The organism is Methylobacterium sp. UNCCL125, assembly GCF_900116795.1.
Taxonomy (GTDB): domain Bacteria; phylum Pseudomonadota; class Alphaproteobacteria; order Rhizobiales; family Beijerinckiaceae; genus Methylobacterium; species Methylobacterium fujisawaense.
This window is the reverse complement of sequence record NZ_FPBW01000025.1, coordinates 1-102,283: the sequence shown is the minus strand read 5'-3', so window position 1 is coordinate 102,283 and position 102,283 is coordinate 1. Positions and strand designations below refer to the sequence as shown.

110 protein-coding genes and 1 pseudogene are annotated in these 102,283 nt (G+C 71.6%); 43 read left to right on the top strand and 68 right to left on the bottom strand.

Going from position 1 to position 102,283, the window contains the following annotated elements:
- The coding region (locus tag BM396_RS23690; protein ID WP_244538940.1) for an OmpP1/FadL family transporter at window positions 1–383 on the bottom strand (383 nt) is incomplete at its 3' end.
- 437 nt (window positions 384–820) lie between these two features.
- Here BM396_RS23690 and BM396_RS23685 point away from each other — a divergent pair.
- Together BM396_RS23685 and bioB are read left to right on the top strand one after the other, a co-directional pair.
- Complete coding sequence (locus tag BM396_RS23685; protein WP_043357420.1) at window positions 821–1,705, top strand: fumarylacetoacetate hydrolase family protein; 885 nt, start codon at window positions 821–823, stop codon at window positions 1,703–1,705.
- A gap of 513 nt (window positions 1,706–2,218) precedes the next feature.
- Window positions 2,219–3,232, top strand: a complete 1,014-nt coding sequence (bioB, locus tag BM396_RS23680; RefSeq protein WP_043386070.1) for a biotin synthase BioB — start codon at window positions 2,219–2,221, stop codon at window positions 3,230–3,232.
- Between the two features lie 107 nt (window positions 3,233–3,339).
- Here bioB and BM396_RS23675 read toward each other — a convergent pair whose 3' ends face one another.
- The 4 genes from BM396_RS23675 to mnmA all read right to left on the bottom strand — a co-directional run bounded on the left by BM396_RS23675 (window position 3,340) and on the right by mnmA (window position 7,662).
- Window positions 3,340–4,767 (bottom strand): sensor histidine kinase, encoded by a 1,428-nt coding sequence (locus BM396_RS23675; protein ID WP_244538939.1) that lies wholly within the window; start codon window positions 4,765–4,767, stop codon window positions 3,340–3,342.
- A 270-nt stretch (window positions 4,768–5,037) separates the two neighbouring features.
- Window positions 5,038–5,832, bottom strand: a complete 795-nt coding sequence (locus BM396_RS23670) for a TVP38/TMEM64 family protein (protein WP_043386065.1) — start codon at window positions 5,830–5,832, stop codon at window positions 5,038–5,040.
- Window positions 5,829–6,482 carry a class I SAM-dependent methyltransferase gene (locus BM396_RS23665; RefSeq protein ID WP_043357432.1) on the bottom strand — a complete coding sequence of 218 codons (654 nt, stop codon included), beginning with the start codon at window positions 6,480–6,482 and terminating at the stop codon, window positions 5,829–5,831. Before BM396_RS23665 ends, BM396_RS23670 begins: the two co-directional genes overlap by 4 nt.
- 25 nt (window positions 6,483–6,507) lie before the next feature.
- Complete coding sequence (gene mnmA / locus BM396_RS23660) at window positions 6,508–7,662, bottom strand: tRNA 2-thiouridine(34) synthase MnmA (protein ID WP_043386062.1); 1,155 nt, start codon at window positions 7,660–7,662, stop codon at window positions 6,508–6,510.
- Between the two features lie 333 nt (window positions 7,663–7,995).
- Between mnmA and BM396_RS23655 the strand changes: the two genes are divergently transcribed.
- The 8 genes from BM396_RS23655 to BM396_RS23620 all read left to right on the top strand — a co-directional run bounded on the left by BM396_RS23655 (window position 7,996) and on the right by BM396_RS23620 (window position 16,118).
- Window positions 7,996–9,483: a flagellar hook-length control protein FliK gene (locus tag BM396_RS23655; protein ID WP_236952782.1), complete on the top strand. Its 1,488-nt coding sequence runs from the start codon at window positions 7,996–7,998 to the stop codon at window positions 9,481–9,483.
- Between the two features lie 89 nt (window positions 9,484–9,572).
- Window positions 9,573–10,262 (top strand): flagellar hook assembly protein FlgD, encoded by a 690-nt coding sequence (locus BM396_RS23650; protein ID WP_043386058.1) that lies wholly within the window; start codon window positions 9,573–9,575, stop codon window positions 10,260–10,262.
- 91 nt (window positions 10,263–10,353) lie between these two features.
- On the top strand, window positions 10,354–10,629 hold the full coding sequence (locus BM396_RS23645; RefSeq protein WP_007569077.1) for a CtrA inhibitor SciP: 276 nt from the start codon (window positions 10,354–10,356) through the stop codon (window positions 10,627–10,629).
- A 370-nt stretch (window positions 10,630–10,999) separates the two neighbouring features.
- A complete protein-coding gene (gene fliF / locus BM396_RS23640) occupies window positions 11,000–12,628 on the top strand; it encodes a flagellar basal-body MS-ring/collar protein FliF (RefSeq protein ID WP_043347402.1) in 1,629 nt (542 codons plus the stop codon).
- Window positions 12,629–12,653: 25 nt separating this feature from the next.
- Window positions 12,654–13,712, top strand: coding sequence for a flagellar motor switch protein FliG (locus tag BM396_RS23635; RefSeq protein WP_043347401.1), 1,059 nt, complete (start codon window positions 12,654–12,656; stop codon window positions 13,710–13,712).
- The gene (locus BM396_RS23630) at window positions 13,709–14,320 is read left to right on the top strand and encodes a FliH/SctL family protein (protein WP_043347399.1); all 612 of its coding nucleotides are present in this window, start codon (window positions 13,709–13,711) and stop codon (window positions 14,318–14,320) included. Before BM396_RS23635 ends, BM396_RS23630 begins: the two co-directional genes overlap by 4 nt.
- 10 nt (window positions 14,321–14,330) lie before the next feature.
- The gene (gene fliN, locus BM396_RS23625) at window positions 14,331–14,663 is read left to right on the top strand and encodes a flagellar motor switch protein FliN (protein ID WP_012321962.1); all 333 of its coding nucleotides are present in this window, start codon (window positions 14,331–14,333) and stop codon (window positions 14,661–14,663) included.
- Between the two features lie 93 nt (window positions 14,664–14,756).
- The gene (locus BM396_RS23620) at window positions 14,757–16,118 is read left to right on the top strand and encodes a sigma-54-dependent transcriptional regulator FlbD (RefSeq protein ID WP_043386056.1); all 1,362 of its coding nucleotides are present in this window, start codon (window positions 14,757–14,759) and stop codon (window positions 16,116–16,118) included.
- Window positions 16,119–16,227: 109 nt separating this feature from the next.
- Here BM396_RS23620 and BM396_RS23615 read toward each other — a convergent pair whose 3' ends face one another.
- Both BM396_RS23615 and BM396_RS23610 read right to left on the bottom strand, forming a co-directional pair.
- Complete coding sequence (locus BM396_RS23615; RefSeq protein WP_043347393.1) at window positions 16,228–16,512, bottom strand: hypothetical protein; 285 nt, start codon at window positions 16,510–16,512, stop codon at window positions 16,228–16,230.
- 102 nt (window positions 16,513–16,614) lie between these two features.
- Window positions 16,615–17,925 (bottom strand): KpsE/RkpR family capsule polysaccharide export protein, encoded by a 1,311-nt coding sequence (locus BM396_RS23610; protein WP_043386053.1) that lies wholly within the window; start codon window positions 17,923–17,925, stop codon window positions 16,615–16,617.
- A 192-nt stretch (window positions 17,926–18,117) separates the two neighbouring features.
- Between BM396_RS23610 and BM396_RS23605 the strand changes: the two genes are divergently transcribed.
- The 3 genes from BM396_RS23605 to fliP all read left to right on the top strand — a co-directional run bounded on the left by BM396_RS23605 (window position 18,118) and on the right by fliP (window position 20,451).
- Window positions 18,118–18,549: a hypothetical protein gene (locus BM396_RS23605; protein WP_043386051.1), complete on the top strand. Its 432-nt coding sequence runs from the start codon at window positions 18,118–18,120 to the stop codon at window positions 18,547–18,549.
- Between the two features lie 100 nt (window positions 18,550–18,649).
- Window positions 18,650–19,672, top strand: a complete 1,023-nt coding sequence (locus BM396_RS23600) for a lysylphosphatidylglycerol synthase domain-containing protein (protein ID WP_244538938.1) — start codon at window positions 18,650–18,652, stop codon at window positions 19,670–19,672.
- 53 nt (window positions 19,673–19,725) lie between these two features.
- Window positions 19,726–20,451: a flagellar type III secretion system pore protein FliP gene (fliP, locus tag BM396_RS23595; protein WP_085987644.1), complete on the top strand. Its 726-nt coding sequence runs from the start codon at window positions 19,726–19,728 to the stop codon at window positions 20,449–20,451.
- Window positions 20,452–20,575: 124 nt separating this feature from the next.
- Here the strand turns inward: fliP and BM396_RS32910 are convergent, their stop codons facing one another.
- From BM396_RS32910 to BM396_RS32905, 4 genes are all read right to left on the bottom strand, one after another.
- Window positions 20,576–20,737: a hypothetical protein gene (locus BM396_RS32910; protein ID WP_158498481.1), complete on the bottom strand. Its 162-nt coding sequence runs from the start codon at window positions 20,735–20,737 to the stop codon at window positions 20,576–20,578.
- Window positions 20,734–24,126: a hypothetical protein gene (locus BM396_RS23590; protein ID WP_051976187.1), complete on the bottom strand. Its 3,393-nt coding sequence runs from the start codon at window positions 24,124–24,126 to the stop codon at window positions 20,734–20,736. The genes BM396_RS32910 and BM396_RS23590 overlap by 4 nt, the downstream gene beginning before the upstream one ends.
- Window positions 24,127–24,253: 127 nt before the next feature.
- Window positions 24,254–24,961 carry an invasion associated locus B family protein gene (locus BM396_RS23585; protein WP_043386046.1) on the bottom strand — a complete coding sequence of 236 codons (708 nt, stop codon included), beginning with the start codon at window positions 24,959–24,961 and terminating at the stop codon, window positions 24,254–24,256.
- 102 nt (window positions 24,962–25,063) lie between these two features.
- A complete protein-coding gene (locus BM396_RS32905; RefSeq protein ID WP_170867499.1) occupies window positions 25,064–25,240 on the bottom strand; it encodes a hypothetical protein in 177 nt (58 codons plus the stop codon).
- 376 nt (window positions 25,241–25,616) lie between these two features.
- Between BM396_RS32905 and BM396_RS23580 the strand changes: the two genes are divergently transcribed.
- On the top strand, window positions 25,617–27,062 hold the full coding sequence (locus BM396_RS23580) for a homospermidine synthase (protein WP_043350149.1): 1,446 nt from the start codon (window positions 25,617–25,619) through the stop codon (window positions 27,060–27,062).
- Between the two features lie 227 nt (window positions 27,063–27,289).
- Here BM396_RS23580 and BM396_RS23575 read toward each other — a convergent pair whose 3' ends face one another.
- The 3 genes from BM396_RS23575 to BM396_RS23565 form a co-directional block, all read right to left on the bottom strand.
- Window positions 27,290–28,183 (bottom strand): transporter, encoded by an 894-nt coding sequence (locus tag BM396_RS23575; RefSeq protein ID WP_043350152.1) that lies wholly within the window; start codon window positions 28,181–28,183, stop codon window positions 27,290–27,292.
- A gap of 140 nt (window positions 28,184–28,323) precedes the next feature.
- Entirely contained in the window at window positions 28,324–29,175 is an 852-nt protein-coding gene (locus BM396_RS23570; protein ID WP_170867498.1) for a metallophosphoesterase, read from the bottom strand.
- 22 nt (window positions 29,176–29,197) lie between these two features.
- Window positions 29,198–29,803 carry a cation efflux transmembrane domain-containing protein gene (locus BM396_RS23565; RefSeq protein ID WP_170867497.1) on the bottom strand — a complete coding sequence of 202 codons (606 nt, stop codon included), beginning with the start codon at window positions 29,801–29,803 and terminating at the stop codon, window positions 29,198–29,200.
- 189 nt (window positions 29,804–29,992) lie between these two features.
- On the opposite strand from BM396_RS23565, the gene croR reads away from it, so the two are divergent.
- The 6 genes from croR to BM396_RS23535 all read left to right on the top strand — a co-directional run bounded on the left by croR (window position 29,993) and on the right by BM396_RS23535 (window position 35,949).
- Entirely contained in the window at window positions 29,993–30,466 is a 474-nt protein-coding gene (gene croR, locus BM396_RS23560) for a 3-hydroxybutyryl-CoA dehydratase (RefSeq protein ID WP_043386041.1), read from the top strand.
- A 1-nt stretch (window position 30,467) separates the two neighbouring features.
- The gene (locus BM396_RS23555; protein WP_043386039.1) at window positions 30,468–31,295 is read left to right on the top strand and encodes a TrmH family RNA methyltransferase; all 828 of its coding nucleotides are present in this window, start codon (window positions 30,468–30,470) and stop codon (window positions 31,293–31,295) included.
- A gap of 410 nt (window positions 31,296–31,705) precedes the next feature.
- On the top strand, window positions 31,706–33,295 hold the full coding sequence (gene crtI, locus BM396_RS23550; protein ID WP_043350165.1) for a phytoene desaturase family protein: 1,590 nt from the start codon (window positions 31,706–31,708) through the stop codon (window positions 33,293–33,295).
- 47 nt (window positions 33,296–33,342) lie between these two features.
- Window positions 33,343–33,762, top strand: a complete 420-nt coding sequence (locus BM396_RS23545) for a DUF2141 domain-containing protein (RefSeq protein WP_043350167.1) — start codon at window positions 33,343–33,345, stop codon at window positions 33,760–33,762.
- Between the two features lie 4 nt (window positions 33,763–33,766).
- Window positions 33,767–34,744: an ABC transporter ATP-binding protein gene (locus BM396_RS23540; protein WP_043350168.1), complete on the top strand. Its 978-nt coding sequence runs from the start codon at window positions 33,767–33,769 to the stop codon at window positions 34,742–34,744.
- A complete protein-coding gene (locus BM396_RS23535; protein ID WP_043386036.1) occupies window positions 34,741–35,949 on the top strand; it encodes an ABC transporter permease in 1,209 nt (402 codons plus the stop codon). The genes BM396_RS23540 and BM396_RS23535 overlap by 4 nt, the downstream gene beginning before the upstream one ends.
- 32 nt (window positions 35,950–35,981) lie before the next feature.
- Here the strand turns inward: BM396_RS23535 and BM396_RS23530 are convergent, their stop codons facing one another.
- Entirely contained in the window at window positions 35,982–36,434 is a 453-nt protein-coding gene (locus BM396_RS23530; protein WP_236952780.1) for a cache domain-containing protein, read from the bottom strand.
- A gap of 963 nt (window positions 36,435–37,397) precedes the next feature.
- Here BM396_RS23530 and BM396_RS23520 point away from each other — a divergent pair.
- The 4 genes from BM396_RS23520 to BM396_RS23505 all read left to right on the top strand — a co-directional run bounded on the left by BM396_RS23520 (window position 37,398) and on the right by BM396_RS23505 (window position 41,933).
- The gene (locus BM396_RS23520; protein ID WP_043386088.1) at window positions 37,398–38,240 is read left to right on the top strand and encodes a type 1 glutamine amidotransferase; all 843 of its coding nucleotides are present in this window, start codon (window positions 37,398–37,400) and stop codon (window positions 38,238–38,240) included.
- A gap of 105 nt (window positions 38,241–38,345) precedes the next feature.
- The gene (gene crtI / locus BM396_RS23515) at window positions 38,346–39,875 is read left to right on the top strand and encodes a phytoene desaturase family protein (protein WP_043386031.1); all 1,530 of its coding nucleotides are present in this window, start codon (window positions 38,346–38,348) and stop codon (window positions 39,873–39,875) included.
- A gap of 95 nt (window positions 39,876–39,970) precedes the next feature.
- Window positions 39,971–40,729 (top strand): lysophospholipid acyltransferase family protein, encoded by a 759-nt coding sequence (locus BM396_RS23510; protein ID WP_051976186.1) that lies wholly within the window; start codon window positions 39,971–39,973, stop codon window positions 40,727–40,729.
- 67 nt (window positions 40,730–40,796) lie between these two features.
- Window positions 40,797–41,933, top strand: coding sequence for a glycosyltransferase family 2 protein (locus BM396_RS23505; protein ID WP_043386025.1), 1,137 nt, complete (start codon window positions 40,797–40,799; stop codon window positions 41,931–41,933).
- A 45-nt stretch (window positions 41,934–41,978) separates the two neighbouring features.
- Here BM396_RS23505 and BM396_RS23500 read toward each other — a convergent pair whose 3' ends face one another.
- The 3 genes from BM396_RS23500 to cutA all read right to left on the bottom strand — a co-directional run bounded on the left by BM396_RS23500 (window position 41,979) and on the right by cutA (window position 43,624).
- Entirely contained in the window at window positions 41,979–42,566 is a 588-nt protein-coding gene (locus BM396_RS23500; protein ID WP_244447714.1) for a cupin domain-containing protein, read from the bottom strand.
- Between the two features lie 84 nt (window positions 42,567–42,650).
- A complete protein-coding gene (locus BM396_RS32290; RefSeq protein WP_139239533.1) occupies window positions 42,651–43,130 on the bottom strand; it encodes a hypothetical protein in 480 nt (159 codons plus the stop codon).
- A gap of 140 nt (window positions 43,131–43,270) precedes the next feature.
- A complete protein-coding gene (cutA, locus tag BM396_RS23495) occupies window positions 43,271–43,624 on the bottom strand; it encodes a divalent-cation tolerance protein CutA (RefSeq protein WP_043386023.1) in 354 nt (117 codons plus the stop codon).
- Window positions 43,625–43,767: 143 nt separating this feature from the next.
- Here cutA and BM396_RS23490 point away from each other — a divergent pair, with 143 nt between their 5' ends.
- Window positions 43,768–44,535 (top strand): NAD kinase, encoded by a 768-nt coding sequence (locus tag BM396_RS23490; protein ID WP_043350190.1) that lies wholly within the window; start codon window positions 43,768–43,770, stop codon window positions 44,533–44,535.
- 2 nt (window positions 44,536–44,537) lie between these two features.
- Window positions 44,538–45,020: a GNAT family N-acetyltransferase gene (locus tag BM396_RS23485; RefSeq protein WP_043386084.1), complete on the top strand. Its 483-nt coding sequence runs from the start codon at window positions 44,538–44,540 to the stop codon at window positions 45,018–45,020.
- 12 nt (window positions 45,021–45,032) lie between these two features.
- On the opposite strand, the gene BM396_RS23480 is transcribed toward BM396_RS23485, so the two are convergent.
- From BM396_RS23480 to BM396_RS23455, 6 genes are all read right to left on the bottom strand, one after another.
- Window positions 45,033–45,233 (bottom strand): hypothetical protein, encoded by a 201-nt coding sequence (locus BM396_RS23480; protein ID WP_043350192.1) that lies wholly within the window; start codon window positions 45,231–45,233, stop codon window positions 45,033–45,035.
- A gap of 35 nt (window positions 45,234–45,268) precedes the next feature.
- Entirely contained in the window at window positions 45,269–45,637 is a 369-nt protein-coding gene (locus BM396_RS23475) for a DUF6481 family protein (RefSeq protein ID WP_043350195.1), read from the bottom strand.
- Between the two features lie 123 nt (window positions 45,638–45,760).
- The gene (locus BM396_RS23470; protein ID WP_010683690.1) at window positions 45,761–45,970 is read right to left on the bottom strand and encodes a cold-shock protein; all 210 of its coding nucleotides are present in this window, start codon (window positions 45,968–45,970) and stop codon (window positions 45,761–45,763) included.
- A gap of 370 nt (window positions 45,971–46,340) precedes the next feature.
- Window positions 46,341–47,468, bottom strand: coding sequence for a beta-ketoacyl-ACP synthase (locus tag BM396_RS23465; protein ID WP_043386020.1), 1,128 nt, complete (start codon window positions 47,466–47,468; stop codon window positions 46,341–46,343).
- 7 nt (window positions 47,469–47,475) lie between these two features.
- A complete protein-coding gene (locus BM396_RS23460) occupies window positions 47,476–47,955 on the bottom strand; it encodes a 3-hydroxyacyl-ACP dehydratase FabZ family protein (protein WP_043386017.1) in 480 nt (159 codons plus the stop codon).
- Between the two features lie 22 nt (window positions 47,956–47,977).
- Entirely contained in the window at window positions 47,978–48,286 is a 309-nt protein-coding gene (locus BM396_RS23455; protein ID WP_010683687.1) for an acyl carrier protein, read from the bottom strand.
- Window positions 48,287–48,588: 302 nt separating this feature from the next.
- Here BM396_RS23455 and BM396_RS23450 point away from each other — a divergent pair, with 302 nt between their 5' ends.
- Window positions 48,589–49,707, top strand: a complete 1,119-nt coding sequence (locus tag BM396_RS23450) for an AI-2E family transporter (protein ID WP_043350201.1) — start codon at window positions 48,589–48,591, stop codon at window positions 49,705–49,707.
- Window positions 49,708–49,720: 13 nt separating this feature from the next.
- Here BM396_RS23450 and BM396_RS23445 read toward each other — a convergent pair whose 3' ends face one another.
- Window positions 49,721–50,212 carry a thermonuclease family protein gene (locus tag BM396_RS23445; protein WP_244538937.1) on the bottom strand — a complete coding sequence of 164 codons (492 nt, stop codon included), beginning with the start codon at window positions 50,210–50,212 and terminating at the stop codon, window positions 49,721–49,723.
- 221 nt (window positions 50,213–50,433) lie between these two features.
- On the opposite strand from BM396_RS23445, the gene BM396_RS23440 reads away from it, so the two are divergent.
- Window positions 50,434–50,694: a hypothetical protein gene (locus BM396_RS23440; protein ID WP_043386011.1), complete on the top strand. Its 261-nt coding sequence runs from the start codon at window positions 50,434–50,436 to the stop codon at window positions 50,692–50,694.
- A gap of 46 nt (window positions 50,695–50,740) precedes the next feature.
- Here BM396_RS23440 and BM396_RS23435 read toward each other — a convergent pair whose 3' ends face one another.
- Window positions 50,741–51,421, bottom strand: a complete 681-nt coding sequence (locus BM396_RS23435) for a L,D-transpeptidase (RefSeq protein WP_043349444.1) — start codon at window positions 51,419–51,421, stop codon at window positions 50,741–50,743.
- Between the two features lie 171 nt (window positions 51,422–51,592).
- Here BM396_RS23435 and BM396_RS23430 point away from each other — a divergent pair, with 171 nt between their 5' ends.
- Window positions 51,593–52,033 (top strand): VOC family protein, encoded by a 441-nt coding sequence (locus tag BM396_RS23430; RefSeq protein WP_043386008.1) that lies wholly within the window; start codon window positions 51,593–51,595, stop codon window positions 52,031–52,033.
- Here BM396_RS23430 and BM396_RS23425 read toward each other — a convergent pair whose 3' ends face one another.
- Complete coding sequence (locus tag BM396_RS23425) at window positions 52,034–52,477, bottom strand: cyclic nucleotide-binding domain-containing protein (protein WP_043349450.1); 444 nt, start codon at window positions 52,475–52,477, stop codon at window positions 52,034–52,036.
- A gap of 79 nt (window positions 52,478–52,556) precedes the next feature.
- Here BM396_RS23425 and BM396_RS23420 point away from each other — a divergent pair, with 79 nt between their 5' ends.
- Window positions 52,557–53,372, top strand: coding sequence for a thioredoxin domain-containing protein (locus BM396_RS23420; protein ID WP_244538936.1), 816 nt, complete (start codon window positions 52,557–52,559; stop codon window positions 53,370–53,372).
- Window positions 53,373–53,390: 18 nt separating this feature from the next.
- Here BM396_RS23420 and BM396_RS23415 read toward each other — a convergent pair whose 3' ends face one another.
- The gene (locus tag BM396_RS23415) at window positions 53,391–53,597 is read right to left on the bottom strand and encodes a hypothetical protein (protein ID WP_043386005.1); all 207 of its coding nucleotides are present in this window, start codon (window positions 53,595–53,597) and stop codon (window positions 53,391–53,393) included.
- Window positions 53,598–53,840: 243 nt separating this feature from the next.
- Here BM396_RS23415 and BM396_RS23410 point away from each other — a divergent pair, with 243 nt between their 5' ends.
- Window positions 53,841–54,029 (top strand): con-10 family general stress protein, encoded by a 189-nt coding sequence (locus tag BM396_RS23410; RefSeq protein WP_043349455.1) that lies wholly within the window; start codon window positions 53,841–53,843, stop codon window positions 54,027–54,029.
- Between the two features lie 147 nt (window positions 54,030–54,176).
- Here BM396_RS23410 and BM396_RS33450 read toward each other — a convergent pair whose 3' ends face one another.
- Window positions 54,177–54,758 carry a hypothetical protein gene (locus BM396_RS33450; RefSeq protein WP_244538935.1) on the bottom strand — a complete coding sequence of 194 codons (582 nt, stop codon included), beginning with the start codon at window positions 54,756–54,758 and terminating at the stop codon, window positions 54,177–54,179.
- Window positions 54,759–55,007: 249 nt separating this feature from the next.
- On the bottom strand, window positions 55,008–55,811 hold the full coding sequence (locus tag BM396_RS23400) for a response regulator (protein ID WP_043349459.1): 804 nt from the start codon (window positions 55,809–55,811) through the stop codon (window positions 55,008–55,010).
- Between the two features lie 173 nt (window positions 55,812–55,984).
- On the opposite strand from BM396_RS23400, the gene BM396_RS23395 reads away from it, so the two are divergent.
- The gene (locus BM396_RS23395; RefSeq protein ID WP_236952776.1) at window positions 55,985–56,332 is read left to right on the top strand and encodes a NepR family anti-sigma factor; all 348 of its coding nucleotides are present in this window, start codon (window positions 55,985–55,987) and stop codon (window positions 56,330–56,332) included.
- 185 nt (window positions 56,333–56,517) lie between these two features.
- Here the strand turns inward: BM396_RS23395 and BM396_RS23390 are convergent, their stop codons facing one another.
- Entirely contained in the window at window positions 56,518–56,694 is a 177-nt protein-coding gene (locus BM396_RS23390; RefSeq protein WP_007568853.1) for a DUF1328 domain-containing protein, read from the bottom strand.
- 610 nt (window positions 56,695–57,304) lie between these two features.
- Here BM396_RS23390 and BM396_RS23385 point away from each other — a divergent pair.
- Window positions 57,305–58,225 carry an MBL fold metallo-hydrolase gene (locus tag BM396_RS23385; RefSeq protein ID WP_043386003.1) on the top strand — a complete coding sequence of 307 codons (921 nt, stop codon included), beginning with the start codon at window positions 57,305–57,307 and terminating at the stop codon, window positions 58,223–58,225.
- A 13-nt stretch (window positions 58,226–58,238) separates the two neighbouring features.
- Here the strand turns inward: BM396_RS23385 and BM396_RS23380 are convergent, their stop codons facing one another.
- Both BM396_RS23380 and BM396_RS23375 read right to left on the bottom strand, forming a co-directional pair.
- Complete coding sequence (locus BM396_RS23380; RefSeq protein WP_043349473.1) at window positions 58,239–59,018, bottom strand: DUF1499 domain-containing protein; 780 nt, start codon at window positions 59,016–59,018, stop codon at window positions 58,239–58,241.
- A gap of 67 nt (window positions 59,019–59,085) precedes the next feature.
- A complete protein-coding gene (locus BM396_RS23375; RefSeq protein WP_244538934.1) occupies window positions 59,086–60,921 on the bottom strand; it encodes an AsmA family protein in 1,836 nt (611 codons plus the stop codon).
- Between the two features lie 304 nt (window positions 60,922–61,225).
- Between BM396_RS23375 and BM396_RS23370 the strand changes: the two genes are divergently transcribed.
- Both BM396_RS23370 and BM396_RS23365 read left to right on the top strand, forming a co-directional pair.
- Complete coding sequence (locus tag BM396_RS23370) at window positions 61,226–61,966, top strand: CoA transferase subunit A (protein WP_043349483.1); 741 nt, start codon at window positions 61,226–61,228, stop codon at window positions 61,964–61,966.
- A 24-nt stretch (window positions 61,967–61,990) separates the two neighbouring features.
- Entirely contained in the window at window positions 61,991–62,653 is a 663-nt protein-coding gene (locus BM396_RS23365; protein ID WP_043386002.1) for a 3-oxoacid CoA-transferase subunit B, read from the top strand.
- Window positions 62,654–62,921: 268 nt separating this feature from the next.
- On the opposite strand, the gene BM396_RS23360 is transcribed toward BM396_RS23365, so the two are convergent.
- From BM396_RS23360 to BM396_RS23280, 17 genes are all read right to left on the bottom strand, one after another.
- Window positions 62,922–63,215, bottom strand: a complete 294-nt coding sequence (locus BM396_RS23360; RefSeq protein WP_043349488.1) for a formate dehydrogenase subunit delta — start codon at window positions 63,213–63,215, stop codon at window positions 62,922–62,924.
- Window positions 63,216–63,224: 9 nt separating this feature from the next.
- Window positions 63,225–66,098 carry a formate dehydrogenase subunit alpha gene (gene fdhF / locus BM396_RS23355; RefSeq protein ID WP_043349489.1) on the bottom strand — a complete coding sequence of 958 codons (2,874 nt, stop codon included), beginning with the start codon at window positions 66,096–66,098 and terminating at the stop codon, window positions 63,225–63,227.
- A 10-nt stretch (window positions 66,099–66,108) separates the two neighbouring features.
- Window positions 66,109–67,668: a formate dehydrogenase beta subunit gene (locus tag BM396_RS23350; RefSeq protein ID WP_043388084.1), complete on the bottom strand. Its 1,560-nt coding sequence runs from the start codon at window positions 67,666–67,668 to the stop codon at window positions 66,109–66,111.
- Complete coding sequence (locus tag BM396_RS23345) at window positions 67,665–68,138, bottom strand: formate dehydrogenase subunit gamma (protein ID WP_010684574.1); 474 nt, start codon at window positions 68,136–68,138, stop codon at window positions 67,665–67,667. Before BM396_RS23345 ends, BM396_RS23350 begins: the two co-directional genes overlap by 4 nt.
- A 459-nt stretch (window positions 68,139–68,597) precedes the next feature.
- Complete coding sequence (locus BM396_RS23340) at window positions 68,598–69,254, bottom strand: glutathione S-transferase family protein (RefSeq protein ID WP_043349495.1); 657 nt, start codon at window positions 69,252–69,254, stop codon at window positions 68,598–68,600.
- Between the two features lie 97 nt (window positions 69,255–69,351).
- Window positions 69,352–69,816 (bottom strand): cytochrome c-type biogenesis protein, encoded by a 465-nt coding sequence (locus tag BM396_RS23335; RefSeq protein ID WP_043388082.1) that lies wholly within the window; start codon window positions 69,814–69,816, stop codon window positions 69,352–69,354.
- Window positions 69,816–71,816, bottom strand: a complete 2,001-nt coding sequence (locus BM396_RS23330) for a heme lyase CcmF/NrfE family subunit (protein ID WP_043388081.1) — start codon at window positions 71,814–71,816, stop codon at window positions 69,816–69,818. Before BM396_RS23330 ends, BM396_RS23335 begins: the two co-directional genes overlap by 1 nt.
- Window positions 71,817–71,826: 10 nt before the next feature.
- The gene (gene ccmE / locus BM396_RS23325) at window positions 71,827–72,339 is read right to left on the bottom strand and encodes a cytochrome c maturation protein CcmE (RefSeq protein ID WP_043388080.1); all 513 of its coding nucleotides are present in this window, start codon (window positions 72,337–72,339) and stop codon (window positions 71,827–71,829) included.
- 184 nt (window positions 72,340–72,523) lie between these two features.
- Window positions 72,524–74,014, bottom strand: a complete 1,491-nt coding sequence (gene ccmI / locus BM396_RS23320) for a c-type cytochrome biogenesis protein CcmI (protein WP_043760134.1) — start codon at window positions 74,012–74,014, stop codon at window positions 72,524–72,526.
- Between the two features lie 189 nt (window positions 74,015–74,203).
- Window positions 74,204–75,622: an ATP-binding protein gene (locus tag BM396_RS23315; RefSeq protein ID WP_043349505.1), complete on the bottom strand. Its 1,419-nt coding sequence runs from the start codon at window positions 75,620–75,622 to the stop codon at window positions 74,204–74,206.
- A 15-nt stretch (window positions 75,623–75,637) separates the two neighbouring features.
- A complete protein-coding gene (locus BM396_RS23310; protein ID WP_043349508.1) occupies window positions 75,638–76,003 on the bottom strand; it encodes a PrpF domain-containing protein in 366 nt (121 codons plus the stop codon).
- A complete protein-coding gene (locus BM396_RS23305; protein ID WP_012321897.1) occupies window positions 76,000–76,677 on the bottom strand; it encodes a response regulator transcription factor in 678 nt (225 codons plus the stop codon). The genes BM396_RS23310 and BM396_RS23305 overlap by 4 nt, the downstream gene beginning before the upstream one ends.
- A 35-nt stretch (window positions 76,678–76,712) precedes the next feature.
- Window positions 76,713–77,084: a PepSY domain-containing protein gene (locus tag BM396_RS23300; protein WP_043354854.1), complete on the bottom strand. Its 372-nt coding sequence runs from the start codon at window positions 77,082–77,084 to the stop codon at window positions 76,713–76,715.
- A gap of 197 nt (window positions 77,085–77,281) precedes the next feature.
- A complete protein-coding gene (locus tag BM396_RS23295) occupies window positions 77,282–77,503 on the bottom strand; it encodes a hypothetical protein (RefSeq protein ID WP_043354856.1) in 222 nt (73 codons plus the stop codon).
- A gap of 1 nt (window position 77,504) precedes the next feature.
- The gene (locus BM396_RS23290; RefSeq protein ID WP_043387337.1) at window positions 77,505–77,864 is read right to left on the bottom strand and encodes a hypothetical protein; all 360 of its coding nucleotides are present in this window, start codon (window positions 77,862–77,864) and stop codon (window positions 77,505–77,507) included.
- 40 nt (window positions 77,865–77,904) lie between these two features.
- Complete coding sequence (locus BM396_RS23285) at window positions 77,905–78,426, bottom strand: hypothetical protein (protein ID WP_051976246.1); 522 nt, start codon at window positions 78,424–78,426, stop codon at window positions 77,905–77,907.
- A gap of 66 nt (window positions 78,427–78,492) precedes the next feature.
- Window positions 78,493–79,002 (bottom strand): phage tail tip lysozyme, encoded by a 510-nt coding sequence (locus BM396_RS23280; RefSeq protein ID WP_043387340.1) that lies wholly within the window; start codon window positions 79,000–79,002, stop codon window positions 78,493–78,495.
- An 86-nt stretch (window positions 79,003–79,088) separates the two neighbouring features.
- On the opposite strand from BM396_RS23280, the gene BM396_RS23275 reads away from it, so the two are divergent.
- Entirely contained in the window at window positions 79,089–79,649 is a 561-nt protein-coding gene (locus BM396_RS23275) for a GDSL-type esterase/lipase family protein (RefSeq protein ID WP_244538933.1), read from the top strand.
- A 39-nt stretch (window positions 79,650–79,688) separates the two neighbouring features.
- Here the strand turns inward: BM396_RS23275 and BM396_RS23270 are convergent, their stop codons facing one another.
- From BM396_RS23270 to BM396_RS23215, 12 genes are read right to left on the bottom strand one after another with little or no spacing between them, the layout of a single operon-like run.
- Window positions 79,689–80,945 carry a DUF2793 domain-containing protein gene (locus tag BM396_RS23270; protein WP_043387342.1) on the bottom strand — a complete coding sequence of 419 codons (1,257 nt, stop codon included), beginning with the start codon at window positions 80,943–80,945 and terminating at the stop codon, window positions 79,689–79,691.
- An 18-nt stretch (window positions 80,946–80,963) separates the two neighbouring features.
- Window positions 80,964–84,872, bottom strand: a complete 3,909-nt coding sequence (locus BM396_RS23265) for a baseplate multidomain protein megatron (RefSeq protein ID WP_043387344.1) — start codon at window positions 84,870–84,872, stop codon at window positions 80,964–80,966.
- Entirely contained in the window at window positions 84,860–85,435 is a 576-nt protein-coding gene (locus BM396_RS23260; protein ID WP_051976247.1) for an NlpC/P60 family protein, read from the bottom strand. Before BM396_RS23260 ends, BM396_RS23265 begins: the two co-directional genes overlap by 13 nt.
- Window positions 85,432–86,307, bottom strand: coding sequence for a DUF2163 domain-containing protein (locus tag BM396_RS23255; protein ID WP_043387345.1), 876 nt, complete (start codon window positions 86,305–86,307; stop codon window positions 85,432–85,434). The genes BM396_RS23260 and BM396_RS23255 overlap by 4 nt, the downstream gene beginning before the upstream one ends.
- A 14-nt stretch (window positions 86,308–86,321) precedes the next feature.
- Window positions 86,322–86,963, bottom strand: coding sequence for a DUF2460 domain-containing protein (locus BM396_RS23250; RefSeq protein WP_043387346.1), 642 nt, complete (start codon window positions 86,961–86,963; stop codon window positions 86,322–86,324).
- A gap of 43 nt (window positions 86,964–87,006) precedes the next feature.
- Window positions 87,007–87,579: a phage tail tape measure protein gene (locus BM396_RS23245; RefSeq protein ID WP_043387348.1), complete on the bottom strand. Its 573-nt coding sequence runs from the start codon at window positions 87,577–87,579 to the stop codon at window positions 87,007–87,009.
- A gap of 9 nt (window positions 87,580–87,588) precedes the next feature.
- Window positions 87,589–87,792, bottom strand: a complete 204-nt coding sequence (locus BM396_RS23240; RefSeq protein ID WP_075382066.1) for a phage tail assembly chaperone — start codon at window positions 87,790–87,792, stop codon at window positions 87,589–87,591.
- Between the two features lie 14 nt (window positions 87,793–87,806).
- Window positions 87,807–88,139 carry a gene transfer agent family protein gene (locus BM396_RS23235; RefSeq protein ID WP_043387351.1) on the bottom strand — a complete coding sequence of 111 codons (333 nt, stop codon included), beginning with the start codon at window positions 88,137–88,139 and terminating at the stop codon, window positions 87,807–87,809.
- 5 nt (window positions 88,140–88,144) lie between these two features.
- Window positions 88,145–88,555 (bottom strand): phage major tail protein, TP901-1 family, encoded by a 411-nt coding sequence (locus tag BM396_RS23230; RefSeq protein WP_043349538.1) that lies wholly within the window; start codon window positions 88,553–88,555, stop codon window positions 88,145–88,147.
- A gap of 11 nt (window positions 88,556–88,566) precedes the next feature.
- Complete coding sequence (locus BM396_RS23225; RefSeq protein ID WP_043387353.1) at window positions 88,567–88,995, bottom strand: tail completion protein gp17; 429 nt, start codon at window positions 88,993–88,995, stop codon at window positions 88,567–88,569.
- Window positions 88,992–89,345, bottom strand: coding sequence for a head-tail adaptor protein (locus BM396_RS23220; RefSeq protein WP_043349544.1), 354 nt, complete (start codon window positions 89,343–89,345; stop codon window positions 88,992–88,994). The genes BM396_RS23225 and BM396_RS23220 overlap by 4 nt, the downstream gene beginning before the upstream one ends.
- Window positions 89,346–89,379: 34 nt before the next feature.
- Window positions 89,380–89,943: a head-tail connector protein gene (locus BM396_RS23215; RefSeq protein ID WP_043387354.1), complete on the bottom strand. Its 564-nt coding sequence runs from the start codon at window positions 89,941–89,943 to the stop codon at window positions 89,380–89,382.
- A gap of 25 nt (window positions 89,944–89,968) precedes the next feature.
- On the opposite strand from BM396_RS23215, the gene BM396_RS23210 reads away from it, so the two are divergent.
- The 3 genes from BM396_RS23210 to dps all read left to right on the top strand — a co-directional run bounded on the left by BM396_RS23210 (window position 89,969) and on the right by dps (window position 92,447).
- Window positions 89,969–90,739 carry a S1 family peptidase gene (locus tag BM396_RS23210; RefSeq protein WP_043387355.1) on the top strand — a complete coding sequence of 257 codons (771 nt, stop codon included), beginning with the start codon at window positions 89,969–89,971 and terminating at the stop codon, window positions 90,737–90,739.
- A gap of 126 nt (window positions 90,740–90,865) precedes the next feature.
- A complete protein-coding gene (locus tag BM396_RS23205) occupies window positions 90,866–91,789 on the top strand; it encodes a S1 family peptidase (protein ID WP_078947095.1) in 924 nt (307 codons plus the stop codon).
- A 112-nt stretch (window positions 91,790–91,901) separates the two neighbouring features.
- The gene (gene dps / locus BM396_RS23200; RefSeq protein WP_043353382.1) at window positions 91,902–92,447 is read left to right on the top strand and encodes a DNA starvation/stationary phase protection protein Dps; all 546 of its coding nucleotides are present in this window, start codon (window positions 91,902–91,904) and stop codon (window positions 92,445–92,447) included.
- A gap of 256 nt (window positions 92,448–92,703) precedes the next feature.
- Here dps and BM396_RS23195 read toward each other — a convergent pair whose 3' ends face one another.
- The 3 genes from BM396_RS23195 to BM396_RS23185 all read right to left on the bottom strand — a co-directional run bounded on the left by BM396_RS23195 (window position 92,704) and on the right by BM396_RS23185 (window position 95,822).
- Window positions 92,704–93,996: a phage major capsid protein gene (locus BM396_RS23195; RefSeq protein ID WP_051976248.1), complete on the bottom strand. Its 1,293-nt coding sequence runs from the start codon at window positions 93,994–93,996 to the stop codon at window positions 92,704–92,706.
- Between the two features lie 26 nt (window positions 93,997–94,022).
- Window positions 94,023–94,535: an HK97 family phage prohead protease gene (locus BM396_RS23190; protein WP_043387356.1), complete on the bottom strand. Its 513-nt coding sequence runs from the start codon at window positions 94,533–94,535 to the stop codon at window positions 94,023–94,025.
- A 93-nt stretch (window positions 94,536–94,628) separates the two neighbouring features.
- On the bottom strand, window positions 94,629–95,822 hold the full coding sequence (locus BM396_RS23185) for a phage portal protein (protein WP_043387358.1): 1,194 nt from the start codon (window positions 95,820–95,822) through the stop codon (window positions 94,629–94,631).
- 30 nt (window positions 95,823–95,852) lie between these two features.
- Here BM396_RS23185 and BM396_RS23180 point away from each other — a divergent pair, with 30 nt between their 5' ends.
- Window positions 95,853–96,830 (top strand): hypothetical protein, encoded by a 978-nt coding sequence (locus BM396_RS23180; RefSeq protein WP_043387359.1) that lies wholly within the window; start codon window positions 95,853–95,855, stop codon window positions 96,828–96,830.
- 322 nt (window positions 96,831–97,152) lie between these two features.
- Here the strand turns inward: BM396_RS23180 and BM396_RS23175 are convergent.
- A pseudogene (locus tag BM396_RS23175) lies at window positions 97,153–97,968 on the bottom strand (ATP-binding protein); the annotation flags it as partial.
- Window positions 97,969–98,157: 189 nt separating this feature from the next.
- Between BM396_RS23175 and BM396_RS23170 the strand changes: the two are divergent.
- Entirely contained in the window at window positions 98,158–98,367 is a 210-nt protein-coding gene (locus BM396_RS23170; RefSeq protein WP_139239532.1) for a hypothetical protein, read from the top strand.
- A gap of 287 nt (window positions 98,368–98,654) precedes the next feature.
- On the opposite strand, the gene tcmP is transcribed toward BM396_RS23170, so the two are convergent.
- Window positions 98,655–98,909, bottom strand: a complete 255-nt coding sequence (gene tcmP, locus BM396_RS23160; RefSeq protein WP_199807264.1) for a three-Cys-motif partner protein TcmP — start codon at window positions 98,907–98,909, stop codon at window positions 98,655–98,657.
- Window positions 98,910–99,641: 732 nt separating this feature from the next.
- Between tcmP and BM396_RS23155 the strand changes: the two genes are divergently transcribed.
- Both BM396_RS23155 and BM396_RS23150 read left to right on the top strand, forming a co-directional pair.
- A complete protein-coding gene (locus BM396_RS23155; protein ID WP_043387362.1) occupies window positions 99,642–100,370 on the top strand; it encodes a hypothetical protein in 729 nt (242 codons plus the stop codon).
- 276 nt (window positions 100,371–100,646) lie between these two features.
- Window positions 100,647–100,970 carry a ParB/Srx family N-terminal domain-containing protein gene (locus BM396_RS23150; RefSeq protein ID WP_043387363.1) on the top strand — a complete coding sequence of 108 codons (324 nt, stop codon included), beginning with the start codon at window positions 100,647–100,649 and terminating at the stop codon, window positions 100,968–100,970.
- Window positions 100,971–100,973: 3 nt separating this feature from the next.
- On the opposite strand, the gene BM396_RS23145 is transcribed toward BM396_RS23150, so the two are convergent.
- Window positions 100,974–102,217, bottom strand: a protein-coding gene (locus tag BM396_RS23145; RefSeq protein WP_091994892.1) for an IS3 family transposase whose coding sequence is annotated in 2 segments (ribosomal slippage) — window positions 100,974–101,893 and window positions 101,893–102,217 — 1,245 coding nt in all. Because the reading frame shifts where the segments join, the coding sequence is not laid out codon by codon here.
- Window positions 102,218–102,283: the final 66 nt, after the last annotated feature.

Here is a 102,283-nt window from a genome sequence, read left to right as displayed (position 1 = left end):
GGCTTGGTCACGAGCCCGAAGGGCGCGCCGGTCGAGAGGCCGAGCCACAGGCGGTCGTTCAGCTGGTACGAGGTCGCGCCCGCCGGCACGAGGGCGCCCTGACCGAGCTCGCCCGAGCCGCCCAGCCGCGCGAAGCCCGGATTGGTGCCCGGCGCCGGGCGGATCTCCGAGGACAGGCCGATATAGGTGAAGTTCTGCTCCGCGACGAAGCCCGGGTTCATCGTGATGGTCGCGGGGTTCCAGAACATCGACGACACGCCGCCCGATCCCGAGGCCGCGCCCGCAAACGCCAGCCCCTGCGCCTGCGTGCTCTGCTCCCGCAGACCGAACGCCCCAGCCTGAACCTGCCCGGCACCGAGGATCATTGCCGTCGCCGCCAGCATTGCAGCGCGCACCGTCCTGCCCATCTCGTCCCCCAAGCGTTGTCGTTCTGGCGGGCGCCGAAGATTGTTAGAGCTTCATCAGGTGGCACCCTTTCGGGCATGGTGCCGGTTGCGGGGACTGAACCGCAATGACCAGGACGGCCTCAGGAGGCGAAAAGAAGATCCGTAGAGACATCGGGATGCATTGTCCCATCGGGGCCGATGCCTGGCGAAGACCTGTTTTCGATAATTACGCACCCAACTTTTCCTCTTGCGCCGCGCCCTGAACAATAGACCCATTATCATCAGACCATGAACTTTTTTGCAGGCCTGTTGCTTGGCTGCGACACCCGGCGGGGCGCTGCGTGCGGACCGCCGGCCTTGCACCCGGGTCGAGGCCCGGCCATGGTCCCGGCGTCCGGCGCAGACCGGCACAGGGAAGGATGAGGAGTGCGGCCATGAAGCTCTTCCGGCACGGCCCGAGCGGCGACGAGAAGCCCGGCCTCGTGGATGCGAAAGGCGGCCTGCGCGACCTCTCGGGCATCGTGCGGGACATCGCCGGGCCGGCGCTGTCGCCCGATTCGCTGGCGCGCCTGCGCGCCCTCGATCCCGAGACCCTGCCGAAGCTGCCGCCGGACGTGCGCCTCGGCCCCTGCGTGGGCGGCACCCGCAACGTCGTGGCCATCGGCCTGAACTTCGCCGACCACGCCGCCGAGACCGGCTCGCCGATCCCGGCCGAGCCGATCATCTTCAACAAGGCGCCGTCCAGCCTGTGCGGGCCGAACGACACGGTGATCATCCCCAAGGGGTCGCACAGCACCGACTGGGAGGTCGAACTCGCCGTGGTGATCGGGCGGCGCGCCAGCTACGTCCACGCCAACGAGGCGCTGAGCTACGTGGCGGGGGCCTGCATCTGCAACGACGTCTCCGAGCGCGAATGGCAGATGAACCGCGGTCCGACCTGGACCAAGGGCAAGAGCGCACCGACCTTCGGGCCGCTGGGCCCCTGGCTGGTGACGCTGGACGAGATTCCCGACCTGAAGAACCTCGCCATGAGCCTCGACGTGAACGGCGAGCGCCGTCAGACCGGCTCCACCGCCACGATGATCTTCGACGTTCCCCAGCTCGTCGCCTACACGTCGCACTTCATGCTGCTGGAGCCGGGCGACGTGATCACCACCGGCACCCCGCCGGGCGTCGGGCTCGGCATGAAGCCGCCGCGCTACCTCAAGGCCGGGGACGAGATGGTCCTGCGGATCGACCGGCTCGGCGAGCAGCGTCAGCAGGTCATCGCCTTCGACGACTGGACCGCCAAGGTCTCCGCCGGCGAGCCGACGGACTGACTGGCCGCGCCGCCGCCCGCATCCGGGCGGTGGTGCCGGTTCCAGGAACAGACACCGGTATCGGTGATCGTCCCGCGCTTCGGCCGGACAAGACTGCGACATCGGATCGTCCGCAGGCCCGCGCGCAGGGTCGAAGCCCGAGCCGCCGACGCGCAAGGCGATCGAGATCCGGGCCGACACCGTCAAGCAGGCGGTGCGGGACGAGCCCGACCGGATCCGGTGGATCGCGGCGCAGCCCAATCGCCTCGCGCGCCTGGTCGGGGCCGGCGGCCGGATCCTTGGGGCCTCCGATCAGACTGGATCGCTGACCGGGCGGGCGTCCTGCCAGCCGGACGGTCTCACGAGCGGCGTCGAGCGGGACCGGCACGGGCACGGCCCTCCCCCGGATACCGGGCCGCGAGACGTCGCGCGGCCTCGGTTGGCACGGCCTCGAAGTCCAGACCGATCCGTCCGCGGGGAGTTCGGGCGCCCGGCCCGCTTGATTTCTGGCCGCCGATCCGGCTCAAACACCGGATGAGCGCGACTTCCCTTCCCGGTTCCCCGCAGCCCGACCTCGGCGACATCCGCCACGACTGGAGCGTGGCGGAGATCCGCGCGATCCACGACCTGCCGCTGATGGACCTCGTGTTCCGGGCGGCGCAGGTCCACCGCCGGCACAATGACCCGGCCGACATCCAGCGGGCGTCGCTCCTGTCCATCAAGACCGGCGGCTGCCCGGAGGATTGCGCCTATTGCCCGCAATCGGCCCACCACAAGGGCGCAGGCGTCGCCCGCGAGCGGCTGATGCCGGTGGAGACCGTGCTGGCCGAGGCCGCCGCCGCCAAGGCCGCGGGGGCCCAGCGCTTCTGCATGGGCGCCGCGTGGCGCCAGCCCAAGGACGGGCCCGAGTTCGACGCGGTTCTCGCCATGGTGCGTGGCGTGCGCGGCCTCGGCATGGAAGCCTGCGTGACGCTCGGCATGCTCACGCCCTCCCAGGCCGGACGGCTCGCCGAGGCCGGGCTGACCTCCTACAACCACAACCTCGACACCGGCCCGGATTTCTACGAGGACATCATCTCCACCCGGACCTACGACGAACGCCTGCAGACCCTCGCGAATGTCCGCGAGGCCGGGATCGGCGTGTGCTGCGGCGGCATCGTCGGGATGGGCGAGGGCGTCACCGACCGCGCCGCGATGCTTCAGGTGCTGTCCAACCACGCCCCCCATCCCGAGAGCGTGCCGATCAACGCCCTGGTGGCGGTGCCCGGTACTCCGCTGGAGGACCAGCCGGCGGTCGATCCGTTCGATCTCGTGCGCATGTGCGCCACGGCGCGGATCGTGATGCCGCGATCCCGGGTCCGTCTCAGCGCCGGCCGCAAGAGCCTCACCCGTGAGGCGCAGGTGCTGTGCTTCCTGGCGGGCGCGAACTCGATCTTCTACGGCGAGCGGCTGCTGACCACCGCCAATAACGGGCAGGACGACGACGCGGCCCTGCTGGCCGACCTCGGCATCCGGGTCGGCGAACCGGTCCGGGCCGCGGCGGAATAGGCCCGCGGGCGCCTTTCCGTTCGCGCCTTGCCGCTTGGACCTTGCCGCTGGGACCTTGCCGCGCGCGCTGATGGGGTGGTGACGGCCGCCGCCCACGGCCGATCGCGTCAGCCCTCCGGCAGGACGATCCGGAAGCGCGCGCCGCTCAGCCCCTCGGCCTCGCAGGCATCGAGGGTGAGCGTGCCGCCGTTGATCCCGATCAGCTCGGCGGCGATCGGCAGGCCGAGCCCCGTGCCGCCGGAGCGCATAGAGCCCTGAAACGGCGCGAACAGGTTCTCCCGGGCGCGCGCCGGCAGTCCGGGGCCGTTGTCGGCGACCAGGATCGTGATCCGGCCCGGCGCCCCGCGGGAGGCCACGACGCGGACCGCAGCCTCCGGCACGGCGGCCCCGTCGAGCGCCTGCACGGCGTTGCGGACGAGGTTGGCCAGCGCCCGCGCCAGTTGCTCCGGATCGGCCTGCACGCTCAGGTCGGCCGCCGCGACCTGCACGGAGACCGGATGCGCCGCCAGCGCGGCGAGATCCGGAAGCTCCGCGAAGATGGGCGCCAGCGGCGTGCTGGCCAGGAGCGGCGTCCGCTCGGAGACGCGCCCGTAGGCGAGCGTCGCCTCGCAGAAGCGGATCGCCCGGGCCAGCGTCCCCACGAGGCGCGGGGCCACACGCTGAACGGTCGGATCCTCGGTACCCTCCAGGCGATCGCCGAGAAGCTGCGCGCCGGTCAGCAGGTTGCGCAGCTCGTGGCTGATCTTGCTGACGGCGAGCCCGAGTTCGGCGAGCCGCCGCTTCTGGCGGAGCTGGTCGGCGAGGCTGCGCTGCATCCGCCCGAGCGCCCGCTCGGCCTGGCCGATCTCGTCGCTGCGGCGGGACGGGGCGATGATCCGCCCCGCATCCTCCGGATCGTCCGCGAAGACCGTGATGCTCGTGGCGAGCCGCCGGACCGGCCGCACGATGAGCACCTGCAGCACCACGAAGACGAGGCCCGCCGCGGCGGCCGCGATGATCAGCGAGGAGACCAGCAGGCGCAGGGCATAGTCGATCATGGCGGTGCGCAGCGGCGCCTCGTCGAGGAGGATCTCGACCCGGTCGAAGCCGATCCCCCCCTCCCCGATCACGCGGATCGGCTCGCGGACCGGCGCCACCAGGGTGCGCCACGCCCCCCGGATCGCCGACAGCGCTGTGACGTCGCGCAGATCGACGATGTCGGCGACCTGCTCGGGCATGGGCTCGATGGCGAGCAGGCGCTGGGCGCCACCGCCGCGAACCGCGATCGCCCGGGCATTCACCCCGGCCAGGAGCCGGCTCTCCAGCGCCTCGGAGACCGGCTCCCCGGTCCGGCCGTCGAGGACCAGGGCGGCGACCTGCGCGGCCGCCAGGCGGTCCGACATCCACTCGACCCGGTAATTGGCCACCGCCGGCACATAGGTCAGCACCTCGGCCACCACCACGAACGCGACGGTGACGAGGAACAGCCGCCCCGACAGGCCGAGGCGGGCCGTGCGCCGCTCCGGCAGATCGCGGCTCGGGGCGGACGCCGGCATCGCCGGTGCCGCGGCCTCATCGGACTCGACGGACACGCCGGTCACGCTCCGCGCGGGCATCGCGGATTCGGATCGGCGGAGGGCGGATTGAGAAAGCTCGAGCCGGGTCCGGCCTTCGCGGGATACATGTTCGCAAGCCACAGATTCGCAGGCGGCAATACAGGCTCTCGGCAGTGAGCACTATACGATATCCACCCGCAGGCGGTTGCATGTGCCCTCAGACACGGAAAAACACAGCCGGCGGAGGATTGCGTATCCCGGGCGTCGCTCTCAGCCGCGTCTGGCGCGCCGGCTCAGCAGCACGCTGACCAGGGCGAAGACGGCCAGCATCGCGAGGCCCGCCACCATCTTGGGCGTGACGAGGGCCCGCAGGGTCAGGGCGTCGTCGCAGCCGCCCGCCCCCGCCGCCAGGCAGGCCGCCTTGGCGGCTTCGTGGGCGGCGACGACGTCCTCGATGCCCGCTCCCGTGGTGGCGTACACGACGGCGCCCGGCAGCAGCCCCAGGAAGGTCGCGAGGACGAAGACCCGCATTTTCACCCCGAAGGCGGCGGGGGCGAGGTTGGTCACCCAGAACGGGAACAGGGGGAGGAGGCGCAGGACCGCGATATAGCCGAAGGCATCGCGCCGGAAGCCTTCGGCCAGCCCGGCGAGGCGCGTGCCGCCGATCCGCCGGAGCAAGTCGGCCCCCGGCCCCCGGCCGATGGCGAACACGAGGGCGGCGCCCGTGGTGGCCGCGCAGACCGCGGTGAGCGCGCCCGGCACGATGCCGAACAGGAAGCCGCAGACCATCGTCAGGATCAGCGTGGCCGGCACCGACACGACCACGGCCCCGACATAGAGGCAGTAGGCCGCGACTAAGGCGCGGAGATAGCCGGCCTCGACGAAGCCGCGCAGCCAGATCCGCGAGGCGAGGAGTCGGTCGAGGCTCAGGAGCTGGGCGGCGCCGGAGACCACGACGATCGCCGACATCGTCAGGAGCAGCACCAGCGGGAGCCAGCGCCGCAGCCGCTTCCAGCGTCCGTCACGCCGCTCTTCGCCGACGGGCGCGTTCCCGGTCTCGATCACCCGGGCTTGCGCATCCGCAGGATCTTGAAGAACCCGCCCGGGAAGGTCGGCTTCAATCCCAGGACCTCGACGCCGTTGCGCCGGGCCCAGGCCTCGATCCGCGTCGCCTTGAAGTCCGACGACCAGCCGATCTTGGTGCAGAGCGGGGCCACGATCTCCTCGACCCGGGCGACCGGGCCGTCGCTCTGGCCGAAATGGTTGGCGAGCACGATGCCGCCGCCCGGCCGCACCACCCGCAGGAACTCGGACATCGCGGCCTCGGGATCCGGCACCAGGGTGATGAGGAACTGTGCCACCACGGCGTCGAAGCTCGCATCGGCGTAGCCCAGGTGGCAGACATCCATCACCTGCAGCCCCTTCACGTGGGACAGGTTCCGGCGCCGGACCTTGGCACGGGCGCGCTTGAGCATGTCCTCGGAGAGGTCGACGCCGCAGACGAAGCTCGATGTCGGATAGTAGCCCAGCGCCAGCCCGGTTCCGACGCCGGCCTCCAGGATCCGCGGCCCGTGCTCGGCCGCCGCCTCGACGGCGGCGCGGGCCGCGGGCTCGGTGAGCTTGTCGTAGACCACGTCATAGACGGGGGCCCAGCGGGCATAGGCCTTGCGCATCAGGGCCGTGCTCGGCCCGGCCATCTGCGGCTCGCTCAGCATCGTTCGAAGGTTCCAGAGGTTGAGATCAGGCGGCCTCGCGGGGCCGGGCCGACAACGCGTCGACACGCCGGATGGTGCCGCCGCCCAGGACCCGGGCCCGGGGCCCGTCATCCGTGTAGATCGCGCAGGCCTGGCCCGGCGACACGCCGTCCTCGGGCTCGGTGAGAACGATCTCGGCCGTGCCGTCCGGCCCGACCGTGAGTGTCGCCGGGCGCGGCGGCCGGGTCGAGCGCACGCGCACCGCCACCGGCAGGTCGCGCACGGCCTCGGCCGGGCCCTCGCCGAGCCAGTTCAGGTCCGAGAGGCGGATCCGGGTCGTGGCCAGGGCTGTGCGCGGTCCGACCACCACCCGGGCCGCATCCGGCTCCAGGCGCACCACGTAGAGCGGTTCCGGCCCGGACAGGCCGAGGCCCTTCCGCTGCCCCACCGTGTAGTGGACGATGCCGTCGTGCCGGCCGAGGACGTGGCCGGCGAGGTCGACGATCTCGCCGGGCCGCGCCGCATCGGGGCGCAGGCGGGCGATCACGTCGCTGTAGCGGCCCTGCGGCACGAAGCAGATGTCCTGGCTGTCCGGCTTCTCGGCGAGCGACAAGCCGAGATCCTTCGCGAGCGCGCGGGTCTCGGTCTTCTCCATCTCGCCCAGGGGAAAGCGCAGGAATGCCAGCTGCTCCGCCGTGGTGGCGTAGAGGAAGTAGCTCTGGTCCCGGGCCGGATCGAGGGCGCGGTGGAGCGCCCGGCCGCCGCCCGGCAGCGCCCGGCTCGCCACGTAATGGCCGGTGGCCAGCGCGTCGGCGTTCAGGTCCCGGGCGAGGCCCAGCAGATCGCGGAACTTCACCGTGCGGTTGCACTCGACGCAGGGGATCGGCGTCTCGCCCGCGAGGTAGCTCTCGGCGAACTTTTCGATGACCGCGTCGCGGAAGCGGTCCTCGTAGTCAAGGACGTAATGCGGGATGCCGAGATGCTCCGCCGCAGCCCGTGCATCGTTGATGTCCTGGCCGGCGCAGCAGGCGCCCTTGCGGTGGCTCGCCGCGCCGTGGTCGTAGAGTTGGAGCGTCACGCCGACCACGTCGAAGCCCTGCCGCTTCAGCAGGCCAGCGACCACGGAGGAATCGACGCCGCCCGACATGGCGACGACGACGCGCGTCTCGTGGGGGGCTTTGGGAAGATCGAGGGCGTTCATCGCGAGGGTCCGCAGCCGCCGGCCCGGAAGCTTCCTGGCTGCACGGGCCGTCTATAGCGGGACTTCGCCCGGCTTTCCAGGGCGGCCAGCGCCGACACCCGGCAGATCCTGCCGATCGGGCGGCAGGTTCGATCAGGGCCGCGCCGCGCGCCGCGGAAGAGCACTATATTTTTCAGTCTCTTAGCGGGCCACCCCGGTGGCGCGCGGCTTGCTGCGGGCGGCCCAGAGGAGTCCGGTATGGCGAGCGGTGCGGCGGATCGTTTGGATGTCACCACCTGGATTCCGTCCGCGCGGAGTGCGTCTGCCCCGCGGTCGGGCTGGGAGGCGGCGGGCGTGGCCGCCCGGGCCGGGGATTCGACGCAGGATCGCTTCGGCGCCGCCCTGACCGCCGCCCAGGCCCGCGACGACGCGGCGGAGACGCGCGCCCGCACGGCCGACCTGCGCGACCTCGCCGCGTCGGCCCGCACCCGACAGGCCGATCAGCGCGATCAGGCCCAGGCCGCCCGGGCGGCCGGCGACCGTGCGCAGGATTCGGCACGGCAGGCCGAGGCCCGCGCCGCGGACCGGACGGCCGACCGCGCCCGACAGGCGGAGGCGGCGGCTCCGGCGGGGCGTACCGGCAAGGCCGACGCACCGCGTGCCGCCGCAGACGCACGCCCGGAAGCGCGGATGCCGGCCGCGGCGCGCGACGCACAGACGGGCCAGGCGAAACCCGCCGCACGACAGGGCTCCGAGGCTGCCACGACCTCATCGGATCGCGCCTCCGCCACAGGCGACACGGCGGCTCCCGAGGCGGCGCAGGCCGAGACGACGGTGCAGGCTGAGACTGCGGCGCCGCAGACGGCCGAGCCCGCCGCCCCGCCCGCCGGTTCGGACCCTGCCGCCTCGCTGCTGGCCCTCATCGCCGCGCTGACCGAGGGCGGCGCGGCGACCGGAACGGTCAAGACCGAGGCGCCCGCGGGCACCGGCGCGGCGACCGCGCAGGACGGCGGGACAGCGCTCCTCGGAACGGGCGCGGCCGTGAGCGCTCCCGGCAGCGGCGGGCCGGTCGGCAGCCCCGCGGGTGATGCCGTATCGGGCATCGCCGGCACCCCCTCCGGGGCGAAGGCGGCAGGCGCCGGCAACGAGCCGGGCTCGGTGGGGAAGAGCACCGTCCCGGTGGAGGGCCCGGCGGCCGGCGGCTCCGCGGTCGCGACATCGGACAAGGACGGCCAGGATTTCCTGACTGCCCTGGCCGATATGGGACAGGGCGCAGGTCCGCTCTCAGGCACGCCCCCGGCCCCGCAGGGCGGCCAGACGCCGCCGGTCCCGTCGAGCCCGGCCGTCGGCACGACGAAGGCCGCAGAGGGCACCGCTGCGCCGAACCAGACCGCCGCGCCGGTCCAAACCGATCCGCCCATCCCCATCGGCCAGGTGCCGATGACCATCGGCCTGCGCTCCCTGCGCGGATCGAACGAGTTCCAGATCCGGCTCGATCCGGCCGAACTCGGGCGCATCGACGTCAAGCTGGAGATCGACAAGGCGCATGGCCGGGTCATGACCCACCTCGTGGTCGACCGGCCCGAGACCCTGGCCCTGCTCCAGCGCGACGCCGGCCAGCTGCAACAGGCGCTGTCCCAGGCCGGATTCGACCCCTCGGGCGGCGGAATCAACCTGTCGCTGCGGGGCGACGGAAGCGCCCAGGGCGGCAGCGGCGGCCAGCAGGGGGATTCCCCCCGCAGCAACGGGGCGAACTGGTCCCAGGATCAGGCCGAGGCCTCCCAGGACATCGCCCCGATCCGCCTTCTGCGCGGCTACGGCGGCGTCGACATGAGAATCTAGGCGGCGCGCGCAAGCGCCCGCATCGCGAACCGACACAGACACAGCGCGCATCCAGGCCCGCGCCAGGGCGCAGCACCGGAGAGATCAGCATGACGAGCGGCATATCCAGCCTCACCAGCACGACGGCGACGAAGAGCGCGTCGTCGAGCAGCAGCAGCGGCAACTCCACCGAGATCGCCAGCAACTTCACGCAGTTCCTGACTCTGCTGACCACGCAGCTCAAGAATCAGAACCCCCTCGATCCGATGGACACCAATCAGTTCACCCAGCAGCTGGTCCAGTTCGCCGGCGTCGAGCAGCAGCTCAAATCGAACGACCGCCTCGACAGCATCCTGAGCGCGTCGCAATCGGCGAGTTCGGCCTCGGCCACGAGCTACATCGGCAAGACCGTGACGGCGGATGGAAGCGCGTCGCAGCTGTCCAAGGGCTCGGCCTCCTGGACACTGACGCCCGCCCGGGCCGCCTCCAAGGCGGTGATCTCGATCCTCGATTCCCAGAACAACGTCGTGGCCACGCAGAGCACGACGCTGACCGCCGGAAGCCAGGCCTACACGTGGAACGGCAAGACCTCCGCGGGCCTGACCGCGCCGGATGGGAACTATTCGATCAAGGTCTCGGCCACCGACGCCACCGGCGCCACCGTGGCGGTCGACACGAGCCTCACCGGCACCGTCGACGAGGTCGATCTCAGCGGGACGACACCGGTGCTGATCATCGGCTCCCAGAAAGTGCCGCTGTCCAGCGTGCAGACCATCGGGTTGTCCACAAGTGGCACTTAACGAATCACATCCGAGTGACTCGCTTCAACATCTCTTAAGCGGGCGCAAGTACCTTCAATGCTCGACAGGTCAGTCGAGTGTAGAGCGTATCATGACCGAACCGAGCCGCCCGAGAGTGAAGTACGTGATCGGGCCCGACGGCAGCCCCCTGACGATCGCGGATCTTCCGCCCCCGAGCACCCGTCGCTGGGTGATCCGGCGCAAGGCCGAGGTCGTGGCCGCGGTGCGCGGCGGCCTTCTCAGCCTGGAGGAGGCGTGCAAGCGCTACACGCTGACCACCGAGGAATTCCTCAGCTGGCAGTTCTCCATCGACCAGCACGGTCTCGCCGGCCTGCGGACGACGCGGATCCAGCATTACCGCCACTGATTATCCGACGCCTCTGTCGGGCGCCATCGTTCCGGGATGCTGCAGACGCCCCCGGAACCCCAACACGACCGAGGGTGCCGAAACCCGGCGCGTCGGCGGCTCTGGATGACGGGCTCCGCTTCGCAATCCTGGACTGACGCGATGGCCTCACTCCCGCAGCGACCACGTCGACGGCGCCGGTGGGGTGGATCGCCCGAATCCGAGAACCCACGAAGCCGCGTCCGGATTCCGGGCGCGGCTTCGTGCTGTTCCGGCGCCCGCCTTTGGGCCTCGGTTGCGCGGCATTAACGCCTCGCTAACCACGACCTGGGCAATTTCTGCCGAGCGGGCCGCCGGGGTCCGCCAGCGTTAGAGTGCAGCGAATCCTCCCGTGAAGCCGGTCCTCGATCTCGTCACGAAGTTCGGACCGGCCCGAATCGCCGCCATGGCGGCGGTGACGCTGACCCTCATCGGCTTCTTCGCGTTCATCATCCTGCGGGTCTCGCGCCCCGATATGGGCGTGCTGTTCTCCGACCTGTCGATGCAGGATTCGGCCTCCGTGGTCCGCGAGCTGGACAGCCGCGGAATCCGCTACGAGACCCGGGGCGATGCCGGGCAGACGATCCTGGCTCCCCGCCCCGACCTCGCCAAGCTGCGCATGGATCTGGCCGGCAAGGGGCTGCCGACCCAGGCCGGGGTCGGCTACGAGATCTTCGACAAGGGCGATGCGTTCTCGTCCACCAACTTCGTGCAGAACGTGAATCACCTGCGCGCCCTGGAGGGCGAGCTGGCCCGCTCGATCCGGGCGATCGGCCGGGTCCAGGCGGCCCGGGTCCACCTCGTCCTGCCGGAGCGCCGCCTGTTCGAGCGCGACCGGGAGAGCCCGAGCGCCGCCATCGTGCTGAAGCTGATGGGCGACCTCGACGCCGGGCAGGTTCGGGCGATCCGCCATCTCGTGGCCTCCGCGGTCGAAGGCCTCAAGCCCGACCGGGTCTCGATCGTCGACGAGCGCGGCCGGCTGCTGGCGGACGGCGCCCGGGACGCGGGGACCGACGTCGCCAGCGGCTTCGAGGACCGGCAGGCCGCCCTCGAACGGCGCCTGCGCGGCCAGATCGAGGACGTGGTCGCCGGGATCGTCGGCACCGGCCGGGCCCGCGTCCAGGTCAACGCCGAACTCGACCTCAACCGGATCGAAAGCCGCTCCGAGACCTTCGATCCCGAGAGCCGCGTCGTGCGCTCCGCCCAGACCCGCACCGAATCGGCGGTCACCGGCAATGCCGAGGGGCAGGTCAGCGTCGGCAACGAGCTGCCCGGCGCCAATGGCGGCGACAAGGCGCCCACGCCGAAGGACGCGACGAACAAGAACGAGGAGACCACGAACTACGAGATCTCCCGCGTGACGAAGACCGAGATCGCCGAGGGCGGACGGATCAAGCGCCTGTCGGTCGCCGTCGTCCTCGACGGGGTGTACGCCACCGCGCCTGACGGAAAGCAGACCTACAGCCCGCGCACGCCCGCCGAGATCGAGCGGATCACCGCCCTGGTCCGCGGCGCGGTCGGCTTCGACAAGGCCCGCGGCGACCAGATCGAGGTGGTGAACCTGCGCTTCGCGGAGGCGCCGAGCGTGCCGCAATTCACCGAGCCCACGCTCATCCAGTCGTTGCTCGCCCCCACCAAGGAGGACGTGCTGCGGATGGCCGAACTCGCCGTCCTGGCGCTGCTCACCCTCATCGTCCTCCTCACGGTGGTCCGCCCCCTGGTGCGCCAGGTGCTCGCGCCGGTGCCGGAGGCGCCGGCTCTGGCCGCGGCCGGCATGGGCTTTCCCGGCGACGCCGTGGTTGCGGGTCCGAGCGGGACCGTGACGGTCATCGACCGCGACAATCCGACCGCACGGCTGATGGAGTTCGCCAAGATCAACGGCCAGGTCCAGGCCGAGACGGTCCAGCGCGTGGTCGACATGGTCCGGGCGAGCCCGTCCGAGACCGTCGAGGTGCTGCGCACCTGGATCCAGGAAGAGTGAAGCGTAGGGCGTCGAGGGCAACACGATGGCGGCAGGTGCGGGACAGGGTTTGGCGAACACGCTGGCGACGGCGGGCGGCGATTCGTTCGCGGCGATGCCCGGTCCGCAGCGCGCCGCCGCGCTCCTGCTGATGCTCGGTGAGGAGGAAGGCGCGCCGATCTGGCAGGCGCTCGAAGAGGAGGAGATCAAGAAGGTCAGCGCCGCGATGGTCCAGCTCGGCACGCTGGAGGCGACGACCGTCGAGAAGCTGATCATCGAGTTCGTGACGAAGCTCGGCAACAGCGGCGGCATCTCGTCGAATTTCGAGCGGACCGAGGCGCTGCTCCTCAAGATCTTCCCGAGCGATCAGGTCTCGCTGATCATGGCGGAGATCAAGGGCGCGTCGGGCAAGCGCGTCTGGGCCTCGATCGCCCAGGTCGACCCGGAGATCCTCGCCTCGTTCCTGCGCAACGAGTACCCGCAGACCGTGGCGGTGGTGCTGTCGCGGGTGCGGGCCGACTACGCCGCCAAGGTGCTCACCATCCTGCCCGAGGATTTCGCCATCGACTGCCTCAACCGGATGCTGCGCATGGAGACGGTGCAGAAGGAGGCGCTGCGCCACATCGAGGAGACCCTGCGGGTCGAGTTCGTCTCCACCATCGCCCAGACCCAGCGCCGCGACGCCCACGAGATGATGGCCGACGTGTTCAACGCCTTCGACCGGCAGACGGAAGGCCGCTTCCTCGCCGCCCTGGACCAGGCCAACCGCGGCTCGGCCAAGCGCATCCGCGAGCTGATGTTCACCTTCGAGGACCTGCTGAAGCTCGATCCCGGCAGCGTCCAGACGCTGATGCGCTCGGTCGACAACGACACCCTGTGCCGCGCCCTGAAGGGCGGCAACGAGAGGACCCGGGCCTTCTTCATGCAGCAGATGTCGACCCGGGCTGCCAAGAACCTCACCGACGAGATGGCCGCCCTCGGGCCGGTCCGGCTCAAGGAGGTCGACGAGGCCCAGGCGAAGATGACCGAGATCGCCAAGGACCTCGCCGAGAAGGGCGAGATCATGATCGCCAAGAATAGCGCCGAGGAGGAGCTGGTCTATTGAGCGCCCAATCCGCCCGGAGCGCCAAGCCGTTCCTGTTCGAGACCGATTTCCGCAGCGCCCGCCCGAGCGCCGAGGCCCAGCGCGCCGCCGAGGCCGCGCTCCGCGCCGAGGCCGAGGCGCATGCCCGCGGCCTGCAGGAGGGACGCGCCCAGGCCGAGGCGCAGGTCCAGGGGCGGCTCGCCGACGCCATGACCCGCTTGGCGCTCGCCGCCGCGGGCCTGATCGCCCAGGCCGACGCCCGCGACACCGAGCGCGAGGCGCAAGCGGTCGAGGTGGCCATGCTGATCGCCCGCAAGGTGGCGGGCGACGCCCTCGATGCCGCCCCGCTCGCCGGCATCGGCGAGGCAGCCCGGACGGCGCTCCAGCATCTGCGCGGCGTGCCGCACTTGGTGGTGCGGGTGCACGACAGCCTCGTCGAGGAGGTCGAGACCCTGGTGAAGCGCCTCGCCCGCGAGCGCGGCTACGAGGGCCGCCTCGTCGTCCTCGGCGACCCCGACATGGCGGCGGGCGACGCCCGCATCGAGTGGGCGGACGGCGGCATCGTCCGCGAGCGCGCCCGCATCGAGGCGGCGGTGCTGGACGCCCTCGGCCTGCCGACGAGCCTGTGAGGAGATTCTGATGTCCGACGATTTCAGCCTGCCCCAGCTCGGCGAGCACGACACCGACTACGCGGCGGGCTCGATCCGCGACGCGCCCACCACCCCGAAGACCGCCGCCGACCTGGAGCAGCTCTTCGACGTGCCCGTTATGGTCTCGGCGGTTCTGGGCTCGGCCCGGATGCCGATCGGCGACCTGCTGCGGCTGGCGCCCGGGGCGGTTCTCGAACTCGACCGGAAGGTCGGCGAGGCGATCGACGTGTTCGTCAACAACCGGCTGGTCGCCCGCGGCGAGGTCGTCCTCGTGGAGGATCGGCTCGGTGTGACGATGACCGAGATCGTCAAGGGTGAATGACCCGGGCGACCGAGAATGTGGCCCGGGCGCCGGCGACGGCCGCAGGCCAGTTCGGCGCGTAACCCGCGCCAGGATGTTTGAGAGGGACGAACCATGCGGCTCCTGATGATCGGGCGGCTCAATGGCGAGCTGATCACCGCCTCGAAGATTTGCATGCAGCGCGGCGCGTCGGTGACGCAGGCCGATGCCGTGCCGCAGGGCCTCAACGTCCTGCGCGCCCGGGGCGCCGACCTGATCATGATCGATGTCGGGCTGCCGATCCGCGAGCTCGTCACCGCCCTGGAGGCGGAGCGGATCCGCACGCCCGTGGTCGCCTGCGGCGTGTCGGCGGACGCGTCGGCCGCCGTGGCGGCGATCCGGGCCGGCGCCAAGGAGTACATCCCCCTCCCCCCCGACCCGGAGATGATCGCCGCGGTGCTGGAGGCGGTCGCCACGGATCGCGCGGCCTTCGTCTGGCGCGACCCGTCCATGGAGCGGGTGGTCAAGCTCGCCGAGCAGGTCGCGCGCTCCGAAGCCTCGGTGCTGATCACCGGCGAGAGCGGCACCGGCAAGGAGGTGCTGGCCCGCCACGTCCACCAGAAGTCCAACCGGGCGGGCAAGCCCTTCGTGTCGGTGAACTGCGCGGCGATCCCCGAGGCGCTGCTCGAATCCGAGCTGTTCGGCCACGAGAAGGGGGCGTTCACGGGGGCGGTCGCCCGACGGATCGGCCGGTTCGAGGAGGCCAATGGCGGCACGCTGCTCCTCGACGAGATCTCCGAGATGGACGTGCGCCTGCAGGCGAAGCTGCTGCGGGCCCTCCAGGAGCGGGTGATCGACAGGGTCGGCGGCACGGCGCCGGTGCGGGTCGACATCCGCGTGCTCGCCACCTCGAACCGCAACCTCGCCGAGGAAGTCCGGAAGGGCACGTTCCGCGAGGATCTGCTCTACCGGCTCAACGTCGTCGCCCTGCGGCTGCCGCCCCTGCGGGAGCGTCCGGCCGACATCATCGAACTCGCCACCCACTTCGCCCGGAAATACGCCGCGGTGAACGGGATGCCGGTCCGCCCGCTCTCTCCGGAAGCCCGGACCCTGGTGCTGAAGAACCCGTGGCGCGGCAACGTCCGCGAGCTGGAGAATACCCTTCACCGGGCGGTGCTGCTCGCCTCGGGCGACACGATCGGCCCGGAGGCGATTCTCTCGCCCGACGGCGAGACTTTCGCGGCCGAGGGACCGGCCGCGCGCGCCGCGCAGGTCGCCGAGGCCGCCACCCGCGGGCTGGTGGGGCGGACCGTGGCGCAGGTCGAGTGCGACCTGATCCTCGACACCCTGGATCATTGCCTCGGCAACCGGACTCACGCCGCCCGGATCCTCGGCATCTCCATCCGGACCCTGCGCAACAAGCTCAACGAATACGTCTCGGCAGGGCTCGAAGTGGCCGAGCCCGGGAGCGTCCGGACGAGTGTCGCCTGCGGCTGACGCGCCAGGGGTCGCGGGACCGATCCCCGCTCAGGCGCGCTGCCGCTCGGCGGAAATCCGGCCCGGAATCGATGCGGATGGCGGTGTCTCGACGCGGTGGTGAACGGTCCTAGCGCCGCCCGCTCTGCGCCGCCTTGTGGGCCTCGGTCTGGGCCGCGAAGGCCGCGTCGAGCTTGCGCAGCGACTCGTAGCGGGCCACGTCGCCCTCCACGTCGCGGATCGTCTCCTCGACCAGGTGGCGCTGGAGGGCCACCCGCGGATCGTCGGCGGGCAGCGCCTCCCGCTCCTGCAACCGGAGCACGGCCTGCCGCACCACCGTGTAGACCGCCTCGCGCTCCTCACGGGTCATCGACGGCTGGATCGCCTTCGCGACGAGATCGGAGAAATCCGACATGGCGTGTTAGCGTTCGCTCATTCTGGGACGCCCGAAAGGCCGGGCCGCCTCCCTCTACAGACCGCGCCGCCCCGGATCCAGATCCGGGAGCCGCGACCGCGGCTACATCCTCTGGTCGCGGATGCCTGCGAGCAGGAGCGCGGACGAACTCCAGATCACCAGGAAGCAGAAGAACGCCACCAGCAGGGTATGGCCCCGCTCGGGGTAGAGGCTGTCGGTGGGAAGGACCGGGGGCACGAAGGTGGCCAGGAAGATGTGCTGCTTGCTGGCAGAGACGCGGGCCCGGTCGAGGAGGGTGTGGGCTGATTCCTCGAGCTTCTCGGCGATGGTCCGTTCGACCAGCAGGCCCTCGTACTGGAGCAGCGCCTCGGTCAGGTTCTGCCCGCCCGCGCCGGCGGTGGCGCTCGTCATCTCGTCCTGGAGCGTCTTCATCTGCTGGTCGATGGCCGCGATGTTGGCCACCAGCGTCTGGATCGAGCGCGACCGCTCGTCCAGATTGGAGCCGCGCAGGACCTGCAGGTCGTTCTCGGCCTTCAGCTTGTCCTTCCGCAGGGACGTCAGGGCCGTCAGCGTTCCCTCCGCTGACTTGATCGGATCGATCACGCCCCACTGATTGCGGAAGGCCTGCAGCGCGAGATGCGCCTTGCGCAGACGGTCCTGCGCGACCTTGGCGTCCGCCTCGGCCTGGGCGACCATGTCGGACTGCGCCCGCTTCGAGATGTCGTTGATCAGAGCCTCAGAGCGCAACACCACCGCGCGGGCGATGGTCAGGGCGTCCTCGGGCGTGAAGGCGCGCACGGACAGGCGGATCACGCCTGAGATCGAGTCGATATGCGCCTCGACGTGCTTGCGCCAGTATTTGGTGAGATCCTCGATCGGATCGGTCGGATCGAAGCGCGCCCAGAAATCCGCCTCGGACCGCGAAAACATCTTGGAAATGCCGATGCTCTTCTCGAGAGCCTCGACCAGGGTCTGACTGTTGATGTAGTCGCGGACGATGAAGCTGTCCTGGCTGTTATGCTTCTGGATCAGGTTCGTGTACTGGCCGAGCGAGATGTTCTCCATCGGCTCGACATTGCCGCGGACCGCGAACTGGGCCTCCGCGACGTACTGGTTGGACGCGAAGGCGAACAGGTAGAGGCCGACCACCAGGGTGGGCAAAAGCACGAAGAAGCCGATCCGGCGGATGATCCGTGCGCCGTAGCTCGACGTGTCCTCCTGCCGCGGGCGCAGACCGGGCAGACGGGTCCAGTCCAGGCGCTCACGGACCGAGGCGACGAGCGCTCGTGCGGTGCGCTTCTCCGGCACCGGCCGGATCGTCTCCGCGCTCCGCCGCAACTCGGTCATCGTCGGTGCGGCGAACGTCACGATCTCGCCTTCGCGCGTGTCGTCCTTGACGTCGTCGAAGCTCATCCGCTCTTTGTTCCTGGGTCTGCGCCGGTTCCGCTGCCGCGGCGCCGGCCGAGGGGCGGCCCGTGCGCGATAACCGGAATCCCGTTCTTTTAGGCCCTTTTTATGGCACCCGGCTTGGCCGCTCCGCCCGTCGCTGCGCCGCGGCGACAGGCGCCGTAGCCCGCACCGGGTATCGCGTCCTACAGTCTCTGGATGATGACAGAACCCCATGTTCCGGGCGTGGATGGCCGCCCGACCGGCCGTTCGGCCAAGACCAAGCTCACCGAGATCGTCGTCGTCTGTTCCAAATGCGCCAAGCGGCAGGGTCTGCGCGGCCGAGACCTCCGTGCCCTGCTGAAAAAGGCCGGGAAGCAGGCCGCCCAGGACGGGGGAGCCGGCCGCCGGAGGAAGCTCTGTATCGTGGAATCGGGCTGCCTCGGCCCCTGCCCGAAGCGCGCGGTGGCGGTCGCCACCGGCGCGAGCCTGGCTGCGGGCCGCGTTTTCCTGCTCGATCCCGCCGCCGGCCCGGCCGAAGCGCGTGCCGCCGTACTCGATCCCGTCCTGCCCCGTCGTGCAATCCCCGAATTCGGCCCCAATACCGCTCTAGCGGCGATACCATCCGACGAATCGCCGCCGGTCCGCTGACCGGCACAACCTGGAGCGCGCTCTTGCCCGCCTCTCGACGCGAGGCCCCCGCACCGTGACCGGCAACAACGTTTCCCGGAAGCGGCGGGCAGCCCACGCCGTGCTGCGTCGCCTCCCCTTGATCGGTACCCTGATCGGCCTCGGTCTCGCCGTCTGGCTCGTGGCGACCAACGATCTGGCCGCCGTGGCCACGGCCTTCGGGCGGATCGGCTTCGCGGGCTTCGCCGGCGTCACGCTGGTGCGGATCCTCGTGATCCTCCTCTGCGGCCTCGCCTGGGCGCGCATCCTCGACGGGCTGCCGCCCCCGGCCGGCCCGGCCTGTCTGATCCTGCGCTTCGTCCGCGAAGGCATCAACGTTCTGCTGCCCGTCGCCTCGGTGGGCGGAGACGTCCTCGGGGCACGCCTCCTCACCTTCTGGGGTGTTGCCGGGTCCCTGGCGGCGGCCTCGGTCCTGGCCGACCTGCTCTTCCAGGTCGGAACCCTCGCTTTGTTCGCCAGTCTCGGCGCGGGCCTCCTGAGCCGGGTCCAGGGCGCCGAAGCGGCTGCGCTCGCCAGCTGGACGCTGCGGACGCTGGCGGTGGCCGGTCTGGTGGTCGCGGCATTCTTCGCCCTCCAGCGGATCGGCATTGTGCGGGTGATCGAGGATCGGCTCACCGCCCTCGGCCGGCGCTTCGTGCGCGAGACCGAGGCGCGCCCCGAGCCGCCCCGGCGGATCCAGGGGGCTCTGGACACGGTTTGGGCGCCAGGCCGACGGGGCCACCTGGCCCAATCCTTCGTCCTGCACGCGCTGGCTTGGCTGCTCGGCACGGCAGAGGTCGCCGTCGTCCTCGCCTGCATCGGCGTGGATCATGTCGGCTTGGCCGACATCCTGGTGATCGAGGCGCTCAGCCAGGCGATCAAGGCCGCCGCCTTTCCGGTCCCGAGCGGCCTCGGTGTGCAGGAGGGCGGGCTCGTCCTGGTCTGCGGTCTGTTCGGCATCGATGCCGGCACCGCCCTCGCCCTCTCGCTCGCCCGCCGGGTGCCCGACGTGGTGCTCGGCCTGCCGGCGCTCCTCGTCTGGCAGAACCTCGAAGCGCGCCGGGCCGGGGTGCGTCCGGCCACACCCAGCTGCGACAATCCGTGACCCAGAATCGTCCCGTGCCGCCTCGCCCGGCGGCCCTTGTCCCGAAGCCGCGCCTGCGGCTGCTCGCCCTGGCCGGACTGGCCGGCGGTCTGCTCGCCGCCGGCCCCGCCCTCGCGCAGAGCGTCACCCTCGATCTGGGCGCCGGCGGCACCACCGAGCGCGCCCTGCAGCTCGTGGCGCTGATCACCGTCCTGGCGGTGGCCCCGTCGGTGCTGGTCATGGCCACGGCCTTCACCCGCATCGTCGTGGTGCTGTCGATCCTGCGGTCGGCGCTGGGCACCCAGACGGCGCCACCGACCGCGGTGCTGGTCAGCCTCGCGCTGTTCCTGACCGCCTTCGTGATGGCCCCCACGGGCCGCGCGGCCTACAGCGCCGGCATCGAGCCGCTGGTCGCCGGCCGGATCACGCAGGCGCAGGCGTTCGAGCGCGCCTCGGCGCCGTTCAAGACCTTCATGCTGCGCAATGTGCGCGAGAAGGACCTGAAGCTGTTCCTCGACCTCGCCAAGGTGCCGGCGCCGAAGGGTCCGGAGGATGTCGGCCTGGAAATCGTGACCCCGGCCTTCATGATCTCGGAACTGCGCCGTGCCTTCGAGATCGGCTTCCTGCTGTTCATCCCGTTCCTGATCATCGACCTCGTGGTCGCGTCGGTCCTGATGGCCGTCGGCATGATGATGGTCCCACCGGCGACGGTCGCCCTGCCGTTCAAGCTGATCTTCTTCGTGCTGGTCGACGGCTGGACCCTGGTCGCCGGCTCGCTGGTCCAGAGCTACGGCGGATGACGGCAGCCGCGACCGGCCGTCGACGATCCGGGCGAATCCGGACGGCCTCCGCGGCGGCACCGCAGGATCGCGCGATGGCGGGGATCGGTGCGCGGAGTCGCCTGACGGGCCGCGCGGCATCGGCCTAGACGCGGCCGGCCTGCGGCCCCTGCCGGGCGATCCCGCTCGACGTGCCGGCGCCCTGCAGGCCGCACAGGATCTCGCGCCGCTCGGCCTTCCGTTCGGGCGTGCAGACGCGACCGTCGTCGGTCGTCAGGAAGGCGTCCGGATCGACGGGCCGGCTCACCCGGGCGGCGCGCCGGGCGATCCGGCGCTGCTCTGCTGGCCGCCCGCCCCGCCTGCCTGCGGAGCCTCCTGGGACGCCTCGCCGCTCGCGCCGGGTGCGTCCGGCCCGCCGCGCGCGGGTGTGGCGGCGTCCGGGTAGCGCTTGCGATACTCGGCCAGGAACGCCGACAGGGTCTGAGCCTTCGTGGCGCGCGCGGCGATGTCCCGGAAGCCCGGCGCCCGGGTCGGGTCCATGCCGGTCAGGAGCGCGAAGGTGCGGGCGTCCGGGCTCGCCGCCATGGCCTCCGAGAACTTCGCCTTGAGCCGCTCCAGGCCGATGGCCTCGTGCGCGAGATCGTAGGCGATCGCGGCGCGGATCACGTCGGCGCGCGCCTGATCGTCCAGCGGCTGGCCGGACTGCCACGAATCGCCGAGCAGCGCCTCATGGGCCTCGCCGGCCTCGCGCCAGCGGCGTGCGCCCCAGTAGATGTCGGCGCGCAGCCGGTCGATATCCGGGCCGCTCTCGCCGTCGATCGTCTCCAGGGCGAGGTCGGTCCGGGTCAGGTCCGACAGGGCACGGGCGCGGATCAGGCCGCGGGCGCGCCTGAGCTCGCCCGGGAGCTCGGGCAGCTCGGTGGCGTCGAGGGCCTTGAGCGCCTCCATCGGCTTGTCATCCATCAGCCGCACCGTCGCGAGCCGCGTCGCCACGGCGGACCGCGCCGGGCCGGTGAGGCGGTTGTCGATCTGGTACTTCAGCAGGTCGGCGGCGGAATCGAGGAGGTCGAGGCCCACGAGGCGGTCGGCCAGCCGGCGCACCACCGCGTCGCCGCGCCGCCCGATCGGGCTCAGCTCCCGGAAGTCGAAGAAGAGCGCCACGGCCTCGATCCCGGAGAGCTTGTCGCCCTTGTCGGTGAGGTACAGGTTCTCGAAGGCCATCTGCGCCTCCCGCGTCAGGGCCTCCGTGGTGGGGGCGTTGGGCGCGGAGGCATTGGCCCGGCGCACCACCGTGAAGGCGTCCCGCCACCGGCCCGCGTCGAGGTAGAGGCGGGCGAGGCCGGCCGTGATGCCGTCCTCGACGGGGCCGCCGTGCCAGGTCAGGGCGAGCCGCTCCAGCCGCTCGGTGGCGGCATCGAGGGCCAGCTTGCCGGAAGCCCGAGCCAGGAGCGCCCCCCTGAGGGCGGCCTCGCCCGAGACCGGCCGCACGGCTGAATCCTCCAGGCGGGCATAGGCGTCGAGGGCCGCCTCGGTCTGGCCGGTCGCCTCGGCCACGCGGGCGCGGACCAGGGCCAAGCGGTCCCGGATCCAGGGCGCCAGATGACGCTCTGCCTCGGCCCGGGCGGCGGCGGTCTCGGCATCGCCGTTCTCGATCGCCGATTCCGCCGCGCTCGCCCGGATCAGCTGCGCCACATCCGTGGGATAGCCACTGGCCAGCGGCAGCACCTTGAGGAAGCCGGCTTCCGCCGCCTTCCAGTCGCCCGCACCCGCTGCCGCCATCGCCCGCCACAGGGCGGCCTCGCGATCATCGGCCAGGGGCGGCACGCTGAGGGCCTTCAGCGCCTCCGCGTTCCGGCCGATCCGCACCAGGGCCATGCCCCGCAGGATGGCCGTCTCGCGCTGGGAGGCCAGGAGCGGATCGTCGGCGGCCGCGATCTCGAGGACCGTGAGGCCCTCGTAGTCGAGGCCGTTGGCCAGATCCGCACGCGCCAAAGCGAGGCGGGCCGGACCGCGCTCGGATGGCGTCGCAGCGACGGCCGCGTCGAAGAGGCCGCGCAGGGTCTCGCGAACGTTGCCCATCCGGGCACGCTCCCAGGGCTCCTTCGCGATCGCAAGCGCACCCGCATCCGCGAGCACCGCCTCCGGCTTGCGGGCCGCCATGGAGGCGGCGAGACCGCCCTCACGGCCGATCGAGACGCTCTCGAGTTCGGGCCGCACGGCGAGATCGTCGGCGCCGGCCAGCACCGCGAGACCGTGCCGGCTCGGCAGGATCTCGAAATCGACGAAGCGGCGGCTCTTCGGGTTGCCGACCGGGCGCTGCGCGGCCGAGGTGACCACCGCGATCCGCTCGTTGTCGAGGGTGAGCCACGTCGCCGAACCGGGATGCGGCAGCGCCAGGGTGACGGCCATGCGGCCGGACGGATCGGGTTTGCGGACGGGATCGATCGTGTCGCTCGGACTCAGCGTCTCGCCCGCCGAGAGTTCCCAGGCGACTCCGCTGGCGGTGGTGACGGCGCTGAGATCGACGAGGCGTCCGGGCGGGACGGGAAACCGCATCACCGTGAGCGGGCCGCTCCGGGCGGGCGGCCCCATCGGCGCGAGCCCCTGGCTCGCCGGCGGCAGGGTCACCGGCTCGGCGGTCTCGAAGGCCAGGGTCGCGACGCCGCCGCGCTCGAACAGGACGGCCGGCGGCAGGGTTTGGAACGGGAAGACCAGGCCGCCGCCGGCACGGCGCTTCGGCGGTGCCTCGGGAGGCCGGGGCGGAGCGGCCGGCGCCGCCTGGCGCGGCGGGACCGGGACCGGGATCGGCGGCGACGCTGTCGCAGCGGCTGGCCCCGGCACGTCGACGGCGGCCGTCGCCGGCTCCGGCGGTTTGCGCCGGACCACGTCCACGATGATGGCGCCGTCCTCGCGCTCGGTGCCGATCGTGAACCCGTCCTCGGGGGTGACGAGCAGGCTCGCCGAACTCGCGTCGATCTCCGTGGCCAGCTTGGCGATGCCCGGCCTCGGACGGCCGCGGGTCTCGCCCGTGTCGATGGTCCAGGCCCCAACCACCCGCACCCGCGTCGCCGGCCCCTCGGCGGTCACCGTTGAGACGGCCTCGGCGGGCAGGCGCAGCGACAGCCGCGTCAAGGTCGGAAGCCGCGCCAGTTCGAGCGCCAGCGGCCGGCGCACGGGTTCCGGGATGCGCGCCCTGAGCGCCTCCTCGGCGGCCCGAGCCCGGCGGGCGAGTTCGGCGATCACCTCCGGCGGGAGCGGCGGCGGCAGGCCGGACCAGCCCTCCGGCAGCAGGTCCACGAACACCCGCTCGCCGGCCGTCTGGACGTTGACCTGGTAAGGCCGCTGCAGGGCGAGCCGGAGGCCCGTCCCGTCAGGATCGCGGCGGACGCTGGCGACGAAAGCCGGCATGTCGTCGGCGAGGTGCTCGGGCCCGGCCGCGATCCGCTCGCCGTAGCCGACGAGCAGCACGCCGCCGGCGAGCTTGGTCTTGATCGCGACCGGCTTGTCGAAGGTGAACACGATCCGGCCGTAACCGCCGGCACCGTTGCCGCTCTCGCTGCCCTTCGCGCCGATCAGCCGTGCGGCCAGGACCGGGTCGATCGCCGCCAGAAGGGCAAGCAGCGCCAGCGACGCCGTCGTCAGCAGCCGCACGCCACGTCCTCGACCGACCCGGGGTCGCCCGCCCACCGATCCCATCGCCTCGCCGATCCGAACCCGGCGCGCGGCACTGGACGCGCCGCGGCGCGCGGCGCCACATCTCGGCGGGATCCTGCCGCGCTGCGGCTAACGCTGGCTTAACCGTAACCGGAAAAGGCGACGGGCCTCAGCCGCTGAGGGCGACGGCCCGGTCGAAGGCCTGGGGGAAACCCACCAGCGGCACCGAGACGGTGGCCGGTTCGGTGCCCCCCGCCTTCTGACCGGTCACGGTGAGCGCCTTGGCGGTGCGCATGCCGTCGAGGGCCAGCGTCGGGAAGCTGATCGCCACGATGCAGCCCTCGGCGCTGCAGGTCGTGTAGGGCGCGCCCTTGCCCAGGGTCTGCTCGTCGAGCTTGAAGGTCACGCCCGGCTCGATGGCGAGTCCGAAGGGCATGAGCACGATCCCCTCGGAGCGGCCGTTCGCCGGCGTCTGCAGCTCGATGCCGAATTTGCGCCGGCCGGTCTGCGAATCACCCTGCGCCTGGGCCACGATGCAGGTGACCTTCTCGTTCGGACGCGTGCAGGTCATCGTCCAGTCGCCGTAGCTCTCGCTGACGGTGCTGGCTCCGGTGGGCCACACGGCGTGGGCCGGCGCCGCCGCAGGCGTGGCGGCCGCCTCGGATTTCGCCGCCTCGGCGGGCTTGGCGGCCTCCGCGGGCTTGGCCGCCTTGTGGGGGACGGGCTTCGGCCGGGGCTTGGGACGGGCCTTGGCGGGTGCCTCGGCGGCCGGCGCGGCCTCGGGCTCGGCATCCTGTGCGCGCGCCGCCAGGATCGGGACCGCCGTGAGCAAGGTCGCGATCAGGCTGAGACGCAGATGCGCACGAAATGTCGGCATGGAATCACGATCCCCCGAAGCCATTGGACGGCAGAGCCGCCTAATGCCCTAGCCGGGGCGACGCAATCGTCCGGAGCATCGTCAGTGGGTCGGGGGCCGCCCTCAGAGCGGATTCGGGCCGCCGACGGCGCGGGCCAGGGCACAGCGGCGCGCGAAGGCGGTCTCCGCTCCGTTGCGCAGGCCACGGGCGACCGCAAAGACGAGGGTGAGGAAGCCGGGATCACGGTCGGCGGTCTCGACGACCGGGCCGGGGATCCGGGAGGTTATGAGCGCGAGCATGACGGACTCCGAGTGCGAGGGCCCGGGCGTTTCCACGCTCCCCAGTTCCTGAGGTCCTCTCGGTGACCTTGCTGCACTGCAATATGAGCCCTGCACGCGGAGCTTGCCATCCGTTCCAGGGCGGGGGGCGCATGCGTCGAGGTCATGGTTTCGACCCGGCGCGTGCAAGATGCCGTTAACGAAGGCGCGGATCCGCGCGGTTGACCGGCGACGGGCGAGCGGCCATTGAGCGCGCTTCCGGCGACTCGGCCCCTGGACCGCACCGGCACCGCTCCGGCGGCGCGGGCCTGTCGCTGCACTGTCACACGCGCGCCATAACCCGCCCGCGAGCCAGATGAGCGGACGCGCCCGGCATCCGCCAACGAGGATATCCCGCATGACCGATCAGCCGACCCGTCACCCGATCCACGGCCGGATCACCGGCCCCATCGTGATGATCGGCTTCGGCTCGATCGGCCGGGGCACCCTGCCGCTCATCGAGCGCCATTTCGAGTATGACCGGGCCCGCTTCACGGTGATCGACCCGGTCGACACGCATCGCGCCCTCGCCGAGAAGCACGGCCTGCGCTTCGAGAAGGTGGCGCTGACGCCGGAGAACTACCGCGACGTGCTCACCCCGCTCCTCACCGAAGGCGGCGGCCAGGGCTTCTGCGTGAACCTGTCGGTCGACACCTCCTCGCGGGCGATCATGGAGCTGTGCCGCGAACTCGGCGCCCTCTACATCGACACCGTGGCCGAGCCCTGGCCGGGCTTCTACTTCGACAAGACCAAGAGCCAGGGCGACCGCACGAATTACGCCCTGCGCGAGAACATCCTCGATGCCCGCGAGCAGAAGCCGGGCGGCACCACGGCGGTCTCCTGCTGCGGCGCCAATCCCGGCATGGTCTCGTGGTTCGTCAAGCAGGCGCTCCTGAATATCGCCCAGGATACCGGCCTGGAGCGGCCGGAGCCCAAGACCAAGGCCGAGTGGGCCGCCCTGATGAAGGATCTGGGCGTGAAGGGCGTGCACATCGCCGAGCGCGACACGCAGCGCGCCAAGAATCCGAAGCCGCGCGGCGTCTTCGTCAACACGTGGTCGGTCGAGGGCTTCGTCTCCGAGGGCAACCAGCCGGCCGAGCTCGGCTGGGGCACGCACGAGACCTGGAAGCCCGACAACGCCCGCGAGCAGGAGAAGGGCTCGCGCTGCGCGATCTATCTGCTGCAGCCGGGGGCCGACACGCGGGTGCGCACCTGGGTCCCGACCGCCGGCTCGCAGTTCGGCTTCCTCGTGACCCACAACGAGGCGATCTCGATCGCCGACTACTACACGGTGCGCGAGGGCGATAAGCCGGTCTTCCGGCCCACCTGCCACTACGCCTACCACCCGGCCGACGACGCCGTGCTGTCGCTCCACGAGATGTTCGGCAAGGCGGCCAAGGTGCAGGAGCAGCAGCACATCCTCGACGAGACCGAGATCGTCGACGGCATCGACGAGCTCGGCGTGCTCGTCTACGGCCACAAGAAGAACGCCTACTGGTACGGCTCGCAGCTCTCCATCGAGGAGACCCGCCGGGTCGCACCGTATCAGAACGCCACCGGCCTGCAGGTGACCTCGGCGGTGCTTGCCGGCATGGTCTGGGCCCTGGAGAACCCGGAGGCCGGCATCGTCGAGGCCGACGAGATGGATTTCCGCCGCTGCCTGGAGGTCCAGACCCCGTATCTCGGCCCGGTCGTGGGCGTGTACACGGACTGGACGCCGCTCACCGACCGCCCGGGCCTGTTCCCGGAGGACATCGACACCAGCGATCCCTGGCAGTTCCGCAACGTACTGGTGCACGGCTGAAGGCTCTGCCGCGCCCCGTCAGCCGGGGCGCGGATCGGCCGCCTGAACGGCAGCGCAATCCTGCACGCAAAAGGGGCCTCCGAGATCGTCGATCTCGGAGGCCCCTTTTGTACGGGCGCCCCGTCCGGCCCCGTCGTCGTGCATTCGCCGCGCGGCAGCGGTCCGTGACCCGGATCCGCCGCCTGCGCCCGGGATGGCGCCAGCCCGGACAGCGTCAGCCGGCTTGGCTACTCGGCCTGCCGCCGCGTCACGAGGGTGCGGCCCGGCTCGACCTCGTTCTTGTCCTGGTACAGCGGCACGATCGCCCGCAGCCAGCCGCGGACCTCGCGGCCGCCGTAATTGCGCTCGACCACGTCGTGGGTGAGGTAGGCCTGGAGGTTCACGGGCCCGAAATTGTAGCCGACGAGACCGCCCACCGCGATCTGCCCCTGCGGGCGGTAGCTCGCCACCCCGGTGGGAAGGTCCGTCGACCCGAACGCCACCGCGCCGACCTGCCACGCGCCGAACTTCTTCGTCATGGTCAGGTCGAGGTTCAGGTAGTCCGGGTACAGGGTGCCGCTGGGCGAGCGCGGGTCGAGGAAGACGCCGTAGAGCAGGTTCGCCGTGAGGTTCCAGCCCTGGCCGGTGTAGCTGACCGCGAAGCGGTGGGTCAGCGAGGCGGACTGGGTCAGGAAGCGCGTCTGGATCGGCAGGTAGCCGCCGAACAGGTAGCTGACACCCACATCCCCGCCGAGATCCCAGGCGAGCTGCGCGGCGAGCAATTGCTGGCCGACGCCGCTCTGGTAGGGCGCCCCCTGGCTGCTCGCGGCCGCGATCGGCTGGGTGAAGAAGAATTGCAGGCGCGCGCCCGCGACGTCCCAGGGCGTCGCCCACGCGAAGGTCGGCAGGTTGACGTTGGTCGCGGAATCCCGCGGGCGGGTGCCGCGCACGCCGAAGCTCGACAGGTTCACGAAATACAGGCCGACGGGAAGCTGATCGCCCACCGGCAGACCGACCGTCTGCCCCGGCTGCGCAGCGGAGGCCGCCCGGGCACCCGTCGCCGTCGACGCGACGGAGATGGGAGCGGTGACGGCAAGAACCACCGCCGCGAACCCGCGTGACGTCAGGCTAAATCCGACCATGAGAACCCCGAACCAGGCCCCCGGGATGCGGGGCCGATCAGGGTTGGACGGGCGCTCGCTCCGACAACATCCCGCCGTTACGGCCAAGCCGTGCGCAACGGCACAGCCTCGACGGTCCGATCTCTTGGGACGGGACTAAATCACCGGTTCTCGACTTCCACGACGAAATCGCCGCGGTAGGTCGCGCCCTCCACCGGGTTCGAGACCCAGCGACAGCGCCCGACCGCGAGGTCGTGGCCCGCGTGGAAATGCCCGGAGATCCACAGCGCCGGTCGCGCGGGATCGGAAAGGGCGTCGAGGGCCGTGCTGGCATAGAAGGCCGGCACCCACCAGGGAACGCCGGCCACGTCCCGGAACCGGTCCGCGGCCAACGGGCTCGCCGGGTGATGGGTCACCACGACGGTCGGACCGTCGTGCGGGATCCGCAGCGCCGCGTGCAGGGCGGCCCGCTCGATCCGGTGCTCCGCCATCGCGTCCGCGGGCTGCCAGGGGCTGCCGTCGGCCTTGCGGATCGCGCCGAGATATTCCCGGGAGCCCGTCACAGGATCGGTCATGCGGGCGGCCGCGTAGGCCACCGGATCGGCGGGCCGGTCCGGGGCATCCGGGGCGAGCCAGCGCCCGGCGAGGTCCCAGTCGCTCCACAGGGTGGTGCCGACGAAGCGGACGCCGTCGATGACGCAGCTCTGCGCGCGCTGGAGCAGATGGATCCGGGCACCCAGCTCGTTGAGCCGGGCGACCTCGCCTTCCAGGGCGGCGAGCAGCTCCGGTGCGGTGCGCCGGTCCCCGGTCGGGGCATAGCGCTCGTGGTTGCCCGGCACCAGCACGATCGGCCGCCCCTGGGCGAGATGCAGCAGGGCCGCGAGCCCCCGTTCGGGATGCCCTTCGTGGAGGTCGCCGGGGCAGGCGAGCAGGTCGAACGGCTCTGCGGGCGGCGCGATCAGGTCGAGGCGGCGTCGCTCCAGGTGCAGATCCGAGATGGGGAAGATGCGCATGATGGTCGCTGCTGAGGGGCCGCTATCGTGCGGCTCTGCGCTCGGCCGCGGCCGCCTTGAGGATGTCGGCGGCCGAGTCGGCGTTGAGGATCGCGATCCCGGCCGCCACGACGAGGTCGGGCCAGGGGGATGGGTGGAGGGCCGTCACGAGGCCGGCGGCGATGATCGCCAGATTGGCGTAGGCATCGTTGCGTGCCGAGAGATAGGCCGCCCGGGTCAGGCTGCCCGAGCCGAAGCGATGCCGGGCGAGCATGAGCGCGCAGGTCAGGTTGACGGCCAGTGCCCCGAGCCCCGCGAGGGTCAGGGGCAGAGCGGCGGGGGCGGTGAAATCGGCGATCTTGCCGTAGGCCGCCCAGGCGCCCGCCAGCGCCGGCAGAAGCAGGATGCCCGCCATGGCGGTCCCGAGGCGGGCGCGGTTGCGCGCGCTCCAGCCGAGGCCCGCGAAGATCAGCAGGTTGATCGCGGCGTCCTCGAGGAAATCGAGGCTGTCGGCGATCAGCGCCACCGAGCCGATGGCGAGCGCCACCGCGATCTCGATGCCGAAATAGCCGAGGTTGAGCGCCGCCACGCGGGCGACGACCGGGCGCAGGGCGGGCCGCGCGGGCGGGGGCACATCATCGGCGATCACGGGACGCCTCTTCGCCGACGCGCACGGCTCTGTCGAGCGGCTGTTGAGAAAACCCTGTCGGCTGCTCAAGAAAGTTCGAGGCCCTTCAGCCTTTGTCCGGGTGGATTCGGCGCCGGGATCGTGCGACGCCGTTGCCGGAGCCGGCCGCACGAGACGAATGACCGGCCCGAACCGGAGGTCTGCCGCGTCATGCTGCCCGAACTGCGCGTGCTCTATTTCGAGGATCTCGAAGTCGGACTGTCGGAGACTCTGTCGAAAACCATCGCCTCGTCGGATGTGGTGGGTTTCGCCGAGATCACCGGCGACCGCAATCCGATCCACCTGTCCGAGCACTTCGCCGCGCGCACGCCCTTCGGCACCCGCATCGCCCACGGCCTGTACACGGCCGGGCTGATCTCGGCGGTGCTGGGCACGCGCCTGCCCGGACCGGGCGCCGTCTACATCTCCCAGACCCTGAACTTCCGCGCCCCGGTGCGGATCGGCGACGTCGTCGACGTCACCGTGACGGTGGCCGAACTCATGCCCGAGCGGCGGCGGGCGCGCCTCGCCTGCCGGTGCTCCGTCGGGGGCGAGACCGTCCTCGACGGCGAGGCGCTGGTGAAGGTGCCGACCAAGGCCGAGGCCGACCCGCTGGCGAACCGCACCGAGCGCGCCCAGGGCTGAGGTGACCCCGGACCCGGAAGACCTCGGCGACCCGGACGATCCCCGCCTGGAGCCCTATACCCGGATGCGCGAGCGCGACCTCGTCGGCCGCGCCGGGCGCTTCATCGTCGAGGGCGAGGTGACGCTGCGGCTGCTCCTCGGCCGCCGCAGCCGGTTCCGCGCGGAATCGATCCTGATCGCCCCGGAGCGCTGGCCAAGGCTCGTCGCCGACGTCGCCGCCTGCCCGGAGCCGCCTCCGGTCTATTGCGCCAGCAAGGCGGTGATGAGCGCGGTCACCGGCTTCCCGATCCACCGGGGGGTCCTGGCCATCGGCCTGCGCGGCGCGGAACCCGCGGCGACCGCCCTCGTGCCGCAGCCGCCCGCACCCGCGCTGGTGGTCGGCCTTGCCGGCCTGACCAATCACGACAATGTCGGCGCCGCCTTCCGCAACGCGGCCGCCTTCGGGGCCGACGCGGTGATCCTCGACGGGGAGAGCTGCGATCCGCTCTATCGCAAGAGCATCCGGGTTTCGGCCGGGGCCGCGCTGATCCAGCCCTTCGCGCGGCTCCCGGCGGAGCAGGACTGGCTGCGGCTGGCCGACGCCCTCGACCTCCAGCCGTTGGCCTTCAGCCCTGGGGCGACCGAGCCCCTGGATGCCCTCACCGTGCCGGCGCGGGCGCTCCTGATCCTCGGCACCGAGGGGCCGGGCCTCGACGCGGCGACGCTGGCCCAGGCGCGGCCGCTCCGCATCCCCATGGCCGCCGGATTCGATTCGCTCAACGTCGCCACGGCGGCGGGCATCGCCCTGTTCACCATCGCCCGCGGCCAGGGGCGCCTCGGTCCGTCGTGAGCGCGCGGCGCCGGCGGGTCGGGGCCCGGAATCCGATCTCGGCATCGCCGCCCTGGCCGGGCGCCCGATGCAGGGGGCGGTCGGCAGCGGGACCTTCGGGCGGAGGCCGGCCCCGGCATGGATGGTATCGACGCCTGGGCCGGTGCTGAGGCGCAGGATGTCCGCCGACCGGCGGCTCCCGGATGATGGCCGCGTCTCGGCCCGCGCAGGTCCGCGGCCTGCGGGCCGGCCCGCTCTCGGGCGCCTCGATGGCCGGGACAACGGCGGCCTTGCGCAAATCTTGCGAATGCGTGTCCCTGGTATGATCGTATACAGCGTTCTGCGCGCGACAAACGGCTGCAATTGCCGCGCGATGATGCCAAGCTAGCTTGGCCACATGGGTGTCGGGATTCTGTGAGGAGTCGGGGACGTTGCTTCAGTCTGGGGATGGGTTGCGAGCGCTGACCGGGCGCCGGGTGGCCGTGGTCGGGGCCGGGCCAGGTGGGCTTGCCTCTGCCCTGCTCCTGGCGCGGGCCGGGATCCATGTCACCATCTTCGAGAAGGATTCCCAAGTCGGCGGCCGGACGAAAACCGTTGAGGCGCCCGGCGGATACCGCTTTGATATCGGACCGACGTTCTTCCTCTATCCGCAGATTCTGGCGGACATTTTCGCGAGCTGCGGGGAGCGGCTGGAAGACCACGTCAAGCTCGAGCGGCTCGACCCGCAGTACCACCTCGTTTTCGAGGGGCAGGACGGCATTTCGGGGACGATCAGCGCCACGGGCGATGTCGGGCGCCTGGAGCAGGAGATCGCCCGCCTCGCGCCGGACGACGCCAAGAACGTCAAAGCCTTCTTCGCCGAGAACCGCACCAAGCTGAACTATTTCAAGCCGGTCCTCGAACAGGCCTTCCACACGTTGCGCAGCATGGCGAGCCCGGCGATGCTGGCTGCCCTGCCCTACCTGCATCCGGGCCGGAGCGTCGACCGCGACCTCAAGCGCCACTTCGCCGACCCGCGGGTGCGCCTCGCCTTCTCGTTCCAGACCAAATACCTCGGGATGTCGCCATTCCGGTGCCCGAGCCTGTTCACCATCCTGTCGTTCCTCGAATACGAGCACGGGGTCTACCACCCCGTGGGCGGTTGCGGGGCCGTCTCGGAGGCCATGGCGGGCTTGGCCGGCCGCATGGGCGTCGATCTCCGGCTGAACAGCACGGTCGAGCGGGTGCTGTTCGACGGCAAGCGCGCCTGCGGCCTGGTGGCGGACGGCGAAACCTTCAACGCCGACGCGGTGATGATCAACGGCGACTTCGCCAAGGTCGTCCGCGCCCTCGTCCCGGAGCGGCACCGGCCGCGCTGGCGCGACGCCAAGATCCAGAAGGCCCGGCTCTCCTGCTCGACCTTCATGCTGTATCTCGGCCTCGAGGGGAAAATGCCCGACAGCCTCGGGCATCACACGATCCTCCTGGCCGACGGCTACGAGAAGAACATCCGCGAGATCACCGAGGGCACGCTGCCGATGCAGCCCTCCCTGTACGTGCAGCACGCGGGCTACACGGACGGCGGCATGGCGCCCCCCGGGCATACGGCCCTCTACGTTCTGGTACCGGTGCCGAACCTCAAGGCGGGGATCGACTGGTCGACGCTGCGGGAGACCTACCGCGCGCTGATCCTGGAGCGTCTGAAGCTCCTCGGAATCGACGATCTCGAATCCCGCATCCGCTACGAGCGGATCATCGATCCGACCCAGTGGGAGGAGGATTTCGCCGTCCATGAGGGCGCCACCTTCAACCTCGCCCACGACCTGATGCAGATGCTGTATTTCCGCCCGCACAACCGCTTCGGACCGGGGCTGTACATCGTCGGCGGCGGCACGCATCCGGGCTCCGGCCTGCCGGTGATCTACGAGGGTGCCCGCATCTCGGCGCGGTTGCTGATCGAGGAACTGGCCGGCGCCCGCGCCGCCGCCACGGCGGGCATTCCCGATACGGCGCCCTTGGCGACCTCCGGCGAGGCCTCGTGAGCGCGGCGACGGATCGGCGGAGACACGGCCGCGGGCCGACAGGCCGCGTGACGATCGCCCTGTCGGCTTGGCTCTGCGCCGCAGCCCTGCCCGTCTCGGCCGCCGCCGTTCAGGTCGAGGTCGACGGGATCGAGCCGGGCGGCGGTCAGGTGCGCGTGGCGCTCTGTCAGGGCGGTCTTTCGGAGACGTCGTGCCTGCGGGGCGACGACTCGCCGGCGACGGCCGACCGGGCGCTGTTCACCTTCCGGGACGTTCCGCCGGGGACCTACGCGGTTGCGGCCTATCAGGACGCCAACGGCAACGGACGCCTCGACCGGACCGGCCTCGGCCTGCCGCTGGAGCCCTACGGCTTCTCGGGCGCCGTCGGGCGCCGGGCGCGGCCCGATTTCGCCGAGGCGGCCTTCGCCCTGCGGGAACCGGGCGCCGCCCTGCGGGTGCGCCTTGGCCGTGCCCTTCCGAGACGGTGAGACGATGGAGGGCCCCCTCGTCAGCCTCGTGGACGTCGGCCTCGACCTCCGCGGGCGACGGGTCCTGGACCGGGTCGATCTTGAGCTCGGGGCCGGCGAGACCCTCGCGCTGCTCGGGCCGAACGGGGCCGGCAAGTCCTCGCTGATGCGCCTCGTCGCGGGGCGGTTGTGTCCGAGCGCGGGGTCGGTGCGCGTGGCCGAGGCAGACCCCTATCGCGCGGGACGCGCACGCCGCGCCATCGGCTGGGTGCCGCAGGAGATCGCCCTCTATCCCCGGCTGACCGTCTCGGAGAATCTCGGCGTCTTTGGGCAGCTCGCGGGGGTTGCCCGACGCGACCGGAAGGCCGCCGTGGAGGCCGCCCTGACCATGGCCGACATCGCCGACGTGGCCCGACGCCCGGTGGGCGTCCTGTCGGGGGGATATCGGCGCCGGGTCAACATCGCGGCGAGCCTGATGAACCGGCCCCGGCTGGTTCTCCTCGACGAGCCGACCAGCGGCGTCGACCTCGCCGCCCGGGCCGCGATCCACGCTGTGCTCGACCGCCTGAAGGCCGCCGGCACCGCGATCCTGATCGCCACGCACGATTTCGCCGAAGCGGAGCGCCTCGCCTCCCGGGTTGCGTTCCTGGCCCAGGGTCGGGTCGTGCGCGCCGGCCGGCTCGCCGATCTGCTCGCGCAATTGCGCACGGGCGCCCCCGAGCGGGAGCTGAGCCTCGCCGTCCCGGCGACGGGACCGGCCGAGGGTGTGCTACGCCGGGCCGGGTTCGCGCCCGCCGAGGCGGGAGGCCTCGTCTGGCGGTCCGTCGAGCGCTCCGGCCTCGACGGCGCGGCCCTGCTCGGCGCGCTGCGCGCCCAGGGCGTTCCCGTGGCCGAGATCCGGGTTCGGGCGCCACGGCTGGAGACGCTCTACCTCGACGCCCTCCGGCCGCGGGAGCTGACGGATCCCGCGGCCACGCCGCTCCGGGTCGGTGCAGCCGGATGATCGCCGCCGCCTTCCGCGTGATGCTCCTGACCCTCCTGCGCGACCGGGCCGCGCTGGTGATGGCCTTCGTGCTGCCGACGGTGATCTTCTCGATCTTCGCGGCTATCTTCTCCGGGGCGATCGGCGACCGGATCCGCATTCATCTCGGACTGGCCGATCTGGCCCACACCGCCGCCACCGAGCGCCTCGCCGACGCCCTCGCGGCCGATCCCTCGCTGCGCGTGACGCGCCTGCCCGCCACCGACATTGCCGCCGTGGCGCAGGCGGTTCGTGCGGGCGAGGTCGACGTGGCGCTGGTCCTGCGCGGCGACCTGATCGCCGCGCCTGCGGAAGCCGCATCCGGGTCTGTCGATCAACCGGTGGTGCTGGTGGAGAACCCCGCCAAGGCGTTGGCGACGCCGATTGCCCTGGGCCAGCTCCAGCGGGTCCTGAACGAGGCGCTGCCCGACGTGGTCCTGTCGCGGATCGTCGCCGACGTCGAGCGCACGGGCAAGATCGGCCCCGACGAGCGCCGCTTCCTCGACGAGGCCTTCGCGGAGCAGCGGGCCAAGAAGGAGCCGTTCAGCTTCGCCGCCCTGGTGGAGCGGCGCAGCACCGCCGCTGGCAGCGCCAATGCGCGGGTGAGCTACTATGCCGGGGCGATCACAGCGGTGTTCCTGCTCTTCGCCGCGATGCAGGGCGCGATGTCCCTGGTCGAGGAGCGCGAGACGGGCCTCGCCGAACGGCTGATGGCCGGTCCGGGCGGCCTGCCGGTGGTCGTGCTCGGCAAGTTCGCCTTCCTGACGCTGCAGGGTCTCGTCCAGGCCGGGCTGATCTTCCTGGCCGCCGCGCTGCTCTACGGAGTCGAGATCGGGCCGCACTGGCCGGCCTTCCTGGCCACCTGCCTGCTGGTCTCGGCGATGGCCGCCGGCCTCGCGCTCGCTGCCTGCGCGCTGGCTGGCTCGCGCCAGCAGGCGCACCTCGCCTCGACCTTCGGAGTGCTGCTGCTCTCGGCGGTGGGAGGCTCCATGGTTCCGCGCTTCCTGATGCCGCCCTGGCTGCAGCAGGCCGGCTGGCTCACCCCCAATGCCTGGGCGATCGAGGCGTATCAGAGCGCGCTCGGCGAAGGGTTCTCCGCCGCAGCGCCGTCGCTCGCGGTGCTGGGCGCGCTGACGCTCTGCGGGCTCGGCCTCGCCCTCACCCTGGCGGCGCGGCGGACCGTGTAGGGCAGCCATCGGGCGCGCGGATCGGACCCGCGTTACTCGACGTAGACGCCCGCACCGATGACCGCGTCCGAACCGGCGACGTGCGTCGCGCAGACGTAGCTCCATTTCACGGTCGGGACGGACTGACCGGGCTTCGGGAACATGTAATCGACCCAGCCGGAACCGAAGCGGTCCACAACCTCGATGAAGTCCCTGTGGAACTGCTTCCGGTCGGCGTCGCGCTCGTCGAGAAGATCATGCCCCTCGCGGTTCGGATGCGCGGCATTGAACAGCACGATCCCCTTCATGTCGATGACGAACAGATAGACGTCCCCGTAGCGCCAGACGCTACCTTTCCGTCTGAACTCTCCGAACGCCCCGGCGCCGCGGTCTTCCAACGCCTCGGCCGCCCGGTTCACCAGGGCCTCGATCTCGGCCGCCTGATGGACGGGCGGAGTCGAGCGTGTCCGGAATGCGGGAAGCGTTAGGCCGATCACGAGCAACACCGGCCATATCAGCAGGGCTCTCCACATGTGGTCGCCTCACCGATTGAATCTGAGACGTCCCAGGCGATCCCGAGACGATCACGGCGCGCTGCGCCACGGCGATCCGCCCAAGGCGGCAGGCACGCCGAACTGCAGGTGCGGCCGCAGCACCGTCTCCAGCCCCGCATGCCCGGAGAGGGGATGGCTGCGGGAGTCCGGCCGAACGGATATCGGAGGGTCCGCGCTCGACCCGTCAGGATCTTGCCGGGAGCCCTCCGAGGTCATCGGATAATCCCGCCCCGTGCGCGTTGCCGAGGCGCGGACTTCGCCGACATGGCCGTGCCCCCTGAGAGCACAGCCGGTCCGCCTTCCGGAAACCGGCCGGCCCACGGCATCGGGCAGCGTCGCGAAGGCGAGGCAATTGCCGTTCAGCTCGATCATCGGATGACGGTCGTCGATCGCGGCACGCCTCGGCACGACCGTCCTGCGAGACCCCGCGCAGGCGCCCGCCTGCGCCGCGCGACGGACGGCCTCCGTGTCACGGACGAGGAGACCCCACCCCTCTCGGACACAGAGTTCGATCCCTGTGAAATCCGGCATTTCGCCCTCCAGCATAGCCCGATTTCAGTAATGATCTGATCGAAGATAAATCGTATGCGGGATTCTGCGCATCATTCATTTGGATGCGCCAACGAATAAATAATATTCGACAGCCCGAGGGATGGGCGGGAGCTCCGTCCCTTGGCCCGACCCTTGGCCCGTGCCGAGACCCGCGCCAAGACCCGTGCGCTCGGCATCCGTTACACCGTGGTCGTTGCCCTGTGCGTCCGGCCGGGGCGCTTCGACCCGGTCGCCTGCGACGGGCTCCGGGAGCCGCTCCGGGCTGCGGCATGCTCGGCCCGCGACGATCCGCGCCGTTTCCCCGCGGCTCCGCGAGCGCACATGCAGCTTCCCCGCCGCACGGCCCCGCTCAACGGAACTCCCATGCTCCGCCTGCTCATCGCCGACGGCAACGACCGCGCGGCCCGGGACCGGCACGTCGCGGCCACCGGCCGAACCTCGGCCGAGTCCTACGCGGCCGTGGTCCGGGATCTTCGACCGGAAATCAGCTGCCATCTCGTCAGCCCCGCCGATGCCGACGCCACCCTCCCGGCGACCCTCGCGGATGTCGACGGCATGATCTTCACCGGCTCGACGCTCAGAGTTTCCGAGGGCACGCCCGAGGTGAGGCGGCAGCTCGTGCTGATGCGGGCCGCCCTGGACGCGGGGCTGGCGATCTTCGGATCGTGCTGGGGCGTGCAGGTCGCCGCCACGGTGGCGGGCGGGCGGGCCGCCGAGAACCCGCGCGGGCCGGAATACGGCTTCGCCCGCTCCATTACCCCGACCGAGGAGGGCCGGACCCATCCGCTCCTCGCCGGCCGGCCCGCCACGTGGGACGCCCCCGCGATCCACGCGGATGCGGTGCTGCAACCGCCGCCGGGCGCCCGCGTGCTTGCCGGGAACCGGATCCTCGGCATCCAGGCGATCGAGATCCGCCAGGGGGACGGATGGTTCTGGGGGACGCAGTATCATCCCGAGCTCGACCTGGACGAAGTCGCCGCGATGCTCCGCCTGTGCGACACGGCCATCGTCGCGGCGGGCCTGGCGAAGGATCCGGAGACGGTGGCGGCCTATGCCGACGAGATCGCAGGCCTTCAGACAGGCGAGCCCGCAGCCGTGCGCCGGCTCGCATGGCGCCACGGATTGGGGCCGGAAGTGCTGGAGGCGGATCGCCGCCGCCGCGAGATCGGCAACTTTCTGACCCGGCTGTCCACAGGTGAGGATTGACCGAATGCGGCCGCGACCGGGTGGCGCGTTGACCCGCACGACCCCGGGGCTAGCTTCGCTGTCGCGGGTCACGTTCGTGGAAGGCCCGGGGAGCGACCCATCAGGATGAGCCAGGATTCAACGGTGGCCGTTATCGGCAGCGGACTCGGCGGTCTGGCGGCCGCGTGTGTCGCTTCCGCGCGGGGACACCGCGTGACGGTCTACGACAAGAACGGCTGGCTCGGCGGAAAGGCGGCGGTGCTCCACGAGGGCGGCTTCCGCTTCGACATGGGCCCGACCATCCTCACCGTGCCGCGGGTGCTGCAACGGATCTTCGCTGAAGCCGGCCGCTCGGTCCACGACTACATGGATCTGCGCCGCCTCGACCCGCAATGGCGGTGCTTCTTCGATGACGGCACCCAGATCGACCTGATGCAGGACGTCGAGCGGATGGCCGGCGACATGGAGCGCTTCGCGCCCGGCACCGGCGAGGGCTACAAGAAGTTCCTCTCGATCTCGGAACACCTGCACGGCGTTTCGGAAAAGTTCTTCTTCTGGAAGCCGGTCGAAGACCTGTTCGACACGATCAACATCCGCGCCAACATGAATCCGGGCACGCTGCGCGACGTGCTCTCCCTGCGCATGCACGCCTCCGTCGCCTCGACGATCCGCGGCAAGGTCAAGGACGCCCGGCTCGCGCAGATGCTAGACCACTTCGTGCAATATGTCGGCTCCTCGCCCTATGGCGCGCCGGCGGTGCTCTGCGCCATCGCGCACATGCAGACCGCCGACGGCGTCTGGTACCCGATGGGCGGCACCCGCGCCGTGGCGGAGGGGCTGGCGAAGCTCGCCCAGGAACTCGGCGCCACCTGCAAGACCGACACCGAGGTGACCGGAATCGAGACCGCGAACGGCGCCGTCCGGGGCGTGCGGACCGCCCACGGCGTCACGCCCTTCGACGCGGTGATCTCCAACATGGATTCGGTCCGCACCTACCGCGAACTCGTCGGCGGCGAAGCGGCCAAGGTCTACGCCAAGAAGAACCCCGAGCCGGCCTGCTCGGGCGTGGTGCTCTATCTCGGCCTGAACAAGCGCTACGAGCACCTGAACCACCATGACTTCGTCTTCTCCCGGGATCCGGAAGAGGAGTTCGACTACATCTACAACAAGGGCGAGCCGGCCCCGGACCCGACCGCCTATCTGGCGGCGCCCTCCTCCACCGATCCGAGCGTGGCGCCGGAGGGTGGCGAGGCGCTCTACGTCCTCGTGCATACGCCGTATCTGCGCCCGCACCACGACTGGCGTCCGGACGGACCGCTGTTCCAGAATTACCGCCGGACGATCCTCGACAAGCTCAAGCGCACCGGCGGCATGCCGGACCTGGAGGAGCGCATCGTCGTCGAGCGCCACCTGACGCCGCAGGACATCCACGAGCGTTACAAGGTGCTGAACGGCGCGATCTACGGTCTCGCATCCCACGGGCGGGTGATGGGCGCATTCAAGCCTGGAAACCGTTCGCGGCAGGTGCGCGGCCTCTACCTCGCGGGGGGCGCCGCCCATCCGGGGCCCGGCATGCCGATGGTGATGATGTCGGGCTGGATCGCCGCCGACGCGCACGACCAGGACGCCCGCGGCGCCCTGCGCGCCTCGGCGTGACGGCGACGCCGCCACCTCCCGCCTCCGTCCCGGGGGGCGAGAGAGGTACGCGCGGCGCCCCCTTGCCCCCGATCTCGCCCGGAATCCGCGCCTTCATGGTGGCGTGGTTCGAGCGCTATATGCACCGCCACCTCGACGCCGTGCGGCTGCCGCTCTGGAGCACACCGCCGGCGGCGAGCCATCCGGGCGCGATCGTGGTCTATTGCAACCACCCGGCGTGGTGGGACGCCGCGCTGATCGTCGTGCTGGCCGGCCGCCTCTATCCGGAGCGATGGAGCCGCGCCCCGTTCGACGCCGCGATGCTGGCGCGCTACCGGATCTTCGAGCGGATCGGCGCCTTCGGGGTCGACCTGGAGAGCCCGCGCGGGGCGGCGCAGTTCCTCACGGCCGCCCGGTCGATCCTGGCGTCCTCCGACGGCATGCTCTGGATCACCGCACAGGGCCGTTTCGCGGATGCCCGCGCACGGCCGCTGGCCCTGAGGCCCGGCGTGGCACGGCTCGCCGAGATCGCCCCCGACGCCCTGTTCGTTCCCCTCGCCGTGGAATACACCTTCTGGGACGAGCGCGGCGCCGGCGCCTTCGTGGCCTTCGGTCCCGGGATCGGCGGATCCGAACTCGCCGCGCTTCCGCGAGACCAGCGGCTCGCGCGCCTGGAATCCGATCTGACCGCGACCCTCGACCGTCTGAGCGCCGATGTGATCAGCCGGGAACCCGGACGCTTCCGTACCCTGGTCTCCGGCCGAAAGGGCGTCGGCGGCCTCTACGATCTGTGGCGACGCGTGGCGGCCCGGCTCTCCGGGCGACGCTTCGATCCGGCGCATCGCGCCGCGGGCGGCCAGGATCGCGCCGGATGACCCCTTCCGCTCGCGCCCGGCCCCGTACGATCCCTGGTCGAGACCCGACACCAGCGCGGCGCGGACGATGACCGATTCGATCCTCACGGCCCTGGCCCTGCTCTGCCTGGTCACCGCCCTCCTGCCGGCCGTGCTGGCGGCGGTGAATCTCGCGGCTCTGCGCCGGCCCATGCCGGAGACCGGGACGGGCCTGGTCTCGATCCTGATCCCGGCACGCAACGAGGCCGGCAACATCGACGCCACCGTGCGGGCGGCGCTCGCCAGCACATCGGTTCCGGTGGAGGTGATCGTCGGTGACGATCATTCCACGGACGCGACCGCGGAGATCGTGCGCGCCGTCGGCGATCCGCGTCTGCGCCTCGTCTCGGTGCCGGCCCTTCCCGAAGGCTGGACGGGCAAGAACCACGCCTGCAGCCATATGGCCGGCCTCGCCCGCGGCGACCACCTGCTGTTCCTGGACGCCGACGTGCGCCTCGAGGCCGAGGCCGCGGCTGCCGTGGCGGCCCAGGCCCGCCGCACCGGCGCGGCGCTCGTCAGCGGCGTACCCCGGCAGCGCACGGACACGCTCGGCGAGATGCTGACCGTCCCGATGATCGACTTCCTGCTCCTCGGCTTCCTGCCGGTGCCGCTGATGCGTCGGCTGCCGGACCCGTCGCTCGGCGCGGCCTGCGGTCAGCTGATCTTGGTCGATCGTGCGGCCTACACGGCCGTCGGCGGACACGCTGCGATCCGCAAATCCCTCCATGACGGCGTCCGCCTGGCCCGCCTCTTCCGTGCCGCGGGCTACCGGACGGATCTCGTGGCCGCCGCCGCGCTGGCGACATGCCGGATGTACGATGGCTTCACCCAAGCCTGGGCCGGCTTCTCCAAGAACGCCCACGAGGGCATGGCCACGCCCCGCGCCCTTCCGGTCTGGACGCTCCTGCTCGGCTGCGGCCAGGTCCTGCCGCCGCTCCTCATCCTGGCCGGCCTGCTCGGGCTGGTGCCCGCCTCAGCCCTGGCCCTGGGCGGCCTGGCCTTGGCCCTGTCGCTGGCGACCCGGACGGCCGTCACGGTGGCGGTCCGGGCACCCTGGGCGACGATCCCGCTCCACCCGGCGGCGGTCGCGGTGGCCTTGGCGATCCAGTGGAACGTGCTCCTGCGCCGCGAGCGAGCCGGCGCGGCCACTTGGAAGGGGCGCAGCTATCCCGTGAGCGGCGGCTGACCCGCGCAGGCCGACGGAAGGCCACCGCCGGCCCGGATCACGCGTTCAGGGCTGGCACGGGTTGGTGTTGCGGGCCTTTCCGGAAGACGGCTTCAGCGAGACGATGAGCTGAACGTTCGGCACATCGCCGACCTGCCGGGTCAGGTGCCCGACATGGCCCTCCGCCCCCTGCGGCGTCGATCCCATGTCGGCGTTGAACTCCACCTCGCCGGGTCCCTGCTCGAGCACGCTCCCGTCGGTGGCCTCCACCGACCAGCGGCCCGACAGGGTGATCACCCATTGCGGCCCCGGCGCCGTGTGCCACGTGCCGACATAGCCGACGGGCAGGACCGCATACTTGATCGACGCCACCTCCCCCGGCGGAAAGCCGACGTATTGCGGTGCTGCCGGGGGCGCGTAGCTCTTGAAGATGAAATTCTTCAGGTCACAGTATTGGACATGGCTGTGACCCTTGTCGTCGGCATAGAGAACCCCGTACCGCAAGGCGGGCGGATCGGCTGAGGCGAGACCGGCCGGACCGGACGGCGCCGCCTCGATGGTCATCAACGGTTCCTTCTTCGGATCGCCGGCCGCCTGAACATTCAGGGCGCCCATGACCGACATCAGCAGAGCCGCAGCGGCGCGGTCTGCCATCCTGAACCATCCCATGGTTTCCCCTCGGCTTTGTCTCGGGCGCGACGCGCGCCGCAGCCCATTAAAATCGGCCGCCAGATTTTCTCAATCTCTTTCCCGTGCAACGACCTTCCGATGCTTTTCTTTATCTGAAACATCGATCTTTAATCTCGAACCTTTGCATGCAAATTTAGCGCTGTTCACGACGCCGAGAAGCAAGGCAAAGGAAATACCCGGATGCACGCGCTCCATGCGGCGTCCGACGGCGCAGGGGTCTTGTCCACAGACGCCCGACAGCGAGGCCGGCAACCTGACGGGTTCGGCTCCGATCCGCGGCCGCAGATCGGGGCGAGGATCGCTCATCGCCCACAGACCGCCAGATGCAGGATCCGGTCGGAGGCGCAGATGGATCCGACGGCTTCGGATGCCGGGCTCCCCATCGCGGGATACGCCGCCTCGTGGCTCGCAGCGCACGACCGCGCGCGCCCGGCTTTCACCGCAGCGGCAGCCGTCCTGTTCGCGGGAGCGCCGGCGGCTCTTGTCACCTTCGCCGGCAACAGCCTGCTCGGTGCCGGCATGGTCCATCGCCGCAACGCGGCGCCGGACCGCCCGGTCGTCCTGGCGCCGGTGGGCCGGCGCGTTCGTCCGGATCGGTGCCAAAGCGGTGTTCGCCCGGGTGCGGTGATCGCACAGCGGTTTGTCGTGCCGCGGCTCGGCCTATTGGATCAGGCCGACTGGGGCTCCGCTCCAGCCGAGCCGTCCGGCTGCGTTTCCGCCAGGATCCAGGCGGCGGTGTCGGCGTCCGCGCCGGCGACCGGCAGATGCAGGATGATCGGCGTGTCGTAGGGATGTCGCGCCTTCAGGGCGACCGTCAGGGCGTCGGCGAGACCCTCGCGGCTCTTGAGAAGGGCCGCGACCTCCGCGCCGCGCTCGACGGCGCCCTTCCAGCTGTAGACGGATTGCATGCCCGGCATCACGTTGATGCAGGCGATGAGACGCTCGCGGACCAGGGCCTCGCCGATATTCAGCGCAGAGGCGAGGTCGGGAAAGGTGGTGTAGACGAGGAGCGGACGCTCCATGCTATGCCTCCGATTGCGCATGTGCCGTCAGAGTGAGGCCCATGCCAAGCCAGGACGTCAACCGGGCGGTTCGCTCATCAGACTGGAGCCGTGACGTGAACCCTGAGGCGATTTTGACGCGCCTGCGCGGCTGCGCCTGAGCCATGGCGCTCTTCCAGAAGATCGCCTTCGTGGCGAGTCCGACCGGCCATGCCCGCGAGGCCGCCGCCGCCCTGATGCGTCGCTACGATCACGTCCCGCCCGAGGAGGCGGACGTCGTGGTGGCGCTCGGCGGTGACGGCCTGATGCTGCAGGTGCTCCACCGCTTCATGGACAACCCGAAGCCGATCTACGGGATGAACCGCGGCACGGTCGGCTTCCTGATGAACGAGTTTCGCGACGACGACCTTCTGGAGCATCTGGAGACGGCGCATCGCAGCGTCATCCACCCGCTGGTGATGGACGTCCTCGACACCGAAGGCCGCTCCCACCGGGCGCGGGCGATCAACGAGGTCTATCTGCTGCGCCAGACCCACCAGACCGCCAAGCTGAAGATCGCCGTCGACGGCAACGTCCGGCTCGACCTGCTGATCGCCGACGGCGTACTCGTCGCCACCGCGGCGGGCTCGACCGCCTACAACCTGTCGGTCGGCGGCCCGATCCTGCCTCTGGACGCCAAGCTGCTGGCACTGACGCCGATCTCGGCCTTCCGCCCCCGGCGCTGGCGCGGCGCGCTCCTGCCGGATTACGCCCGCATCCGGATCGACGTGCTCGACGCGCCCCACCGCCCGGTGGCGGCGGTCGCCGATCACACCGAGTTCCGCCGCGTCTGCACCGTGGAGACATCCCTCGACCGCGCCACCGAACTCGTGCTGCTCCACGATCCCGGCCACAGCCTCGACGAGCGCATCCTGCGAGAGCAATTCGGGTGAGCCTGGACATCAGACCCGCGCGGGCGACCGATCACGCGGCGATCACCCGCATCATCGTGCCGACCATCCGGGCGGCAGAGACCTATGCCCTCGACCGCGACCTCGGCGAGGCCGAAGCCCTCGCCTACTGGACCGGACCGGACCGCGAGACCTTCGTGGCGGAGGAAGCGGGGACGGTGGTCGGCACGTATTACCTGCGCGCCAATCAGGCGGGCGGAGGCGCCCACGTCGCCAATTGCGGATTCATGACGGGGGAGGCCGCGATCGGCCGCGGAATCGCCCGCGCCCTGTGTGCGCATGCCCTTGATCGGGCGCGGACGCGCGGTTTCACGGCGATGCAGTTCAACTTCGTGGTCAGCACCAACGTCCGAGCCGTCCGGCTATGGGAAAGCTTCGGCTTCGCCGTGGTCGGACGGCTGCCGGGCGCCTTTCGACACCCGGACCTCGGGCCGGTCGATGCGCTGGTGATGTTCCGGACGCTCTGAGGTGCGCCCGGATCAGGGCTGCGCAGCCGCGACGAGGTCGCCTTCGCGGATCGCCCGCTCGCCGGCCTTCGTGCGGATCCGGTAGCTCGGCTCGCCGGTCTGATCCTGCGGCATGAGCCGCAGGACCTCGAACACCTCGACCTCGCCCGCTTCGCCGGGGGTCCCGAGCCGGGGCCGGCAGACACGCTGGCCGATCTTGAACTTGTGGGACATGCCGGGCTCCTGGAGGGTGTTGCCGCTGCCGCGCCTCAGCGCTTCTTCTGCGCTTTCGCCTTGCGGGCGAGATAGCGAGCGTCGCGCTGGGCCTTCTGTTCGGCCTGGAGAGCCTTGGCGCGCTCCTGCGCGGCCAGCTGCTCGGCGTGCTTGCGCTCGATTTCCGCGAGACGCTCGGCCTCGGCCAGGGCAGCGGCGCGCTCGAGCTCGGCCTGACGCTGGGCGGCGCGTTCGGCCGCACGGGCCTCGCGGGCATCGACCACGGCGCGGCGGGCGGATTGGCGAGCCAGGACCGTGGGATCATCGGCAGACGGGCGCGCCCGGAACCGGGCCAGCATCTCGGACCGCGCCTTCGCGGCGGTCTCCAGACGATCGACGACACCCTGATTCTTCAAAAAGCTCACAGACACTCCTGGATCGGGCGCGGCGAAGGCCGTCGCCCACGAGAGAAAGGCAAGGAAAGAGAATGCAGATACGAAGAAGCCGCTCCAAGGGAGCGGCTTCGACAGAAACGCCTAGGACGGCGATCAGGCCGTCTGGAGCTGACCGGCGGACTGCTTGCCGCTGCGACGGTCGGTCTCCAGCTCGTAGGAAACCTTCTGGCCTTCGTTCAGGCTGCGCAGGCCGGCGCGCTCGACGGCCGAGATGTGAACGAACACGTCCTTGCCGCCGTCATCCGGCTGGATGAAGCCGTAGCCCTTGGTCTCGTTGAACCACTTGACGGTTCCGGTGCTCATGGAAGTCCTTGATCTTCGCAGGCATAGTGAGGAATGGCACCCGCTCATGCGAGAAGGCGCCGGCATCGACCGATAGCGATAGGAAAGTCAGAACCGCCCTGCGAAGGCGTAACGGTCCAAGATATCCGGACACGTGCCGATACGGCTTAAATAAACCGCCGGCGGTTTTTTGGCAAGCGCAGGGAAATATTTCACCCGGCAACAGGCCCGCCGATGCGGGAAATTCTCAGCGGAAAATGCGGTTGACCAACGCCAGAACGGCCGCGAGAACAACGAGATAAGGGAGTTCAATGCGGCGTGGGCGCATGAAGTCTGTGGTTACGGCCGCACGAACTAGCGCCGTCGGCACGCAGGCACCGGACGGGCTTGCTCAGGCCGGAACGAGGCGCAGAACACCCTCGCCGCGCCGATGGCCGACGGCGGTCACCGCGACCTCGCGGGCGCTGCCGCCGGCGACGAGGGCGGCCCCGAGCGCCGTTCCGAAGGGTGCCGCCACTTCGAGCCCGTGCCCGATCACGTCCCCGAGGGCGCGCAGCCGCGCGCCGGGCGCGAGACGGGCCAGCGCATCGTGCTCTTCCGCGGTGATCGGCGCGACTCCGGTGGCACCGGACAGGACGTGATCGGGGCCCGAGAGGCCGGCCTGTCGCCAGAGGGCCTCGAGGCTGTCGGCGACGCTGCCAGGCGTGCGCCGGGTCCGGTCGCTCGCCACCGTCTCAAGCCGCGCCAGGGCACGGGCACCGCGGGCGGCCGCATGCGCAGCCGATTCCAGCATCAAGAACGCTGCGCAGCTACCGAGGATGAAGCCGCCCGCCTCGCCGCGCGCGAAGACCGGGCGGTAGGCGTCGCGGGCGAGGTAGCCGCCCATCTCGTGGATGACCAGAACGTCCGGCCGCTCGGCGCTGTAGGAGCCGCCGACCAGGATCGCATCGATCTGGCCCGAAGCCACCCGCGCCTGGGCGATCCGCAGGGCGTCGACCCCGGCGGATTCCTCGCCCATGAAGGTGCGCGAGGCGCCCGTCACCCCGTGCACGATGGCGATGTTGCCGGCGAGCAGGTTCGAGAGCTGAGCGAGGAACAGGGTCGGCCGGAGGTCGTTCTGCAGCCGCTCGTTCAGGTAGGCGCCCGGATCGGCGGCGTCCCGCAGGCCCGTGAGGATCGCCCCGTCCGCCGCGTAATCGCGCTCGCCGCCGCCCGCCGCCACGACGAGATGGAGCGCCTGCTTGAAGGCGGCCTCATCCTTCACGCCCGCGGCGTCGAGGGCGAGGCCGGCGGCGTAGACGCCGAGCCGCTGCCAGGCCTCCATCTGCCGCTGGTCGCTGCGCTTGGGAATCTGGCCGTCCCAGGCGATCGCCGGCGCCGGATGCACCGGGTAGGGCGCAAAGGTCTCGCTGTCCGTGCGCGGAGCCGCCTCCCCGGCGAGGGCGGCCAAGTGGGCGTCGACGCCTTCACCCACGCAGGAGACGAGGCCGAGGCCGGTGACGACGACGGGGCGGCTCATGGCTGACTCAGGGCTCGCGTTCGGCCGGCGCCGAATCGGGAAACAGGCCGATCGTCCGCGCCCGCTCGCGCATCGGCGCGTCGAGGCCGTCCGGGAACGGCATGGTGCGGAAGCGCAGCTCCGCGTCGCACAGCGCCTTGCCGTCGTGGCTGATCGCCGCCTTGGTGACCGCGTAGCCCGAGCCGTCATGCTCCAGGTGCGCCGTGACGAGGAGGTTCGCCCCGGGGCCCACGAAGGACCGGAAGCGGGCCTTGTCGACGCCGGTGAGGAACGGCATCCGGGCGAAGTCGAGATGGGCAAGCACGAGGTAGCCGGAGGCCTGCGCCATCGTCTCGGTGAGGAGGACGCCCGGCACCAGGGGATGGCCGGGGAAGTGCCCTTCGAAGACCGGGCTGGCCATGGGCACCCGGGCGAGCGCCTCGATGCGGCCGGCGGCCCGATCGAGGAGCCGCACGGAGTCGATCATCTCGAAATATTCGAGGCGCATGATGGGTCGGATCGGCCTGCGTTCAGACCTTGGCGGCCTTCTCGGCCACGAGGCCGTCGATGCGCGCGCAGAGGTTCTTGAGGACGAAGTACTCCTCGGCCGGGACCTTGCCCTCGTTGACCTCCTGGGTCCAGCGCTCGAGCGGCAGCTTGATCCCGAAGGCCTTGTCCACCGCGAAGGCGATGTCGAGGAAGGCGAGGCTGTCGATGCCGAGGTCGTCGATGGCGTGGCTCTCGGGCGTGATCTTGTCCCGCGGGATGTCGGCGGTCTCGGCTATGATGTCGGCCACGCGCTCGAAGGTGGCGCTGCCGTGGGCGGGCTCGTCGGACATGTCTTCTCGCGGGCTGTTCGAATTCCGGATCGGTCGTGCGGGAGCCCCCTCGCCGCCCGGGCGGCCCGGCGGAAACGCCCCGTGCGGCCACCCTACGCGTATACGGGCCCTCGTACGCGGCCCCGTCGAATGGCGGCGACCTCTACACGAGGGTGTCAGGGGCGGCAACCGCGGCGCTTCCCCGGCGTTTCAGCGCCTGTCCACAAGCGTGCGCCGCCGGGTGCGCGGACGCGCATGTGCGCCGATTGCGCCGACCCTAGCTTGACGGCGAGAGGACCGCGCGTCCTCAGGAGAACAGACGGATGCCACCGATCACCAAGCCCGCCGCTCCGCCGGCGCGGATCGAGACGCCACCCCTCCCGCCACAGGAGCGGGCGCGCTCCCAGGGTGCGGCTCGCGTCCTGCTCGTGCTGACCCTGTCGGCCCTGGGTCTCTGGATCCTGCACGAGTTCCTGCCCGCGCTGGCCTGGGCGGTGGTGCTGGCGATCGCCCTGTGGCCAGTCTACACGCGGCTGGAGCACCGCTTCCCGCCGGGGAAGCACAACATCCTGCTGCCCACGCTGATGACGGCGGCGGTGGCGCTGGTCTTCCTGGCGCCGCTGGCGATCCTCGGCGTCCAGGCCGCCCGCGAGGCCCATGACGTGGCCGAGTTCGTCCGCAATGCCGAGGCGAACGGCATCCCGGCGCCGGAATTCCTCCAGCACCTGCCCTACGGCGCCGCGCAGGCGACTGCGTGGTGGAACGACAATCTCGGCCACGCGCAGGCGGGCTCGGACCTGCTGCGCCGGTTCGAGAACAATTCCGTGCTCGGGGCGTCGCGCAATGTCGGCCGCGAGGTGGTGCACCGGATCGTGCTGTTCGGCTTCAGCCTCGTGGCCCTGTTCTTCCTGTTCCGCGACTGGCGGACGGTGCGGGACCAGTCGCTGACCGCCTGCCACCGGCTGTTCGGCCCGCGCGGCGAGCGCGTCGCCCGCCAGATGGTGGCCTCCGTGCACGGCACCGTCGACGGGCTCGTGCTGGTGGGCCTCGGCGAGGGCTTCGTGCTGGGGATCGTGTACCACTTCGCGGGGGTACCCCACCCCGTGCTGCTCGGCGCCTTCACGGCGGTCGCGGCGATGATCCCGTTCGGAGCCGCCGTGGCCATCGCCATCGCGGCGCTTCTTCTGGTTGCGGCGGGTTCGGTGACGGCGGCTTTGGTGGTGGCTGCGGCGGGTTTCGTCGTGACCTTCGTCGCCGACCATTTCATCCGGCCGGCTCTGATCGGCGGCACGACGAAACTGCCCTTCCTGTGGGTGCTCCTCGGCATCCTCGGCGGCGTCGAGACCTTCGGGCTGCTCGGCCTGTTCGTCGGCCCGGCGGTGATGGCCGCCCTGGTCCTGCTGTGGCGGGAATTCACCGAGGGGCAGGACGCGACGGCCTGAGCCGCCGGACCCGCTAGTCGGCCGCGCTCGCCCCGGCCGTGGCCTCGACCCGGCGCCGATCCTGGCGCCAATCGGCCGGCTTCTCGAAGGTGCCGGCCCAGATGCCGCGGCGGGTCGCCCAGGCGTGCCCCTCGTGGCGGACATAGGTGGGCGTCACGTGGCGGCTGGCCAGCGCCAGGCCCTGGCCGACCATCCAGGCGGACAGATCCTCGCCATGGACATGGCAGATCCCGGTGACACGCCCGGCGACGGCTCCCTCCCGCCGCTCGCAGGTGACGACGCCGCCGTCGATCCGCGCGCGCAGGGCCTGCGCGGCCTCGCGGCCGCAGCGATATTCCAGGCCCTTGGCGCTCTCGCAGCTCTGCGCGGTCTCGGGGGCGTCGATGCCGTATAGGTGGATGCGCGTCCCCTGCACCTCGATCGTGTCGCCGTCGATCACGGTCGCCGGACCGCTGATCGTCCCGGCCGCGGCCGCAGGGCCGCACAGGAGGAGCAGGGCAAGCATCGGTCTGATCATCACGGAACTGTCCACGCGGGAGGCAAGGCGTCGAAGAAAAGCGGTGTGAGGGCCGTCACGCTGCACGACCAATGTGGCGAATTTGTCGGGCGACCGGAGGGACGGCGCTTCCCCGGCTCCGACTTTCTCCCGTCGTGGTTGCGAAAGCGTTCCGACCCTGCGTGCGGGCTGCGCCAAGGAACGGCGCCCCGGAGCCGTCGTTGTATCGCATGAGCTTTCTCAAGACCCTGCTCGCCGGCTTGGCCCTGAGCGCGGCCCTTCTCACCTGGATCGGCCTCGCGATCGGGCCGGAAGGACCGGCCGCCCGTACGAGCCCGGGGCTGACCACGGCCGCGGTCCTGGCGAGCGACGGCATGGTACGGGACGGCGCCCCGCGTGACCCGGCGCTGGATCGTGAGGGTCTCGGCCGTCTCGCGCGCCACGCCTCCGAAGAGGCGCGCGACGCCGCCTCTGTGAGGCCGGCCGGCTGACCGCCGCCTTTGCGCGTCGCAGCCGACGTCGGGGGAGCCAGACCGATCAGGTCCGGTATTGGCCGTTGCGCTTGACGAGAACGCGGGTTCCCACCGGCACGCGCTCGTAGAGGTCCGCGATGTCTTCGTTCAGCATCCGGACGCAGCCCGACGACATCTGCTCACCGATGCTCCAGGGCTCGTTGGTGCCGTGGATCCTGAACAGGATGTCGCGGTTGCCCTGGTACAGGTAGAGCGCGCGGGCACCGAGCGGGTTGTCGACGCCGCCCTTACGGGTCCGTGGCAAGTCGGGATGGAGCGAGACCATCGTGGCCGTCGGGCTCCAATCCGGCCAGACACCCTTGCGTCCGACCCGGGCCTCGCCCTTCCAGGAGAAGCCTGCCTTGCCGACGCCGACGCCGTACTGCATCGCCGTGCCATCGGCCTGAACAAGGACAAGCTGGCGCTTGTCGATGTCGACGACGATGGTGCCGGGTTGCTCGGGGCCGTTGTAGCTGACCTGCTGCCGGCGATATTTGGGGTCGAGCCGCTGGGTATCGACGAGGGGAATGTCGAAGGGCTTGTCGGGCTTTGCGCCGATGTACCAAGCGGATTCGTCGTCCTGCGCGACCTGGACCGGACGGGTCTGACAGGCCGCCAGCGGCGCGATCGCCACCACGGCGAGGAGGATCCGCGAGAGGGCGATCCGGCGCAGGCGGCTCCAGGCCGATGGAAGCGTGGCGATCATAGGTCCTGTCGTGCGGGATACGGTCGTCGCGCCATGCCTACCGCCTCAGCGCCCGTGACGATGTAGCTTTTCCGCCGCAGCGGATCGCGTGCGGGCGGCTCGCGCGGCCACGGTTGCGCCCTAATTCAGAATCGCGGCAACGCTCTATTGCGGCCGGCGCGGAGGTGAAGGATGCCCGAGACCCAAACTCTTCCGACCGAGGCGACGACCGCACCCGAGGTCCCGCTCAGCCCGGCGATACACCTCGACCACTGTGTGATCCACGTCAGCGACTGGGCCCGATCCAATGCCTTCTACCGGGATGTGGTGGGCGCCGAGATCATCGAGCGCGGCCCAGGCTTCGCCTACCGGTTCGGCGGCGTCCAGCTCAACTGCCATGGCCCTGGCGTCGAGGCGGTGCCCGTGGCGGCCAAACCCGTCCAGCCCGGCAACAGCGATCTGTGCTTCCGCTGGTCGGGTCCGATCGAGGCGGCGATCGCGCATCTCGAGGCAGCCGGCATCGTGGTGGAACTCGGGCCGGTGGAGCGGCACGGCGCCGCGGGTCCCGGCCAGAGCGTCTATTTCCGGGATCCGGACGGGTCGCTCCTGGAATTCATCACTTACGCAGCGTGATCAGCCGCGGCTCTCGGCCAGCGCCTGATTGGTCTGCTCCAGCCGCAAGGCCAGGACGCGCATCAGGGCGATGCTGATCTGGGGAAACTGTGCGAGCAGTTCCAGGAAGACGCCCCGGTCGATGCGCAGGGCGGTCACCGCGGATTGCGCCGTCACGGTGGCGGACCGGGGCTGCTCGGCCAGGATGCCCATCTCGCCGACCAGGGCATCCTGGCCGAGCAACGCCAGCCGCACCGGGCCGGCGGGGCCATCGATGCTGACCTCCGCGGTGCCCGAGAGGATCACGTAGGCTGCATCCGCCACATCGCCGCGGGCGAAGAAGCGTTGCCCCGGCTCGAAATGCACCCGCTCGCTGGTGAAGGCCAGAAGCTTCAGGCGCGACGGTTCCACCTCGCGGAACAGCGGCACCTGCTTCAGGGAGGAAACCTCGGTGTCGAGGGTCATTCGGGGGCTCCGCGACGGGTCTCACGCCCAGGACGGCGGGGCCGGACGGGCCCGTATATCCATGCGGTTCGTCAGGCACTTGTCCAGCCCTGCACTGGACGCAACTTGGCGGTGTGGTCTCGGCGCCCTGCTGGCACTCGGCCTCATCCTGGGGTCGAGGCCGGCCGCAGCCCGGCTGGTCCAGGCCGATCTCGCCCGTGTCGCGGTCACGCCGCCCCCGGGGGCCCGCGTCCCGCTCGACCTTGCGGTCACCGATGCGCGCACCGGGCAGCCCACCACCCTGGGCAAGGCCCTCGACGGTCGGGCCGCCCTGCTGCTGCCCGTCGATTACACCTGCGGCAATGTATGCGACCCGATGGTGTCGATGTCGGTGGAGGCCCTCGCGGCGACAGGACTCCCGCGGGACGATTACGGGCTCGTCCTGGTCGGGATCGACCCGCGCGACGATCCCGCGGCCGCGCGCCGCATGCTCGCGGATACGCTGGGAGACAGGGATGCATCGGCCCGCCCCCGGGCGCTGATCGCCTCGGACACGGCCCTCTCGCGCCTCACCGGCGCCCTGGGCTATCAGGCCGTCTATGATGCCGGTACCGACAGCTTCGCCCATCCGGCGGCGGCCATTCTTCTCGCCGCCGACGGCCGGGTGGCACGGGTGCTGTCGCCCCTCGCCCTAACCGGGCGGGATCTCCGCCTCGCCCTGACCGAGGCCGGCGAAGGCCGGGTCGGCAGCCTCGCCGACCGGCTCACCCTGCTCTGCTACGGTTACGATGCCGCACGGGGTCTCTATACGCCGCTCATCCAGCGGATCCTGACGGGGGCCGGGATCGTCACCATCCTGGCGATCGCCCTTCTGATCGCCGCCCTGACCCGCCTCACGCACCGGCGGCAGGCTTGAAGGCGGCTTCGGCCTGGATCAGCGCTCGGTCGAGAGGCCCTGGCGCCCGGGAGCGGGCGCTTCGCGCTTGAGGCTGGCATTCAGATGGGCTGAGTCGGTGGGCTCCTCACGGGTGGTCGGCGTGGCGGAATCTTCCGGGGCCGGCATCGGCGGCATCGGCGGCGTGTTCGGCCGCTCCGTCGCCGTGCCCGGGACAGGATCCTTGACCATGTTGCGGTTCGTCATGCGCGATACCCCATCTCATTCCGCGGTCGCACTGTCGCACCGCCTCCCGGACCAAGTCGCCGTGGCTCCGGTCATGCCGACACGGCCGCGGATGTCGACCAAGGTCGAACGTCGACCAACGCCCGACACAAGTCCGGGTTGCTGCCAAGCTTAGCTGGCGGAAGCTTGAGCAGGTCTCGGGATAGGAACCTTGGTTATTGCTGAAGGTTGTTGCGGGGTGAAGCGAAGCCTGAGGAGGAACTGATGGCATCCGGAAATTCGACCTCGAAGCGGGGCTTTGCCTCGATGAACCTCGAGCGGCAGCGCGAGATCGCCAGCAAGGGCGGCCGCAGCGTGCCGGCAGAGAAGCGTTCCTTTTCGCAGGATCGCGAATTGGCTTCGTCCGCCGGTCGCAAGGGCGGTCAGTCCACGGGGACAGGCCGGGCCGAGTGAGGCATCGGCTCACGCGTATCGCGTAGCGGCGCCGCGTCTTCGGACCGGCGCCGTTTTCGTTTCAGCAATGCCAACACGGCACACCAACGCAAAAGGCCCCGCCATGGTGACGGGGCCTTTTGCGTTACGGGATCCGGGGGGCAACGATCAGGAAATGCAACGCCCGGGGCTCATGCGGCGCGCCTCGGGCCCGACCAGGGAGCTCAGAGCCGTCTCGCAGCCTTCGCGGACCATACGCCGGGGCGGCTGACGCAGGATCGGCTTGATCTCCAGATCCTGAGCTTCCCCTGCGACCGGGGCAATCCGACCGTCGGCCTTCTGAACGCCCGCGACCCGCGTCGGGCTGAGCGCGATGGAGACTGGCCGCATCCCCGGCAGCGGAATCTGCGCCGTCTGGGCGGTGGGCACCGGGGGCACCCAACGATCCGCCGTGTCGCGCACGACCGGCTGGACGAGGACGGTGAGAAGAGCGGCAGGAGCACTCACGCCCAGGAGGAAACCAGACCGCAGCATTGCCCCGACCTCATGCGAGAGCTTGACAGGATGTTCGTATAACGCGCCCTGCAATCGCAGGTTCCTAGACTGTGACGCGCCTACGTATCCTGAGTATTCGATGACAGCCCGGCCGTTGGTGCGGCGGCGCACGCCCACAATCCACACCATCCACATGTGGCCAAAAGGCCACCGCATCAGAAAACGTGCGTTTGCTGGAACCTCCCGGTCCGGCATCCGTTTTCTCTGCACCCGGCCACCTGGTCCTCCCCGCATTCCCCTTGTGCATCGGCCGGAACCTTCGCGACGGGCTGGAGACTTCTCCGGCCCGTTTTTTTGCGCCTGCATCCGGGATGTCCGGGTCTCCGGCACGGACAACAAAAAACCCCGGCGCAAGCCGGGGTTTTTGTCGTCATCGAGGCTCGGAGGCGGCCTGGGACCGGTTCAGCCCGGCGAGAACCGCCGAGCCCGGCTCAGGCCGTCCTCTCAGGCCGTCTTGGCTTCGCGCCGACGGGCCGTCTGCTGGAAGAACAGCGCCTGGCTGATCACCGCCGAGACATTCGCCGGCTGGAAGGGCTTCGCGATGAGGAAGGCGGGCTCGGGACGCTCGCCGGTGAGGAACCGCTCCGGATAGGCCGTGATGAAGATCACCGGGACCTCGAAGGTCTTCAGGAGATCGTTCACGGCATCAAGACCCGAGGAGCCGTCGGCGAGCTGGATGTCCGCCAGGATCAGGCCGGGACGCTTACCCTCGCCGGCGATCTTGATCGCCTCGGTGCGGGTGCGGGCGACGCCGATGACATTGTGACCCAGACCCTCCACGAGGGCCTCGAGATCCATCGCGATCAGCGGCTCGTCCTCGATGATGAGGATCTCGGTCGCCATGTCGGCGGCCAGCTCGCGGCCGGCCTCGTCCACGAGGTCACGGACCTCGGAGACGTCGACGCCCAGGATGATGGCCGCATCTTCCTCGGAGAAGCCTTCGAGGCAGGAGAGCAGGAACGCCTGCCGCGGCAGCGGCGTGATCTGGCCGAGACGGACCTCCGCCGGCAGATCGTGCTGAACCTGCTCGCTGCGGCCGTTCACCGAGAGCGAATTCCAGATCCGCGTGAAGACACGGAACAGATCGGCCTTGATGTTGGTGCTCCGGCCGAGCGTGTCCGGTTCGTTGACGAGGGTCTCCAGGGTGGCGGCGACATACGCGTCGCCCGCCACTTGGCTACCCGTGAGCGCCCGCGCGTAGCGGCGCAGGTACGGCAGGTGCTGTACCACGAGTTGCGATGTCGACATTCGATCCCCTGTGCCTCGCCGTGTTGCCCGGCCGCGAACGCCTCGGTCCTTTACCGAAGTCCTGCCGGGGCCGGCTTGTGTCCTGCGCAGCCTACCGCCCAACGCGGAGGCCCGCACTCCGTTCCACCCCCCGGCGGAACCGATCCCGGCGGGCAGGCGTTGCCGCCGCAGCCATGGCGTATGTCGAGCCGCAGCACAATGCGGCCGAGCCGACTTCGGCAACAAGGGGCCTATTGATGGTGGACCAGGGAAAGGAGGGAGGTCTTCGCGCGCGCTATTCGCATGCCGAGACTGTCTCGAATCGCTCGTCGGAGGGCCAGGACGGCGCCGTCGATCAGCAACCTTTCGACACCCCTGACCAGACCACCGGCCACCGGACCAAGAACGGCCTGAGCGACCAGACCCGCAATCGTATCGCGACGCAGCTGCGCGCGATGTACGACACGGTCACGCAGCAACCGGTGCCCGACCGCTTTGCCGAACTGATCGCGAAGCTGGACAGCGCCGACCGCAAAGCCTGACGGTCGAGAGCCCTCGACCCCGGATCCAGCGGACGCCCATCCCTATACCCCCGCCTCGGCCAGACGGAACCGTCTCGAGCCCAGTATGCGGACCGACACGACGGAAAAAGCCGCCGCACGGGGCGGCGGCTTTTCATCGCGCCGTGCGCCGGCCCGGGATCGGGGCCGGCGTCTCCGGTCGTTCCTCAAAGTGTCGGCGAGCGGCCCCGCATCAGTCCCACGACCGCCGAGATCGCAAAGAGGACGATGGCCACGAAGAATACCAGCTTGGCAGCTTCCATCGCCGTGCCGGCGATGCCGCCGAAGCCAAGCAGAGCGGCCACGAGGGCGACGACGAGAAAAGTTACGGCCCAACCGAGCATCGTTCAGATCCTTCGAAAGTCTCAACGCGGGCGGGCCGCGTCGTTCTGAACACGAAAACGCCAAGGTTTCGCTCCGGTTCCGCCCCGATCGCGAAGTCCCCTGGGGAGCGGGGGGTTCGTGCGCTGTCCGCGTCAAGGGGTGACGGAACGAGACAGGGGCGCTAGCGTTCGAAGAGAGGTCTCCAGGCTCGATCCGGGATTTGCGATGCTGCAATCTGCCAAGAGTGCCGTTCGATCGAAGGCCGCCGCGCTGGCGGTGCGCCTCGCCGATCTCGTCGATAGAACCGGCGATGCCTTGCGCGCGGCAGCGCTCGGTCTCCTGCCGGCACCGGCGCCCGTACCGGTCCGCGTGCGCGCTCGACAGACCCGCCGCCAGGGCTGACGTCCTTCGTCGCGGTCTGGCCCGTAAGCGTCACGCCCAGACCGACGGCCGCCTCCAGGGGGCGAGGTCGGTGCAGGGGCGGTCATCCGGTCTCAGAGCGCGTCTGCGACATCGGAACTTGCCGGACGCGCGGGGAATGCCCGGAACGTCGGATCGCGGTCTCCGGGCCGATTGCCACGCGGCGTCGAACCGTCCAAGGAAGCGCCGTGTCGATCGCATGGGATCGCGATGGCGGACGCCGACGAGAACAGCCTGACCTTCGATCGTTCGATGCCCCCAGCCGGGCGGCTGGAGCCGGTCGCCCCGTTGATCCGCCGCCGGGTCGCGCCGAACGGCGGCCCCTTCACGGCGAGCGGCACCTGCACCTACGTGGTGGGCCAGGATCGCGTCGCGGTGCTCGATCCGGGCCCGGATGATCCGGTGCATATCGAGGCGCTGCTTCAGGACCTCGCTGGGGAGCGTGTGGAGGCCATCGTGGTCACCCACACCCACCGTGATCATTCTCCGGGCGCGCGGCTCCTCGCTGCCCGCACCGGCGCGCCAATCGTCGGATGCGGGCCACACAGGGCCGCACGCGCGCTCTCGGAGGCGGAAGCGCCGATGCTCGACGCCAGCGCAGACCGGGCTCACGCTCCCGAGCGGATCATGGCGGAGGGCGATTCCGTGTCCGGTCGAGGCTGGACCCTCGTGGCCGTCGAGACCCCCGGCCACACGATGAACCATCTCGCCTTCGCGCTGCCGGAAGCGCAGGCGCTGTTCTCGGGGGACCACGTCATGGCGTGGTCGACCACGATCGTGGCCCCGCCGGACGGCGCGATGCGGGCCTACATGGACTCCCTCGACAAGCTGCGCGGGCGCGACGAGACCGTGTACTGGCCGGGCCATGGCGGACCCGTATGCGAGCCCGCCCGGTTCCTGCGCGGGCTGGCCGGGCACCGCCGCCAGCGCGAAGCGGCGATCCGCGCGCGTCTGGCGGCCGGGGACAGGCGGATCGCCGACATCGTCGCGGCGATCTACCAGGGGCTCGATCCCCGTCTCCGCGGCGCCGCGGCGCTGTCGGTCTTCGCCCATCTGGAGGATCTTGTCGGACGCGGCCGCGCGACCTGCGACGGCGCCCCCCGGCTGGACGGCACCTACGCGCCGGCCTGAGGGACGCGACGGGTCACTTCACCGCGAGGGCGAGGTTGGCGACGTCGTCGAGATAGGCCCGGATCCGGTCCGCGTTGCTGCCGAAATCGCGGCCGCTGAGGCGCGAGGCCGAGCGCACGTCGATCCGCGCCCCGTCCGCGCGGGGGCGGATGCGCACGGTGACGTCGCCGGGAAGGTTGAGGATCAGACCGCGGGCCACGGCCTCGATCCGACCGTTCCCGGTGCGTCCCCCCGGCCGGATCGCCTCGACGATCTGCCAGTGCCGCTTCAGCGCCGCCTGCCGGGCGAGTTCGAAGGCCTCGTCGGCGCCGATATCGAGGGTCAGGGGCGCGATCTGCGGATAGGCGCCGCGCTGGCGCTCGCGGATCGCGGGGCCGGGATCCGCCGGGTAGCGGCCGCCGCGCGCCGCGAAGGCCGCCCGCGAGCGCGAGAAGGCGGGTGGGTTGTCGATGTCGGTGGTGATGTCGGACAGCGCCGGCAGCCGCAGGCTGCGCAAGCCCAGGAAAGCGGGATAGCCGAGGACCGCCAGCGCGAGGATCAGCCCTGCGAGGGCGGCCCCGAGACCGCGAGCCCCCTCGCGCCAGACCCGCACGAAGGCGAAGACCGCAGCCGCCGCGGCGAGCACCGCGACCCCGAACCCGGCCACCAGGGCCGCGAGCGCCGCGTCGGTGTCGGCACGCGGGTCCCGGACCAAGATCAGGGCGATGCCGGTGGCGATGACGGAGAACACGGCGAGCCGCCGGGCCAGAGGCCCTGCGCGGGTGACGGGTTCCTCGATGAGCAGGCGGCGCATGGGGATCATGACGGCGATCGGGATCCGATCTTAGAGCTTGGCCGGGGCCGGCGCCAACGCGCGACCGTCACGGCGCGAAGGCACGGACACTGCCGGGCAGGCCGAGGGTGGCGGGCAATTTGAGAGGATCGGGCAGCATCGCATCCCCGATCCGGCCGGCCGGATCGGACGGCTCGCTGTGGGCGGCCGTCTGAGCCGTCAGGGCGTTCCAGGGGCCCGTCACCGCGAACAGGATCCCGCGGGCGGAATCGCCGGGCGGCCGCAGGACGAGATCGCCCCTGGCGTCGAGTCGCCGTTCCGGCAGCGACACCTGGCCGTGAAGGGTGGCGCCGACACTCGGCCCCAGAAGACCCGACTCGGCGATCTCGCCGACACCGTCGACGAAGCGCAGCGTCACCACGGCCCGCTCGAACGCGGTCCGGCCGTTCCGGCGCGCCAGAGCTCCGGACGCCACGGCACCGTTGCGGTGGACGACGTCGGCGAGATCGAGGCCCGCGATGGCGCCGCCATCCATGGCGAGCGTGGCCCGTCCGCCGAGATGCGCCAGGAGGCCGACCGTGTCACGCGCCCTGGATTCGAGGGCGAAATGCCCCTGGACGGGCCCGACCACCCAGCGGGCCGCGCCGATCTCGCCGAGGAGCGCACCGAGATCGACGCGGTCGAGGCTCCCCTGGGTGCGCAGCTCCGTCGCGGCCGGATCGGTCCCGCTCGTCAGGTTCACGCGCCCCTTGAACGTGCCGTCCTGGATCCGGGCCCGGTTCACCGCGACCTCAAGGGCGGTATCCCGCACCAGGATGCTCGCCGCCAGATCCTGCACCCGAACGGCGCCGGCGCGGCCCTCCGCCGCCGACAGGCGGAGGTCGAGGTCGCCCTGCGTGAGCGGCGCCAGGGCGACGGATACCGGGGCGGGATCGAGGAGCCGGGTCAGATCCTCGACGAGCGGCGTGAAGTCGAGGGTCTCGGCCGCCAGGGTCGCCTGCACCGAGAGGCGCGGCGCCTTGCCGGGTCCGAAGGCGACGGCGCCGGCGCCTTCCAGCACGTTCTGACCGAGGCCGATGCGCAGGCTCGGCCACGAGATGGACCGCTCCGCCGTCTCGAACCGGCCGTCGATCGAGAAGGCGCCGGCGAGCGGCGCCAGCGGCACATCACGGCCGATCCAGGCCAGGCTCTCCGGCAGGGATCGCGTCTCGAACCGGACCTGCCCGGACAGGACGGGCAGCGCGTTCCCCTCCGCGGGCGGCGCCACCGTTCCGTCCGCCGCGAGGCTGCCGTCCGGCCACGTGACCTCCGCGGTGAACGGGCTGCGGCGGCGCTGGGCCAGCTCGGCCGGACGCAGGTGGGTCAGGGTGATCCGGGTCGGCACGCCCCGCCACGTGAAGCTGGCGCGGCCCTCGGCGGTCTTGCCCCAGAGCGGCCACGCGATGTCCAGGTCGATGTCCCGGGCCGTGTCGCCGGCGGCGAGGCGCGCGTCGCGCACGACGATGCGGCGTGGCCGAGCCGTCTCGCCGGACCGGGCCTGCTCGGCGAGGCGCGCGAGGGGGGCGTCCCAGCCGGCGGGGTCATCCGACAACCGCGCGCCCTCCAGGCGAAGCCCGCTCACGGCCGCGCGCCCGCCGAGGAGGCTCAGCGGGTCGAGGTCGATAGTCAGGCGGCCCGCATCCGCCAGGACCGGGCCGTCGGAACCGGCGGCGAGCCGGACGCGGTCGAGGGTCAGGCGCGGCCAAGGCAGCACCGCGACGCTCGCGGGGCCCTGCAGCGTCAGGCCCAGGCCGTAGGCGTCGAAGGCGCGGCGCGCGTAGGCCGTGACCCGGCCGTCCTCCAGGGGCCAATCGCGCAGGCCGAGGCCGGCCGCGATCAGGCTCCCGAGAGCGAGGACGAAGATCGGGCGGCGCAGCGACATCATGCTCCGAAGGGGCGGCGGCTGTAACCGGAAGCCGGGCGCCGCGCCGGCCCCTCGGGCTGCCGCGGCCCGGCAGGGTCTGCACGTCGAGTGGGCAATTTAGCGTCCTTGGCCGGCTTTGTCTGCCGCGCCCGCGCAGGGCCGCCCTGCCCTCCCCAACGCAGTGCCGGTTACGGATCGCCCGCGTCCGCGCGGACCGGTGCGGCGCACCACTGGATTTCACGCGCGGAATCGGGGAGAGCAGGCGCGAGGACACGCACTTCCCAAGGTTTCGGCCGGTCGGGTCCGGCGGGAAAAGGACGGTTCGATGAAGAAGGTCTACACGGATGCCGCCGCGGCCCTGGCCGGCCTCCTGCACGACGACATGATGGTGATGTGCGGCGGCTTCGGCCTCTGCGGCATCCCGGACGAGCTGATCGAGGCGGTGCGCCTCTCGGGCGTCAAAGGTCTCACCGTCGTCTCGAACAATGCCGGCATCGACGGGGTCGGCCTCGGCAAGCTTCTGGACACCCGTCAGGTCCGGAAGATGATCTCGTCCTACGTGGGCGAGAACAAGGAATTCGCCCGCCAGTATCTCGGCGGCGAGCTGGAGATCGAGTTCAACCCGCAGGGCACGCTCGCCGAGCGGATTCGCGCCGGCGGCGCCGGCATCCCGGCCTTCTTTACCAAGACCGGCGTCGGCACCAAGGTCGCCGAGGGCAAGGAGGTCCGCGAGTTTGATGGCGAGCACTACGTCATGGAGCGCGGCCTGTTCGCCGACCTCGCCCTGGTCCACGCCCATACGGGCGACACCGAGGGGAACCTGCGCTACCGGATGACCGCGCGCAACTTCAACCCGATGATGGCCACCGCCGCCAAGATGACGGTGGCGCAGGTCGAGCATCTCGTGAAGCCGGGCGAGATCGATCCGGACACGATCCACACGCCCGGCATCTTCGTGAAGCGCATCGTCGACGTGGGCGTGCGCGACAAGCGCATCGAGCAGCGCACGACGCGCAAGCGCAACGATGCGACCCCGGCCGCCGCGGCCGGCGGCGGCACGCACTGACCGGACGGGAAGGGAGCGAGAACGATGGCCTGGACCCGCGAGCAGATGGCGGCGCGCGCCGCCAAGGAGCTGGAGGACGGCTTCTACGTGAACCTCGGCATCGGCATCCCGACGCTGGTGTCGAACTACATCCCCGAGGGCATGTCGGTGCAGCTCCAGTCGGAGAACGGCATGCTGGGCATGGGCCCCTTCCCCTACGAGGGTGAGGAGAATCCGGACCTGATCAACGCCGGCAAGCAGACGATCACCGCGCTTCCGACGACGAGCTACTTCTCCTCGGCGGATTCCTTCGGGATGATCCGCGGCGGGCACATCAACCTGTCGATCCTCGGCGCCATGCAGGTGGCCGGCAACGGCGACCTCGCCAACTGGATGATCCCCGGCAAGATGGTGAAGGGGATGGGCGGCGCCATGGACCTCGTGGCCGGGGTGAAGCGCGTGGTCGTGGTGATGGAGCACGTCGCCAAGAACAAGGACGGCACCGAGAGCCCGAAGCTGCTCAAGGCCTGCGACCTGCCGCTCACCGGAACCCAGGTGGTCGATCTGGTGATCACCGATCTCGGCGTGTTCGCCATCGACAAGAAGGGCGACGGCGGCATGACGCTGATCGAACTCGCCGACGGCGTCACCGAGGACGAGATCCGCAAGAAGACCGAGGCCGACTTCACGGTCGCCCTCAAGAACTGACATCCGCAGGCCCGGCGACCGACGTCGCCGGGTCCAACGGGGCGATGGCCGCCCAGATTGGGCGGCCATCGCATGACGGCGCGGGCGCCCTTCAGACGCGCCCGATGTCGGCGCACCTCGTCAGCGCCAGCCCCCCTTCACGCATCGGCACAGGCCAGACGCGAAACGCCCCCCTCTCCCGGTCGGAAGAGGGGGGCGTTTCGCGTGATCCTTTGCCGCTCCGCTCCGGCCGGGTCAGAGCCCGAACCCTCCGACCTGTGCCGATCGGTCAGCCCGCGTCGCTGGCGCCCGCGCCCGCGAGTTGCGGATCCCGGGTCGCGGGCCGCACCGGGCTGTCGGCCGCCGGCTCCTCGCCCTGCAACGCCCGCCGCACGTAGCTGTCGACCCGGTCGCCCTGCTCCGGGAGGGCGGCCTCGAGATGCGCGATCATCTTGGGCGTCCAGAACGCCTTGATGTGCTTCTGGACCCCGGCGACCGCCTCCTCCTCCGGGTAGGACCGGAAGAAGGTGGCGATCTGGTTGGCCATGCGGACGAGCTTGTCCGCCTGCGTCACGGCACTCATCGGATACTCTTACTCCGCCGCGTCGAGCGCAGTGCCCTGGGAATTGGCGATCCGGGTCAGGGAGAAGTCCTCCTCGTAGAACTTCGCCTGCCAGTCGGACGGCCGGTTGGTCCGCCGGACCTGCACCGCCGTCACCTTGTACTCGGGGCAGTTGGTCGCCCAGTCCGAGTAGTCGGTGGTGATGACGTTGGCGCCGGTCTTGGCGTGGTGGAAGGTCGTGTAGACCACGCCCGGCTGCATCCGCTCGGAGATCTTGGCCTTGAGGGCGATGTCGCCCGAGCGGCTCTCCAGAGCGACGAGATCGCCGTCGACGATGCCGCGCAGCTCCGCGTCGAACGGGTGGATCTCCAGCACGTCCTCCTCGTGCCAGCGCGAGTTCTCGGTGCGCCGGGTCTGCGCGCCGACATTGTACTGGGACAGGATCCGGCCCGTGGTGAGGATCAGCGGGAACTTCGCCCCCGTCCGCTCCTCGGTGGCCACGAACTCGGTGATCATGAACCGACCCTTGCCGCGGACGAACCGGTCCACGTGCATCATCGGCGTCCCGAGCGGCGCCTTCTCGTTGCAGGGCCACTGCACCGAGCCGAGCTCGTCGAGCTTGGCGTAGGACACGCCGGTGAAGCTCGGGGTGAGCGAGGCGATCTCGTCCATGATCTCGGACGGGTGGCTGTACTCCATCTTGTAGCCCAGCGCGTTGGAGAGCAGCACCGTGCCCTCCCAGTCGCCGTAGCCGCCCATCGGGGCCATCACCTTGCGGACCCGCGAGATGCGGCGCTCGGCGTTGGTGAAGGTGCCGTCCTTCTCCAGGAACGAGGCACCCGGCAGGAAGACGTGGGCGTATTTGGCGGTCTCGTTCAGGAACAGATCCTGGACGACGATGCACTCCATCGCCATCAGGCCCGAGGTGACGTGGTGCGTGTCCGGGTCGGACTGCGCGATGTCCTCACCCTGGATGTACATGCCCTTGAACGAGCCCTCGACGGCCTCGTCGAGCATGTTGGTGATGCGCAGGCCCGGCGCGTTGTCGAGCTTGGCGCCCCAGAGGGCCTCGAAGCTCTCGCGGGTGGCGTCGTCCGAGACGTGGCGGTAGCCGGTGAGCTCGTGCGGGAACGAGCCCATGTCGCAGGAGCCCTGCACGTTGTTCTGGCCGCGCAGCGGGTTCACGCCGGCGCCGAGCTTGCCGATGTTGCCGGTGGCCATGGCGATGTTGGCCATGCCCATCACCATGGTCGAGCCCTGGCTGTGCTCGGTGACGCCCAGACCGTAGTAGATGCCGGCCGCGCCGCCCTTGGCGTAGAGCCGGGCCGCCCCGCGGACTTCCGCCGGGTCGAGACCGGTGAAGGGCTGCTGGCTCTCCGGGGAGTGCCGCTCATCGGCGATGAACCGGGCCCAGGACTCGAACTCGGCGAGGTCGCAGCGCTCGCGGACATAGGCCTCGTCGATCAGCCCCTCGGTGACGATCACGTGCGCCAGCGAGTTGATGAAGGCGACGTTGGAGCCGGGCTTCAGCGGCAGGTGATAGTCGGCCTTGATGTGGGGCGACTTCACGAGGTCGATCTTGCGCGGATCGGCGACGATCAGCTTGGCGCCCTGACGCAGGCGCTTCTTCATCCGCGAGCCGAAGACCGGGTGGCCGTCGGTGGGATTGGCGCCGATCACCAGGATCACGTCGGAATGCTCCACCGACTTGAAGTCCTGTGTGCCGGCCGAGGTGCCCAGCGTCGACATCAGGCCGTAGCCGGTCGGCGAGTGGCAGACGCGGGCGCAGGTATCGACGTTGTTGTTGCCGAAGGCGGCGCGCACGAGCTTCTGGACGAGGTAGGCCTCCTCGTTGGTGCAGCGCGACGAGGTGATGCCGCCGACCGAATCCTTGCCGTACTTGGCCTGGATCCGCTTGAACTCGGAGGCCGCCCGGTCGATGGCCTCCTCCCAGGAGACCTCGCGCCACGGATCCGTGATCTTCTCGCGGATCATCGGCTTGGTGATGCGGTCCTTGTGGGTGGCGTAGCCGTAGGCGAAGCGGCCCTTCACGCAGCTATGGCCCTCATTGGCCTTGCCGCCCTTGTAGGGGACCATGCGGACGACGCGCTCGCCCTGCATCTCGGCCTTGAACGAGCAGCCGACGCCGCAATAGGCGCAGGTCGTCACCTCGGCGTGCTCGGGCTGGCCGTACTCGTGGATCGACTTCTCCTGAAGGGTCGCGGTCGGGCAGGCCTGCACGCAGGCGCCGCAGGAGACGCATTCCGACTCGAAGAAGTTGGTCGGGCCGGCGGCCACGCGGCTGTCGAAGCCGCGGCCCGCGATGGTCAGCGCGAAGGTGCCCTGCACCTCTTCGCAGGCGCGCACGCAGCGGTTGCAGACGATGCACTTCGACGGGTCGTAGGTGAAGTACGGGTTCGACTCGTCCTTCGGCAGATACTTCTCGGCGCTCGGCTTGACGTGGTTGTCGCCGTCATAGCCATAGCGGACGTCCCGCAGGCCGACGACGCCGGCCTGCGTCTGCAGCTCGCAATCGCCGTTGGCCGCGCAGGTCAGGCAGTCCAGCGGGTGATCGGAGATGTAGAGCTCCATCACGCCCTTGCGGAGCTTGGCGAGCTTCTCGTTCTGCGTGTGGACGACCATGCCGTTCTCGGCCGGGGTCGTGCAGGAGGCCGGGGTGCCGCGCCGGCCCTCGATCTCCACGAGGCAGAGGCGGCAGGAGCCGAACGGCTCCAGGCTATCGGTGGCGCAGAGCTTCGGGATCTGCGTCCCGGCATGCATCGCCGCCGCCATCACCGAGGTGCCCGCCGGCACCGTCACAGACATGCCGTCGATCGTCAGCGTGACGGTCTGTTCCGCCACGCGGATCGGCGTGCCGTAGTCGATCTCCTTGATCAGGCCCATCGACGCCTCCTTACTCGGCCGCGGCCGGCAGATCGCCGGCGCGCCTGAAATCCTCGGGGAAATGGGTGATCGCGCTCATGACGGGCATCGGGGTGAGCCCGCCCATGGCGCAGAGCGACCCGTCGGTCATGACCTCGCAGAGGTCCTCGACCAGCTTGAGATTCGCATCCGGCCGGATGCCGGCGATGACCTTGTCCATGGTCTCGACGCCGCGGGTGGCGCCGATGCGGCAGGGGGTGCACTTGCCGCAGGACTCGGTGGCGCAGAACTCGAAGGCGAAGCGGGCCTGGGCGGCCATGTCGACGGTGTCGTCGAACACCACGATGCCGCCGTGGCCGACGAGGCCCTTCTTGGCCGCCATTGCCTCGTAGTCGAGGGGCGTGTCGAGGAGATGGTCGGGGAAGTAGGCCCCGAGCGGCCCGCCGACCTGCACGGCCCGGACCGGCCGACCCGAACGGGTGCCGCCGCCGAAATCCTCGATCACCTGCCGGAGTGTGATGCCGAAGGCCATCTCGATCAGGCCGCCGTGCTTGATGTTGCCGGCGAGCTGGATCGGCAGGGTGCCCAGCGAGCGGCCCATGCCGTAATCGGCATAGGCCTTGGCGCCGTTCTCCAGGATCCACGGCACGGCCGTGAAGGTCATGACGTTGTTGACCAGCGTCGGCTTGCCAAGGAAGCCCTTCAGCGCCGGGATCGGCGGCTTGGCGCGGACGATGCCGCGCTTGCCCTCGAGGCTCTCCAGCAGCGAGGTCTCCTCGCCGCAGATATAGGCGCCGGCGCCGAGGCGCACTTCCAGATGGAAGGTCTTGCCCGAGCCCAGGATGTTCTCGCCGAGCACGCCGGCGGTCACGCCGTTGGCGATGGCCTCCTTCAGGGTGGCAAACGCCTGCGGGTACTCGGAGCGCAGGTAGATGTAACCGCGGGTGGCACCAGTCGCGACGGCCGCGATGGTCATGCCCTCGATGAGGTTGAAGGGGTCGCCCTCCACCATCATCCGGTCGGCGAAGGTGCCGGAATCGCCCTCGTCGGCGTTGCAGACCACATACTTCTGGTCCGCCTTGGCGAGCATCACGGTGTTCCACTTGATGCCGGCCGGGAAGCCGGCACCACCCCGGCCGCGCAAGCCGGAATCGCGCACCGCCGCGACGATGCCCTCGGCATCGAGCTTCAGCGCGGCTTCGAGGCCGCGATAGCCGCCATGAGCCCGGTAATCGTCCACGGAGACCGGATCGATCACGCCGCAGCGGTGGAAAGTCAGCCGCTGCTGCCGGGCGAGGTAGGGGATTTTTTCAGGATCACCGAGGCGCAGGGTATGGTCACCGCCGGTGGCGAGGCCGGCATCCAGAAGGGCGTCGATATCCGCCAGCTTGACCGGGCCGTAGGCGACGCGCCCCTCGGGCGTGCCGACCTCGACCATCGGCTCCAGCCAGAACAGGCCGCGGGAACCGGTGCGCACGATGGTGACGTCGAGACCGCGGCGTTCGGCGCCGGCGAAGAGGGCGCGGGCGACCTTGTTGGCGCCGAGGCCGAGGGCGACGGCATCGCGGGGAATGTAGAGGGTCACGCTCACTGGCGCACCTCCGTCAGTGCAGCTTCGAGGGCGTCGGCGGTCAGGTGCGCGACGGGCTCACCGTCCACCAGCGCGGCGGGACCGTTGGCGCAGAGGCCGAGGCAGTAGACCGGCTCCACCGTGGCGCTGCCGTCGGCGGTGGTCTCGTGCCAGCCGCAGCCGAGGCGGCCGAGGATCTCGCGATGGAGCTTGTCGGAGCCCATGGCCTGACAGGCCTCGGCCCGGCACAGCTTCACCTCGTGGCGGCCGGCGGGGTGGGCGCGGAAATCGTGGTAGAAGGTGATGCAGCCGTGCACCTCGGCGCGCGACAGGTTCAGCGCGTCCGCGATCAGCGGCACAGCGCCGGAATCCACGTAGCCGAACGTCTCCTGCAGCGCGTGCAGGATCGGCAGCGTGGCCCCTTCGAGATGGGTGTGTTCGGCGATGATCCCGGATGCGCGCTCCGCGCTCCAGGGCTCGTGACGCGCCATGGTTTCCAGCCCAGTCTGTTCCTGTTCTAATGCGAAGAGGAACAGAAATGCCGGTTGGCTTCAATCGCGCAGTCCGGTCGCTCGACAAAGGACGTTTGTCGAGCTGTAACCCGGCCGACCGCGCCCCGGCCGATTCCGGCTAATTCTTTGTCAGAAATTCATTTTTTGAATCGGAGCGGTGACGGACTACATCTGCGTGCGGCGCAACATGAATTTGTGCCCTGCAATAAATTGCATCCACACGGTGAATCTGCTCGATCGTCCGCCTCTGCCTTTCCGAGCGGCGCGAGCCATGCACCTCCGCGACGCTGGCCCGTGTCCCGTCACCTGGATCGTTGGGTGCGTGAGTCGCCGTCGTACGGCGGCGACTGGGAGCGACCGAAGGAGGGCGTCCGGGTTGCCTGCGCGCCCCGCTCGCAGGGACGACCTGCGCAGGCCGGACGCCAAGCAGGCGGCTCGTCAGAACTCCATCTCCAGTTCTTCGATCTCGTCCGGCTCGTCGGCAGCGGCTTCCGCCCATTCCACCATCAGCGGCCAGTGCAGGATCGTGTCGCGGTAGGCGGCGGCGCGGGGCGGCAGGGCGACGTCGTAGGTGCGGAAGCGGGTGCAGACCGGGGCATACATGGCGTCCGCCAGGCACGGTCGCGCTCCGAACAGGTACGGCCCGTCGTAGCGGTCCAGGCAATCGTCGAAGATCGTCACGATACGCTCGATGTCGGCCTTCGCGCCGTTGAACACCCGGAAGTCAGGGTGGAAGGCACGCAGGTTCATCGGCAGGGCCGAGCGGAGATTGACGAAGCCGGAATGCATCTCGCCGGAGATGGACCGGCAATGGGCGCGCTCCGCCGCGTTGCCGGGAAGGAAACCGGCCGCGGGAAAAGTCTCGGCGAGGTATTCGGCGATGGCCAGGGTGTCCCAGACGACCACGTCGCCGTGGCGCAGGCGCGGCACCAGGAACGACGGCGACAGGTGCAGCAGCTCCGCCCGGCTGGTGGCATCCGTGCCGGACAGGACCTCGGTCTGGAAGTCGAGACCGGCCATCCGGCAGATCAGCCAGCCCCGCAGCGACCACGAGGAATAATTGCGGCTCGAGATGGTGAGCGTAGCGGCCGTCATCGTCCTGCCCCGGGGCGCGTCGCCGATCATGCGGTCTGCGAAGCCCGATCCAAGACTCGTGCCGAATGGGGCGGGCGAATCGCTACCGCCCCCAATTCTAATCGCGTCGCAGCAGCGCCGCGACCTCCGCCTGCTCGGCGGCCGACAGAGTCCGGACCGGCGCGGGCGGCCGGCGGCGGGCGAGGCGCCAGAGGCCGAAGCCGCCCAGCAGCACCGCCAGAACCGGGGTCAGCCAGAGCAGCAGGGTGTGCAGCGCGAAGACCGGGCGCAGCAGCACGAACTCGCCATAGCGCGCCACGACGTAATCGAGCACCGCCTTGTCGCTGTCCCCCTTCTGCAGCCGCTCGCGCACGATCAGGCGCAGGTCCTTGGCGAGCGGCGCGTCGGAATCGTCGATCGACTGGTTCTGGCAGACGAGACAGCGCAGCTCGGCCGAGATCTCCCGGGCGCGGTGCTCCAGGGTGGGATCCTTCAGCACCTCGTCGGGCTGGACCGCGTGGGCGGGAAGCGACGCCAGCAGGGCCAGCGCCGCCAGGGCCGGTCGGAGGGAGCGGCGCGCCATCATTCGGCCGGCACCGCGACGGGGAGCGGCCGCGCCTTCGCCTTGGCGGGGACGCCCACGCGCATCCGCCGGTCCGTCAGCGACAGGCCGCCGCCGACCGCCATCACCACCGCCCCGAGCCAGATCAGCAGGACCAGCGGCTTGTAGTAGAGGCGCAGGCCGACGCCACCGTCCTGGCCGATCTCGCCGAGGCTCGCATAGACCTGGCTGGCGCCGATCGTCAGCAGCCCGGACTCCGTCACCGCCATCTTGCGGCTCGGGTAGAAGCGCTTGCCGGTCTCGACCTGGCCGACCTCGTCGCCGGCCCGGGTGCGGATCGTCAGGTAGGCGGCGGCCTCCTCGTAGTTCGGTCCCTTGCGCGGCGCGACCCGGTCCAGGGTGGCCGTGTACGGCCCCGTCGCCAGAGTCTGGCCGGGCTTGAGGGTCGCCAAGCCCTCGGTGGCCCAGCCCTGCGCGGCGATGCCCAGCACCACCACGCCGACCCCGGCATGGGCGATGGCGGTGCCCCAGGCCGAGCGCGGCAGGCCGAAGGCGCGGCGCCCGATCTGGCCGAGCGAGCGGGCCCGGCTCGCCCCGTAGCCCCGGGCGCGGGTGACGATCTCCAGAACGGAGCCGATCAGCAGATAGGCGCCGAGGCCGATCCCCACCGGCGCCAGGACCGGGCCGCCCCAGGTAAGGGCCAGGACCACGAAGCCGACGACCAGGGCCACCGCCAGCGCGGCGAAAAGGCGCTGGGCGGCGGCGAGCACGTCGCCGCGCTTCCAGGCCAGCGCCTGCCCCACGGGCACGATCAGCAGCAGCGGGATCGCGAGCGGCACGAAGGTGGAATTGAAGAAGGGCGGCCCGACCGTGATCTTCTCGCCGGTCAGCATCTCCAGCACCAGCGGGTAGAGGGTGCCGACCAGCACGGTGGCGCAGGCCGCCACTAGGAAGAGATTGTTGAGGACGAGCGAGCCCTCGCGGGAGATCGGCGCGAACAGACCGCCCTGCCGGAGCAGCGGCGCGCGCCACGCGAACAGCGTCAGCGAGCCGCCGATGAACAGCACCAGGATCGCCAGGATGAAGACGCCGCGGGTCGGGTCGGTGGCGAAGGAATGCACCGAGGTGATGACCCCGGAGCGGACCAGGAAGGTGCCGATCAGCGAGAGCGAGAAGGTCAGGATGGCGAGCAGCACCGTCCAGACCTTCAGGGCGTCGCGCTTCTCCATCACCACCGTGGAGTGGAGCAGCGCCGTGCCGGCGATCCACGGCATCAGCGAGGCGTTCTCGACCGGATCCCAGAACCACCAGCCGCCCCAGCCGAGTTCGTAATAGGCCCAATAGGAGCCCATCGCGATTCCGAGGGTCAGGAAGCACCACGCGGTCAGCGTCCAGGGTCGCACCGCCCGCGCCCAGACGGCGTCGATCCGCCCGTCGATCAGCGCGGCCACCGCGAAGGCGAAGCTGATCGAGAAGCCGACATAGCCGACATAGAGGAGCGGCGGATGGATCGCGAGGCCGGGATCCTGCAGCAGCGGGTTGAGGTCGTTGCCCTCGAGCGGCGCCGGGATCACGCGGGTGAACGGGTTCGAGGTCGTGATGATGAACAGCACGAACACGAAGGTGATCAGCCCCTGCACGCCCAGGGTGTTGGCCCGCAGCTGCGGCGGCACCGCGTTCTTGGCGGCGGCCACGCAGGCGCCGAACAGCGTGAGGATCAGCACCCAGAGGAGCATCGAGCCCTCGTGGTTCCCCCAGACGCCGGACAGCTTGTAGATCAGCGGCTTCTGCGTGTGCGAATTCTCGACGACGTTCTGGACCGAGAAATCGGAGGTGACGTGCGCCCAGGTGAGCGCCGCGAAGGCGAACAACACGCAGGCGAAGGCGCCGAGCGCCGCCTGCGAAGCGGTCTGGCGCAGGGCCGGATCGCCCGAACGTGCCGCCCAGATCGGCATCACCATCTGGACGAGGGAGATCGCCAGCGCGAGCGCGAGGGCGAAGTGACCGGTCTCGACGATCATGCGGATTCCCTCACCGCTCGCTGCGGGGGCCGAGGGTGCTGTCCGCCGCCGCCGTAGCGGGTTTCGGCGCCGGGGCCGCCTTGTTCGGCCCCCCCTCCTGCCAGCGCCCCTGCGCCTTCAGCGCGTCGGCCACCTCGCGGGGCATGTAGGATTCGTCGTGCTTGGCGAGCACCGTGTCGGCGCGGAACTCGCCGCCGGGCTCCAGGACCCCCTCGGCGACCACGCCCTGCCCTTCCCGGAACAGGTCCGGCAGCAGCCCCTTGTAGTGGACCGCGACGGTGGCGTTCGTGTCGGTGACGGCGAAGTCGACCGTCTGGTCCGGGCCGCGCCTGAGCGAGCCGTCCTTCACCAGACCGCCGAGCCGCAGGCGCGTACCCGGGGCGATGGCCTGCTGGGCGATGTCGGTGGGCGAGCGGAAGAACACGATCGAGCCGCTCATGGCGTACAGGATCAGCCCCACGGCGAGCGCCAGCACGCTGCCGCAGGCGGCGATCAGGATCAGGCGGCGTTTCTTACGCGTCACGATACTTCCACCCCGCGGTCCGGCGCGCGGAGACCCGCCCCGACCGGAACCGTTCTCATTCTAGTCTTGAGGGTGTCGGCTCCAGGCGCCCGCGGGTCAAGGGCGGGCATCAGGACCGATTGTCGTACGGGCCCCGTTCCGCGCAGGCGGCCTCACGATTTCGCGGTGTCGCGGATCGGGCTTGTCAGGGATTCGGCTTGGCGGCGAGGTCCAGCTCCCGGGCGAGTCCGTCGAGCCGCGCCACCGCGTCGCTGTTGGCGGCCAGCGCCATCCGGGCGCGGTCGAGGGCCTTCACGGCCTGGTCGCGCTCGCCCAGCGCGCTGTAGGAGCGCACGAGGCGCATCCACTCGTCCGGCGTGCCGCCCCGTGCGGCGAGGCGCCGGTCGAGCCCCTCGACCATGCTGCGAATCGCCGCCTGCTGCTCCGCCTGCGGCATGGCGCGCACCGCCGCCATCGCGGCCTCCTTCTCGGCCTGCGCGGTCGGGCCGGCCTCACCCGACCCGGCGGGCCCGGGCGCCGCGCCCTCCGCGCCGAGTCCCACGGCGCGGGCGCCCTGCTCCACCTGGGCGAGCCCCTGCGGGTCACCCGCGAGGGCGGTCCGGGCCCGGGCCAGGGCGGCGGCCGCCTGATCGGGCTCGCCGAGGACCACCCGGGACCGGACGAGCCTCAGCCATTCGTCGGAGGTGCCGCCGCCGGCCTTGAGACGGGCATCGAGACCGTCGACCATGCCGCGGATCGCCGCCTGCTGCTCGGCCGGGATCTTCGGGGCGGCCTGGGGCGTCGTCGGGGGCGGCGGCGGCTCGCCCTTGAGGCGGGCGAGGCTCTGCTTGACGATTCCGAGCCAGGGGGCGGTCGGCGGGCTGCTGGCCTCGAGTTCGGTGAGCTGGCGGATTGCCTCACCGGTATCGCCGGCCTGCTCGGCCGCCCGGGCCAGATAGAAGCGCGGCTTCGGGGCGTTCGGCTCCTTGGCCTGGGCCTTCTCGAACAGGGCCTTGGCCTCGGGCGAGACGGTGCCGTCGCCGGCCGCCGTGAGGGCCTCGGCCTGATCGGCGAGGGTGTCGGCGGTCTCGCCCTTCAGGCGCGCGATGTTGGCGTAGGCGCGGGCGGCATCGTCGAAGCGGCCGGTGCGCATGTAGACCGGGGCGAGCACCGCCCAGCCGCGGGCGTCGTTCGGGTCCCGGGCGAGGCGCGCCTCGATCTGCCCCACAGCCTTCATGAGTTCGTCGGCCCCGCCGCGGGTGGCCTGCCGGTCGGCTTCCGTCTGGGCGGGCAGTTCGGGCGAGCCGTAGAGGCCGTAGGCGATCAGCGCCACGAGGGGAATGGTGGAGAGCGCGAAGGCCGAGGCGGCCCGCCGCCGGCGCAGGCGCGGCTCGGCCGGGCGCGCGGCCTCGACGAGGCCGGCATCCTCGGCCTCACGCTGCGCCTCGCGGCTTGCCCGGAGCAGGCGGCGGGCCGCCTCGGCCTTGGCGGTCTCGGCCTCGTCCGGAGCGATCAGGCCGCGTTCGAGGTCGCGGTCGATCTCGGCGATCTGATCCTCGTAGAAGGCGGTCTCGGTGGCGAGCCCGCTCCCGCCCGCCTCGCCGGTCGGCACGGCGGCGCGCCGCGACATCGGCCAGAGCAGGCCGAGAACGGTCGCCGCGGTCATGGCCGCCAGAATGAACCAGATCGCCGTCATGGACCTTTCCGCCAACGAGCCGGACCGGCCCGCCCCTCCCCACGCCCTGTGGAGCCGGCAGCGTGATGCCACGACGCCTCCCGACGGCGGCACGGTGTCACGCAACTCTCCCACGATGACAAGGGCCTGGGCTGGGCCATGAGGCCGCGTCGGCCTCACACCGCCCCCTCGCGGAACTCGCGGACGGCCTCAGTGGGTCGCGGTGCCGACGGGCAGGTCGCCCGGCACCTCCAGCACCGCCCGCAGGCCGCCGAGTGCTCCCTCCTCCAGGGTGAACCGCCCCCGGTACAGGGCGGCGAGGTCGGCCACGATCGACAGGCCGAGGCCGGATCCGGGCTTCGATTCGTCGAGGCGCCGCCCCCGGCCGAGCACGGCCTGGCGGGCCTCCGGCGGCAGGCCGGGGCCGTCATCCTCGATGGCGACGACGAGGTGGGGATAATCGTCCTTGTCGACCGCCTCGGCCCGGATCGCCACCCGGCCGTGGGCCCATTTCGACGCGTTGTCGACGAGGTTGCCGACCATCTCCTCGAAGTCCTGGCGCTCGCCGCGGAAGCGCAGGCCGGGAGGCACGTGGACGTCGTAGGCGATATCCTTGTCCCGGTAGATCTTCCCGAAGGTGCGCACGAGGCCGGCCAGCGCCGGCTCCACCTCGGTCGAGGTGCCGAGCGTGCCGGCGAGCGCCGCGGCCCGCGCCCGGTCCAGATGGTAATTGACCTGATCGCGCATCACCGCAGCCTGCTCGCGGATCTTGTGCGTCAGCTCCTCGGGGGCATCGGAGGCGCCGACCTCGTTGACGATGATCGAGAGCGGCGTCTTCAAGGCGTGGGCGAGGTTGCCGACCTGGGTGCGGGCGCGCTCCAGGATCTCCCGGTTGGTCTCGATCAGGAGGTTCACCTCGCCGGTGAGCGGCGCGATGTCGCGGGGATAGGTGCCGGTGATGCGGTCGGCCTCGCCCCGGCGCACGGCGCCCAGCGCCGCACGCATCTTCTTGAGCGGCGCGAGGCCGAACCGGATCTGCAGCAGGGTTGTGATCGCCAGCGACAGGCCCAGCAGGCCGAAGGTGATGGTCAGTGAATTGCGGAACCGGTCGACGTCGTTGACGATCTCGTCGGCGGGTCCCGCGACCCGGACCGTGTAGCGGCCCTCCTCGCCGAGGTCGACGTCGCGCTCCATGATGCGCAGGAGGCGCCCGTCCTGCCCCTTGCCGTAGCCCTGGCGGATCTGGCCGACGCCGGCCTTGCCGTCCGAATCGGTGGCCGCCGGCAGCGGCACGCCGACCAGCGAGCGGGAGGTGCGCACGTCCCGCGGCTTCGCGTCGGGCTTGCCGACCTGCCAGTACCAGCCGGACAGGGGCAGGTCGAAGCGCGGATCGCCCAGCGAGAAGGTCCGGCTCTCGGGATCGTTGGGCGAGACGAGATCGGTGGCGAGGTTGTTGGCGAAGACGAGGAGCCGGCTGTCGAAGGAGCGCTCGGTGTTCTCGCGGTAGAGGGTCGTGAGGATCCAGGCCGCGATCAGCAGAATCGCGGAGCTCGACAGGAACGCCGACACGGCGAGCCGCACCGCGATGGAGCGGCGGCGCAGGGAGAAGAGGCCGATGAGGTCGATCATGGATGCGTCGGTCGCTCAGACGGGCGGCGGCGCATCGTCGAACACGGCGCCCCGCATCAGCGGGCGCGCCGTGCGGACGAACGCGCCGCGCGCGACCCGCCAGCCGTCGCCAACCACGACCTGCAAGAAGGTGTCGTCGATGTCGGCATCCGGCCGCGCGGAGCGCTCCACCACACAGGTCTTCGACACCGACGAGACGCCCCCGCCCATGCCGTTGAGCTGCCGCCCGAACGGGTCGGGACTGTCCATGGTGGAGAGGAAGACCGGCTCCCGGGCGGCGACATCTCCCGGTACGTCCCGACGGTGCAGCATCAGCGCCTTGCTGGTGCCGCCGCGCATGAAGACGGCCGGCAGCGTGCCGGAACGTGCGGCCGCGCTCACATCCGCGCCGGCGGCTGGTTGGGATCCACGAGATAGCCGAGGCCGCGCACGGTCTGGATCAGGTCCACCGCGAGCTTCTTGCGCAGGCGGCCCACGAACACCTCGATCGTGTTCGAGTCACGGTCGAAATCCTGATCGTAGAGGTGCTCGGTGAGTTCGGCCCGGGACACGACCCGGCCGGTATGGTGCATCAGGTAGGAGAGCAGCCGGTACTCGTGGCTCGTCAGCTTCACCTGGGCGCCGTCGACGAAGACCTTGCCGGAGCGTGTGTCGAGGGTGACCGGCCCACAGGCGATCTGGCTGGTGGCGTGTCCGGCGGCGCGGCGCAGCAGCGCCCGGACGCGGGCCATCAGCTCCTCCATGTGGAAGGGCTTGGTGACGTAGTCGTCGGCACCGGCATCGAAACCGTCGACCTTGTCGGACCAGCGGTCCCGGGCGGTGAGGATGATCACCGGCGTCTTCACGCCGGCCCGGCGCCACTTCTGGAGCACCGTGACGCCGTCGGCCTTGGGCAGGCCCATGTCGAGGATGATGGCGTCGTAGGGCTCGCTCTCGCCGAGATAGCCGCCCTCCTCGCCGTCATAGGCCTTGTCGGCCACGTAGCCGGCCTCCTCCAGCGCGGCCACGACCTGCCGGTTGATGTCCTTGTCATCCTCGACGACGAGCAGTCGCACGGCTTACTCCCCTCCGACACGGTTGCGGCGCCCGCTCAATACTGTCCCGCCACGGTGCCGGTGCGCGCATCCACGATCACGTGCACGAAATGCCCGTCCCGGCGCAAGGCGGTGAGCATATAGACGAGGCCGCCCTCGTGACGGCAGAGGCTCGCCCGCTGGATCTCGGCCCGGGGGATCACCGTGCGGGCCGCGCGGATCGCCGCCACGGGCGGGATCACCCGCCGCTCGCCGACCTCCTCGCGCAGGTCGGCGGGGGACAGGCAGCTCTCGATGCGCAGCGGCGCCTGGCTGGATACGGCGCCCGTCTGGGGGGCCGGCCCGTCATCCGCCATGGAGCCGAACCCGCCCGCGGCGAGGGCCGCGGCGGTCAGGCTGATGGCGACGAGGGCGATGGCGTAGCGCATTGGCGAACGATGTGCGCCCAGGGCACTGAATGCGTCCTGAATACGTAGCCGTGCGTCAACCCCGGCGGTTGTCGGCGTCGGTCCGGACATTCCCTTCGCGGTTGATCTGGCGGCGGACGGCATCGTGCCGACATGACGGCCGAGGCGGCGCCCGGTTCCACGCCGCGGGCCGCTTCGCACAGGCGCGTCGACCGCTGTCATGGCGACGGAGCCGGGGCGGGCCCGCAGGCCAGGGCGGCGCGGGCCGGCGGGTTGACCCCGCCGGGTCCCGCCGGCGCGGCCAGCGCGCCGCCGCCGGACCCGAGCGTCCAGGCGCGCCGGCCGACCGCACCGCCCTCGTGGACGGCGACCGTCACCGCCGCGGTGGCGGCCAGGGCGAGCCAGGCCCGGTCGAGAACCCTGTCCCAGCGCAGACGCATCTCACGCTCCCGTCAGCAGCTTCCAGAGGGCCCGCAGGGCCGGGACATGCGCGGCGAGCCACGCGACCTGATCGGAGAACCAGTGCGCGGCCGCCGCCGCGGCGACGAAGGCGAACACCGTCGCGTGCTTCAGCCGCCGCAGGTAGCGGCGCAGCGCCCGGCGCTCGACATGCGCGTCGACCAGCTCGTCGAGGGCGGCGAGCCGCGGCTCGGTCTGACGCGCAAACCACGCGTGCCAGAAGGGCGGGAAGCGGATCGTCCGGGGCCGGCCGCCCAGCGCGACGCCGGGACCGGCCCCGTCCTCGGGGGGCTCGACCGCCCGTCCCGAGGCCCTGCGGGTCGTGGTGCGGGCGGTGTTCATGGCGTCGATCCCTGTTCCACGGGCTCCCGGGGCGCCGGCCTCAGCCGGGGCGCTTGTCCGGCTCGCGCAGTTGGGTCAGCGCCGGGGCGAGGACGTTGGCGGCGCTCGCCTGCGGATCGAGGGGCAGCGCCCGGAAGATCCGCGCGGCGACGCCCTCGGGCCCGCCCGCCTTCCGGACGACGTGCGCGGGGGCGGTCGCGAGCACATGACGGGCGCCGGCGGCCACCACTGCGGCGCCGACATCGACGCCGACGGTCCGGCCCCGGGCGGCCCCGGCCACGGCATTCTGCCCGAACTCGGCCCCGGCGCGGATCGCGGCCTCGATCCGATCGCGGGTGAGCACCGAGGCGGCCCAGGGCGCGACCCGGGCGATGCCGGCGGTGACGGCGGCGGCGGCGAGGGGCACGAGGGCGGCGGTCACCGGCTGGAGCAGGCCGACCAGCCAGTCGCCCCACGGGATCGCCAAGTCGGTGGCGGAACGGGCGGCGGCCGGCTCGGCGAGCGCGGCAAGCGACAGGCTCGTGCAGGCCAGGGCGAGGCCCGCCCGGATACGGTGCATCATCGTCGATCTCCGTGGCTATGCGCGCGGCGGACCCGGCCGGCTCGGGATCGGGTGCGACGGGGCCGGTCAGGCCCGTCCGGGCCGCCGGGCCGGTGCCGGAGCGGCGGGGCCGTCGCGAAGGGCGGCGAGCGCCCGGCGGGCCCAGGCGAGGCGGCGCGCGGGGGCGACGACGCCCGGCCGCTCGTAGCGCCGCCAGACCGTCTCGGTGGCGGCCGCGAGGGTCGTCGTGGTTCTCAGGGCGGCGAGGGCCGGCGCCTCGGTCGTGCGCAGCTCGGCGCAGAGATAGCCGTAGCCCGCTTCGGGATCGGCGGGATCGAGGCCGCGCGCCCGGCACCAGGCCTCCAGGGCGACGCGCCGGGGGCCGGTCCACTGGGCGAGCCCCCATCCGCCGCGGGAGCCGGGCACCGCGGGGGCGATCTCCTGGAGGTGGCGGAACCCGCCGGTCTCGTAGCCGAGATTGCCCAGGAGCCCGGCGGCCTGGACGTCACTCAGGCCGAGATCGCGCATCAGCCGCGGCCCGAGGCGGCGGCATGCGGCGGCGAAGGGATCCCGCGCATTCGGGAGGGGGCTCGACATGGGCGTGCTCCGGACGGTGGCGTGCCCGACCCCGCCGGGCTAAGGCGGCGCCGCCCGATCCCGGGCGCGGCGCCGATGGGGGACGTGTGGGACGCGGACAGGACCGGCCGCTCGTGTTCATCGGCGATTCGATCACCGCCGCCTGGGGCGTCGTGCGGGCCGAGACCTTCGCGCGACACGGCTTCGTGGCCCGGGGGGTGCCGGGCGAGACGAGCGCGCAGATCCGGGCGCGCTTCCTCCGGGACACCGCGGATGCGCGCGGCGTCCATCTGCTCTGCGGGATCAACGACATCGCGGAGATCGGCGGCCCGGTCCCGGACCGGGCGATCGCCCAGAACATCATCGCCATGGGGCGGATGGCCTTCGCGGCCGGTCTGCCGCTCACCATCGGCACCGTGATGCCGAGCGACTTCTGGGGCTGGCGCCCCGAGTTGCGCCCGGTGGCGCGGATCCGCGCCCTGAACGGATGGCTGCGCGGCTATTGCGCGGCGGGCCCCGCCCGCCTCGTCGATTACGGGCCGGCGCTCGCCACGGCGGAGGGGGCGCTCCGGCGGGATCTCACCGACGACGGCATCCACCTCAACGGGGCGGGGTACGCGGCCGTGGAGCCGGTGATGCTGCGGGCTCTCGGCGCAGTCCCGGACTGACAGCGGACGCGGCCGCGACGGACCCGCAGGGTCAGGCGCTCACGCACCCAGCGCGAGCCAGTAGGTCGGTACCGACCCGGCGCCCGCCACCGAACCGGCCGTCGCGCGACGGGTGCGGAGCGTGAACCCGGCGACTGCCACGTCGCTGACTTGCGCGGCGTAGAGCGCGGCGCCGGCGCCGGCGACCGGCTGCGCCCAGACCCCGAGGCAGCTCCCCGGGAAGGCGGTGCCGAACGCCACCGCGACGTCCGCGTCGGCGGCGGTGACGAGCCCCCATTGCACGATCAGGCCGCCCGGGAGCCGGACCGACCCGGTCGCGCCGAGCACCTGCGCGCCGGTCGCGAGCGGCGTCCCGTCGGCGCGCTGGTAGTGGTGCACGCGCCAGCGGCCCGCCGCGTCCGAGGTGGCGATGCAGGTGTCGTCGGGGGCCGTGACGAGATCGGCCCGGGTCGGCAGCGCCAGCGCCTCAGGATCGTGGACCAGGGTCGCGGCCCCCGAGAAGCGCACGAACCGCTCCCGGTCGGCCGCGGCGCCGAAGCTCGCGATCCGTGCCGCGCCGGTGACGAGGACCCGCCGCGTGCCCGCACCGCCGAGGTCGGTGGTGGGGGCGGCCGCGAGCGCCGTCTCGGCCGAGGCGAAGTCGATCCCGCCGGTCCGGGCCGAGGCAGTGAGCGCCGTGGCGAAGGCGGACCCGTCGGGCGAGACCTTCAGGCTGAAGTCGTCGCTCCCGAGGGTGCCCAGCATCGCCCGCGCCGCGTAGCCGGTCTCGAAGACCAGAGCGGCGTCGCGGGCGGCGGCCTTGCGGTTGACGAACACCCGCATGTCGCCGCTGCCCGGCGTGGCGTCGTCCCAGGTCAGAAGCGCGGCATCGGCCTTGACGGCGAGGCGGTTGGTGGCGTCCGCCCCCGTGTTGATCCCGAGGCGGCTGACGCTCTGGATCGCCGTCAGCGTCCGGCTCAAGCTCGTCCAGGCCGCGCCGTCGAAGACGTAGAGGTCGGCCTCGTCGATCAGCCAGGCGAGCCAGCCGGCCCGCGGCACCGCGCCGGCCCAGACGCCGTCGCCGTAGCGCACCAACTGTCCGGCGAGCCCCGACCAGGCGCCCCCGGGCTCGGCGGCGACCACGAGGTAGCGGTCGCCCTCCGCGGGGCTCGGCGGCGGCGCGGTGAGGTCCTTGTCCAGGCAGGCCAGCTGGACGAGGGCGTCGAGAAGGCCGAGCGCCTCGTTGTGGGTGACGTGCTTCTGCGCCTGGCTGGCGGCGATCAGCGGCAGGCCGAGATGGGGCGTGGCGTCGGACATGAGGCAACTCCCGGGCGGTCAGGCCGTGCGGACGGGGATGCGGGCGCGACAGGCAGGGCCGAGGCCGGCGACCTGCCCGATCTGCGCCACGGCGACGTCGAGATGCGCCTGGGCCCCGCCGAAATCGGCCGCCTCGTCCGCGTAGATGCAGTGCTGGGCCTCGGCCCGGAGCGTGCGCAGGGCCGTGCCGGCGGCCGAGAACAGCGTCACCACGTAAGACTCCGGCTCGTCGAGCGGGATCTCGGCCGGCTCCCAGGCGTCGCCGTCGCGGCGGGCCCGGCGGATCCAGGAGAGCCGCACGCCATCCGCGCCGCGCCGCGCCCGCAGGTGGACCGGCCGCAGCGGCGTGAGCGCCGCGAGGCCGGCCGTGGCGGTGATCTCGGTGAAGGCCGGATCGGCCGGATCGCTGTCCGCAGGCCCGATCCGGTAGCGGAAGGCGCGGCCGACCTCGTCCAGCCGGTCGATCAGGGGCGTCACGGCGCCGTCGTCGAGGCGCACGATCAGGCTCCCCGCCGGGCTGACGCGCCCCGCCGCCGCCTCGCTTCCGGCGAGCCCGCGCAGGAAGCCGGACAGCCGGTAGGTGTCGGGCCCGGTCAGCAGCGCGTTCGCCGCGCAGAGCAGCTCCACGGCGCCATCCGCGCCGAGCAGGGCGAACAGGTTTCCCCCGGCGCGCATCGCGCCCTCCCCGATCGACGCGAGGGCCGCGCCGCGCCGCAGGGCGACGTCGAGATGCACACCCCGCTGGATCCGCCAGAGCGGGCCGGCCGGCAGCGCCGACAGGGTGCGCCCGAGGCAGGCCGGGTAGTCGACGACGCGGTGCAGGGCGAGCGGTCCGTCGCCCACCGCGCGCCAGATCGCGACCGCGCCGGGCCAGGGTTCGGCCGCCACCGCGGCGTATTGCAGGACGGTCGGGCTGCCGCGGTCGACCGGCAGGTCGAGGGCCAGGGCGAGCGGCGGCCCCGGGAAGGCGGGCGGCGCCACCGCCGCCTGGGCCATCTGGCGAGGCAGCCCGCGCCCGGGTCCCGCCCGGGGCGGCACACCGCTCGCCTCGATCCGGCGGCCCGTGGGCGCGTCGTCGATCCGGTCGATCCGGCGCAGGACCGTGCCGCCCGGCACCGCGCAGGGCACCGCCAGGAGGTCGCCGGGCTCCAGCTCGACCCGGCGCGGGCTCACGGTGAACACCGCGCTGTCGCGGCCCGCGATCAGCCGGTCGAGCAGCGCCTCGGCGAGCCCGTCGCCGGTCTCGCGGCGGGTGACGATCGCCGACTCGATCCGGGTCTCGCGCCGCCGCAGGCCGGCGGGCCGCACGGCCGCCGCCGTGGCGCGGCGGTAATCCGGGCTCTCGGAATCGGTGATCCCGAGCTCCACGGAGCGCGGCAGGGCGCTCTCCTCGGCCCGGACCTGGTGCAGGACCGGCCGGTCCTCGGACAGCCGGACGAGGTCGGCCTCGGCCAGGACCACGGGCCGGTCGCGGCGGGGACCGCGCAGGCGCAGGGTCCCGGCCACCGCCGAGACGTCGAGGCCGTAGACCTGCGCCAGCGTCTCCAGAGCGCCGCGTGCCGTGAGCGGCCGGTCGATCACGTAGCCGTCGAGATAGGCGGCGGCCTCCACGGAGACCGGCGCGTCGAAGCCGAAATCCGCGAGGATCCTCAGGACCAGCAGGTCGAGGTCGCAGCCTTCGATCCGGCCGGTGATCCAGTGGCCCACCCGCCAGTTGGCGTTGTCGGCCCAGACGCCCCGCACCGTCGGGAAGGCCGGGAAGGGCCGCGCGTCCCAGGCCCAGACGAAGATCCCGTCGGGATCGACCATGCGGCCGCCATAGACCGGCGAGACCGGGTTGTCGGCCTCCCGGAAGCCTGGCACGGCCGGGTCGAACCGGGCGATCACGGCTTCCAGACCGCGGAGCTGGATCAGCTCGTCCCGCAGGGCCCGGGATTCCGGCGGGAAGGCGCTCTCGGAGGATTTCGGGTCCGGGAAGACGTTGGGGCCGTTGGTGCCCTTGTCCACCGCCGGCACGCCGATCTCGGTGAGCCAGATCGGCTTGCCGGCCGGCACCCAGGCGGTGCTGCGGGTCTCGACGCCGCCGTCGCGCTCCACGTGCGGGCTCGACCACCACGCGACGAGATCCTTGGCCCGGTAGAGCCACGGCTTGCCGGCGGCGCCGTCGGTGATCGGCCGGCGCGCCTGGGCGGCCCGGTCGTCCGCGTCGGCGTAGTACCAGTCGAAGGCCTCGCCGGACGCGCCGCGCGCCTTGAGATAGGCCCGGTCGGCGATGTCGCCCGTCACCGCGAGGTCGGCGTGGTCCGGGTCGTCGCGCCAGTCGGAGACGGGCGGGTACCAGTCGATCCCCACGGCGCCGATGTTCGGATCGGCGAACAGCGCGTCCAGGGGGAAGCGCACCGTGGCGCCGCCGTCGCGGACATGGGCGCCGTATTCGGTCCAGTCGGCGCCGTAGACCAGGGTGACCGCTGGGCCGAGGCGTTCGCGGAGCGCGGCGGCGAGGTCGCGCAGGGCGTCCACGGCCGGGTAGCCGGCGGCGCCGCGCACCCGGGTGAGGCCGACGAGCTCGCTGCCGATCACGAAGGCCGCGAGCGGCACCCCGGAGGCCGCCCAGCCGGCCGCGAGGCCGGCGTAGTGGAGGAGAGCAGCACGGTACCCGCCCGCGAAGAAGGCCGCGACCTGCGCGTCGGCCGCGGCGGTCCCGTCCGGACTTCCCGGGCAGCCCGGGGCCGGATCGCAGGTGATGCGGCCGCGCCAGGGATAGGCGGGCTGCGCGGCGCCGGGGACGTGCGGGTCGGGCAGCGCGTTGCCGGCCGGCACGTCCATCATGACGAACGGATAGAGCGACACCGCGAGCCCCCGGCGCGCCAGCTCGGCCACCAGCCGGGTCAGGCCCGCATCCGCGGGGGTGCCGCCATAGGCCGGGCTGCCGTCCGGCAGGGTCGAGACCACCTCGGCCCGATCGCGGGTGATCCCGGCGACGCGCCAATGCTCCGGCAGGGCGCGCTTGTGGGCGGCCTCGACCTTCGGCACGACCCGGCAGGATCCCGCCCGCAGGTCGGTGCCGAACCACGTCGCCACCACGGCGACCCGGCGCAGGTTCGGGCAGAGCGCCTGGAGGGCGTCCAGGGAGGCGACGACGTCGGTGCCGCGCTGGAGCTGGTGCCGGTTGGCGGCCTCGGTCCGGCCGAGCCCGAGATCGACGGTGACCCGGTCCGGATCGAGGCCGAACTCGCTGGCGCCGGGGATCAGGTCGACGGCCCGCACCCGGCCGAACAGGCCGTTGACCGGGCGGATCACCTCGAAGGCGAATTGCGGGACGCGGTTGCCGAAGGCGGCGAGCGGCAGGTTCTCGAACACCACATAGGCGAGGCCGCGATAGGCCGGCGCGTTCTCAGCCCCCTCCTTGGCGACGATGAGCGGGTCGGGCTCCTGGCCGGGGCCGCCGGTATGGACCCGAAGGTTCAGGCCGACCTGGTCGATCTCCTTGCCGTCCGCCCAGATCCGGCGGACGAAGGCGATCTCGCCCTCGCACAGACCGACCGCGAGGTTGGCAAAGTAGGTGTAGCGGGTCGTGACGGTCCTCTGGCCGCCCGTCAGGCCGCCCATGGCCTTGGCGGGCGCGGCGGCGCGCTGCACCGCGGTGTTGGCGACCTCCCGCGGACGGGTCGCCCAGATCAGGGTACCGCCGATCCGCGCCCGGCCGTAGACCCGCGGGATCGGATCGCCCTCGGTGGAGGTGAGCCCGGCCACGTCGGCGAGCCGCGGCCCTTCGACGAAGCGCGTAGATTGCCCGGACCCCGACAGGGCGCCGCCCAGCGCCGCGCCCGCGACCGAGCCGAGCGCCCGGCCGACCATGCCGCCGATCGGACCGCCGAGGGCGGTGCCCACCGCCGCGCCGGCCGAGGACAGGATCAGCGTCGCCATGGCGGGGCTCCGAGATCGACCTGTTCGCCATCGACTCGGCGGTCTCGATGCGCACCGCGGCCGGGCCGCAGGTCGGACTCGGCGACGCCGCGGCGGCCCGACGGGACGTCCGGAAACCGGAACACCCCCGTCACGTGCCGACGCCACCAGCCGGTGAGCGCCACCTCGGCGACCACCGCGCCGTCGTGGGCATGGATCATGGCGCCGTCGCCGGTGGCGATGGCGCAGTGGCGGGCCGGCAGGTGGCGGCGGAAGGCGAAGAGCAGGACGTCGCCCGGCCGCGGCGCGCAGGCCGCGGGCCTATCCGGCACCGGCACGAGGTGGCGGGCGGCCGCTTCGGTGAGGGGGTCGGTCCCGGGCGCGGCCGATTCCGCCCAGGTTCCTGAATAGGGGGGCGGCCCCTCCGGCTCGTCCCCGTAGAGCCCGCGCCAGACCCCGCGCAGCAAGCCCAGACAGTCGCACCCTACGCCCCGGAGCGAGGCCTGATGCCGGTAGGGCGTGCCCAGCCACAGGCGCGCCTCGCCGAGCGCCGCAACACCGATATCCCGCCGCATCGCGCTCATCGGAACAGGCTCCCGCCGTCGAGGACGTGGTCGGAGCCCGGCACCGCGCGCATCACCGCGTCGTTGCCGGGCATGTGCGGGAAGCCCTGGAAATTGACCGCATTGGCGAAGCGGTCGCGGCACGTGGCGAGGCGCTTGTCGCACCCGGCCGTGAGGCTGAAACCGTCGCCGACGGCGACCGGCCGGGGTGGCACGGTCCAGAGCTCGATCAGGGACCCGAGCTGGAGGCGCAGATCCGCCGCGAGCCCGGCATTGGCCCCCGCGGTCCAGGTGAGCCGCCCGCCGGTGAACAGGCCGTCCGCGAAGGCGCCGACGAGCGTCGCCGCGAGCGTGGCCGGCTCCGGCACGCCGGTCACCCGGCCGGTGGTCGTCCACGCGGCGCGGTCCACCCGGCAGCGCGCATCACCGAGATCGGCACCGCAGGTCGCCCGGTAGGTTCGGCCCCGCTCGGCGCCGAGCCGGTGGGCGAGGCCGCGCAGCTCCGCCACGAAGGCGTCCCCATCCCGGCGCACCTCGCCGATGGTGGCGACGTCGATGAGAAGCCGCGTCTCGGGGTTGGTCCAGTCGACCAGCCAAGTCTCCACCGCGGCGCCGTCGTAGAGGCCGCCGGCGATGTCCGCCTCGGTGAGGCCGAGGCTGCTGAGCGCCCCGGCCACGTCGCCGCCCGAGACCGCGAAGCCGAGTTCGGCGCTGGCCTCGGCCGCCTCCAGCCCGGTGCGGGCGGCGTGGACGAGGCCCGCGACGGTCAGGTCGCGGTCGTGGTCGGTGAAGCCGAGGGCGAGCCCGTCGCGCCGCCGGAGGGACCAGCAGCGGCACAGATTGGTCACGCCGCCCGCGAGATGGGCCGCGAAGGCCTCCGGGATGTCGCGCATGGCCTCACGCCTCCTCAGGGCACGATCTCGACGAGCGGCACCTTCGGGATCTCCCCGGCCGTGAAGGCGGCGAGGTCGATGGTCAGCGCGTCGGTGTCGAAGCGGACCGGAACGTCGAAGGCGAAGCCCGCCGTCACCGCGGCGCCCGGGGGCGGGACTTGGCCGGAGGCGAAGGTGACGAGACCGGTGGTCGGATCGCAGGCAAAGGCGCAGGGTTCGATCTCCCGGCCCGAGACCGCCACCCGGACGCTGCCCGCCACCGGCTTGGCGATCCGGCGGCGATAGGGCGCGAGACCGGCGCCGTAGGTCTTCACCAGGGGGAAGGCGGTCGCGGTGCCGTCACCCGTGCCGAGAGGCTGGTCGAGGGGCCCGATCGGCCGGCCGGGCGGCCCGGAGCGGCCGTCGACCCGGTCGCGGAACCGGAAGCCGTAGAGCCGCCCGCGCCGCTCCTCGAAGAAGGCGAGCACGGCATGCAGCGCGTCGAGGCCGCGCATGCCGAACCCGGCATCGTAGCGGCGGCGGGAATCGGCCCAGCGGCCGTTCCGGTGCTCCCGGCCCGAGGCCAGGGTCACGATCTCGGTGAGCCGCTGCGGGCCGCCGCTCGCGCGCAGGGACACGTCGAGGGGGAACAGCACCTCGTGGAAGTCATCGGCCATGGCGAACTCGGCGGTTGGAGCGGGGCGTCGGCGGCGGGATCCCTCACGTCGCCCGCTGGCCGCGCGCCACCGCCCGGGCGAGGCTCGCGGTCACCTGGGCCTCGGAGCGGCGGAAGGCTCCCGGGTCGGGAGTCGCGATGTTGACGGTCACGGAGACCGGCCGGGCCTGAGCGCCGCCCGCGGCGACGCCGAGCCGCCCGTCCGGACCGCGGCCCAGGGGCAGGATCGCCTCGGGGCCGGCCTCGCCCATGAGGCCGGCGCCCCCCGCCATGGGGAAGTAGGTCGGCGCGGCCACGACACCGCCGGCGGCGAAGGGCTGGACGCGGCCGCCCCGGAACACGCCGCCCCGGGCGAAGCCGGTCTCCGAGCCCGAGCCCAGCATCGCGCCGATGAGGCCCGTGACGCCCGATTGGATCGGCCCGGCCGCCGCCCGCGCCGCCACGCCGGCGAGGCGCGCCCCGATCGTGCCGAGCACCCCGTCGAGGCTGCGACCGGAGGCGGTCCCGCGGGTCAGGGCCGTGTCGAGGCTGCGGCCGAAAGTCTGCGCCAGGCGGTCGAGGGTCTCGAGCTGCCTGATCCGGTCGTCGGCCTGGGTGTCGGTCTCGCTCTCGGCCATCGGGGCGCCTCATGTCGGATCGGGATAGGCGGCGAGCAGCCGCGCGAAGGCGGCGCGGGTCAGGGGCTCCGGCCCGCCGCGCCGGCCGAGCGCGGCGGCGAATTCGCGCGGGGTCGCCGACCAGAAATCGCGGGGCCGCCAGCCCAGAGCGCCGAGGCCGAGGGCCAGGGCGTCGTCCCAGGGGAAGCGGCCCGGAGCCGGACGCGGCGGCAGATCCGCATCCGGCTCTAGGGAGGGTTTGCCGGGCCCGGCGCCTCCCCGAAGGCGGCCGCCAGGACGTCCCCCAGGGCGGCCGAGACGGCATCGAGCCCCCCCGCCAGGGGCAGCCGCGCCACCGCCGCGTCGTCGAGATCGTGGCCGCCGCCCCGCAGGGCGACGCCCAGAAGGGCGATCAGGTCGCGGGCCGAGACGCGCCCGCCCGCGAAGCGCGCGGCGAGGCCCGCAAGATCGCCGGCCTGGAGCGCGGTCTCCAGCTCGGCCAGCGCCCCGAGGGTGAGGCAGAGGGTGTAGCGCTGCCCGCCGAGGTCGAGCGGCACCTCGCCGCGGATCCGGTTGGCCATGGGATTCAGGCCGCCGCGAAGGCGAGTGCGCCGCCGGATTCGAGGCTCATGTCGAAGGTCACCTCGCCGGCATGGTCGCCCCGGTATTCGAGGCTCGCGATCTGGAACGGTCCCTCCAGGGTCCCGAAGGCCGGGATCACGATCTGGAACACCTCGACCGCGCCCTCGAAGAACAGCAGCCGCAGGCGCGCATCCGACGCCTGGTCGCGGAACACGCCGGAGCCGGCGATCGCGGCCCGGCGCACCCCCGCGCCGGCCAGCAATTCGCGCCAGCGCCCGGCGGAATCGGCGTTGGTGACGTCGACGGTCTCGGCGTTGAGGGTGATCTGGCGGCTGCGCAGGCCCGCCACCGCCGTGAAGCCGCCCGCGCCGTCGCCGGCCCGGATCAGCAGGTCCTTGCCCTTCTGCGCGCCCATCGGCCTTCTCCTCACAGGGTCTCGGTGACGGCCTCGACCGTCAGGCTCGCGCGGGCCTCGCCGGTCCGGGCGTCGCGGTGGGCGCGGACGGCCCGCACCCGCAGGGTGACGAGCCGGCAGCCCGCAAGGGGGAGGACGGGCGGCGTCGCGGCGTCCTGCAGCAGGGCCGCCATCCGCGCCGCGGCGTCGAGGGCGGTGCGCACCGAGCCGGCCTGAGCGATCACCACGATCGCGTGGCTGTGCCGGTGGCGCTCGGCGCCGTCGACGGAATCGTCCGTGATCTCGGCGTCGCCGAACAGGGCGTAGACCGGGAGCGTGCCCCGCGGCGGCTCGTCGTAGAGCCGGACCCGGCCGCCCAGCAGGGCCGCCAGGGCGGCATCGGCGGCGAAGCGGCCGATCAGGCCGGCGCGGAGCGCCAGGAGCGGGCCCGGATCGCTCACGACCGGCCCTCCCGGGGCAGTTCCTCGACGTGGCAGATCAGGTCGCGGCCCCGCGCATCCGGCTCGGTGACGGCGCGGATCGCGAAGCGGCGGGGCCCGGCGGCGAGCCGCATGGTCGGGTCGAGCTCGGCCCGGCTCCGCAGGGTGACGCGGTAGGCGGGCAGCGTGTCGGTGCGGCCGCCGGCCGGGCGATCGGCCATCCCCGCCGGGGCTAGGGCTCCCCACAGGACCGGGCCGGCCACGTAGCGGCGCAGCACGCCCCCGAAGCCGTCCGGCTCTTCCAGAGGCCGTTCGAGCACGAAGCGGCGGCGCCGCGCGCCGAGGGGCGGGTGTTGGGACGAGGACGCCATCGGGGAAACTCCGGGAGCGAGCGTCACAGCCGTGTCAGAGCCGCATCCGCCGGAACGGCGCGGCGAGTTCGGCCGCGTCGGTACGGGCGGCATCGGGCTCGTCGCCGCGATGCTCGTAGCGGGCGGCGGCGAGACGCAGGATCGCGAGGCGCAGAGGCTCGGGGAGCGGCGGCCCGTCCCCGCCGTATCCCGCCGCGACCTCGATCAGGATCGTGCGGCCGGCGGGATCCGGCACGGCGGGATCGATGCGCAGGGACGGCGCCTCGCCCGGATCGGGGCCGAGGCGCGCGAGCCCCGCGGCGAGGTCGGCGACGCCCCCCGAAGCCTCCGCGAAGCCGGCGCGGAGGAGCGCGACCAGGGGGCTCAGGGGCAGCGGCACCTGCCCGTCCGGCGGCCATGCGGACAGGGCGATCCGGTAGCGGCCCGGGATCAGGATCCGGCGGGTCTCGATCTCCAGGCTCGCGCGCGCCGCACTGATCAGGGCCTGGAGCAGCCCGTCCTCGTCGGCGCCCGCATCGGACTCGAACCGCAGGTAGGCGCGCAGGTCGGGCACGCCCACCGGCTCGACGGCGGCGGCCTCGATGCGTAACGGGATCATCGCGCGTCTCTCTGCAGGTGGTCCGATGCCGATCTCGAAGCGCCGCCCGGTGCGCCACCCGGCGGGGGGGAGCCTTGCGGCGGCCCTCGCGGCGGCCCTGGCGGCGATCCTGGCGCTCGCCGCCCTCCCGGCGCAGGCGGTGGTCGGCGGCACCGAGGCGCCGGCCGGCGGGGCCGTGATGGTCCTGTCGTCGAAGGGCGGCGTCTGCACCGGCGTGGTGCTCGCCCCCGACACGGTGCTGACCGCCGGCCACTGCCTCGCCGACGCAAGCGAGCACCGCGTCCATTTCCGTGACGCCACCGGCGAACCGGTCCTCGTCGAGGTCGCCGCGCAGGCGCTGCATCCGGGCTACGCGCCCGGCGCGGCGGCGGCCCGGCGGCGCTCCATCGACCTCGCGCTGCTGCGCACCGCGACGCCGCTGCCAACCCGCTTCGCGCCCGTGACCCTGAGCGCCGCCCCGGCCCGGGCGGGCGAGATCCTGACCCTGTCGGGCTACGGCGCGGCCAAGCCCGGCGATCCGCGCTCCACCGGCACCTATCGCAGCGTCGGGCTGCCGGTGATCGAGCCCTACGGGCCGAGCCGGGTCCTGGTCTGGCTCAAGCGCACGGGCGGCGGCGCCTGCCAGGGGGATTCCGGCGGCCCGATCGCGGGACCGGACGGGGCCGTCCTGGCGCTGTCGGCCTGGATCGGCGGCGCCTGCGGCGGCCTGACCCAGGGCATCCTGACGGGGCCGCAGCGCGGCTGGATCGATCGCGTGCTCGGTGGCTGGAACCGGACCGCGCGCTGGACGGAGTAACGTCACGGCGACGTGTGCGCAGGGAACCTCAGCTTGGCCGGGCACTTGCCTTGCTCTAGGCTCACCGCGCGCCGCCTCCCGCATCCGGCGCCCCCACCCGCGCAGAGCGCGCGCCCGGAGATCCCGATGTCCCCTCGCCCGATCCGGACGGCCGGCCCCCGCGAGCGCAGCCTGCGCGGCGGCCTGAGGGGCGGCTTGTGGGGCGGCCTGCTCGGCGTGTCGCTGCTCGGCGCCCTGACGGGCCTGCTCCCCACGCCCGCCGCCGCGGTGATCAACGGCGCGACGACGCGGGATCCCAACGGCGCGCGCAGCTTCGTGGTGCGCATCGAGAGCACCGAGGGCGAGATCTGCTCGGGGACGCTGATCGCCCCGGACCTCGTGCTCAGCGCCGCCCACTGCGTCATGCGCCCCGCCGGATACACGGTGATCAGCGTCGACCGGAGCTTCCGGCAGCACCGGACCCCGGTGATCGCCGCCTCCATGCACCCGGACTTCGTGCCCGGCACGACCCCCGAGGATCAGCCCGGCGTCGATCTGGCGCTGCTCAAGCTCGAGCAGCCGCTCGGCAATGACTACGTGCCCCTCGATCCCCGGGGCGCCGGCTCGATCAGCAACGGCGAGCCGGTGGACATCGCGGGCTTCGGCGTGGTGGCGGAGAACCGGCGGAACTCGGCGCGGGTCCTGCGTCTCGCCCACCTCGTGTCGATCGGCTCCCTGCAGGTCGCCAACCGGGTGACCGTCGTGACCGACCGGCGGCGCATGGCCGAGACCTCGGGCGCCGGTGCCTGCCTGGGCGATTCCGGCGGCCCGATCCTGACCGGAGGCCCCGGCGGCTACCGGATCGTCGGCGTGGTGAGCTGGTCGAGCGGGGCCCTGCAGCAGGGCACGCGCCGCACCGCCTGCGGCGGCTTCACCGCCGTGACGCCGGTGGCCGAGCATGCCGGCTGGATCGCCTCGCGCTCGGCGGAACTGCAGCGGATCCAGGTCGGCGAGGCGGCCTCCCGCGGCAACCGGTCGGACTGGATGGCGCGCCCCGGCCGCAACCGCTAGGCGCGCCCTGCGGCGAAACAGTCCCGCCGCCGCGGATCCGTCGCGGCTGCGGGAACCTGAGGCCGCACCGGCACTTTCGCATCCGAACCTTTTCGACTGACGGAGCGAAAGCATGGCCGAGAGCGGCACCAGTACCACACCCCGGACCCACAAGACCCGCAACGACACCGACTCGAACGCCAAGAAGGTCTCGATCGACGCCCTGAACGCACGGCTCGCGGACGGCATCGACCTCGCCCTGGCGATCAAGCAGGCGCATTGGAACCTGAAGGGCCCGCAGTTCATCGGTATCCACGAGATGCTCGACGGGTTCCGCACCGAGCTGGACGACCTCAACGACAAGGTCGCCGAGCGCGCGGTGCAGCTCGGCGCCACGGCCTTCGGATCGGCCCAGGTGGTCGCCGAGCGCACGAAGCTGCCGCCCTACCCGACCGGCATCTACGCCATCGCCGACCACGTCGCGGCGCTGATCGACAGCTATGCCGGCTACGCCAACGCCGTGCGCGAGAACATCGACGAGACCGACGAAGCGGGCGATCCCGGCACGGCCGACCTGTTCACCGAGATATCCCGGGCGGTCGACAAGCACCTCTGGTTCCTGGAGGCCCACGTCCAGGAGCCGACCGGCGCCCTGCGCGACGGCAATCCGGGCCGCTGAAGGCGCGCGGTCCTTCTGAAGGCGCTGGCCCGAGGGATCACACGTCCCCGTCCGAGACCGGCGCCGTCCCGGACGCGTGCAGTCCCCCCTCCCCCTGTGGGGAGGGGCCAGGGGCGGGGGCGGCTCTGGACCGAGCGGTCCGGTGACGTCCGAACGCCCCCGGTCCCGGGCCTCCCCAGACGGCGGAGGAGCGCGCATCGCGGATGAACCGGCGCGGCGATCCGAAAGCGCCGAGGGGGAGCGACGCGGCATCCCCTCAGGAGAATTTCAGCAGCTTGATCGCGTCGAAATCCTGCACCCCACCGCCGACGCGCTTGGTGGTGTAGAACAGCACGTAGGGCTTGGCCGAGTAAGGGTCGCGCAGCACCCGCATCCCGGTGCGGTCGACCACGAGGTAGCCCCGGCGAAAATCGCCGAAGGCCACCGACAGGCTGTCCTTGGCGAGATCCGGCATCGCCTCGGCCTCGGTGACCGGGAAGCCGATCAGCGTGGCGGACCGGCCGGCGGCGAGCGGCGGCTGCCAGAGGTAATTGCCCTCCGCATCTCTGAATTTGCGGATCGCACTCTGGGTGCGCCGGTTCATGACGAAGCCGGCATTCTGCCGGTAGGCCGCCCGCAGCCCGTAGACCAGATCGAACAGCACGTCCGCCGGGCTGGCGGACGGGAAGGCCCCGGCCGCCCCCGTGGCGATCGTGCCGAGCTTGCCCGGCACCCAGGCGGCATTGGCGACCGTGTCGTAGCTGAGGAAGCCCCGCGGGCGGCTCGCGCCGTTGCCGGACACGAAGGCGACGCCCTCCTGCTCGGCGAAGGCGGTCTCCACCTCAGCCGAGAGCCACGCGTCGAGATCCACCACGGCATCGTCGAGAAGCGTCTGGGTGGCGGCGGGCATCGCGTAGAGTTCCATGGCGGGGAACGCGATCTCCGACAGGGCCGGCGCGGCGGTCTCCGGTCGTGGCGCGGTCTCGGCGGCCCAGCCGGTGACCGGCGCGCCCACCGAGACCGCTCGCTTGTACTGGGATCCCGAAATCTGCTGCACGCTGGCGATCGACCGGATCGGCGAGACCTGGCCGAGGCGCGTCAGCACGGTGCGCTCGATCGTGTCGGGGATGAGGTAGCCGCCATCCGGCCCGGAGCCGGCCGACAGGGCCTTGGCCTCCAGGCGCTTCAGGCCGCCGCTCTCGCCGGCCCGGACGTAGAGATCGAAGGCGGCCTTGTGCTCGTGCGCGGCCCCCGCCTCGCGGATGTCCGGCTGCCCGAGGGGCGGCCGGGCCCGCTCCAGGGCGATCCGGTCGAGGCGGGTGCGGGCGGCATCGAGGGCCGCGTCGATCCGGGCGAGCTTCTCCTCCGTGAGCACGTCTGCGCCGAGGCGGCCCTCGATCTGGTCGATCCGGGCGTCGTTCGTCTCCTTGAAGGCCGCGAAGGCGGCGGCGAGCTCGTCGAGGGCCGAGCGGACCGGGCCGCCCTCGGGTTGCGCGGCCTTGTTCTCCAGGAGTGGCAGGCCGCTCTTCGTCGCGAAGGCGGGATCGGTGTTCAGGGTCTGGGCGTCCATCGTGAGCCTCGTCGGCGGGGTGAAAGTCAGGACCGCGCGGCCAGCCGAGGCCGGGCGGCGGGTCTGGCGGTGCGGAGCGGTGCGATCAGGCCGGCGAGGCCGCGGATCGCGTCGGCCTCCGGATCCGGCTCGGGGCTGGGGCTCGCCCTCGCCCCCGGCTGCAGCGGGAAGGTCACGAGCGAGATCTCCCAGAGATCGACCTGCTGGAGCCGACGCTCGCCGCCGGCGCCCTTCCGGGCGCGCAGCGTGCGGAAGCCGATCGACAGCCCGTCGAGGCCACCGCCGCGCATCAGGGCGTCGACCTCCCGGGCGCGCTGCACCGCGAGGTTGAGCTGGCCTTCCGCGAACAGGCCGCGGCCATCCTCGCGCAGGGCGAGCCACCGGCCGATCGGCTCGGCGGGGTCGTGCTGGAACAGGAGCCGCACCCCCGCGGCCCCACGCCGGGCGAGGCTCACCGCGAAGGCGCCGGGCACCACCACGTCGCGGCCGAGATCGGGCACGCCGAAGAGGCTGGCATAGCCGGAGAAATGCCCGTCCATGGGGGGATCCTCGCGTGAAGCGGGTCGTGAGGGGACGTTCGGAACTGCCACGGGCCCTCCCTCCCCCGCGCCGGGAGGAGGGAGACCTGCGCCTCACCGGGAACCCGGCTCCTGCGGCATCGCTGGCGGGTAGCCCACCGCCTCGCGCTTCTCCGCCACCGACAGGAAATCGGCGGCCTCGACCCGGCGCCACAGGGATTCCCGCTCCACCGCCAGCGCCTCGATCCGATCGAGGTCCGGCTCCAGGTCGACGGGGCCGAAGGCGGGCTCCAGCCAGCCGGCCAGCGCCTGCGCGGTGCGGGTGGCGAGGGGGATCAGGGTCTGGCGGTAGAGGGCGCGGTTGGCCTCGGCGTAGTTGGCGTGGGTGTTGTCGCCGGGCAGCCCCAGCAGCAGCGGCGGCACGCCGAAGGCCAGGGCGATCTCCCGGGCCGCCGCGTTCTTGGCCGCGACGAAATCCATGTCCCGCGGCGACAGCGCCAGGGGCTTCCAGTCCAGGCCGCCCTCCAGCAGCAGGGGACGGCCGGCATTGGCGGCCCCCTGGTAATTCGCCTCCAGCTCCGCCTTCAGCCGATCGAATTGCGGTTCGGACAGCGACGCCCCGGCGAAGACCAGGGCCCCGGACGGCCGGGCGGCATTGTCGAGGAGCGCCTTGTTCCAGGCGCTCGCGGCGTTGTGGATGTCGAGGGCCGCGGCGGCGGCCGCGATCGGGGCGAGGCCGCCGGTCTCGTCGTCCGGGTGGAACAGCGCCAGCGCCAGGATCGGCGCCACGGCGGCCCCGGGTTCGGGCAGATCGAACCGGCGGCTGCGTCCGCCCGCCGTGTAGAGATAGGCCGTCGGCCAGCCGTCCGGGCCCGGCAGCATCCGCATGCGCCCGGGCCGGAGAGCCTGGAGCGCCGCGATCCGCCCGTCGAGGCTCACCGCCTCGAGATAGGCCGTGCCGCCGAGCAGGAGGTCGGCATAGACGGTTTCAAGCAGGTGCGTGCCGCTCTCCCGGGGGTTCGGCCGCGCCAGCAGCGCCAGGAGGTCGCCCGCCCGCTCGGCCCCGGGGCCGGTGGCGATCAGCGGCAGGCTCGCGGCGCTCTCGGCGACGAGCCGCACCGCCCGGTGGACCACCGGGTTGGCTTGGTAGCCGGCCCGGGCGAGGGCCGCTGGATCGCGGGGCGTCCAGCTGGCCCGGCCCTCGGCATAGAGGGCGAAGGCCGGGGCCGCGGCGGCCTTGGTGGCGAGCGCCGGGCCGCCGCTGGCGCGGCGCGCCACCCGCGCCAGCCGTTCGAGGAGGGTCGACATGCCGGTCCGTTCCTGAGCTATGGTCACGCGATGCAGCCCCGGTTCCCCACACGGCCCCAGGCGCGGTTCCGGGCGCGCTTCCGCGCCGCCCGTTTCGGCGGCCTCGTCGCGGCGCTCCTCGCCGCGGCCGCCCGGGCCGGCGATGCGCCCGGGCCCGCGCCCCTCTGGCCGGAACCCAATGGAACCCTGATCCTGGCGCGCCCCTTCGGCCGGTCCGAGATCAGCCTGCGCCTGTCCCGGCGGGTCGCCGGAGCGGTGGACACCCTGACCTGGGACGGCGTCACGTTCCTGGCCGATACCGAACCGGGCGATGCCCTGCAGGCGCGGGCGGAGGTCGGGTCCGGAGGCGGCTGCCGCCGGGCGAGCGAGGCGGGCACCCCGCAGGACCCCACCGGCGAACCCGCCGCGCGCCGTCTCCGCGCCCTGCGCGCCGGACGGAGCTGGGCCGAGACCGAGACCCGCATGGCCTGGGACGGGCCGTCCGATCCCGCCGACGAGCCCCCGTCAGACTGCCCGACGGGCGCCGCGGCCGCGGCATTGCCCGCGCCGATCCTGCACAAGCGGATTGCCCTCGGCCTGCCCGGCCTCGGCAACGCCGTGGAGGTGCAGGCCCGCTTCGACCTGGCCGAGGCCGCGGCGGCGCTCCGGCTCGAACCCCTCGCCGCCGCCGTGCCGGCGGAATTCTCGTCGGCCTGGCGCTTCGACCCGGCCAGCGGCGGGATCGCGCCCCTCGATCCCGAACCGGGGGAGCGGCCGGACCCCGTGATCCTGGCGACGCCGGAGGGCTCGCACGCCCTGGCGGTCTGGGCGCCGGGCCCGCCGGAGCAGGAGCCCGACGCGCCGCGACCCGGCTTCGCGGTCGACGCCGAGGCCGGAGCGAACCGCCTGAGCTGCCGGTTCCGGGTGGCGCACGCCGCCGCCGGCGCGCACGCTTTCGCCTGCTATGCCCTGGTCGGCTCCCTGGCCGACGTCCGGGCCGCCCTGCGGACCCTGACCGCGCCTCCGTGACGGCGCCCCCCGTGCTGGACCGTCCGGAATGCAGGACCCGCCGGGGGCCCGAGGTTCTGGATGCCGGGCGCGCCTGCGGCGCCCCAAGCTGACGGCAAGGATCGTGCCCCCAGGATGCGCGGCCCGATCCACCCGCCGCCGTCGCACAAGCGGAAAGAATTGTGGTGGGGATTCCCAGCACGGGACGGCACGCCGTGGCAGGACAGCTACAGCTTTGGCGCACGACATTGTGTATACAGGATGCAGTTCGTTCCAGAGACCACGAACCACCTCCGGCGCGCTTCTCACGGAAGCGCGCCGAATTGTTTTCTAGACGCCGCGGTCAAAGCCGCCGGATCCGCGGCTCGGCCTGCGGCCCGAGCATCAGATGCGTCAGCGCCCAGACGAGGGCGTCGAGCCGGTCGGGCGAGGCCCCGCCGGACAGGCCGTCCGGCCCGAAATCGCACAGTTCGTCCTCCAGCGCCGGGAACGCCCCGACATGGTGGACCAGTCCGCGGGCGTAGAGCAGCGAGACCGGCTCGGCGCGGAGATACTTGCCGCGCGTGGCGTGCACCCGCGTGACCGGCACCGCGGGGTCGCACTGGCCGAGCACGGCGGCGGCCATCTCGCCACCCTGGTTGACCTCGACCACGAGGGCGTCGGCCTGGAGCCGGTGATAGAGCGCCAGCGCCGTACCCGCCCAGGCCTGCGGGGTGGCGCGGGCGAGGCTCGCATCGGCCAGGACGTAGGCGTGCCCCCCCGCGCGCCCGGCCGCCACGATCCCGCAGGCATCCGAGCGCGCCCCGGAGGCGGCCGGGGGATCCACCGCTACGACGATCCGGCCGAGATCGGGCGCGGCGGCGACCCGGCCCGCCTCCAGCGCGGCGCGGTTCCACAGGGCGTCGTCCCGGTCGGCGATGAGCTCGCCGTCGAGTTCCTGACGGCCGAGCCGGGTGCCGGCGTAGCGCCCGACCACTTGGTCGAGGAAGTCCGGCGCGAGATGCGCGGCGTTGTCATGCGTCCGGGCCCGGCTCACCACCGTGCGCGGATCGGCGAGCAGGCGGCGGATCAGCGGCACCGGCCGGGGGGTCGTCGTCACGCAGTTGCGCGGCCGGGCGCCGAGGCGCAGGCCGAATTGCAGCATGTCGAAGGCGGCGTCCGGTGTGGGGAAGCAGTCTAATCTACCCCTTGCAAGAATCAAATTCTCATACATGACAACCACATAACCAAAAGGCCTACCGCAAAATCACCCCCTTTGTGCTCTGAATAAGTTGCCCCCCTGCCGTCCGCTACGGCGAATAGTCTACCTATGATTGACCAGTCCGCTATGATCGGCAGGATCACATCCTTGTCCGTTCGCTACGACGACGGGGACCACATGGTCCGGTTCGGAGGCCTGCTGGAGTCGGGTCTCGGCGAAGTCTCCGGCTCGGTGGGCATCATCGGGTATCGGGCGGCCAACCGACGGAAGGTCGTGGAACGCGAAGACGATGCGCATGCCGGTCCTGACGTCCTGCGGCCGTACGTCCTTCCCGGTCCGAACCCTGGCATCGGTTAGCCATCGCCGGCGAGATGCCTCGACGGATGTCGAGGGCGGACGAACGCAGGGGAACCATACCGTCGACGCGTTCCCTCGAAGACATCCTAGTGAAACAAACCCGATGCTTGGTACCCACTCATGAGGTCCGCACGGGATAGATTGCAGTCATTCGTTCAGAATCGAACGACGTAGCCGTCTTCCGCCTTCTCTGCAGCTTCGGGTGCGCGAGCGAGCATGTCAGAGCTCATTTGCGTCAGCAGGACGGACTTGGCGGCGATCTCCGGCAGATGCTGACGGAGTGTGGCTCAGTCGAGGTGAAAGCGCACCGGGCGTTCGGCCGTGTAAGCCTCCGCAATGAGGCGATCGGCCCCACCCGCCTCGCGGACCCCGCGGAGAAGGATCAAGGGCGAGCCGGCGACCACCCCGTCCTCGAAACGATACGCGCCGCCGCCGCAGAAGCCGTCGACGATGGTCAACCGCAGCTCTGGCTTCTGCGGCTTTTGGCAAAGGATCTCGTTGTAACGACGGGTGTAGTCCGCGAAGGTCCGGTGCTTGGCCAAGCTGTGGGCTCCCAGGACGGAGAGCGGTCCGCCCAACCTCCAGCCGTACTGACCGCCCATCGCGCGTCGTCCCTCCCGCCCTTCGGATCGCGTCCGTCGGTTCCGAACGCCGAGTTTGCGTGTTCACGCCATGGAATGGCAAGCGTCCTCGAAGCGGCTTTGGTCTTCGCGCATGGGCTTTGACGTGACGTATCGAGTTGCAATCCCGTCCACGAGGGATCGCGTTCAAACGGACGTTGCAGTGGGAAATCCGTAGTCCTCGAACGTCGCGCCAAGTAGGGCAACCCGGGGAGCGATCGCCTTCGGGAACCGACCGGGTGTGCACGTCGCGATGCATATGGGCGAATGTGACCGGACCGGTGCGCCGCTAGCGGCGCCGCGGCTTCGCCGCCACCGCCTGGCCCCGGATACGTTCGACCTGCAGCGTCGGCCGCGTCCTCCGGTATGGGCAACGGGAGGGACACGACGCTGTCGCCTGCAACGCGGCAAGCCAGCCGAGGATCAACCGACGTACCGACCCGCTTCGAACCGCGGAGATCGCCTGACGAGGGTCGGGATTGATGACTCGCCGACCTGCACGTCGCCTCGGCCGGCCTGGGACCGGAAGTAGGCGTACATCTGGTACGGGCGCGCTTCCGGAGAATCCAGGAGCCGCGCGGCGCTCGCGCCGCCCTCACGTTTGTGCCTTGCATGATCAACCGCGAACCTCGCTTCGGTACACAGGAGGTTCCCATGCTCACCGCCACCAAAGCTTGCGTCGCGAATGTCGAGACACACGAAACTCCTTTCGGGATACGCCACGTCGCCGCCGCGTTCGGCGACGAGGTGTGGGTGAGCGTCGTCCCCTTGGATTCGCTGCCGTACACATTGACGGATAGGCCATACCTTCGGCCGCACTCCCAGACGGTCATGTTCACCGTGCTGCGGTCCGAGGACGGCACCCGCGATGCCGTGCTGCGCCACAATCCCAGGAGGCGGCCACCGGCGATCGACGCCGCGTTCGACCATGCGCGGGAGCTTGCAACCGCCTACGCGAACGATCATGCCGGCTACATGGACGAGCTGCGTGTCACCCAGCGGGACGAACGGCTCGCCGAGCTTGCGAGGCTGGTCGCCAATACACCGACCAAAAACGAGAAGTGGCTCACCGACGAGCTCAAGAGGAAGGCCGAGGGCGAACTAAAGATGCTGCCCGCGGCGTTGCAGGAGCTGATTCGCGGGACAGTGCCAACGCATCAGGGTCTGCTGGCCGCCCCTGAACCGCTCGGTCCGCTGCTGCGCCGGAATTCGCCGAGCAACGAAACCGAAAGGCTGGTCTTCGAGGTTTGCGGACATCTGGTCGGGATTCACAGAATCGAGTACCGGGAGGAGCAGATCAGGGCCAAGTACCTGGCCGAGGCCGCAACGTTGCGCGATGAAGCGGACCAAGAGGCGGTTCTGTCGGGTCCATCCCTCCGCTGATTTCGGTCACAGTTGCGTTGCTGTCTTCCTCCAAACGCGGACATGGAGTCGCGGGACCCGGGCGGCCGCGCCGCACCGTCCTGCGGCGCCCGTAGGCACAAGTTGAACCGCACCCCGGTTAGACCGGACAGGCGGCCTGGCTCACGAAGGCAACGGCGCAGGCGAGCAAACTGCGGTCCATTGGTTCACGTACGGATCTAGCCCAACAGCGGGAAAGCGATGGATGCAATGTAAGACCTGCCCAAGCCCGGGCTCTATACGAGGACCCAAGCCCTCGTGCTGTTGAAGGGCGAGACGCCGCCCGATCCGACCGAGGACAACCGCAAGTCCAAGGTCGAGAAGAAGCTATGCCGGAAGCTCGTCGCCGCTTGGCCGCCCTGGTCGGAGGGCGGGGCGATGACCCCGGCCATGGTCCAGCCTCACACCACCGGCGAGATCATCATCGTCGGCGGCAACCATCGCTTGGCTGTGGCTCGGGCGAAGGGAGCGGGGCGGGTGCCGGTACTGTTCGAGCCTGAGCACCTGCCGTCTATGCAAGCCAAGTTGCCCAGCCTCATGGTCCTGGCTGTACCGCCCGCGGATTGTGAGACACCGATCTGAAGCCTACGCGGCCAAGGCCGCGGGTGGAAGCTGCGCGGCACGAACGGCGGCTGGGGGTCGGAACCCGTGCCGCTCGATCAGCCACGTCTCATTGTAGAGGTCGCGAAACGCCAGCAGCGCGCGACGCAGGTCCTCGACCGTGTCGAAGTGCTCCACCCACAGCAGGTTCTCCTTGAGCGTGCGGATGAAGCGCTCGGCGCAGCCGTTTCCTTCCGGTGCGCGCACGAAGGCGGGCGAACTCGCGATACCCAGGAACGCCAGCTCCGCCTGGAAATCGTCCGACATGTACTGGCTGCCGTGGTCGTGCCGGACACTCAGGCCGGAGGCGATCTCGGCCGTAAAGCCGCCGAAGCGCTGCCGCACACCCTGGCGGATCGGCTCCAGCGCCTCGAACCGTGTGGCCCGACGCGCCGCATGGATGCCCACGCACTCGGCCGAGCAGTGGTCGACGGCCACGAACACCGCGACCTGTCCCTCAGCCGTCCAGGTGGTGGTCAAGTCCGTGCCCCACATCGTGTCCACCCTCTCCGGGATGATGGTGCCGTCGTGATTGCGCGGGCCGCGCGGTGTGCCGACGCGAGAGGGGGCGAGCAGATCATGGGCGCGCATCAGGCGCAGCACGCGGCGTTTGGAGGTGCGCACGCCCTTGAGGCGCAGCCGCGCCCAGACCTTGCGGTGACCCTCGCCGTGGAAGGGGCAGTCCGTGATGATGGCGCGGATCTGCGTGAGCAGCGCCGCATCCGGCATCGGCCCGACTGGGCCGGGACGCCGCGACGGCACGAGCCGGGCGGGTGAGAGGTGCCGGTGGACGGTAGCGCGCGACACGCGCCAGATCCGGCACACCCGGGCCAGTCCGTAAACTTTGCCGCTGGCAGGCGAGACGGCCCGGCTCATGGCCGCGACCGCCTGCGGGCCAAAGGGCCGGGGCCGCGCGCCTCCAGGGCGGCGATCTTGGCCTCCAGCAACTCGCGCTCGATCAGCATCTCACCGAGCTTGGCCTTCAGCCGCCCGCTCTCCAGCGCGTCCGCATCAAGGGGCCGGGTCGCCAAGCTCGCTTCGCCCGCCGTCAGGAACGCGTCGCGCCAGCCCGACAGGGTCGCGGCGGTCACGCCCAGACTGCGCGAGACGCTCTCCAGGTCCTCGCCGCGTAGCAGCCGCAGCACTGCATCCCGTTTGCGCTGCCGGGACATGCGCCCGCCGCGACCAGGACCGACTGCGCCTGCATCTGCCCTCGTATCCGTGCTCATCATCCTCACCCCTGTCGCGGCGACCGTCCGCTAACGGGGTGTCTCAAGCAACCGGGAGGCGGAGGA

Excerpts from the sequence above, each read along its gene's own strand:
- BM396_RS23520 (WP_043386088.1), top strand. The coding sequence starts at position 37,398 with ATGCTCCGCCTGCTCATCGCCGACGGCAACGACCGCGCGGCCCGGGAC.
- BM396_RS23400 (WP_043349459.1), bottom strand. The coding sequence starts at position 55,811 with ATGTCGACATCGCAACTCGTGGTACAGCACCTGCCGTACCTGCGCCGC.
- BM396_RS23460 (WP_043386017.1), bottom strand. The coding sequence starts at position 47,955 with ATGCGCCTCGAATATTTCGAGATGATCGACTCCGTGCGGCTCCTCGAT.
- BM396_RS23360 (WP_043349488.1), bottom strand. The coding sequence starts at position 63,215 with ATGAGTGCCGTGACGCAGGCGGACAAGCTCGTCCGCATGGCCAACCAG.
- BM396_RS32905 (WP_170867499.1), bottom strand. The coding sequence starts at position 25,240 with ATGCTCGCGCTCATAACCTCCCGGATCCCCGGCCCGGTCGTCGAGACC.
- BM396_RS23635 (WP_043347401.1), top strand. The coding sequence starts at position 12,654 with ATGGCGGCAGGTGCGGGACAGGGTTTGGCGAACACGCTGGCGACGGCG.
- BM396_RS23385 (WP_043386003.1), top strand. The coding sequence starts at position 57,305 with ATGGCGGACGCCGACGAGAACAGCCTGACCTTCGATCGTTCGATGCCC.
- BM396_RS23255 (WP_043387345.1), bottom strand. The coding sequence starts at position 86,307 with ATGCGCGACATCCCGGAGGCCTTCGCGGCCCATCTCGCGGGCGGCGTG.
- fdhF (WP_043349489.1), bottom strand. The coding sequence starts at position 66,098 with ATGGGCCTGATCAAGGAGATCGACTACGGCACGCCGATCCGCGTGGCG.
- BM396_RS23470 (WP_010683690.1), bottom strand. The coding sequence starts at position 45,970 with ATGAGCACCGGAACCGTCAAGTGGTTCAACGAGACCAAGGGCTACGGC.
- BM396_RS23395 (WP_236952776.1), top strand. The coding sequence starts at position 55,985 with ATGGCGTATGTCGAGCCGCAGCACAATGCGGCCGAGCCGACTTCGGCA.
- BM396_RS23250 (WP_043387346.1), bottom strand. The coding sequence starts at position 86,963 with ATGGCCGATGACTTCCACGAGGTGCTGTTCCCCCTCGACGTGTCCCTG.
- BM396_RS23645 (WP_007569077.1), top strand. The coding sequence starts at position 10,354 with ATGACCGAACCGAGCCGCCCGAGAGTGAAGTACGTGATCGGGCCCGAC.
- BM396_RS23650 (WP_043386058.1), top strand. The coding sequence starts at position 9,573 with ATGACGAGCGGCATATCCAGCCTCACCAGCACGACGGCGACGAAGAGC.
- BM396_RS23490 (WP_043350190.1), top strand. The coding sequence starts at position 43,768 with ATGGCGCTCTTCCAGAAGATCGCCTTCGTGGCGAGTCCGACCGGCCAT.
- BM396_RS23675 (WP_244538939.1), bottom strand. The coding sequence starts at position 4,767 with ATGCCGGCGTCCGCCCCGAGCCGCGATCTGCCGGAGCGGCGCACGGCC.
- BM396_RS23345 (WP_010684574.1), bottom strand. The coding sequence starts at position 68,138 with ATGGCGCGTCACGAGCCCTGGAGCGCGGAGCGCGCATCCGGGATCATC.
- BM396_RS23365 (WP_043386002.1), top strand. The coding sequence starts at position 61,991 with ATGGCCTGGACCCGCGAGCAGATGGCGGCGCGCGCCGCCAAGGAGCTG.
- BM396_RS23505 (WP_043386025.1), top strand. The coding sequence starts at position 40,797 with ATGACCGATTCGATCCTCACGGCCCTGGCCCTGCTCTGCCTGGTCACC.
- BM396_RS23340 (WP_043349495.1), bottom strand. The coding sequence starts at position 69,254 with ATGACGGCCGCTACGCTCACCATCTCGAGCCGCAATTATTCCTCGTGG.
- BM396_RS23290 (WP_043387337.1), bottom strand. The coding sequence starts at position 77,864 with ATGAACACCGCCCGCACCACGACCCGCAGGGCCTCGGGACGGGCGGTC.
- BM396_RS23415 (WP_043386005.1), bottom strand. The coding sequence starts at position 53,597 with ATGACGAACCGCAACATGGTCAAGGATCCTGTCCCGGGCACGGCGACG.
- cutA (WP_043386023.1), bottom strand. The coding sequence starts at position 43,624 with ATGGAGCGTCCGCTCCTCGTCTACACCACCTTTCCCGACCTCGCCTCT.
- ccmI (WP_043760134.1), bottom strand. The coding sequence starts at position 74,014 with ATGACGGCGATCTGGTTCATTCTGGCGGCCATGACCGCGGCGACCGTT.
- BM396_RS23610 (WP_043386053.1), bottom strand. The coding sequence starts at position 17,925 with ATGAGCTTCGACGACGTCAAGGACGACACGCGCGAAGGCGAGATCGTG.
- BM396_RS23510 (WP_051976186.1), top strand. The coding sequence starts at position 39,971 with ATGGTGGCGTGGTTCGAGCGCTATATGCACCGCCACCTCGACGCCGTG.
- BM396_RS23155 (WP_043387362.1), top strand. The coding sequence starts at position 99,642 with ATGCTCACCGCCACCAAAGCTTGCGTCGCGAATGTCGAGACACACGAA.
- BM396_RS23605 (WP_043386051.1), top strand. The coding sequence starts at position 18,118 with ATGATGACAGAACCCCATGTTCCGGGCGTGGATGGCCGCCCGACCGGC.
- BM396_RS23580 (WP_043350149.1), top strand. The coding sequence starts at position 25,617 with ATGACCGATCAGCCGACCCGTCACCCGATCCACGGCCGGATCACCGGC.
- croR (WP_043386041.1), top strand. The coding sequence starts at position 29,993 with ATGCTGCCCGAACTGCGCGTGCTCTATTTCGAGGATCTCGAAGTCGGA.
- BM396_RS23300 (WP_043354854.1), bottom strand. The coding sequence starts at position 77,084 with ATGCGCTACGCCATCGCCCTCGTCGCCATCAGCCTGACCGCCGCGGCC.
- BM396_RS23585 (WP_043386046.1), bottom strand. The coding sequence starts at position 24,961 with ATGCCGACATTTCGTGCGCATCTGCGTCTCAGCCTGATCGCGACCTTG.
- BM396_RS23535 (WP_043386036.1), top strand. The coding sequence starts at position 34,741 with ATGATCGCCGCCGCCTTCCGCGTGATGCTCCTGACCCTCCTGCGCGAC.
- BM396_RS23435 (WP_043349444.1), bottom strand. The coding sequence starts at position 51,421 with ATGATCGCCACGCTTCCATCGGCCTGGAGCCGCCTGCGCCGGATCGCC.
- BM396_RS23500 (WP_244447714.1), bottom strand. The coding sequence starts at position 42,566 with ATGGCAGACCGCGCCGCTGCGGCTCTGCTGATGTCGGTCATGGGCGCC.
- BM396_RS33450 (WP_244538935.1), bottom strand. The coding sequence starts at position 54,758 with ATGCCGGACCGGGAGGTTCCAGCAAACGCACGTTTTCTGATGCGGTGG.
- BM396_RS23220 (WP_043349544.1), bottom strand. The coding sequence starts at position 89,345 with ATGGCGTCCTCGTCCCAACACCCGCCCCTCGGCGCGCGGCGCCGCCGC.
- BM396_RS23260 (WP_051976247.1), bottom strand. The coding sequence starts at position 85,435 with ATGAGCGCGATGCGGCGGGATATCGGTGTTGCGGCGCTCGGCGAGGCG.
- BM396_RS23190 (WP_043387356.1), bottom strand. The coding sequence starts at position 94,535 with ATGGACGGGCATTTCTCCGGCTATGCCAGCCTCTTCGGCGTGCCCGAT.
- BM396_RS23465 (WP_043386020.1), bottom strand. The coding sequence starts at position 47,468 with ATGAGCCGCCCCGTCGTCGTCACCGGCCTCGGCCTCGTCTCCTGCGTG.
- BM396_RS23450 (WP_043350201.1), top strand. The coding sequence starts at position 48,589 with ATGCCACCGATCACCAAGCCCGCCGCTCCGCCGGCGCGGATCGAGACG.
- BM396_RS23410 (WP_043349455.1), top strand. The coding sequence starts at position 53,841 with ATGGCATCCGGAAATTCGACCTCGAAGCGGGGCTTTGCCTCGATGAAC.
- BM396_RS23370 (WP_043349483.1), top strand. The coding sequence starts at position 61,226 with ATGAAGAAGGTCTACACGGATGCCGCCGCGGCCCTGGCCGGCCTCCTG.
- BM396_RS23575 (WP_043350152.1), bottom strand. The coding sequence starts at position 28,183 with ATGGTCGGATTTAGCCTGACGTCACGCGGGTTCGCGGCGGTGGTTCTT.
- BM396_RS23335 (WP_043388082.1), bottom strand. The coding sequence starts at position 69,816 with ATGGCGCGCCGCTCCCTCCGACCGGCCCTGGCGGCGCTGGCCCTGCTG.
- BM396_RS23280 (WP_043387340.1), bottom strand. The coding sequence starts at position 79,002 with ATGTCGAGCCCCCTCCCGAATGCGCGGGATCCCTTCGCCGCCGCATGC.
- BM396_RS23295 (WP_043354856.1), bottom strand. The coding sequence starts at position 77,503 with ATGCGTCTGCGCTGGGACAGGGTTCTCGACCGGGCCTGGCTCGCCCTG.
- BM396_RS23615 (WP_043347393.1), bottom strand. The coding sequence starts at position 16,512 with ATGTCGGATTTCTCCGATCTCGTCGCGAAGGCGATCCAGCCGTCGATG.
- BM396_RS23430 (WP_043386008.1), top strand. The coding sequence starts at position 51,593 with ATGCCCGAGACCCAAACTCTTCCGACCGAGGCGACGACCGCACCCGAG.
- BM396_RS23685 (WP_043357420.1), top strand. The coding sequence starts at position 821 with ATGAAGCTCTTCCGGCACGGCCCGAGCGGCGACGAGAAGCCCGGCCTC.
- BM396_RS23330 (WP_043388081.1), bottom strand. The coding sequence starts at position 71,816 with ATGATCGTCGAGACCGGTCACTTCGCCCTCGCGCTCGCGCTGGCGATC.
- BM396_RS23480 (WP_043350192.1), bottom strand. The coding sequence starts at position 45,233 with ATGTCCCACAAGTTCAAGATCGGCCAGCGTGTCTGCCGGCCCCGGCTC.
- fliN (WP_012321962.1), top strand. The coding sequence starts at position 14,331 with ATGTCCGACGATTTCAGCCTGCCCCAGCTCGGCGAGCACGACACCGAC.
- BM396_RS23180 (WP_043387359.1), top strand. The coding sequence starts at position 95,853 with ATGCAGCCCCGGTTCCCCACACGGCCCCAGGCGCGGTTCCGGGCGCGC.
- mnmA (WP_043386062.1), bottom strand. The coding sequence starts at position 7,662 with ATGAACGCCCTCGATCTTCCCAAAGCCCCCCACGAGACGCGCGTCGTC.
- BM396_RS23230 (WP_043349538.1), bottom strand. The coding sequence starts at position 88,555 with ATGGGCGCGCAGAAGGGCAAGGACCTGCTGATCCGGGCCGGCGACGGC.
- BM396_RS23665 (WP_043357432.1), bottom strand. The coding sequence starts at position 6,482 with ATGCTGAGCGAGCCGCAGATGGCCGGGCCGAGCACGGCCCTGATGCGC.
- BM396_RS23215 (WP_043387354.1), bottom strand. The coding sequence starts at position 89,943 with ATGATCCCGTTACGCATCGAGGCCGCCGCCGTCGAGCCGGTGGGCGTG.
- bioB (WP_043386070.1), top strand. The coding sequence starts at position 2,219 with ATGAGCGCGACTTCCCTTCCCGGTTCCCCGCAGCCCGACCTCGGCGAC.
- dps (WP_043353382.1), top strand. The coding sequence starts at position 91,902 with ATGGCCGAGAGCGGCACCAGTACCACACCCCGGACCCACAAGACCCGC.
- BM396_RS23285 (WP_051976246.1), bottom strand. The coding sequence starts at position 78,426 with ATGATGCACCGTATCCGGGCGGGCCTCGCCCTGGCCTGCACGAGCCTG.
- BM396_RS23440 (WP_043386011.1), top strand. The coding sequence starts at position 50,434 with ATGAGCTTTCTCAAGACCCTGCTCGCCGGCTTGGCCCTGAGCGCGGCC.
- BM396_RS32290 (WP_139239533.1), bottom strand. The coding sequence starts at position 43,130 with ATGGACCATGCCGGCACCGAGCAGGCTGTTGCCGGCGAAGGTGACAAG.
- BM396_RS23375 (WP_244538934.1), bottom strand. The coding sequence starts at position 60,921 with ATGATGTCGCTGCGCCGCCCGATCTTCGTCCTCGCTCTCGGGAGCCTG.
- BM396_RS23590 (WP_051976187.1), bottom strand. The coding sequence starts at position 24,126 with ATGGGATCGGTGGGCGGGCGACCCCGGGTCGGTCGAGGACGTGGCGTG.
- BM396_RS23425 (WP_043349450.1), bottom strand. The coding sequence starts at position 52,477 with ATGACCCTCGACACCGAGGTTTCCTCCCTGAAGCAGGTGCCGCTGTTC.
- BM396_RS23265 (WP_043387344.1), bottom strand. The coding sequence starts at position 84,872 with ATGGCGACGCTGATCCTGTCCTCGGCCGGCGCGGCGGTGGGCACCGCC.
- BM396_RS23235 (WP_043387351.1), bottom strand. The coding sequence starts at position 88,139 with ATGGCCAACCGGATCCGCGGCGAGGTGCCGCTCGACCTCGGCGGGCAG.
- BM396_RS23380 (WP_043349473.1), bottom strand. The coding sequence starts at position 59,018 with ATGCGCCGCCTGCTCATCGAGGAACCCGTCACCCGCGCAGGGCCTCTG.
- BM396_RS23185 (WP_043387358.1), bottom strand. The coding sequence starts at position 95,822 with ATGTCGACCCTCCTCGAACGGCTGGCGCGGGTGGCGCGCCGCGCCAGC.
- BM396_RS23195 (WP_051976248.1), bottom strand. The coding sequence starts at position 93,996 with ATGGACGCCCAGACCCTGAACACCGATCCCGCCTTCGCGACGAAGAGC.
- BM396_RS23540 (WP_043350168.1), top strand. The coding sequence starts at position 33,767 with ATGGAGGGCCCCCTCGTCAGCCTCGTGGACGTCGGCCTCGACCTCCGC.
- BM396_RS23270 (WP_043387342.1), bottom strand. The coding sequence starts at position 80,945 with ATGTCCGACGCCACGCCCCATCTCGGCCTGCCGCTGATCGCCGCCAGC.
- BM396_RS23315 (WP_043349505.1), bottom strand. The coding sequence starts at position 75,622 with ATGATCGACCTCATCGGCCTCTTCTCCCTGCGCCGCCGCTCCATCGCG.
- crtI (WP_043386031.1), top strand. The coding sequence starts at position 38,346 with ATGAGCCAGGATTCAACGGTGGCCGTTATCGGCAGCGGACTCGGCGGT.
- BM396_RS23445 (WP_244538937.1), bottom strand. The coding sequence starts at position 50,212 with ATGCTTGCCCTGCTCCTCCTGTGCGGCCCTGCGGCCGCGGCCGGGACG.
- BM396_RS23245 (WP_043387348.1), bottom strand. The coding sequence starts at position 87,579 with ATGGCCGAGAGCGAGACCGACACCCAGGCCGACGACCGGATCAGGCAG.
- BM396_RS23390 (WP_007568853.1), bottom strand. The coding sequence starts at position 56,694 with ATGCTCGGTTGGGCCGTAACTTTTCTCGTCGTCGCCCTCGTGGCCGCT.
- BM396_RS23210 (WP_043387355.1), top strand. The coding sequence starts at position 89,969 with ATGCCGATCTCGAAGCGCCGCCCGGTGCGCCACCCGGCGGGGGGGAGC.
- BM396_RS23455 (WP_010683687.1), bottom strand. The coding sequence starts at position 48,286 with ATGTCCGACGAGCCCGCCCACGGCAGCGCCACCTTCGAGCGCGTGGCC.
- BM396_RS23620 (WP_043386056.1), top strand. The coding sequence starts at position 14,757 with ATGCGGCTCCTGATGATCGGGCGGCTCAATGGCGAGCTGATCACCGCC.
- BM396_RS23570 (WP_170867498.1), bottom strand. The coding sequence starts at position 29,175 with ATGCGCATCTTCCCCATCTCGGATCTGCACCTGGAGCGACGCCGCCTC.
- BM396_RS23205 (WP_078947095.1), top strand. The coding sequence starts at position 90,866 with ATGTCCCCTCGCCCGATCCGGACGGCCGGCCCCCGCGAGCGCAGCCTG.